This window comes from Paenibacillus sp. FSL H7-0326 (assembly GCF_001955535.1).
Lineage (GTDB): Bacteria > Bacillota > Bacilli > Paenibacillales > Paenibacillaceae > Paenibacillus > Paenibacillus shunpengii.
This window is the reverse complement of the sequence record NZ_MPVN01000005.1, coordinates 230,686-346,028: the sequence shown is the minus strand read 5'-3', so window position 1 is coordinate 346,028 and position 115,343 is coordinate 230,686. Positions and strand designations below refer to the sequence as shown.

Genomic DNA, 115,343 nt, shown 5'->3' with positions numbered 1-115,343 from the left:
TATAACGAGCTGACCCGGTACAGGACCGGGCCAGTTCACCTGTTATGTGATTATTCTAAGCTGTGTTTGGTTAGTTTCCGGAAATGGCTTTGTCATGCTCTTCCGCGAATACTTCAGGAGTCACGGCCTTGCCGAACAATGCCTGGATTTGATTCAGATGCGTCTCTGCAGCAGATGCCTGCATCTGCACATCGGCATACAAGGTGATGCTGGTTGCTTTGTTCATTTCATTGAACAGGTCGATATACAGCTGAGGAAGCTCAAGTGATGCTGTATCAACCTTGGTTGCAGGAATTACGCCTGCACCGGTTACGGATTGCTCACCCCATTGGGATACAAAGTATTCGACGAATTTCTTCGCTTCATCCTTGACCTCTGAATTCTCCGACACGAAGAGTCCAACCCCAGGGCCGCCAACCCAGCTGTCCACATTTCCTTTACCGCCTTCGGCTTCAGGGAACTTGAAGAATCCTACGCTGTCGCGGAACTCCTGCGGAATTTCTTCATTCGTTGTAAAATTAGGAAGCTCCCATGTGCTCATGATGTACATGGCTGCATTGCCGTTCAGGAACTCTGATTTGGCTTCTTCATTAGACAGGCCGTTAAAGCCTTTAATAAATGCATTGCTGTCTACAAGGGACTGTACTTCTGCCGCCGCTTTTGTCAGGCCTTCGTCTGTGAAGGAGCCTTCTCCATTAATGGCGCTGGCGAGTGCTTCTTGTCCGCCAAAGCGTTCAGCAAGGAACATATAAATCAGTGACCCCGTCCAGCGGTCCTTATTCCCCAGTGCAATCGGAGCTACTCCATTTTCGGTAAGGGTCGAAATGATTGTCTTTAGTTCTTCATAGGTTTGCGGAGTCTCGAGTCCATACTGCTCAAAGATCGCTTTGTTATAGAACACAGGTGTAATATTAAACTCCAGTGGAAGTCCGTACGTCTTGCCGTCAATGTTGAAGGCTTCGGTCGTTCCTTCTACGAACTTGCCGTTCAGCTCGCCGTCAAGCAGATCATCAATAGGGGTAAACAATCCGCCTTCGACGTAAGGTGTCATGAAGCCTGCTGCCCAAGTAATGCCGACATCGGGTAATTCATTGGAAGCAGAGAGGACCTTAAGCTTATTCTTGTATTGTTCGTTATCGAGAACCTCTGTCTTGATGGTGATATCCGGGTTCTCTGTCTGGTAGTCTTCTATGATTTGATTTACGATCTTGTTCTGTCCGGCAGACACGCCTTCCGGCCACAAGTGCATGAAATTAATCGTTGTTTTATCTCCGCCATCTGTTCCTTCTGCACTACCGCCGGATTCACTGTTTCCACAGCCTGCAAGTGCGATAGCACAGCAGAGAGTCACAGCCATGAATGACCACTTCTTTTTTGTCTTAAACACGTTTACATCCCCTTTGCTTTATGATCTAAGTCGGTTATTGAAACCGCTTTATTTGTCTCTATGTTGAATTGTAGCAAAGCTTTTGTAAGCGCATAACGTAACAGGTTTTGGGTTAAATACCACTTTTATTGGATCTTTTCCTCTGAACCCTCCAGCATGTGCTGTCTGTATCTCCCGGGGCTTACATTTTCGGCGGTTCGGAACACTTTCACAAAATATTTGGGGGTCTGGTATCCAACCATCTCCGATATTTCATTGATAGAGTGCCTGGTATTTAGCAGCAGCTCCTTGGCCCGCTGAAGCCTCTTGCGTGTCAGATAATCACTGAATGTAAGCCCGGTCTGTTCCTTGAATAAGGCGCTCAGGTAGCTTGTGTTCATGTGGAGCACCTCCGATAGATCGCGTAAGGAGACAGATTCATGCAAATGCTGCTCCAGATAATCAATCGCTTCCTGGACAGGGAGGCTGTACTGGCGCTCTTCCTGCGTGGTAGCCATCAGTTTCGGATCGACGAGCTTCTTCATCTTCTTAATCTGGTTCTGATCCTCATAACGCTGAAGAGCAAGCTCTGCAGCAGAAACCAGCTTCTTCTTGTCAATCGGCTTGAGCAAATATTCCACCACACCATATTTCAGCGCTCGCTGTGCATAGTCGAATTCAGCATGACCTGAGATGACAATGACAACGGGTGGAACGGGGGAGTCATGAATCTGCTCAATCAGATCAAGTCCGCTGATCTCGGGCATGCGAATATCCGTAATGACGAGATGCGCGTTATTGATCTTAAGCCGCTCGAGGGCTTCCACCGCACTGGCCGAGGTCTCAATCTCATGCTGCCCGGAAGACCAGGATTCCAGTGTTTTGCGAATCCCTTCTCTCGTTCTGGGCTCATCATCCACGATAAGTATCTTTTTCATGATAAAAAGTACCTCCTGGTTCATTGGGTATCGTCATTGTAACAACCGTGCCTATGCCTAAATCGCTGGCAATGTGAAGTCCGCTTCCTTCCCGGTTGTAGCTGAGCTTTAGTCTCCTGTAGATGTTGGCAATGCCGATGCCCGTTCCCTTAGAGGAAGCGGAATGCCCCCCCTCCATAGCCGTGTACAGGGAGCGAAGCTTCGCTTCGCTCATGCCGGGGCCGCTGTCCTTGATCATGACATCGATATAACCCGCACGGTCGGAGGGAGCAACGAGAACTTCAATGCTTCCCGCACCGACTTGCTGTTCCAGTCCGTGAAGAATGGCATTCTCCACGAGCGGCTGGATCAGCAGCTTGGGGATCGGCACAGATCTCATGGATTCGTCACAAGTGATCCTCCAGGAGAGTCTGTCTCCCATGCGGATATCCATAATCGTTAGATAACGTTCTACATGGCTGAGCTCATCATCAATCGTTACCCACTCGTCATCATCGCCCCGGCTGATGACATACCGGAACAGACCGGACATCGCAATGACGACCTCGCCAAGCTCTTCTTCTCCTTTTTCATCGAGAGCCCAGTACAGTGCCTCCAGCGTGTTAAACAGGAAGTGTGGATTAATCTGCGATTGCAGCGCTTTGAGCTCCGTGCGGCTCTGCAGGATCTCCTTCTGATATACGACCTCAACAAGCTCATTCATTCGGTCCGCCATCTGATTGTATGTGTTGCTTAGCTCTTGAATTTCAAGCGTAGCGGAAGTGACCTTACTAGGTTTGAGCGTGCCGAACTTAGAGGTCCTCATCACCTTAATCATATTCAGAATGGGCTGTGTAATCATCGTCGACAGGAAGAAGGAGAGGATGACGAACAGCAAAGCCCCGCCGATCACGGAAACTATCATAACGGTGAGTAGCAGGCTGATCCCCTCTGCCTGATAATCGGCAGGAGACAAGATGACGAGATTCCAGCCGGTCTTCTCGGATTGCCGCTCAACCGTGATATAAGGCTCACCATCCAGCTCTACAGAGGACTGCAGCTCCCGAAGATGGATATCAGGACTCACCCCTGGCATAGCTGCGAGGGAGATCGGCTTCCCTTCATGATCAAACAAATTCAGGAATTCAAGCTTCCCGGAGTCATTGTCTGTGAGCTGGAAGAAGCTCTTATCAATACGAACAACGACATATCCTGCCGCCTGGTAGGATTGATTAATAATTCGTATATTTCGAATGGCAACAACGCTGGCCGGATCTCTGGCATCAATGCCAAACCACACAAGCCGGCCTTCAGCCTCATCCGTCCTCGTAATCCATCCCGCAGGCACACGATCATCAAGCTCCGCATCATCAAGCGGAAGCATTCTGCGATAATCGGCAGTATATATTTCAATAGAACGAATCGATGTGGCATACGCCTCAAGCTTGCGAACCTCCTCCTGCAGCTGCTGCCGCTGTGAGAAGCTGATGTGCTGCCCTGCGGCCTCAAGTGCCAGATCACGCTGAACAGTGGCATCGGTTGCCACCTGGGATGTCCAGTTCTCAATCTGATTCAGAAGGACATCCAGCTTGCCGGATGCCTGAACAGCGGTCTGCTGAATATGGCTCTCTGCGTTGCTGCGGAGGAGTACAGATATTTGGTTGTATACGATAAGTGCGATGGAGCCGAGAACGAGCAGCATAACGATCAAAGAACCTATAAATATTTGGCTGCGAAGTGTATTAAAGTAACGGGAGCCCAGCATATAATCCACGTTTCCTTTCATTTTTTGAAAGTGCTTACATTTTTGAAGGCGACAAAATGGAATAAGATCAGACGGAAGTGAGCGGAGCATGTGTTACGGTCCATTCCTTCAGCTGTTTCTTGTGCCAATATGCTGCATGCTCTCAAATTTTAATTCTTTCCTGCGTTTACGACAATAGTTCAAATAATGGCTGCATGAAAAGGGGAATTACGAGAACGAAATGGACAAAGAGATGTAGAAGATCATTTCAGCATGAAGCTGAAAAAACCCCTGAATCCTCAGGGGCAGGCTGATATGTAAGATGCATGACTTGTTTCTACTTGGGTCTCAAATGCCATAGAAGCGTTTGGTATTGTTATAAAATAAATCAAATGCTGCCTGCAGCTTCATTCCTGTAACATCACACCAAGCGCGGATTACGTCCTTGACCATGCGGGGATGTGTTTTATGCGCAGCAAAAGGGCCTTCAAAAGGCCATGGGCCGTCAGTCTCTGCCATAATCTGTTCGTGAGGATAGATGCTGGCAAGATCCTGAATTTCTTTTTCATATACGATGTCTGGTGTAAAAGAGATGAAATATCCGTTCTTCGCCATGCGCATGACTGTGTGCTCTGCACCCTTGAACCAGTGGAAATGCGCTTTGGCATAGCGATGAGACTCCAAGAGCTCGACGGCAATGTCTGCATCCTCATAAACTGCATGCAGAATGATCGGCTTATCGTGCTTCTTGGCGAACCCGATGAACTTGTCCAGCATATCGATGTAAGGCTGCATCTCCAGAGACTTACCATCGGCTTCGGCTTCCAATCTCGTGTAGTAGGGCAGGCCGACTTCACCTACGGCGATCATGTGGTTCAGATGCTCTTCCATCCACTCAAATAATGCTGTTAGCTCCGACTCAGAAGGGACGGGCTGCTCAGGATGATATCCATACGCAGGATAGATCACTGAAGGAGAGGAGGCCGCTAATTTCTCCGTTCTCTGGCAGGAGACAAGATGGGTGGATACAGCAATTACAGCCTCCACTTGATGCTGTGCGAACGACAGACGCAAGGGCTGCTTCTCGTCTTCATACTGGTCCAGGTGAATATGCGAGTCAATGACAGGCGCTAAATCCTCTTCAGACTGCTGCATTACTTTATCACCTCCTAGCTTGATTTACTTCGTGTTCGGATAAGAGCCGGCAGTCACCGGCTGTTTACGTCTTTCCTCCCGCATCCATTCAGATATTTCACGCTTCAAGCGGAGGAATTGGGGGTCCTCTGTCAACGCTTCCTGTCTTGGACGGACGAATGGAACCTTCACCTCATGGAGTACGTTTGCCGGGCGATTTGAAAATACATAGATCCGATCTGAGAGCAGAAGCGCTTCTTCAATATTATGCGTAATGAATAGCACCGAACGCTTCGATTGCTCCCATATTCCGAGCAGCCACTCCTGCATCTCGCTTCTCGTCAGTGCATCCAGCGCACTGAACGGCTCATCGAGCAGCATAAGCTCCTGTGGACTTAAAAGCGCGCGTAAAAAGGCAGCCCGCTGCTGCATTCCACCTGACAGCTTGTGCGGATACATATCTTCAAAGCCGCTCAGACCAGCCTTAGTAATCCATTGCTGCGTGGTAATGTCGTCATCTGCTCCTTGTCTGCTGCGGAATTTAGCAGGGGCAACCTCGCTGCCGAGCTTGATGTTATCCGCGATGGTCCGCCATGGGAGCAGGGCTGGCTGCTGTGGCATATAGCTGATATTGCCACGAGTTCCTGTTACCACTTCTCCATCCAGGCGTATTGTTCCTGCATCGGGCTGTAGAAGTCCGCCAATGATTTGAAATAAAGAGCTCTTTCCACTGCCCGAGGGTCCGATAATCGAGACGAATTCACCCTGGCCGACCGTAAGTGATATGTGATCAAGGACATGAAGCTGCTGCTTTCTCTGACGAAATGATAAGCGGATGTCTGACACTTCTAATAAAGGATGCATTAGGATATCCTCCTTTCGTAATTGGATCAAGATTCATCGACTCAAACCGTCTTATGAACCCGATTTTCTATGATCATCTGTCTTATAGCGGACGAGTGCTCTCTCCAGCATAGCGATGATGGCGAAGAGGAGCAGGCTCAAGAGAACGATGATAGCCATGGCGACGAATACCCGATCTGTCCGATAGGCCGATTTTTGCAGCATCATATAATAGCCGATGCCCTTGTCTGTCCCGATCCATTCGGCGATGACTGCACCCATGACGCTGTAGGTGGCTGCGATCTTGAGACCTGAGAAGATGGACGGGAGCGCGTGAGGCACTTCCAGCTTGCGGAAGATTTGCCCCTTGCTGGCCCCGGCCATTCTCATGTAGCTCAGCATCGCGCGGTCCGTTTGCATCAGTCCGTCCATAGCAGATACTGCGATCGGAAAGAAGCAGACCAGTGTAATAACGATGATCTTGGGCAGCAGACCGAATCCGAACCAGATCATCAGAAGCGGTGCGAGTGCAATCGTAGGTATATTCTGGCTAAGAATGAGCAATGGATACAGGGCCGTTTTCATAAATGGAACCAGATGCAGCACCATGGCTGTCAGAAGACCAATGGCAGCACCAATGCCGAAGCCGAGCAGGGTGAGCTGTACAGTCGCCCAAGTATGTTCAGTAAGACTTGCAGCCTGTGCAGCTGCTTCACGGGTAATATCAACAGGACTTGGCAGAATCCACTTCTCAATGTGAAAAAGCGGCACGGCTATTTGCCATACCGCCAAAAAGAGAATGACCGCCGCGACAGGCGGCAGCACACTTCTTACAACACGCTTCATGATGGATACTTCTCCGTTAGTCCTTCCATGCTGATTCCGCTTGGGTAATGGGCAATCTTGATTTGTGAAATAATGCTCGGGCTGCCAGCCTCAACGAGTACCTCATGAACTCTCTGCACAATTTGGAGCAGCTCAGGAAGCTCGCCCTCCAGCGTCGTTTCAAGGGGATGGACCTGATATTTCACCCCGGATTGCTGTATCACTTCAATGGCACGGTCTACATAAGGGATCGAATCTTCTCCATTCGGTGTCTTCGGAATGACTTGAATACTTAGCAATGTTTGAGCCATATGGGTCACCAACGCTTTCTTCAGTAATTATTGTTGTGGCAGAAATTCATTCGTAAAAGCTTTCTCGACATCCAGTGGCTGGTCCAGCAGCTCGTGCTCAACCATCCAGTCGGAATAGTTCTGCCATACCTCTGCTTTTTGCTCGCCCCAGCGAGCGGCATCATCCTGATATTTCGGACTGAGCCATTTCTGACTCTCAAGCACAAGCTCTTTATCGAGGTCAGGCACGGCCTCGCTGAGTATCGCCGCGGCTTCCTCCGGATGATCAATTGTATATTCATAGCCTTTGGTCGTTGCGCGCATGAAGGCTTTGACCAGCTCCGGATCCTCGTCAATGGTTGCCTCATTCGTAATAAGTACAGGTGTATAGTAATCCAGCTTCTCGGAATAGTCTTTAACGTAGAACATATCGATCGGTTCCCCGCGAAGCTCGGCTTCAATACCCGTCCAGGCGTAGAAGATCCAGGCAAAATCGATGTCTCGCTTCGTTGCGGTGAAGAAATCTGCATCCCCCATGTTTATATTGTTCACTTTGCTTACATCCGCACCTTCGAGACCCATAATTGTATCAAGAACCGCTGAGTCAATTGGGTTGCCCCATCCTCCATAGGTTTTACCCTCGAAGTCCTTCGGAGATTCAATATTACGGTCAGCAGGAGCTGCAAAGCCGGAAGTATTATGCTGAATGACAGCAGCAATGGATACGATCGGCACGCCTTGTGTCCGTGCTTGGGTGACCCCTTCCTGATAGCTTACGCCAAAAGGCACCTCTCCGGAAGCGACCATCGTATCTGCACCGGCCTGGCCGGGCTGAATAATCTCGACATTCAGACCTTCTTCCTCGTAGAAGCCTTGACTTACTGCAGCATATAAGCCGGTATGATTCGTATTTGGCGTCCAGTCCAGGACGACCTTGATGTCGCGGAGGCTATCGCTCGCTGCCGGCTCCTCCGCGCCTGCACCAGATTCCTCATTCGATGTGCCGCTATTGCCGCAGGCAGTGATGATCATCATGAGTACCGCCAGCAACAACATTCCTAACTTTTTGTACACGTTTCTCTCTCCTTTTCAATTACCCCTATTCTTGACGAAATTTCCATAATAACTCCTATAATTTCAATTGAGGCTTCCTTGACAGCCATACTGATAAGGGAGATCGGATAGAGTGCAATGGCATTCTTGCGACCATAATAAAAAAAGCGTCCCGGATAAGGGACGCATGCAGACGTAAGGGCTAAGGGCTGTCAGTAAAATAGAACAGCACACTCGAATTCTCTCCATTCCTACGCTGGCATTACCCAGATCAGGTTTAAAGGGTACGTATCTAACACGCTTTCACGGATACTATCTCAGCCGGCTAACCCAGCACCCCTTGAGGTTGAATATGAAGTTTAGGACATTTCAGAAGCTAATTATAGCCCTCCTTGGCTGGAAAGTACAGCATAATCAAGAATAAAATCATTGTCATATGGAAATGTCTAAATTATAATACCTTTAATTGAAAACGTGAAAAAATGCCTGTGAAGAGCATCCAACTCGGAGGTATTCTCGCCAAGGGAAGGCGCTAGCCTTCCCCTAAGTTAATCGGCACCGCCCGTTATCGCGGAACCAAAGTGATTGAAGTGGAACCTAATGCTGACCGCATGAGGTCTGCTTCAATAAATTGGGTGGCACCGCGAGCATAGAGCGCTCCTCGTCCCAACGGATGAGGGCGCTCTATGTTTTTTTTAGCTTGACCAAATTAACTTAGGGGTGACGACAATGCTGGATATGAAATGGATAAGGGACCATGCTGTACAGGTTCAGGAAGCAGCGGATTGGAAGAAGATAGATGTATCTATAGACGAGCTGCTGACGTGTGATGATGTACGTCGAGAGCTGATTACGGAAGTGGAGAAGCTCCGGCAACAGCGAAATATGGATTCGGAGAGAATAGGACAGCTGATGAGAGAGGGGAATCGGGAGGAGGCAGCAGCGGCCCGTGAAGAAGTGCGGCAGTTGAATGGGCAGATTGAAAAAGCAGAAGCAAGGCTAGCCGAAGTGACGGAACGTTATAATGCGCTGCGGCTGCTCGTCCCGAATATGGTATCTCCTGACACGCCTAGAGGACAGAGCGATAAGGATAATGTCATTGTAAGACAGGTCGGAGAGGTCAGTGATCCTCTGTTCCCGATCAAGGACCATATGGAACTTGGAGAGCTCCATGAGCTCATTGATGCTCCACGTGGCGTCAAGGTTGGCGGCTCGCGCAGCTACTATTTAAAGGGAGACGGCGTTCTGCTGCATCGCGCCGTTCAGCAGCTTGCGCTGGATATCGTGATGAAGCACGGCTTCGTGCCGATGGAGGTGCCGATCATGGTCCGGGAGGAGGCGCTGGAGAACACAGGATTTTTTCCAACTGGTCGTGATCAGACTTATGAGCTTGCAGGAGAGGACAAATTCCTGATCGGTACTTCAGAGGTTCCGCTCATCTCATATTATGCCGGGGAAGTCATTGAAGTGGCAGCACCCGTTCGGCTAGCGGCCGTATCGACAAGCTTTCGGAGTGAAGTAGGCTCTGCAGGACGTGATGTGCGCGGGCTCTATCGGGTGCACCAGTTTGCCAAAGTAGAGATGGTCGTACTAACAGAGGCTGATCCGGAGGTGTCGGAGCAGGTGCTCCAGGAAATAACGGGCTACGCAGAAGAGCTGCTTCAGGCGCTGGAGCTTCCATACCAGGTCGTGGCAGTGTGCACAGGCGATATGTCGCAAAAGACATATAAACAGTACGATATTGAAACCTGGATGCCTAGCCGGGGCAGCTATGGGGAGACGCATTCGTCGTCGAACCTGCATGATTTTCAGGCACGCCGCTCTAATATCCGCTATCGGGATAACGAAGGTCATCTGAGGTATTGCCATACATTGAACAACACGGCCGTGGCCTCGCCAAGAATCCTGATTCCACTTCTCGAGAATCACCAGCAGGAGGATGGCAGCATTTATATACCGAAGGCGCTCCGTCCTTACATGGGAAATCGAGAGAGACTCCTTCCTGTTCAATAGATTTTACTTATATAATCCATGGGTTCAACTTTCAGGAGCAGGGTACACTAATAATAGAGTGTATTTTTGAAAGGAGACCTGAAGTGCGATGAATAAAACAGATCTTGAACAACATATTATACAAGCTATCGAGGACAACCCATATTGCTCACTTGCAACGGTGGAAGGCGGTAAGCCGAAGGCAAGATATATGGCTGTCTATAATGACGGTCTGAGCATTTATATGGCGACCAACCGTTGTACCCACAAGGTTGAGGAGCTTGAAGATAATCCGAATGTCAGCCTGCTGCTTGGATACGAATCAGGTGGAACGAAGGATCTGCTGGAGATTGAAGGTACAGCAGAAGTGAGCCGTAATGGTGAACTCCGTAAGCAGCTGTGGAATAACAATATGGAAAAATGGTTCACAGGACCTGATGATCCCAATTACGTCATCCTGGATATCACGCCTAAACGGATTGAGTATACGGGCAAGGGTCAGGAATTGCAGGTATGGGAAGCGTAATTTGGTGGGGTGTATGATCAGCGATCATTAAGCAGCAGAGGACCATATGAGTATTGATGGAAGAGCAAGGGAGGCGGTACGGAGCTTCTCTTGCTTTTCTTTTTGTTTGATGATGACTCAGGATGGATAGGGGTACAGGGACAAAATACATAAATAACCGACATCGTGATGTCAAATTACATTACTTACTCATTGTAGGATAAAGTCATTTTTGTGTGTTTTTCATAAAAATAAGTATAAATATTGTGCACTGATCAAAAACTTCTCTCTTTAACACATCTAATTATTGGTATAAAATATCATTTAGCAGTTTATTTCTTCCAGTCGTCAGGCTTGATGACAGCAACTGTGGCAAGGGTAAAGAAGGACCTAATACAGGAGGGGTACATTTGAAGAAGAGGAATACATTATTGGCAGGGATGACAACGGCAGCCCTGTTGTTTCAGCTCTTTGCCATTCCAGGACAACCGGTCTCCGCAGAGGAAGCCGCGAAGGTTAAGCTTCGTATTCTCGAAACGACAGATATTCATGCCAACTTGATAGACTATGATTACTATACGGATAAAGCCATTGAGACCTATGGTCTGGCAAGAACGGCAACGCTGATCAAGCAAGCACGCGGTGAAGCGAAGAACAGCATGCTGTTTGACAATGGGGATCTCATTCAAGGCACGCCGCTGGGTGATTATGTAGCCAAGGTTAAGCCGCTGAAGGGGGACGAGGTCCATCCGGTATATAAAGCAATGAATCTGCTTGATTATGATGCGGCAACTCCTGGGAATCATGAGTTCAACTATGGACTGGAGTTTTTTGATCAGGTGCTAAAAGGGGCAGACTTCCCTTATGTGAATGCTAACATCTACAAGGATGACGGCGATAAGGATGAGAGCAATGATGTGAATTATTATAAACCGTATGAGATTATTGAGAAGAAAGTAACGGATGAGTCAGGTAAGGAGCACACGCTCAAGGTCGGGGTCATCGGTCTTGTTACTCCTCAAATTATGCAATGGGACAGCGCATACCTAACAGGCAAAGTCATCACCAAGGACATTGTCAAAACAGCTGAGAAGTTCATACCCGAGATTGAGGCGGCAGGGGCTGATCTGATCGTAGCTCTGGCACATACGGGCTATGATGAGAATCCACCAGCAGATATGGCGGAGAACGCTGTGCTTCCGCTAAGTGAGGTCGAAGGTATCGACGCGATTCTGTTCGGACATGCCCATAAGATATTCCCTAGTGCTGCTTTTGAAGGAATGAAGGGCGTTGATCTGGAGAAAGGCACGATTAATGGTGTCGCAGCCGTTGAGCCGGGAGCTTGGGGAGATAATCTTGGAGTCATTGATCTGGAGCTTACGCAGGTGAATGGAGAATGGGAGGTCGTCAATTCGGCAGCCGTATCCCGTCCAATCTACGATTCAGCCAATGCTAAATCGCTTGCAGCATTAGATGAAGAAATAGCGGCAGCGGTACAAGCGGAACACGAAGCAACTGTGGAATACGTGCGAGGTCCGGTAGGGGAAACGACCGCGCCGATCACGAGTTATTTTGCACTGGTACAGGATGATCCATCCATTCAAATCGTAACCAATGCACAGAAATGGTATGTTGAGAACAAGCTAAAAGGCACAGAGTATGAGGGAATTCCAGTTCTGTCCGCAGGGGCTCCATTTAAGGCAGGCGGACGCATGGGCCCGGACTATTATACAGATATTCCGGCAGGTACAATCGCAATTAAGAATGTCGCTGACCTATATGTATACCCTAATACCGTTCATGCAGTTGAGCTGACTGGAGCGGAAGTGAAGGAATGGCTGGAATGGTCCGCAGGACAGTTCAATACCATTGATCCATCTAAGAGTGGAGAGCAGGAACTCGTGAATGTTGACTTCCCGACATACAATTATGATGTCATTGATGGTGTAACCTACGAGATTGATGTGACGGAGCCAGCGAAATATGACAGCAAAGGCAACGTCGTGAGTGCCTCTTCAAACCGGATCAAGAACCTGAAATACGAAGGCAAAGCAATCGATCCTGAGCAAAAATTTATTGTAGCGACAAATAACTATCGTGCAGGCTCCAGCAAGTTGGCAAATCCGGACGGCAAGCGTATTATTATGGCTGCTCCAGATGAGAGCCGTCAAGTCATTATTGACTATATTGCACAGAACAAGACGATTAACCCGTCTGCTGATGGAAACTGGTCATTCGCCAAGGTATCCGGTACGCCGGAAATTATCTTCAATACCTCTCCTGCAGCCAGCAGCATAGTTACTGCCGATGCGAAGTTAAGCGGGGCAATGACTTATCTTGGTGACAATAAGGATGGCTTCGGCAAGTATTCCCTAGATTTATCCGGCGGTACAGACACGGCCGCTCCAGAAGCTCAAGAGCCGGAAGCGGAAGAGACGCCGGCGAAACCAAAACCGACAACTCCAGCACCGAAGCCGGAGCCTAAGCCTGTGAAACCGGAAGCGGGCAAGGAACGGGTGTATGTCATCAAGAAAGGGGACAACCTGTACCGAATTGGTCTGAAATATGGCGTTGATTGGAATGCAATCGCCAAGGCAAATAAAATAAGCAATGTGCATCAGCTGCAAATAGGTCAAAAAATTATTATTCCTGCATCGTAAGATGCAGAAATGAAACTAAGGAAACGTACCCGCAGGAGCCAGGAGCTGGCCAGCGGGTACGTTTTTTTGTGTGTGGGAGGATTTCTATTGAGGAAGAGCAGTGCTTGAACGTAGATGTGTTGATCTCTGTTCAGATGCGTCGATCGGCACACTTAGACATTGAACTAGACAATGGTGGTTACGTAGATGCCAAGCGGCGTGCTTGCACTGCCTGCCGTCATGTATTTGAAGCTGTAGGAGCTCTCACCCGGCGGAACCGTAATATCCGCGATCGGGCTGAGCTGGGTGTTGTTACGCAGCAGCGGAATTCCATAGGTCTTGCCATCAATCAGGGCAGCTCCAGCAAAGGCCCCGCCTCGAGGATTGACACGTATACGTACGGACGCTTCACTGTCCGTCTCATTCAGAATGGGAATGGTCACCTGATAGACAGCACCAAATTGTCCGCGATTCGTCAGTGAGTTCGGCAATGTACTATTCTCGGCGGTAAACAGCAGGTCAGCGGGCGCTTCTCCCGTGAGCTTGGTTCCTGCACATGTGCGGTAGTTCGCACTTTGTCCTATCCGGTATACAGGGGTAACGGCATCTGTTTCAGAGAATGTCCAGCTGCCGCGAGGATGTGCTTGAGGCGCTGGGCGTGGAGGTACAGGCTCCGTCGTAATTTCACGCAGATCCTTGTCCAGCAGTTTGGATGCGACGGTACGAATCTCATAATCCTGACTTCCCTTTCCATCCGCATGCTCCACTGTGAACTCATAGATAAATCCCGCGAGTACATCCTCCTCTACAATAAATTCCTCGATGAGTGCAACCCCAGTTCCAAATTTGTGATGATCAACGGGCTTGATCCGGTCAAGTGTTCCGCCAAGGCAGGATTTAGCAATGCATTGCCCAACATCTATAATCCAGCTGACCGTAGACGGTCCGAGGATTAGATCTCTCTCAATATGACGTACTTCAATCCGTTCCTTGTCTTTATTCTCAATCGTAACACCCAGCTTAACGGGAGCACCCGTGCGATTGTAGTGCCATCCAAATATACGATGCTTCATGGAACGTTTTGATGTTTGGACAACATCATGCCACAGTGTTCCGAATTCGACCGGGAAGCTCTCGGCAGTCAGAGTTTCGGGGTTGTCACTCACCATTAAACGTCGTTCGTCTCCTCTTGAAGCCGAAGCGATATCGATGTTGATGTTCCCCGGTACAGTTAAAGTTTTTACAGGCAGATTGGTTTGTTTGCAGCTCATTATGTTCATCCTCCTACAATGTTTTTTTGTTGTTCCTTGAAACAATTTCATAGTACCTTTTGCAATGAGCTATGAATTTGTTTTCACTTATAAAGGAGATTTAACCGTTCTTTTTACAACCTATTACACAAAAAAAGTTTTAAAACATTTTTCTACATCGAGGATATGGCGAAAATTCAAGAAAGAACAGCCAAGCAGCTGTACACTCAAGCGGTAGGAGATTAGAACTCTATTTTTGGGACTTGGAAGAAAGAGGGGGATCGATTATAATGTGCATAAAAATAAGAACACATGTTCTTGTTTTTCTAAATCGAAAGGTGGTATGAATATGGTTCAGACCGTTCAGTATTATCAACAGGAGCTTAAACGTATCGCTTGGCGTCTTGGTTATCGGGCCCGCTCGGAGCGCCGCAGGGAGATACCTATCATGCTGGAGCATGTGCATTTGTATGCAAGCTCTCCTGAGCAGGAAGTCGACTCGAAGCTGTACGTTGAATATCTGCTGGGGCTGATTCCCTCCGAGACAGGCAAGCGAGTGGTCCGGTTGTTCTATATAGAAGGTCACAGTGAAGCAGAAATATCCAAACGAATGAATATAAGCCAGCAGGCGGTGAACAAATGGAAAAGAAAATCGATCCAGAGCATATCCCAGAGAATGAGTTCCTAAGGCTCGTGGCAGGAGTTAAGCAAGGAGATGAAGAGAGTATGGCCCGCATTATCGAGATGTTCGAAGAAGATATGCGGCTCTTAAGCCGGTATATTCCGATGCCCAAGGAGGATGCGCTGCAAAGTATGAAGCTCGAATTAATTGAGCTGATCAGAAACAGCACCCAGTATGAAGAGGAGCGTAACGAGAAGAAAGGCTCGGAAGAGAAGGAGTAGAGGAGGAAGTTTAGTCATTATGGTAGTTATTTGTTGCACGAATTACCCGCTGCCCGGGAGGACTGCGGGTACACTATTTTTTGTGCTACTATTAGTAAAATAGTGCAAATAATGTTGTTTGCTCATATGTCGCTATTTCAATATTAATAATAAGTTGTTAACCTTATGCAAACGTTTGAACCGAAGCCGATTCTTTGGGTAGGGCTTCATTTGTTTCGCAAATTTCAACACATCATTATGTGGTTCTCATCACATTGTGCATGGAGGATTGTCTAACCATTAATCGGTGTGGAATGATGTGGCGCTTGCAGAACAGCGACTTGTCATCTCCTTGAATCGCCTGGATGAGTGCCTGTGATGCCACATATCCAAGATGGTATATCCCGATGTCTACACTGCTCAGTGGAGGGCTGTACAGCTCCGAGACTGCATTATTGTTAAAGCTGACAATACATAAGTCCTCAGGAACCTTATAGCCTAATTCATTTAACCCGCGAAGAACACCGAAGCTCACCACATCATCAATGACGACAAGGGCGGTTGGGCGTTCGGGAAGCGTCATGAAAAATGACATGGCACGGTACCCGCTCTCCTGCAGGAAATCATCCTCGACAATCCATTCGGATTTGGTAGAGAGCCCCGCTTCATGCATGGCTTTCTTATAGCCCTTCATCCGGTCTTTGGATACAATGAGGTTCTTTGGACCGCTGACAAAGCCTATTCGTTCATGGCCGAAGGATATGAGATGACGGGTTGCATCATAGGCAGCCTGTACATTGTCCGTATCGACCGATAATACATCCTGATACTGTTCATTACGTCCCACAAGTACAAATGGGAAGTCCAGATTATGCAAATATTCTACAACGGGATCATTTTGCCTGGAGTGAAGCAGTACCGCACCGTCAATTCGTCCGCCATGGACCAGTCTTCCAACAGCTTCGACTTCCTCCTGCTCATTGGCTCCCGAGCTGATCACAATATCGTAGCCTGACTTGTTGGCCTGGGATACAATCCCACGAATAAGCTCCATAAAGAAGGTGTTAAGGAACAGCTCTTCTGCCGGTTTGGGTAAAATGACACCAATACTTTTGGTTGTTTTGGATACGAGGCTTTTTGCCATCATGTTCGGATGATAACCCAGCTCCGTCATGATCGTACGAACCTTACTGGCTGTCTTCTGGCTGATTCTCGGGTGCCCAGACAGGACACGGGATACCGTGGATGGTGATACCCCTGCCATCTTTGCCACGTCTTTGATCGTTACCGCCATTTATTTCACCTCCTCCATGGAAACGTTTGCGTTTTACCGATTATGTTAATCCATGAATTGCATGTTTGTAAATGAGATTTTTTTGCCCGCTGTGGAGATCATCATCAAAATTAAGTCGATTTAATACATACCACGTAATAAATCCTAGAAACTCACACCATATATTTACCCTTGATCAAGGCATAATAAAAATTTTTGGTATAAAATACCTAGGTTTTACAAGTATAAATAGTAATAAATCAAGTAAATAGAAGTATAGGAACGTATAATGAAGATAACAAGGTGAAAGTATGACTAAAATGAGTAAATTTGGCTGAAAACGATCTATGCAAACGTTTTAACAAATTTGAATTCTCGGTTATGATTAGCTTGCTGATAAAGCGCTTACTTAACCTGAAACTTATCAATAACCTCTGAAATTTGAGTCAAGTGCCTATTGAAAGAGGAAAATGCTTACGATTGGGACAAACGTTTGCACAATTTCTAGATTAACAAAAACGCAAACATTTGTATGAAATCCAAAAAATTCTGAACAGGGGCTTGATCGGGTTAAGCGCATGCAGAACAAAAAGGGGAAGGGATGATTTACACATGAAAAAAGGTAAAAAATTTAGCTTTATGACACTCTCGCTTGCCATGACGGTCTTTTTGGCTGCATGCGGCACCGGTAACAATGCACCGGCCGAAACTGAACCAGCACCTGGGGCAGAGACACCACCTGCTGAAGTAGAGGAGCTGCTTCCTGAAGAAGGCGCTGAGCTTACCGTATGGGATGGCGGCGATCAAAAAGCATTTATCGAAGAAGTGGCGAAAGCATTTGAAGAGAAGCATGGAGTCAAAGTCACCTTCACTGAGCTTGGAGCTGACAAGGCAATGAGCCAGATGGTAACGGACGGACCTGCTGGTGTAGGCGCTGACGTATTCGCAGGCGTACATGATCAGATTGGTCAAGGGGTTACTGCAGGGGTTATTATGCCAAATGACTGGTTTGAAGAAGAGACCAAAGCGAGAAACAGCGAAGTGGCTGTTAATGCTCTGACATATGACGGAATTTTATATGGTTATCCCAAATCGGTTGAAACAACGGCTGTATTCTACAACAAAGATCTGATTGATGCTGTTCCTGCTGACTGGGATGGTGTGAAGGAGTTTGCAAGCACTTTTAATGATACGAAGAGCAATAAATTCGCAATTATGTGGGATGTAGGTAATGGTTATAACGCGTTCCCGTTCTTTGGCGGATATGGTTCTTATGTATTTGGAAGTGATGGTACAGATCCTACAGATATCGGCTTGAACAATGAGCAAGGAATTGAAGCAGCGACTTTCCTGCAAAGTCTGAAAGAAATCCTGCCGCTTAATTCCTCCAACATTAATGGTGACATCCGTAAATCCTTGTTCACTGAAGGCAAGCTGGCGATGAACGTATCAGGTCCTTGGGATGTGGGTTCTCTGAAGGAAGGTGTAGCTAATCTCGGAGTTGGCGTATATCCTAACCTGCCTAATGGTGAGCCGATGAAGCCGTTCTCTGGCGTGAAGAGCTATTTTGTAAATGCAAATACGAAGTACCCGAATGCGGCTAAACTGTTCGCTGACTATATTACAAATGCTGAGAACCAAACGAAGAACTTTGAAATGACAGGTGCGCTTCCTGCAAATACAGAAGCTGCAGCAAGTGAAGCGGTGAAGAGCGATGAGATTGCATCCGCCTTCCTTACACAATTCGAGAATTCTATTCCGATGCCTTCCATTCCGGCTATGGCACAATTCTGGTCCCCAATGGAAGCAGCTCTGTCCGAGCTGTGGAATAACAACAAAGATCCTAAAGCAGCGATGGACAGCATGGTAGAACAAATGAAGAGCAACATTCAAACAGGTTCTTAATACGTAGATTAATATGTAGAAAAAGAAAAGAGGCCATCGCGTGAGACTTCAGTAACATGAGTTTCTCGCGGTGGCTCCATACCATCTATCGGAAGGAAGGGCTGGGACCATACATGAGTAGAGGACAATCACCGGCAATGATGTCAACCGGGAAGCCGCAGTCGGCTTCGGGGAGCCATGCCCGCACAGGCGCTATTTTATCAGCAGTATTCATGGGGCTTGGGCAATGGTATCACAGACAATGGGTAAAAGGCGCAATCTTTTTTCTAGTCGAAGTCATTAGTTTATATTTGATCATTACACAGCTGGGGGCCAATTTATGGGGGCTCGTAACACTTGGAGATTCACCTGCCAGAATGGAGAAGGTAGGACGTCTATATCAAAATGTGCCGGGCGATCATTCCATATTCATGATGATATATGGGCTTGTGGCATTGATATACTTCGTGCTTCTTATTGCTTTTTACATTGGAAATATTAAGGATGCTCATCGTATCGGACAGCTCCGTGATCAAGGGAAGCAGGCACCATCCTTCCGCGAAACGGTAAAGCAGCTGCTGGACAAAGGGTTCCCGTATCTGCTGCTGTCACTTCCGACCATCGGTGTGCTCTTTTTTACTATATTACCGATTTTGTTCATGGTCCTGATGGCCTTCACGAATTATTCCGCTCCTGACCATATCCCGCCGAAGAATCTTGTGGATTGGGTCGGTTTCGATACCTTTAAGAATCTCTTTACGCTGACGGCTTGGAGCAATACCTTCTTTGGCGTATTGATCTGGACTATTATCTGGGCGATTGTGGCTACGGTAACGACGTATTTTGGAGGTATCCTGGTCGCATTGCTCATTCAGCAGCACGGTATTCGCTTCAAGACGATGTGGCGGACGATTTTCATTATCCCGTATGCGATACCACAGTTCATCTCGCTGCTGATTATGAAGAACCTGTTCAATTCGCAATTTGGACCAATCAATCAGTATTTAGGCATGCTGGGACTTGGCGGGCTGCCGTGGCTGAATGACCCATTCATGGCCAAAGTCACCGTTATCCTCGTCAATATGTGGATTGGTATTCCGGTATCCATGATTCTTGTGCTTGGTGTGCTTACAGCGATTCCGAAGGATTTGTATGAAGCGGCCGAAGTAGACGGTGCTTCTGCATTCCAGAAATTCCGTAACATTACAATGCCCTTTGTATTATTCCAGACTGCACCGATTCTGATCATGCAGTTTGCGGGTAACATCAATAACTTTAACGTCATCTTCCTGTTGACCGGGGGTGCTCCGGCGAACGGTGACTACGCATTTGCGGGTAGTACAGACCTTCTCGTAACGTGGCTTTACAAGCTGACGCTGGATAATCAAAGGTACAACTTTGCATCTGCGATCGGCATTCTCATATTCTTAATCATCGCCTCGTTCTCGATCTATAACTATCGCAGAAGTCGTTCGTTTAAAGAGGAGGATATGATTCAATGAAGAGAAAAAAACGGATTAAGCTCACCTTCAGTTATATTTTGCTGATTCTGATCGCCATCGTATGTATATATCCTGCTCTATGGATTATTATGTCCTCCTTTAAAGTCGGGGATTCCTTATACAGTGAGACGATCATACCTGAACAGTTTACACTTCAGCACTATAAAGATCTGTTTTTGCCGCAGGCAGACAAGGACATTCCTTTTCTCCAGTGGTATTGGAACACGTTGAAGATTGCGGTCACCAGCATGGTGCTCGGTACGATTATCCAAGTGCTTACTGCCTATGCGATGTCTCGGTTCCGGTTCAAGGGACGTAAGACGGCCATGTCAGTTATCCTGATTCTTGGGATGTTCCCAGGTTTCATGAGTATGATTGCGGTATACGTAATGCTCCTGCAAATGAATTTGCTTGATTCAGCGTGGGCTCTTATTCTGGTGTACACATCGGGTGCAGCACTCGGTATGTTTGTAGCGAAGGGCTTCTTCGATACCATTCCGCGTGCACTTGAAGAATCGGCATTGCTCGATGGGGCAAGTCATATGAGAATTTTTATTTCTATTATACTGCCGTTATCGAAACCAATTATTACGTACATTTCTTTGATGACATTCAGCGGAGCATGGGTGGACTTTATATTTGCCAGACTGATCCTGCGCTCACGTGAAAATTGGACTTTGGCCGTCGGCTTGTATGAGCTGGTGAACAGCTACACAAGTACCGAATTTACGCTGTTTGCGGCGGGATCTGTTCTCGTAGCCCTGCCGATTACACTCCTATACATGTTCCTGCAGCGCTTCTTGGTGGATGGCTTGACTGCGGGAGCAACGAAAGGATGAGGCTCTATGGCGCCGCGCCATCTGCTTGGGTTAAACAAACGATTTGCTTATCCCGCCATTGTTCTCTTAATGGCTTGCATGCTGGCTGCGTGCAGCAGTGAAGGAGTAGAACAGACGCCGCAGCAAGGAGAAGACCCTGCTGCGGCAGGTACCGAAGCTGGGCAGAAGAGCACGGTTGAGAATGCTCTAGCCGAGGAATCTGAAGCAAGGGGCCATGGTAAAGCTGAGCTCGCTGCCCTTGAACAGCCGTCAACCGTTTATTATGAAATCTTTGTTCGTTCCTTCTATGATTCGGATGGGGATGGGATCGGGGATTTGAACGGAGTTACGGAGAAGCTGGACTACTTAAATGATGGTCAGCCCGGCGGAGATGATCTTGGTGTGGGAGGCATCTGGCTGATGCCAATCAATCCCTCTCCAAGCTATCATGGATATGATGTGACGGATTATTATGATGTCCATCCTGATTATGGAACGAAGGATGACTTGAAGCGCCTGGTGGATGAAGCGCATGAGCGGGGCATTAAGGTTATTATGGATCTGGTCGTCAATCATACGAGCACAGAGCACCCGTGGTTTAAGGAATCGAGTACTTCCTCGGATAGTGCATACCGTGACTGGTACAGCTGGGCGGAGGACACTGGCGAGAATACAACAGGCATGAGTGCCGCAGGCAGTGGACCGGCTTGGCACGAACTGGGCGGCAATCATTATTTGGGTACCTTCTGGAGTGGAATGCCTGATCTCAACTTCGATAATGAAGAAGTTCGAACTGAGATGCTGAGGATCGGTCAGTACTGGCTGGAATTCGGTTTTGACGGCTTCCGGCTCGATGCAGCAAAGCATATCTACGAAGATGTGCAGAGCGATCGAAGTGCTGAGACAACGGCGAAGAATGTCTCTTGGTGGCAGGAGTTTAGAACGGCGATGAATGAGGTCAAGGAAGATGCCTATATTGTTGGAGAGGTGTGGGAGAACTCCCCGGTCTCTGTAGCACCTTACTTGGACAATGCGTTTGATTCGGGATTCAACTTCGGTCTGGCAGATCAAATCATTCGTACGGTGTCGAGCGAAAGGAACGGCGGATTTGTAACTCAGCTGACCCGTAATTACGAGCTGTTTAATGAGAAGTCTGGCGGAGCATTTGTTGATGCCGTCTTTCTGGCCAATCACGATCAGAATCGCGTTATGAGTCAGCTTGGTGGATCGGCAGATCATGCACAAATGGCGGCATCCATTCTATTGACTCTTTCCGGTAATCCCTTCATCTATTATGGTGAGGAGATCGGCATGGAAGGCGCTAAGCCAGATGAGCAGATTCGCGAGCCGATGCTATGGTATCAGGCAGAGGCCGGTGAGGGACAGACGACCTGGCAGACACCGAAGCATAATCTGGGCGAGGCTGCTGTTAGTGTCGAGAGTCAGCTGCAGGACAGCTCATCCCTTCTGTCTCACTATCGTGAACTGATCGATTGGAGAAATGGAAGCAGAGCCCTTACAGATGGGACTATTGCCGATTATGATCTGGATGACGATCAATTGCTAGGGTATGTCAGGGCAGCAGAGGGTGAGCGGGTGCTTGTCCTTCATAACCTCTCTAATGAGGAGAAGGAAGTTGTTCTGGACGATTCAGAAGTGAAGTATACCGAGCTTATACATGCCACGAATGCTGAAGTGCAATGGACAGATCAGACATTGACGCTGCCACCCTATACTTCAGTGATTTTACAATAATTCAGCTATCTTATAATGAAGAAAGACCCTCTCTGTAGCGCCGAGTCCATTTCCTTGACCAGGGCCATGCAGGAGAGGGTCTTTCTTTCTCGTTATTGAGACAAAGGGCAGGCAGAAGCAGAGAAACGGGCAGCTATCTGATCAATAGCACTGCACATATAGAATTTGCCAAGTTGGAAATGCCTGAATAATCGGGAAGGGCTGCGTCTGCAGCAGTACGGTTACCCCTGGATTGGTGAAGAGAACAATACCAAGACGAACAGTTAAGTTAAAAGGATTCGGTCCGGTGATCAAGACGGCCCAGCGGTACGTACAATAAGGCAGCAACCAAGGGAAGCGGGCGCTGCGATATTCGGTCTGCTCTGCTTCCGTATCCTCTGAGTAAGCAGGTGCCTCTTCTGGTCTTGGCCCGCCTAAGCCAGGGAGAAGATTGCCTAGAATTCCTCCAGGAGAACCGATCCCGCTTGGTCCGCCAATTCCTCCAATGGAAGAAGAGCCTATTCCACCTGAAGGGATCTGCCAGGCGGAGCCCCCAGGTCCTGTCTGTTGACTGGACTGAGCAACTAAGCTTTGCGCCTGTGCCGGATTTGAAGTTAACTGCTGATACTGCTGAATGGCTTGAAATGGAGGACTCGGCAATGAGGTAAGTATATTAGAAGGAACGGCTTGAGTAGCATTCGGTGTGGCAGCTAAGCTTGCAACATTAATAGACCCGAGCAAACTTTGAAGTGAACTAGTTCCGCCTCCTGCCACTGAAGGGGGAAATATCGGTATGAATGACAATTGAATCAGCTCCCATACTGTAACTTGGTGCATACGCCCATGTTCTTATATATATGGATTAGGGAGCTTCTGGGTTCCTATGATCATGGCTGAGAAAGGACCAAAATTGTTGACCTGCTGGTGTTAGCTCGTTCATTTTAGATAATGTCACGTACATCATGACATCCTCCTTCGATAGACCGGGGATCGGGAGCTTTGCGACTCGACTATCTGCAGATCGTACAGCACTTGCCGGAAAAAAAGTAATCGCTTTGCCTGCAGCAACCATATTTACAGCTGCTTCGGGTGTCGCTGCATACACTCTCTCCCACAAATGAGCTCCCGTGATCTGTGTAAAACGCTCCATTCGCTCGGATATCCATCCGCAGCTCTCATAATTCACAAACATATACTTACTGAGTTCTCCAGGATGTAAATCTGGCTCTTGCGTAAAGGGGTGGTTTTCCGGGACGAGAAGAATCAGTTCATCTGTTTGAATCAAAACCTTATCAGAAGACTCCTCTAATGGGCTGCCCAGCTTGTCCAGCCTGGCCGCAATAAAGTTCTCCTCACTGCCTGGATCTGATACCTCATCAAACAAGCGGTTTGAAATCCGGATGCCCGGATATTGATCTGCAAATTCTGCGATAAGACTAGATAGATAATAGCTCGAGACAAGGGGATCTGATTTGATCTGAAGACTTCCTTGATTCAGCTCAGTGAACAGCTGTGCGGTCCGCCGTGCCGTCTGATCCAGATTGATCATTTGCTTAGCATAGGGCAGGATGGCTTTTCCCGCTTCGGTAAGCATGATTCTTCCCCGTGCTGAGATAAATAGAGCAGTCCCCATATCCTTCTCAAGGCTCTTCATATGAAAAGAAACCGTGGGCTGCTTCATATCAAGCTCCTTGGCGACATCCGTAACTTTGTTCCACTTATCTATTAACACAAGGATTTGAAATTTGATTAAATTCATTACCATGTTCCTCCTGGTTGAAGCTTTGACATTTGTAAACGAACTTTTAACATCAACATATAGTGATATTGTTAAAATAGACGCAACATTTGGGATATAAGCTCATAAATAGGTTCATTATAAGAGAGATTGCAGGTAAAAAGGCGTGCTTCTTTATATCTATTATAGATTTATTATATGTTTTAATAGATTTCATGTATACATATTTAATACACATTTAACAAAGGATAAATTTTAAGATGATGCACTACCACTAGAATGAATAATGTAAGTGGTGAACACAAATAAGACCACACACAAATTGGGGGAGGACAACCTAACATGTTCAAAAGAGTTAAGAAATTACCTTTAATGATGACTACACTAGCGATGACCGTCGTACTCGCTGCCTGCGGATCAGGTACAAGTACGAGCGGATCTGGAGATACAGACCCAGCAGGAAGTTCTAATGGAGGCGGAGAAGCAACACAGCTTAGCGGTTCCGTGCTTGCAGTAGGATCTACAGCGCTTCAGCCGCTTGTTGACCAAGCTGCACAAGACTTCATGATGGTAGAAGGCAATGAGAACATCACGGTTCAAGTTCAAGGCGGCGGTAGCGGTACGGGTCTTACACAAGTCGCTGATAAGCAAGCAGACATCGGTAACTCCGACGTATTTGCTGAAGAGAAGCTAGAAGCTGATCAAGCATCGCAACTTGTTGATCACCAAGTAGCTGTCGTTGGTATGGCAACTGTAGTAAACAAAGAAGTAGGCGTGACAGATCTGACTAAACAACAGCTGTCCGATATCTTCAACGGTAAAGTAACGAACTGGAGTGAAGTTGGTGGAGCGGATCAAGATATCGTCATCATCAACCGCCCAGCAAGCTCTGGTACACGTGCTACATTCGAAAAATATGCACTTGGCGGAGCTGCTCCTGACCTTGAAGGATCCATCCAAGAAGAATCCTCAGGTAACGTTAAGAAGCTCGTAACAGAAACTCCTGGTGCAATCGGCTACCTTGCATTGTCCTACTTGGATGACACGCTGACTGCAGTTAAATATGAAGGTATTGAAGCAACAGTTGAAAACATTGAATCTGGTGAATATCCAGTGTGGGCTTACCAGCATATGTACACAAACGGCGAGCCGAATGAAGTAACAAAAGCATTCCTTGACTACATGGTTTCTGACGAAGTTCAGAACACTTATGTTGTAGAGCTTGGTTACATCCCGGTTAGCGGTATGCAAGTTGAGCGTGACGTAGAAGGTAACATCACTAAAAAATAATGCTGAAAACGAATTAAGCGGTATGAAATTGTGATTTCTATCATGATTTCGTACATGACCTAATGAGAAGAGGCGGGCAAATTTGCCCGACCTCTTTCGTTCGGTTAACGAGATGATATACAAATTATACTAAAATGATTCAAAAGGATGGTTTAGATGAGCCTAACGAAGAGGGAGCCGGCGCTTGAGTCCGGTGAACAGTCTCGTCCCAAGCGGGAGAAGCATTTCTACGAGGATTGGATCGGTAAAATATATACTTCCATCTGTGTAGTTTTCCTTATCGTCGTCATTGTATCAATTGTTTATTTTGTAGCCTCCAAAGGGCTTGCTACCTTCTTTGTTGACGGCGTAAGCGTCAAAGAATTTTTTACATCAGCAACATGGAGTCCAACATCTGATCCGGCTTCTTACGGGGCTCTGCCATTCATTGTCGGCTCCTTCGCTGTTACAATTCTGGCAGCACTGATTGCAAGTCCCTTGGCGCTCTGTGCGGCACTATTTATGACCGAGATTGTACCTGGCAAGGGCAAGCGAATACTGCAGCCAGCCATTGAGCTCCTGTCCGGTATTCCTTCGGTTGTCTATGGTTTTGTTGGTCTGAGTGTCATCGTTCCGTTACTGCGTTCAATCTTTGGAGGTACAGGGGTTGGTATTCTTGCAGGATGCCTAGTCTTATCCGTCATGATTCTTCCTACCATTACAAGTATTATGGCAGATGCGATTACGTCTCTTCCTGGAGGACTCCGTGAATCCTCATACGCGCTCGGAGCTACTCGCTGGCAGACCATTGCCCGTGTTGTTATTCCGACAATGCTTCCTGCGCTCCTGACGGGTGTTGTGCTCGGTATGGCGCGTGCGTTTGGTGAAGCGCTGGCAGTACAGATGGTCATCGGTAACGCTCCATTTGTTCCAACCTCATTACTGGAGTCAGCATCAACACTAACGAGTGTAATTACGCTTAGCATGGGTAACACGGCAATGGGTTCAGTACACAACAATGCATTGTGGAGTATGGCACTTGTCCTGCTGATTATGACCTTCTTGTTCGTCCTGCTGGTGCGTTTGCTTGAAAGGAGAAACCGGGTATGATGAAACCAAAAACAGCCGACAAATTAGCTACTGGCATCATCATCGCTTTCGCTGTATTTATTATTGCGATCTTGGTGGGATTGATCGGTTATATTATATTCCGCGGCGTCAGTCATATCAGCTGGGACTTCCTTACCAGCCGGCCGCAAAATCTTCGCGGAGGAGGCGGTATTGGGCCGCAGCTCTTTAACTCCGTGTTCCTGCTTGTCTTGACCCTGATCATTACCATTCCGCTCGGCTGGGGAGCCGGTATTTATATGGCGGAATATGCGAAGCCAGGCAAAATTACAAACTTTATTCGATTGGTTGTTGAAGTACTGTCTTCGTTCCCTTCCATCGTTATCGGTTTGTTCGGTTTGTTATTACTTGTTAACACCTTTGGATTTGGCTTCTCGCTCTTGTCTGGTGCACTCGCGCTGGCGGTATTTAATCTGCCGCTGATGGTGCGTACAACAGAGCAGGCCTTCCGTTCTGTTCCAACGGCACAGAAGGAGGCAGGTCTTGCACTCGGCTTGTCCAAGTGGAAGATCATTACTTCCATTCTGCTTCCTGTTGCTCTGCCCAGCATGATTACCGGTACGATTCTTGCTGCCGGACGGATCTTCGGTGAAGCGGCAGCCCTGATGTATACAGCCGGTATGAGTAGTCCGCCGCTTGACTTTACGGACTGGAACCCGTTCAGCGAAAGATCACCGCTGAATCCGATGCGTCCGGCAGAAACACTTGCCGTGCATATATGGAAAGTAAATAGTGAGCAGCTTGCGCCTGATGCGGTTGAGATTGCGGCAGGAGCTTCAGCTGTGCTCGTTATCCTTGTTCTCATCTTTAACCTGCTTGCGCGCTGGCTTGGACGCGTTGTATATCGCAAGATGACAGCAGCTAAGCGTATGAACTAGTAGAATCGGCTTTTTGTATATAGGGAGGTACTTTGAATAATGCCACAACAACCTTTTAGCACAGAGGATCTGAGTGTTTTTTACGGCGAGAAAGAAGCGGTGAAGGGAATCAGCATGGAGTTCCCGAAGAATACCGTAACGGCCTTGATCGGTCCTTCTGGATGCGGTAAATCCACATTCCTGAGATCTTTGAACCGAATGAATGATGAGATCGCAGGGGCTCGCGTTACAGGTCATATCTGGATGGACGGCAAAGACTTGAATGCGCCAGGCACAGATGTTATCAAGCTTCGGCAGAACATCGGAATGGTGTGGCAGAAGCCAAACCCGTTCCATAAATCGATCTATAACAATATTGCATTTGGTCCGAAATACCGTGGTATGAAGAAGAAGAAGGATCTGGACGAAATTGTGGAGAAAAGCCTGCGTCGTGCCGCTCTGTGGGACGAGGTTAAAGATCGGCTGAACGATTCTGCCCTGGCACTGTCGGGTGGACAACAGCAGCGTCTATGCATCGCTCGCGCACTGTCGGTCGAGCCGCAAATATTGCTGCTGGATGAGCCGGCCTCGGCACTAGACCCGGTATCTACAGGTAAGATTGAAGAGCTGATTACAGAGCTCAAGAAAGATCTGCGTATCGTTATTGTTACTCATAACATGCAGCAGGCAGCACGAATTTCCGATTTTACAGCGTACTTCTTCCTGGGCAATCTCATGGAACGTGATGTAACCGAGAAAATATTCTCCAATCCGGAGAACCAATCGACTCAAGAATATATTATGGGACGTTTCGGCTGATCCAAAATCATCGAGTATTCATAATATTCAGAAGAGCACAGCTTATTTACGGCTTCATGAGCCGAGGCTGTGCTCTTTTTGCATAGTAGTCCGTTGAGTCAGGTTATTAGAGAGAGGGATTAAATGGATAAATATAGAAAAAGTATAAATAAGCTTCTTCAATCCAATGCTAACCTGAAAGGGACTATTTATGGAGCAATCATTCGCCAAATGGCGTCGAAAAGGCTTGCTGCTTGGAAGTATCGGGATCTCCAGGATTGGAGATTTTGTCTATCTCATTGCGATTAACGTGTTGATTCTGAATATGACGGGTTCTCCTGCAGCCGTTGCAGGATTATGGATCATTGCACCAGCAGCCTCACTACTGACGAAATTCTGGGCTGGAAGCTTGGTGGATCGATACAATCAGCGGCAGATTATGATCATTACTGATTTGATCCGGACTGTATTTGTAGCTGCCCTCCCGCTGCTGCCCGAGCTGTGGATGATTTATGCCTGCCTGATGATTAACAGTATGGCCTCTTCTATTTTTCAACCGGCTTCGATGACCTATATCGTTAGACTTGTACCAGCAGCAGAACGCAAGCAGTTTAATGCTTTTCAGGGTTTAACGACCTCGGGGGCTTTTCTGGTGGGTCCGGCCATTGCCGGGGTGCTGCTCATATATATGAAGCCTGATATTGCGATCTATATTAACGCAGCATCCTTCTTGATATCAGCCTTCTTGTTATCGCTGCTCCCCAAGCTACCTATAGAGGTGCAAGAGGGAGAAGCGGCAGGACAGAGGATAACATATCGCATGATAGCAGCTGATTGGAGCGGTGTAATGAAGTTCAGTAGATCTAACGCATATGTCATATTTGTCTACAGCCTGTTTCATTTTATTTTACTGCTAGGTATGGCGCTGGACTCACAGGAGGTTGTGTTTATTCGCAGTACCCTTAAGATGTCTGAGCTGGAATACGGATTGATTGTCAGTCTGACAGGAGCAGGAAGTGTCGCCGGAGCATTTCTGAATTCAATCTTAGCAAAATGGATTCCAGTCAAACATATGCTGGGAGGGGGAATGCTGCTTGTATCTGCAGGGTATCTGATCTTCTCCATCTCGAATTCATTCGTATGGGCTGCAGCTGGTTTCATCCTACTGGGCTTTTTCTCGTCTTTCTCCAATACGGGTCTGGCGACCTTTTATCAAAATAATGTTCCTGCAGCCATGATGGGCAGGGTAACAAGCATATTCGGCCTGATGGTTAGTCTGCTTCAGATAGCTGCTATTATAACGTTTGGTGTTATTGCCGAGCTCGTGTCGCTGCGTTACGTCTATTTTACAGTATCGATCGTGCTTGTCCTTCTATCGTTGTTGCTCTGGTTAATTAGTCTTCAGCATTCGAGAGGCGGCTATTTCGATGAAGACAAGTCACAGATTAGATTGTAGGACAGACTAACATGAGCGTATGCAATGGCATTAACAGGGGTAGAAGTATAAGCGAATTAGAAAGAATGCGCATAATATATGATCAGAACAAGAGTGAATATTATCTGAATTCAATACTGCTGCGTAAGGAAATATAACGCAACTCATTTCTATACCAGGCCTCTTCGTTACTTTTGTTGACATGCGGTCAGCTTATCGATTAATCTGTTTATAGTAAATTTATAATTTCAAATAAGTTCAAAATGAATAGAACAGCGGATGAAGATCAATGGGAGAGATCGCGTGGGGAAACCACGGGACACCGAAGGAGCAAGCTGATAAGCACCCGGCTTATACAGCAGAATCTCTCAGGTAGAAGAACCTTGATTCGACGCAACTCTGGAGAGAGCCGATGCGCCGCCAAAGGGGTAAGTGAGAGTGAGGGCGGATTTCGATGCGCCGGCCACTTCTGACGAAACTTTCAGGTACCAGGACAGAGAGAGGGGATTACACCCTTACTCTGTCCTTTTTTGCGTGGAAGAACGGATATTTCTGCACAATATAAGATAGAACTATACGAAATGGGGAGTTATGATGACAAGGTTCAAGGATGTATTCTCAATTATCGGACCGGCAATGACGGGACCGTCCAGCTCCCATACTGCAGGGGCTGTTAGACTTGGGCGTATCGCCCGGCAGTGGCTTGGAACGAGACCAGAGAAAGCGAAAATGATATTATACGGCTCTTTTGCCGACACTTATACCGGACATGGAACAGATCTGGCGCTGATCAGTGGACTGATGAATATGGCTACCGATGATGAGCGGATACCGAATGCAGAGGAATGGGCTGAAAAGCTGGGAATGGAATATGAGTTTGTAACGAGTGGTCTTCCGGCGGCACATCCGAATACCGTCAAATTTGAGCTGTCTGCAGGCGAACGGGCTTGTACGATGGTGGGAGCCTCTATTGGTGGAGGAAACGTTACCGTCTCTTTATTGGATGATTTTCGTGTGCAGCTGACAGGTGATTTTCCTGCGGTGGTATTGAGACACTCGGACAAAGCCGGAGTCATCGCTTCGGTAACATCTGCGATAAGTGAGTCCGGTGTTAACATTGGCTTCATGCAGGTCGATCGTAAGGGCCGGGATGGGGAAGCACTGACAGCGATGGAGACAGACACGATACCGGCCTCTGACGTGCTCATCAGGCTGAAGTCTCTGCCTCATATTTATGATATCAAGGTCATTGATTTGAAGAAGGGGGACGATACGGATGCGGTTTAAGCACTTAAAGGATCTGAATGCAATCTGTACGGCAGAAGGCAAGACACTAGCTGAGCTGATGATTGAAGAACAGGTGAAGGAGACCGGAACACCAGAGGCTGAGGTTGTGAGGCAGATGTCGGATTACTATCAGGTCATGAAGCAGGCTGTGCATAAAGGGATGAACGAGGATACAACCTCGCGCAGTGGATTGACGGGTGGAGACGGCCAGCGGGTCCGCCATTATTTGCAGAACAAACAGAGCTGCTCGGGTGACGCCTCTACACTTGCTATGGCCTATGCGCTTGGTGTGTCGGAAGTGAATGCTTCCATGGGAAGAATTGTGGCAACGCCTACGGCGGGTTCGGCAGGCATCATTCCCGGTGTATTCGTAAGTGCACAGGAGCGTTTTGGCTGGGAAGATGAGCATATGGTTAATGGCTTATTCTCTGCTGGGGCCATTGGTTATGTCATTGCCAACAATTCCTTCATATCGGGTGCCGAGGGAGGATGTCAGGCAGAAGTCGGATCAGCGATCGGGATGGCAGCAGGGGCAATGGTTGAGCTGCGAGGCGGAACACCGGAGCAGGTCGTGCACGCGGTCGGCTTAGCTCTGAAAAATACACTTGGATTGATCTGCGATCCGGTGGCAGGGCTGGTTGAGATTCCGTGTATTGTACGAAACGGATTGGGGGCAGTTACAGCGCTTGCAGCTGCAGATATGGCCCTCGCAGGGGTGCGAAGCGCGATTCCTTCTGACGAAGTCATCGACGTCATGCTTGAGGTGGGGAGCGCAATGCCGAGTCGGCATCGGGAGACCGCACAGGGCGGACTTGCACAGACGCCAACGGGCAAGAAGCTGACGAAACAGCTGGCAGACACGAAGAAGGAAAAAACCAAGCCTAAGAAAGCGGTAGATGAAGCTTAATGAGGTGGATTCAAGAGTTGAAGCATACTGGTGTAAATTCAGGAGCCTAAGAATATGGAACGGTTAAATCCACCGTGTGCCGAGGAATATACCGAGCTCCACTGTGGTGTATCTCTTGTGTAACACTGCAAAATATAAAAATGCCAAGACGATGTATAGGGGAATTGAATTCATTTGAAATCCCTATTTCGTCTTGGCTTTTTTACTTGTTCTTATTACGCTTGGTTAAATATTTCACTGAGCAGCTTAATCGAATGTAATCTTGCCTGATGATCATAGATCGGGCTGGTTACAATGAACTCATTAGCGCCGGTTTGCTTCAGCATTTGATTCAATTGATCACGGACACTGTCCTTATCTCCCATGACAGAATAGCGGAGCTGTCCTTTTACAATGGCTTTCTCTTGCATATTCCAGTCCAGTTCGTCAACGGGAGGCTGCATGAGACCGAAGCGCCCACGGATCATATTGAGGAATTGCTTCTGATGTGAAGTCGCAAGCTTATGGGCTTCCGCATCTGTCTCTGCCACAAAAGCGTTCAGAGCGACCATAGCATAAGGCTCCTCTAGCACTTCTGAAGGCTGGAAGTTGTTATAGTAGTAATCCAGCGCAGGCAGCAGATAGTCTGGAGCGAAATGGCTGGCAAAAGAAAACGGGAGACCTTTGCGAGCCGCGAGCTCAGCACTGAAGCCGCTTGACCCGAGCAGCCAGATCGGGATGTCGAGTCCACGTCCTGGATATGCATGCACCTGCATTGATGAGGTCGAGGTCGGCTTAAAATAATGCTGCAGCTCCTCAAGGCGCTGCGGGAAATCCTGACCGTCACTTCCTGGTCCGCGGCGAAGCGCGCGAGATGTCAGCTGGTCAGAACCTGGAGCGCGTCCAAGGCCAAGATCAATACGTCCCGGATACAGAGATTCAAGTGTACCAAATTGCTCTGCAATAACGAGAGGGGCATGGTTCGGCAGCATAATACCGCCAGAGCCGACACGAATACGCTTCGTCCCGCCTGCAATATGTCCGATGACTACAGAAGTTGCGGAGCTTGCAATCCCCGGCATGTTATGATGCTCGGCCAGCCAGAAACGGTTATATCCAAGCTCGTCTGCATGCTGAGCCAGCTCAAGGGAGTTCTTCAGCGCACTGCTGATGTTGGACCCTTCTGTTACTGTCGCCAGATCCAGAATGGAGAAGGGAATCTCCTCTAATTTCTTATGGGTTGTAGATTCAGTAGTCATTGATTTGTAGTAAGCCTCCTTGTAGTTAAGATGTATCGTTAATCTTTCGAGATAAGGCACAAAAAGAATAGCATTTCCATTATATCATAAATTATAGATATGTGGATTTTGTCTGGATTCATATTAGTTATGTGTAAGATGGGGCTCTGGCATGCATGTAAAAAAGCCAGCTCCATATAGCGGAGCCGGCTTGTTTATCACAAATAGAATTCAGTTCATCAAGAAGAATTAAACGATAGTGTATCCGCCGTCAATCGGTACCATAGCACCGTTCATGAATTTGGCCTCATCAGAAGCGAGGAATACAGCTAGATCAGCAACTTCTTGGGCTTGACCGAAGCGATCCAATGGAATCTTGTCGGTAGGACGAGTCTTGAGCATCTCTTCTGTCATTGGAGTAGAGATTGTACCCGGGCAAATCGCATTGATCTTAATATTGTGCTTGCCATACACTGCCGCGAGATGCTTCGTATAACCAATCACTCCATGCTTGGATGCAGTATAGGCTGCGCCTCCCATCTGGGCAACGAGTCCAGCAATAGAAGCAATATTCACGATGGTTCCTTGTTTACGTTCGATCATATGAGGCAGTACTAGATTGGAAATACGGAAGATGGCTTTGAGATTAATATCGAACATTAAGTCCCATTGTTCTTCAGTCGTTTCCAGACTGTTCGTATACTTGTCAAAGATCCCTGCGTTGTTAACAACGATGTCAATCTGACCGAAGGTATTCTTCGTATATTCAACCATATTCCAGAGATCTTCCAGCACAGTGACGTTCACTTTGACCGCTGCGGCTTGACCGCCGTTCTCTTTAATTTGCGCTGCGACTTGCTCTGCTCCTTCGAGGTTCATATCGGCTACGATGACTTTAGCGCCTTCTCTAGCAAATGCAAGCGCTTCCGCTTTACCCATACCGGAGGCTGATCCGGTAATGATTGCGACTTTATTTTGTAATCTCATTATAATTACCCCCTGTAAAGTGGATGAATGTAACTAACTCTTACAGGTTTAATTATAGACTTCTCTTATATAATATCTAATACATATTTAGACATAATTCTATAACCTTAAAGTTATAAACAAGATTTCGAGTAATTCTAGGTTTGATGGTAATACGTAGAGACGATGTTGCGAAAAAAATCAACCGTAAACTGCCGGAATTCCACGGCCGCTTTGGTAAGATAATGTTCCTTGTTCCAAGCAATACCGATGGTACGCTTACAGTTCGGGTTGCTGATCCGAAGCTGGACCGTATTCGGACCCCACTTGTTCAGTAGAGATAATTGAGGCGTAAAAGAGATGCCTGCACCGAGCTCTACCAATCGCAGGATCGCCCCTGCCTCCTCCAGTTCAATTGAAGTGTTCGCTGTAAATCCAGCCTGACTGCAGAAGTGATCACATAGATCCCGAAATTCATATCCAATAAAACGATTAATAAAGATCTCATCCTTGACTTCTTCGAGAGAAATGCTGTTGCGGTCTGCAAAGGGGTGGTTGCTCGGAACGGAGAGGAAAATTTCCTCTTCAAGCAGCGGCATCCATTCGATATGACCTCCAAATATAGGGCTGGAGGAAATGCATATGTCCATACTGCCTTGTTCAAGCGGGCCCCTCATATCTTTTGAATGAATTTGATATTGCTTGATTTCGACCTTGGTGTGGAGCTTCAAGAAATCAGTCAGCAGAAAGGGCAAAATATGCGGCAACGAAATGCCAACCGATATGATGCCATTATCGAGACCGGACATATCGCGAATTTGGCGCTGACCTTCTTCAATCTCTTGAAAGATACGATCGACTCGTACAAGAAACGAACTCCCGAAATTATTGAGTCTGATTTGTCTGCCTTCCCGATGGAAGAGTGGTGCTCCGAGTCCTTCTTCAAGGCGGGCAATGGTTTTGCTTAGTGCAGGCTGAGAAACATTGAGTTCCTGAGCTGCCTTCGTCATGTGTTCACAGCGGGCGGTAACTTGAAAGTAGCGAAGCTGCTGAAGTTCCATATCGTTGTAACCTGCTTTCTATAATTGATAACCTCAATGGAATGATTTTATTAATAAATATGTATTATACATTGTTATTATATTCTTATAAGATAGGGGAAGAAAGAGCGATGTCACAATTCCGTCAATTTTATGATGTGTATATAGGGACAATTTAATGAATCGAGAAGTCATGGCCAACGACCCTACAGGGGATTTCTTATTGTAATAGTTGCTTCTATAAGTTGTGACGCCTCTTTGAGTAAACGCTTTCAAAAAAATGAGTTGAAAAAAGAGAAAGGGGATGTTATGCATGTCATCTCAACCCAAACAGTTTAACCGATGGGCTGTTTTTGCAGCAGCTTGGATTATTATATTCTGTGTATCCTCTGTAGCCATCTACAGTGTATTTTCGGATCCGATGACCAAAGCTCATGGATGGGCCACATCAGATTACAACTTGGCTTATTCCTTGTACACCTTGATTTTTGCTTTGATTGCTATTTATGCAGGAGGAATAACGGATAAATATGGCGCTAGAGTGTTAATGTATGTAGGGGGTGTACTATTCGGACTTGGTTGGTTTCTTACTGGTTATGTCCAAAGTATTCCGATGTTCTATGTAACCTTTAGCTTGATTGCCGGTGGAGGAGCAGGACTGATGTACAACTCCGCCCTTGTTACAGCGGTCCGTTGGTTCCCCGATAAGGGTGGGAAAATTTCCGGGCTATTATTGTCCAGTGCGGCAATTGGTCCGTTTATTCTGTCACCGGTTTCTGCAACGTTGATTGAACGGATGGGGGTTGTATCATCCTATCAGATCCTGGGGATATTCTATACCATTGCGATTCTCCTTACGGGGTGGTTGTTAGTCTCTCCGCCTGCGGATTACAGACCTAAGGGCTGGAATCCGGATCAATCCACCTCCGGCAGCACTTCAACGGGCACGGTGATGAATTATAACTGGAAGGAAATGCTGAAATCACCGCTGTTCTATCTGCTCTTCTTAACGCTTGTCAGCGCAAGTACAGCGGGTACCATGATGGTCAGCTCGGCTTCCATTATAGCTCAGGACCAGATTGGATTAACAGCTGCAGCAGGTGCAATCATTGTCAGCATCAGTACGCTTGCCAACTTTGTTGGTAGACTCAGCTTTGGCGTCATTTACGATAAATTTGGTGACTACGCCGCATTGCTTGTAAGTCTGCTCATGACCATTGCGGCACTTCTATTGATGACGGTAGCTAAGGATTATACATTCTTTGCAATCTGTATCATATTGCTTGGTTTTTCCTTTGGGGGTTTACTTGTTGTGTTCCCTCCACTGACGAGCAAGTCGTTTGGACCTAAGAATCTGGGTATCAATTATGCGATCGTGTTTGTTGGTTATTCCGGCGGTTCATTTGTGGGCCCGCGGATTGCCTCCTACTATAAAGAAACGACAGGAGCATTTACAAGTGCATACGTATCGGCTGCAGTGCTCACCGCTATCGGAATTATGCTCGTCGGCGTCATTATGTATATGAATAAAAAAAGACTGGAGAAATCAGCGATTTAAAGACGTCTCCGAACTCCAGATCGGGGATAGCAAAGGAGCAGCTCTCGTGGTATTAACCATGAGTGCTGCTCCTCTTGTTAATTTAAATTTTAGATAAACAAATTAATTCCGGATTGATCGGCTTGTCCCAAATAGTACCCGACACCGCCGATCTTCACCCCATCGATCAGCTCTTCGTGCTTGATGCCCATTACATCCATCGACATCTGGCAAGCGACAAGCTCAACACCCTGAGAAACTGCGGTTTCCATCAGCTCTTCCAGCGAGGAGATGTTGCTTCGCTTCATCACACTGCGAATCATCTTGGAGCCTGCACCCAGCATGTTCATACGAGAGAGGCCAAGCTTCCGGCTTCCTCTTGGCATCATCATTCCGAACATGCGCCCCATGAAGTTCTTCTTCACATCCACCGGCTCGGTTTTCCGAAGAATATTCAGTCCCCAGAAGGTGAAGAACAGGGTAACCTTCTTGCCGCTTGCTGCAGCACCGTTTGCAATAATGAAGGAAGCGATCGCTTTATCCAGATCTCCGCTGAATACGACCATTGTAGTGCCTTCCGGTCTTGCGAAGGCTTGGGACTCATTTTGCAGTGAAGGCACAGCAGCTTGCTTAGCACCTTCTTTTTTTAGATGTGCGCTTATTTGTCCATTCGGCTGCTTATCTACGGACAGCACCTCATGACCCGACATACGGGCAAAGGATTGTACATCTTCATAAAAGCCGGGGTCGGTAGCGGTAATATGCAGGATCTGTCCTGCTGCAAGCCCATCCATCGCTTGCTTCGCTTCCACAAGAGGCCCAGGACAGGACAAGCCGCATGCATCCAGCTTCATATTTGCATGGATAGGCATACCTTCTGGTATGGAGCTTTCCTTCTCGACCACCGGAACGGAGGCAGGGGATGCGGTCACAGCGGAGCTGGAACGTGATTCTGTTCCTGATCCTTTTTCTTTAGCTGGAGATTCAGGTTTTTGTCCGATTTCAGTGGGTGCTTCCTTTCTGTCCGGCTTTTTTGGCTCAAATTTGTTCATCATATAGGTTTTATATCCTCCTGTCAGGTTGCGGACCCGATATCCGTGCTGCTGCAGAATACGGGCTGATGTGTATCCGCGCAGCCCCACCTGGCAATACACCCAGATTTCTTTATTTCGATCCAGCTCAGATAATCGATCTCTCAGCTCATCGACCGGAATATTAACCGAATCAGGGATGTGACCGTTCTGATGCTCGAGCTCTGATCTGACATCGACGAGCAGTGTCGTGTCCGGATTTCGGTTCTGCAAGTCTTCGCTCACATATACCGTCGTTTTCCCGGTTACCACATTCTCGGCAACATATCCAAGCATATTGACGGGATCCTTGGCAGATGAGAAGGGCGGGGCATAAGCAAGATCCAGCTCGGTTAAGTCGGTGACCGTCCCTCCAAAATGCAGCACAGCTGCAATATCATCTATCCGTTTATCTACTCCTGTACGCCCGACAGCTGAAGCCCCCAGAATCTTACCCTCGGAATCAAAGAGCAGCTTCATCGTAAGGGGAGTTGCGCCAGGGTAATATGCGGCATGTGCATTCGGATGAATGTAAACTGCATGATATGCTAGCCCAAGTAATTTCAACGTTTTCTCACTTAGCCCGGTTTGGGCTCCTGTCACATCAAACACTTTAATAATAGAGGTTCCTTGAGATACGCTGTATGTTGTGCTTAGACCTGCAATGCGGTCAGCCGCAATTCTTCCCTGCTTATTTGCCGGTCCGGCAAGAGGGATAGCTGTCTTTCCGTTACCCGCATGAATCTCGACAGCGTCTCCTACGGCATAGACCCCTTCCACGTTGGTCTCAAGTGCTTCGTTCACCTGGATATGACCGCGCGCTCCCAGCTTGATGCCGCTTCCTGTCAGGAAGCCTGTATCCGGTGCAACCCCTACAGCAAGAATAACGATATCGCTATGCAGCGTCTGTCCGCTCTCCAGTAACGCTTCAACTTGAACGCCATGCTCCTTAAACGACCGCACCTTATCATTAAGGATCAGCTGTACACCTTGCTCTTCCATTTCCTTCGCCAGCATCCCTGCCATTTCCGGGTCAAAGGAATTCATAATCTGCGGTCCAGATTGCACGAGTGTCACTTCAAGGCCAGCCAGCTTCAGGTTCTCAGCCATCTCCACACCGATATATCCTCCGCCGATAACAATCGCAGAGCGGGTGTCTGGCGAGATGACCTGCTGCTTAATCCGATCGGTGTCCGGAATGTTGCGTACGGAATAGATATGCGGAAGATCAATGCCTGGCAGCTCCGGACGAATGGGTCTGGCTCCGGGTGAGAGCACAAGTGCATCGTAGGTCTCCTCGTAGGTTCCATGCTCCAAGCTTCTAACCGTTACCTTTTTGGCGTCAGGATCAATGGAGATGACTTCACTTCGAGTGCGAATATCCAGATTAAAACGCTTCGTCATCGCTTCCGGTGTTTGAACAATCAGTTTGGAGCGGTCCTGAATCGTATTTCCGATGTAGTAGGGAAGTCCGCAATTGGCAAATGAGATGTACTCGTCCCGTTCGAACATGATGATATGTGCTGTTTCATCCAGCCGCCGCAGCCGTGCAGCAGCAGAAGCGCCGCCAGCAACGCCGCCGACAATAATTACCTTTTTACTCATTTCTCTTCCTCCTGAAAAAATACTTCGATAATCCCTTTAACTCGGGGATCTTTTACGGAATAAGTCACTTCGAGTCCATGCCGTTCAGCCTCGACAATGCCCAGGCTCCGCAGCTTCTGCAGATGCTGGGATACGGTCGATTGAGGAAGCTCCAGACATTCCTGCATGTAGCTGACGTTACAGCTGCCCTTCTGAAGCAGTCCCCTTACAATACATAGCCGAACCGGATGGGCCAGCGCCTTCAGACATTCGGCCATTTCGTTATATATTTTGATATTATTATCCACTGATAACAGCCTCCTCTTAAGAACTTCAAGGTGATGGGTAATAAACGAATCGTTATGAAAACTTAAAATTATGATTCATTTGTTATTATAAATCATTATATTGTAATATTACGATATAGTGATATATAAATCAACCGTAAGCTCCATTTGCATAAAAAAGCCAGATGCTGCTTCCCTGGGAAAGTAAATCACAAGGAAGGATAACATCCGGCTGTGTGTACTTATACAGATTTCAGAACCGCATAACCGAATGGAGGGAGCTCCATGTTCAGCTTACCGTTCGTAACCGGCCATTCATTACCGGACAGGAGATCGAGGTAAGAGGCTCCATCCACCTGAACAGCGAAGGATTCTGGATCCTCAGAAGTGCTGGTCAATATAACGATGGTTTCATTCTCGTCTTTCCGTGCGTAGGCCAGCTTCTTGCCGTCCTGCTCAGCTTCAAGGAAGTGAACACTGCCAGTACGAAGGGCAGGATGAGATTTGCGCAATTCAATCAGATGCTGATAGTAAGTGAACAGCTCACGGTCCTGTTTGGATTCATCCCATTCCATACATTTGCGGCAGCCCGGGTCGTGTTCTCCATCCATCCCGATCTCATCTCCATAGTAAATACAAGGAGTACCGATATAAGTGAACTGGAAGAGGGCGGCCAGCTTCATTTTGCGTTTGTCTCCCTTGCTCAAGGTGAGCAGGCGGGGGGTATCGTGGCTATCCAGAAGGTTGAAGGCTACCTCTGTCGCTTGAAGCGAGTAACGGGATAGCTGCCGCCCGATCGAATTGGCAAAATGATAAGCGTCAATCTCATCCTTGATGAAGAAGTCAACGACTGCATTGGTAAACGGATAGTTCATAGCCGCATCAAATTGATCCCCTTGCAGCCATGGGGAAGCATCATTCCACACTTCTCCAAGGATGTAGGCATCCGGATTTACCTTTTTGACGGTGTGACGGAATTCTCTCCAAAATTCATGATCTACCTCATTCGCCACATCAAGACGCCAGCCGTCGACTCCGATCTCCTTAATCCAGTACTCCGCCACATTCAGAAGATATTCCTTGACCTCAGGATTCTCGGTGTTCAGCTTCGGCATGAGCGGCTCAAAGGAGAATGTTTCATAGCTTGGAATGCCGTCAACGACTTCAATCGGGAAGCTGCGAATATAGAACCAATCCTTGTATTTGGACTGCTCGCCATTCTTCTGCAAATCAACGAAGGGCTTGAATGTACGGCCGGAATGGTTAAACACCGCATCAAGCAGTACTCGGATACCGCGCTTATGGCACTGCTTCACCAGCTTCTTCAATGTGTCGGCATCGCCAAAGTGCGGGTCAATCCGCATATAATCCTCGGTGTCATACTTGTGGTTGGTGGTCGCTTCAAAGATCGGAGTAAAATAAATGGCTGTAATTCCGAGCTCGCTCAAATAATCCAGGTGATCAATGACCCCTTGAAGATCGCCTCCAAAAAAGTTATCACGCTCAGGCTTGCCGCCCCAAGGCAGTACATTCTCCGGATCATTACTCTTGTCACCGTTGGCAAAACGCTCCGGGAAGATCTGATAAAATATAGCGTCCTTCACCCAAGCCGGCGGGGTAAATACATCCACTCCATTTATATACGGGAATTCAAACATACGGTCCGGATTGTCAGGCTCTTCCTCGAGAAAGTTATTCTCATCCATCCATATGCTCTCTTCCCCATCTTCCAGCAGGAAGGCGTAGCGCAGGCGACGGTAAGGCGGCTGTACTTCACAGCTGAAATAGTCGAACATGGAATCGGAGGTCATCTTGCTAAGGGGTATGTATTTTTTAGTTCGCTCCCAGTCGTATTTATCTCCGGTTATAATGGAGACCTTATGAACGTCATCTCTTTTGGTGCGAATCCGAATGATAATGGTATCCTTGTCATAAGCACAGGACCACTGCTGTTTAGGGTGATGATAAATGGCTTCTATTTGCATAGTATTAATCCTCCTTTGTATATTTCCACATAATAAGATGAATGGAATGAGGGCCATAGTGTTAAGGTGAGATACCGGTTCTGTCCTGATCATAAAAAACAAAAGGCACAACCAAAGAGAGATAATGTTCTCCGAGGTTGTACCTGTACTGGATTCATCACAGATATCATGGCCTTTTAATTGTGAGTTAAAATGCGTGAAGTTATACTGGGTTGTAGAACTTTGCAGCAGATTAGCTTCAATTTGTAATATACCATGCAGATCCTGGTTTCTGCAATGAAGCGCGTACATAATTTATAAATGAGGTGTTACTGGAATGACAACACTGCTCTATATTGAGGATGATATCGAAATTGGGAATTTGGTAAGGGCCGATCTTGAGGACCGGGGTTATGATGTGCTCTGGTTAAAGAGCGGAGAGAAGGCTGTCTCCATGGCACGTGAAGCGCATCTGGCCATTCTCGATGTCATGCTGCCCGGACTTGATGGCTTCACGGTTGGCCAGCGGCTTAAGAAGGAGCTTCCGGAGCTGCCAATCTTGATGCTCTCTGCACGTACGTCCATTGATGACAAGCTGCAGGGACTCGAATTTGCTGATGATTATTTGACCAAGCCCTTTCATCCGGATGAGCTGGCAGCCAGAGTAGAGGTGCTGCTTCGGCGGAATGGCCAGGCGCTGCCCCGTTTAGAGCATATCGTGCTCCATCATCTGAATGTCTATATGGACGAACAGCGAATCATCGATACGTCAGCGAATGAAGAAATCGTGCTCACCGGCAAGCAGTTTCATATTTTTAATTACTTGCTGAGACATCTGGGACAGATCAAAACAAAAGAGCAGATCTATGAATCCGTATGGGGTGAGCCTTATATGGAAGGAGACAAGACGCTTATGGTCCATATTCGTCATCTGCGAGAGAAGCTGGAGCAGGATCCCGCTGAACCCCAAATTATTGAGACGATCAGGGGTGTAGGCTACCGGGTGAAGGCATGAGATATAGGATGAGACAAGACCTAAGAGAAGGCGAGGAGAACAAACGGGGGCTTCGCCAACGCAATGGGAGAATTCATTTTAAAAATTCACTGATGTCGCGTTATCTGCTGATCGTCATTATTGCGATGGTGTTCCTGCCGATTGCCTTTATGTCAACAGGGCTTCTCTTCGGTGTTCTGTATCCTTTTGTCCATTCGGCTAAGGACGATAATCTGCCTTACGGCAGCTCCATTCAGATCGAAACGGACTGGCATGAAGAAGCGAAGAAGCTCAGCGGATTGCCGGAGGACAGCGTTAGGTCGAGGCTGGCAGAGCTTGGCGAGCATTATAAGGAATCGACGATTCTTTGGGTGGATGATACGGGTATGACCAGCTTCAAGAAGCCGGACACCCTGCAGGTTCAGTCCCGCTGGAAGCCTTCTGATGCTGTGGAATATATGAAGAATGCACAAGGCAACACGGAAGTCTATACTGTCGTAGCCTTTATCGGAGGCGGGCAGGAGGATCTGGGTGAAGGATTTATATCCCTCGCGCTGCCAAGGGATGTGCTGAGCCGCTCTTCTGACACGGGAGGCTGGGCCATCTATAACACGCTCGCTATGATCATCATTTTAGGGCTGTTTATGCTCATTTCCTGGTCATTCTTCCGGCGCATCAGCAAGCGACTGACAAGGCTTGAGGTCGCGGTATCGACGCCTGGCGCTGACGGTATTCCGCTGCCGGTAGAAGTCAGACAGCCCGACGAAATTGGACAGCTCGAGAAGTCATTCAATGGGATGGTGCATCAGCTGAGAGACAGCAGGGGGAGACAGCAGGAGGAGGAGCAGCTGCGTAAAAATTTGATCGCTGACCTGTCGCATGATCTAAGAACGCCGCTGACTGTCGTGCGCGGGCATCTGCATGCGCTTCATAAAGAGCCGCTCACAGCAATTGGACAGGAATCGCTCCACCGAATTGAGGGGAAGATTGACGACCTGGGGGGACTGATCGACAACCTGCTGTCCTATAACTTACTGTCGAGCGGAAAGTATACGATGAAGCTGCAGCAAGCGGATGTCGTCCGCATTGTAAGAGAGAGCACAGCAGCTTGGTATCCATTATGGGAATCCGCTGAATTTACCATCGATATTGAGCTCAGCGAGCAGCCATTGATATGGAATGTGGATATTCAAGGCTTCCGCCGCGTACTGGACAATCTGTTTCAGAATATAATGCGTCATGCCAAATCAGGCAGGTATGTGAGAGTTGCAACAGCACAGCATCTTGGGGAGACTTGCATTGTGATTGAGGATCATGGACCTGGCATAAGCGGAGATTCTGCATCAGCTGGTGCAGGAATCGGACTTCGAATCGTGGATCTGCTGCTTGAAGGAATGGAGCTCTCGCGGGAGGCAGAAAGCTCTGCACGGGGGACAAGCATCACGATTGGGCCCCGCTTCCGCGATCCCCGTGATAAGTACAATTTAAACAAAACTTAAACTTCGTGCCTACCTCACCTTAAACCGGGAGCGTTATGATAGTTCCCGAGGTGATAAACAAATGAATGAATGGATGATTGAAACAGCTGATGTGTGGAAGACATACCGCGGCAAGGCAGCGGTCAAAGAGCTCAGCTTGCAAATAAAGAAAGGTGAAATTTACGGCTTCCTGGGACCGAACGGCGCTGGAAAAACAACGATGATTCGGATGCTGCTCGGTCTTATTAAACCGACGAAGGGATATATCCGTATCTTCGGCAAGGATATCCGTAACCACCGGATGGAAATTCTCCGGAAGGTGGGTTCCCTGGTCGAGTATCCATCCTACTATGGCCATTTGAATGCTATTCAAAATTTGGAGACAAGCCGTCTCCTGCTGGATGTACCGAAATCGAGAATCGACGAAGTACTGCGTATTGTCGATCTGACGAAGGATGCCAAGCGGCCGGTGAAGGGGTACTCTCTCGGAATGAAGCAGAGGCTCGGTATTGCAAATGCGCTGCTTGGTAATCCTGAGCTGCTCATCCTGGATGAACCGACAAATGGTCTTGATCCTTCAGGAATTCAGGAGATTCGTGAGCTCATCAAACGAATGCCGCAGGAATACGGCATTACCGTACTTGTCTCCAGCCACTTGCTTAGCGAAGTGGAGCAGATGGCAAGCACCGTCGGTATTATTCGCGAAGGACAGCTCGTATTTCAGAATACGATTGAGCGGCTGCACCAGGAAGCTGGAAGCACGATTCGTCTCACCGTATCTGATGCTGAAGCTGCTCTGCAAATTGCCAGAGAGCTGGGACAATGGGGTCAAGTCGAAGGAGCGAGGCTTACGTTTAACCATATGGACGATCATCTCATTGCCGCGCTGGTCCGCCGATTGGTGGAGCAGGATCACAGCATATACCGGGTTGAGGAGCATAGGCAGTCGCTGGAGGACTTCTTCCTAGAAGTGGTTGGAGGGGTCGTTAAATGATGATGCGGCTGTTTCATAGTGATCTTCTCAAGATACGTAAAAAAGGCTTGTGGTTTCTCGTCTTTCTGGCTCCCATTGGTCTGGTTGCGATGAATGCCCTTAATTTCGGACTTCGTCTGGATTATTTACAGGGATTGTACGGTGAAGAGGGGATGTGGGATGGACTACTCTACAATTTTGAACCTTTTGTGCCGCTTGCCATTCTTCTTGGCGCTACCATCCTGAGCTCCATGCTGGCAGGGATAGAGTATCAGCAGGGCTCCTGGAAGCAGCTGCTTGCTCTTCCCGTATCCAGATGGAAGGTGTATTGTTCCAAGTTTTCAGTCATTTTTCTGCTGCTATTGTGCTCTTGTGCACTGCTGTATATCGGCATCGTTCTGCTTGGACTGTCCCTTGGATTCAATATGCATATTCCCTGGCTGGAGCTGCTGAAGCTATGCTTCCTTCCGCTTGCGGCGTCTTCGCCGATGATTGCATTACTGTTTATGCTGACGATGACGTATGAGAATCAGGCCTTGTCTGTGACCATCGGGATTACACTTGCCATCATGGGCTTGTTTAGTGCCCAGCTTCCCGAATTTGTGCCGCTCTCCTGGCCAATGTTCAGTATTATGCTGCCAGATGGAGAGATGCTGGCTTTGTTTGGACTAGGTCTTGGGGCAGTACTGCTTCTAGCCGGAATGTCGTTATTCGGTAAAAAGGAGGTGGCCTGACCATGAGTGCATACTTTCGTCTATTATCTGCGGAAAGACTTAAAATCATGAAATCGTGGGTTTGGCTGCTGGTGCTCGTCAGTCCAGCCATTGCTCTGCTGCTAGGATTTATTGCGGAGCCAGTCAGCTATTGGGATCTAATGGCTTCCCAGGCAACCTTTCATGCGATGCTGTTTCTACCTATTTTCACAGGGGTATTCGCTTCTTTTATCTGCAGATTTGAGCATGCGGCGGGTGGATGGAAGCAGGTATTGGTACTGCCGGTAAGCCGTTTCACCTTCTATGCAGCCAAGCTGACGGTGATTATGTTGTTAATCCTGATCATCCAGCTGCTTCTATTGCTCAGTTTGCTTGCGGCAGGAGCTTATCATGGAATGGGTAACGATATTCCTTGGGGAATGCTACTCCAGAGTATAGGAGCAGGGTGGATCGCTGCACTGCCTCTGGCAGCGCTGCAGCTGCTCGTCTCCTTGATGTGGAGCAGCTTTGGTGCGCCGCTCGGCATTAATTTTATGTTGACGATACCAAACCTGCTGATCGTGAACTCCAGCGACATTGCACCGTATTATCCGTGGGCGCAGCCCTTCCTGCTGATGATGCCGAGAGAAGAATTCAGTTTCGGGGCGTTTATGGTACCGTTGTCGACCATATTGCCTGTAGTACTCGGGAGTGCGCTTCTGTTTATACTCCTTGGCGCGATGTACTTTAGACAGAAGGAAATCTGACTCTACGGTGGTGTGCTCCTCCAAGCGCTGCTGGAATTCCTGGAAGAGATTTGGATCCGCTTCTGATATGAATACAGAAATGAATTGATGATAAGCTGAATACCCAAACAGGGCTGCTCCCGCTATGAAACAATGGAGAGGCAGCCCTGTATTCATATTTGATAAGTCTCTTCACCGCTTCAAATCGAGGGCATCAGCGCATTGCGATATCGTCGATCGTTAAGTTGTTGATGTTGTTTCTAAGAATGTGGCAAGAGTGCTTGAACTTGACCATTTCTTCCTGGCTTAGGTTTAATTCCAGCAGCTCCTTAATTCCGTCGCTGCCAATAATGGCTGGCACCCCGATGCACAAGTCACTCTCGCCGTACTCACCGTCAAGAATTGCGGACACCGCTATAATCTTATGATCATCTGTTAGAATGGAACGGGTAATAAAAGCGATGGCGCTGCCGATGCCAAATTGGGTAGAGCCTTTGCGGGTGAAGATCTCCCAGCCCGCATCTCGGGTCTTTCGTGCAATATCCTCAAGATCCAGTGTCTTGAATCTTTCTTTATGCTGCTCAAGAATGTGCAGGATCGGCTTTCCTCCAATCGTGACATGAGACCAGGCGACAAATTGAGATTCTCCATGCTCGCCGAGCGCATAGCCGTGAACACTGCGCGGATCAATGGAGAACACTTCCGACAGAATGGTCTTGAGCCGCGAAGAATCGATGGATGTGCCTGTGCCGATGACCTGATTCCGCGGCAGTCCTGACAGCTTCCATACCAGATACGTAATAATATCTACCGGATTCGCCGCTACGACAAATACACCGTTAAAGCCGCTTTCCATAATAGGCTGAACGATATCTTTCGTTATAATCTCTGCTTCACTCAGAATATCAAGCCGGGTCTGACCTGGTTTGACATTGGCTCCTGCGGTCAGGACAATGACATCCATGTCCTTGCAGTCCGCATATGTTCCGGCATGGACCTTGGTGCGCTGATACGTAAAATCCATGCTGTGGGACAAGTCGAGCGCTTGCCCGAGAGCCTTCTCATATGTTCGGCCAATGAGCATGATTTCTCCAGCGATCGCCTGATTAATCATGGAATAAGCTGCGCTTGATCCGACAAGCCCCGCTCCAACAATCGCCACTTTTCCTGTTCGGTTTCGCATAACCTGCTTGCCCCCTGTCTCCATATCGTTATCGGTCTATCATCTATAAATGTATTGTATGCATATGTCTATTCAACGTTACATAAGATAACATAATTTTCTCCTAAACAGCAATGGAAATTCGGATTACCCAGAGAATCAAGTGAACATTTATTACAAATAAGTGACGTGTGATGAAACTGCTGCTCGATATTTCTTAATAAATCTACAGAATCTGTCGAACCTGTCGTAATTTCACCCTGACAAAACTTCTTACGATACCACATTCTTAGAAGAAATATGCCAAAGGAATTGCAGGGCAGAGAGGCGAATTGCTTATCTCACAGACAACTATTTCGCTCTGTCCGCCCTGATCAAGCGGAAGAAATAGCGCTGTTTCTTAACGGGCAAGTGCATGGTATGAGGTTTGATAACTGTCGGCATACGTTAATGATTTATTAGACCCTAAAAAATTCGGGAGGGAATGATAATGAATATGCATTTGAATATGAATGAAGCAGGAGCTACGACGGAAACGGCTAAGGAACTGGGGATCGGCGCAAGCACACTCCGCAAATACGCGGCTGCGCTGGAGGAGCATGGACATCGTTTTGAACGGGCTGCGAATAAATCGAGACTGTTCGGAACGCTTGAAATAGAGCGGATTAAGGAAATGATGAATTTGATGAGAGAGCAGAACCTGCCGCTGAATGATGCAGCCGTGCTCGTTATGGAACTGAATCATGAGATGGCTGCGGCGGCCAAGGATGGCTCGGATCAACAACAGACAGGTGCACATGCACCCCTCATTGAGCAGGAGAAGGTGCTTCAGAAGGCAGGAGTAGAGCAGGAGCAAGTTAAGCAGCTCAATTCGGAATGGCAAATTCTGCAGGAACGCATGGCTGAGCTTCAGCGTGAACAAACGAAGCTGATGAAGCAGAATGAACAGCTGCAGGAGCAGGTAGAAGAACAGCGCTTATGGATTAAGGAGAAGCTGGATGAGGATCGCGACCGTCAGCTGATCACAAATTTGCGAAGCTATCAGGGGCGTAATCAGAAGCCAAAGCCCAAGCAGAGGGGACACTCACTGAGGATGCTGTTCGGATTGCTCCCAAAGAGTAGGAGGGAGGCGTGATGATGCGAAAATTCATTTACGCCACCCTGCATCAAAAAGTGACGAATCAGGATACAGGACCGCCTAAAGCATAGGAATTTGTTTTTATTTTTACAGTATTAGAGTTACAATAGAAAGGAGTGATTGATACTAGCGACAAGGAGAGCCATAAATGATTATTTTGAAGAGCAAAGATGAAATACAGTATATGAAGAAGGCTGGCGAGATTCTCGCTGCTTGCCATAGAGAGATTGCCGGGCTCATTCGCCCTGGCATTCAGACCCAAGAGATTGATGCATTTGCAGAGAGCTTCATGAAGAAGCATGGAGCGACTCCAGAGCAAAAGGGCTACAACGGTTATCCGTATGCTACCTGCGCTTCAGTAAATGACGTAATCTGCCATGGGTTCCCTGGAAAATACGCGCTGAAGGACGGGGATATCGTAACGGTGGATATGGTCGTTAATCTGGATGGCTGGCTGGCGGATTCCGCTTGGTCTTATGCGGTCGGCAATGTATCCGAGCAGGCACAGAAGCTGCTGGATGTGACCAAAGAATCCCTGTACAAGGGGATTGAAAAAGCGGTTATTGGCAACCGGATCGGGGATATTTCCAATGCGATCCAGGTGTATGCCGAGGGCGAAGGATTCTCGGTCGTTCGGGAATTCATTGGGCATGGGATCGGTCAGGATATGCATGAAGAGCCCCAAGTGCCTCATTACGGACCAGCCGGACGCGGACCGCGTCTGAAGGAAGGCATGGTCATTACGATTGAGCCGATGCTGAATGTCGGTACCTTCCGCAGCAAGCTGGACAGTGACGGATGGACAGCCCGTACACAGGACGGCGAATTGTCTGCACAGTACGAACATACCATTGCCATTACAGCAGACGGCCCGGTTATTCTAACCGAGCAATAACAGGAATGACCTGCAGCAGGGACGCTTGCTGTTCTAAGATCATTCAAGGCCATACGGCCGCAGTATAGAGAGCAGGATTCCTTCTATCCTCCATAGGAAGGGATGCTGCTCTTTATTATTTCGAGGGAGCATACTTCTAAAAAAAGCTCAGTACAAGCAGGAGAATTTCATCCCTTGTACTGAGCTTTTTTGTATATTTTGAGTCGGCTTTGAACGAAGCTAATTATATCACGATGTATACAGACATTCGTTACTGTTTGGCTGAAGATTCAAATGCCGACCCATAAGTTTCGTTGTAATGCTTCAGCATATATAGTCTCCAGTGGAGCAGCATACCGAAGGCTAGAATGAAGAAGACGGCTCCGGTCTGTACGACAGTAATATACTGATAAACGACTTCATGCAGCACTAGTCTGACGATCAGAAGACCGACCAGAATGAACATGAAGCTCTTGGAGCTGGTAACAAAGACCTCTCCGTCTCTAACTTCAAACTTGGTGCTCTTGATCAGCGGATACGAGAAAATAAACCAGCCGACCAAAAACGCGATGAGTGCCCACAGCCACGGAATATGCGTCTCCGGAACAACAAACATAAGAAATCCCGTGCTCATACCGAGCGGAGGGATAATGATTCTTTTCTTGTTGATTGGCCGATTAGCTGCCTTCATACGAATAAAGATAGCACTCACAGCAATAAAGATCATGCCGACCGTTGCGGCGATCTGAAGAAATGAGGAGTTAATAGCCACGAATAGGACCTCTCTCTAATTGGAAATCATTTTTCCTTAGTATATCATAAATTCTTAGAAATACTGTAAGTATATCCGGTGAAATATGAAGAGTTCATCGGATCGATAGTTCGTTGTTGTAGGAATTTGTAGAAGATTATCGAATGATCAAGAACTTATCTTCCAATTTGCGGAAACAGGTCATATACTAGGAGTGTGCTTCTATATTTTTATGAAATAAATCTCTGTGTATATAAATATTTTTTAAATAAAGGGGGGAGAGAAGTGAGACCAAGGGAATGGAAGCTCAAAGCAGGACTTGCGTTTTTGGTTGGTGTATTGCTGCTTCTCACTTTCCCCTGGATTCAATGGAGAGCGGCGCCGAGCCGGGTTATTGATGTTGTCATTATAGATAAAACGGTTCCGGACATTACATACCGTGAGCATAAAGGCCTGACCTGGCTGCTCAATCAGCAGAAGGTAGTGGATCAGAATGGAGCGGGGTACGCATATGATGAATCTTATTATGGATATCATCCTCACAAAGCCGGAGATGAACGGATGAGGCGTTTACCTGCTACGCTTCGCGGGACTGATCTGATCTATCTTGCAGACTCCTATGGCATCTATGAATCTGTACGTTCGAAGGAAGAAAGGGAGGAACATGTCGAGCGATTAGTGTATGGCGGAATGAATTTGACAGATGTCCAAAAAATTCAGGCTGCTGCTATGACAGGAACAACAATCATTGCTGAACACAGTGTACTGGCAGCCCCGACGGCAGAATCCGTTAGCAGGCAGCTGCAGAAGCTGCTGGGCGTGGAATGGAAGGGCTGGGCCGGGAAATTTTATGAGGATTTATCAACAGAAGTGCCCCTCCATATCATGGAGAAGTATACAGGACAGACCGGCAAGGAATGGTCTTACAGCGGCATAGGGATGGTACTCGTTCATCATGAAGGGGAGGTCATTGTGCTGGGCAGACAAGATCTAAGGGAGCCGGGCATGTCCATCTCTTTTTCCAAAGAAAACAGTGATAAATACAATGTCGAAAGATCAGCTCGCTATCATCAATGGTTCGAGGTTGTCACTCCCAAGCCAGGCACGGAGACTGTAGCCGATTACAAGCTCGAATTAACAAGCTCCGGTTCGGAGAAGCTGAGAAGGGCAGGGGTTCCTGCACAGTTCCCGGCCATTATTCAGTATGAGCAGAATTCGCATCAATCTTATTACTTTGCGGGTGATTTTGCAGAACGAACGGTCTCGCCATTGATGGTTCAATATAAAGGCTGGGATCAGTTTGTCGGTACCTTTATTTCGGATTCCAGTCCAAATGCTTTTTACTGGCAGATTTATATTCCCTTGATGAAGACCATTTTGTCTGATATTGAGAGTAAGCGGGTTTAATATATATGAAAATGACAAAGAAGAGTCTATACAGAAGAATCTGTGGACTCTTTCTTTTGTAAGTTTTGGATTGGATGTAAACTTGACAAACAAAACTGTTATCAATAGAATAACAGTTGCTAGGAAGTACGTTTATCTTAACTGAAGATGTATATGAATGATGAGTCCGAGATTAATAGACGATTTCAGGGCATAACTAATTGATAAAGTACGGGAGACAGGAAGCTTTGAGCGCTAATACAGGAGGTCAGGGTAATGAACAGTGAGTTCACGATTGCAGTGCATTGCCTGTTGTTTTTGGGTATCCGTGAAGGACGCATCGCAAATAGTGAGGACATTGCAGAGAGTGTATCTACGCATCCTGCCAGAGTACGGAAAGTGCTTAGTGTGCTGCGCAAGCATCAGTATGTAATGACGAAGGAAGGGGCTCACGGCGGTTATATGCTGAACAGTAAGCCGGAAGAAGTGAGACTTGGTGATTTGTATCGCTTGTTTGCGTTAGGATCCTTTGGGCCTCATTGGCGTTCGGGGGATGAGGACTCCAGCTGCATGGTATCTTCTAATATTAAGGAAGTCATGGGTACCATATATCATGATGGAGAGCATGTGGTGGAACAATACCTGGACAGCATTACCCTTGCAGAAGTGAAGCATCGTCTGGAGGATAAATGGAAGAATAGAGATTTAACCTAAGTCTATGGTTTATGAAAGATCCGGTCGGGTACCGGGTCTTTTTTTGTTTCCATTAATAGTACTCAGAAGGATTATTTTACCTTAAAATGGATTTTAATATACAATGGAAGCAGCCGCTATCTTGCAATTTTAATTAAGGGGTGACCTTATGAGATCAGGCATGGACTTATACGTACAGATGGAGGATTCCGAATTGTCGATCGCTGCATGCCAGGGTGATTTTGAAGCGTATGAGGAGCTGGTTCGGCGTTATGGCAAGGAGCTCTATGCGTGGTCTTATATATACAGCAGAAAAGGACAGGATAGGCGACGTTTACTCATAGAATCGATTTCGAAGAGCTGGTATCAGCGCAATAAACCTAAGGACAAGGCTCAGCTTGTAGAGCTCCTATTTCAAACGATGTACAGTACTGCGAGGATGCAATATAGAGCTGCTGCTTGGAATAAGATATCTCCCTCTCGATCGACGACGCAAGACGAGACTACATCCCAAATGATAAGGGATACCGACCGTTTGCTGTTACAAAAAATGAATAGTCTGTCGTTTGAAGAACGTACGATGTTACTAGCCTCATACATATTAGGCAAAACGCCTGCCGAATTCGGAGATTATACGGGAATAGGGGAGATGCGGGCTGCCGCCAGTTTACAGCAAGCCAAGCAGATGATGAATGAATCATCGTCATTTCTTAATACCTTTTTCGAGAAGGATCGAAAGATCGTATATGTACACGAGCATGAAAATTTGGAAGACGCACTTCAACAAGGTTTAACCGATGCTAGGGCTGGCAGATTCTCCAAGCGGCTAATGAGAACATGGGGTGCAGCAGGAGTTTTGGTGATCGGTATTACAATAATCATACTCGTAGTTGGCCTTAACCCTTGGGGAGAGAAGGGGATCCATGAGCCCCTTGACCGGGCGGGAACCCGAGTCGTGCCGGATGACCGCTATTGGCTGAGCACCGTAAGCTCGGATCGCGTTGCCGAAAGAAGGCTGCAGGAGGGGGAAGCTCAATATCTCGGCTATGTGGTTGAACAGAACGGACTTAAGCTGATTATTGATGGAATGATGACACAAGGCGAATCGACCATGATCTGGTATACCTTAACTGTGAAGAACGGGCAAGAGATGCCGGATAAGTTTAGCGGCTATATGTATGGGAGCGACAGCTTTAATTCGGGTGAAACGATATGGACTCGAACGGGAAATAAGATTGTACAAACGGAGAGTCCTTCCACCATACAAGGGATGATGGTATTCGATAGCCGGCATGATATCGTCCATCAGACAGTCCCGGAGGAATGGGTTGTCATCTTTAATGCGGCAGATGCGGAGCGTCCGGAGTCAGTAATCTCTCTAAGCCTTACGGTTCCATCCGTGCCATCACAGAAGCCTGAGCTGATTACAGTCAACCAGGTATTTCAACTGAATAATCGTTCTTTTATGATCAAGCAGGCCGAGCTTGCCGAGAACTATACCAAGATTGTGATTGAATCAGAATCAAGGCACGAGGAGGATGCAGCACTACTACACAGCTTGAGGCTGAGGCTTAGTAATAATGATCAGAGTTACTTGGGTTTGAATGGACAGTTGATGAACTACGAGACTGACGCAGAAGGGCGAACGACGCTGATATATCCTCCAGTGCATTATCTTGATTACAGTGGATTATCTCTGGTGAAGGATGTTGGACTTGTAACCATAACCGAAGAGTTTAAAGTAGATTTGGATGAGGGGAAATTAGTTGGTTATCCAGATCATTTCAATGGAGATTTTAAAATGAAGCGCTCAGGTGATGGTTCTGAGATTAAGCTGTACTTTAAGGATGCGGGATACATCAACGAAGAGGTGTTGTCCTCTTTAGAGGGTGTACCGAATGGACAGCTGGTATTTGACTTTTATGATGCGGAGGGCAATTATTATGCTTCCAGCGGAACAGGTTATGAGGGAGAATGGCGCACGTACTACATTCAGGATGCGGATTATCCTCAGCCGATTACGATTCCTGTAGTTTACGAAAAAGTAGACGAGGAGACATTAAATATTCCTCTCTTATGAATCAATTTCATAAAACATTAAAACGGTGAACTTGAAACTATATATACCCTTGATTTAAGCGGCTAAAGGTATTATGAAATTGATTCTATTAAACAATAATTGAAAAGAGATGGACCTATGAGAACCTATACTGATCTTAAGGATTCCGAATTGTCGATCGCTGCATGCCAAGGTGATTTTGAAGCATATGAGGAGCTAATTAAGCGCCATAGCAAAAAGATATATATCCTCGCTTGGACAACCGTAGTGGCATTAGCCTAACCTTGGTAAAAAAATAAGGGCAGACACCCCCAGGCTTTGATCCGATTTGGAAAAAGAGGTGATACGGTGCAAAGTTTTGATGAGATGAATGATCGGGATTTAGAGAAAATGGCGTTTAGTGGGGATTTCGATGCTTATAAGCACCTCTTGAAGCGTCATGCTGCAAGTTTGTTTATCGTGGCCTACGCTATCTCTCGAAGCAGGAGCACCGCGGATGCACTCGTATCGGCCACGGTGTCCATCACCTGGCATCAGGTCAAAGCAGGGAAGCAGCGAGAGGATCTCGTGACTGCCTTGTTTCATAATATGATGCTCCATGCCAAAAGGTTGAGGAGGGCAGGTGGAGCTGATGCTGCAATAGAACCATCCGCTGCAGTGGGGGAACCTGATGATCTTACACCTAGCTCAAATAAGCTGGGTGACTCGGCTGTAGCGGGTGAGCATATTCAAGTAATGCGCAGCAACCGAGCCGACTTGATGGAGACACTTATCAGCCAGATGAGCTTTGAACAGAGTGTCGTATTCCTGCTGAATTATATTGCAGAACAACCTATAGCAGAGATAGCAAAATACATATCAAGAACGGAGAAGACGACTTCTAGACGGCTTGATGAGATGCTGAATGCTGTGGCCAAAGAGATGGGGGAAGGTGAAACTACAGCGGTCTCGTCTTTTATCCGCAAACATTTTTCCAAGGAAAAAGAATACTTGAGCTCAGTGGAAATGAGTAACGATGCAGACGCAGCAGTACAGAAGGGACTGCTCCATGCTGGGCAAGGTGTCCTCCCGAGGCACAGGAACAAGAAGATATGGGCTTGGACCCTTGGTGTATCGCTTGGTGTAGTTGTCCTTGCTATCATTGTGCTTAATCCTTTCCGCGAAAAGGAGACCCACGCGTCTCTTAATCTTTCCGGCACAAGGGTCGTTCCGGACGAGAGCTTAATCTATAGTACTGCGAGCAGCGATGGGGATTACAGATCACGGGTTGCGGATGGTGATTACAAGAAGCTCGGATATGCAATGAAATTAGATGATGGATCCCGGCTGATCATTGACGGAGCGATCGATTATGGGAGAGAAACATTGTTAATGTATACGCTGGAAAAGAGAGAGCCCGAGGTCTCCACTTCGATCGTGGATGGATCCATTTTGGAGCGCTCGACTTTGCTGCTGTTAGGTTATTTGCAGAATCAGATGGTTCTCGAAGAGACAGAGAAGGCTGAGAAAGGTTTTGTTACGTTTGTTCGAACCAATCCCACGGTTTCTACGGAAGGAGCCTTGCTCCAGTTCGAAGTTGAGGTGCAGGGGGATGAGGCGCATACCGTCATGTTGGAAACAGACTATCCTCATGAGGTCGAGCAGCCGGCCAAAGAGATCGCGCTTGATGAGAGCTTTACGATTGAAGGCCAGACCTACCATATTACCGGGCTGACAATCAGCTCGGACTACACGAGGGTGAAGATGAAGCCTGATATTCACAATGAGAAAGGGATAGAGAGTCTGAAGAATGTTCGTCTGGACCGGGTAAGAGAGAATTCGAGGTCCGGAAGCAGAGTAGTGGAGATTGCAGGGGATGATCTGATCTTTCCATCCATCTATTATGAGGATTCATATGAAGAACTCCAGCTTACCTTAGATGAGGAGCTGTTCAGCTTGGAGACTCCTTTTGTTATTGATCTAAATAATCTTAATCTTGTCCAGTATCCTAAAGGGATGGAGCCTGAGTCCTTCGGGGTTACCTATGCCGACCCTGAAATAGATACGTTATTTCACACGATCCAATTTCCTGTTTGGGAAGGAATTCAATATGAGATTTCGGATTATTATACGGATGCGGCAGGTCAGGTGTATACAGCAATTAGTAATATATTTGATGGTGATAACGTCAACATGATGATTCCTGATCTAGATTATGAACAGCCGCTTACATTTTACTTCTCAATACTGGACCAGGATCAACGGAGTGCGGACAATAACCTAGCGAATTATGATCCGCTGGAAGGTCGTATTTCAGTTCCCCTCATTATAAATCCACAGGATTAGACGCTATGAAGCTACCGTGATTAGACGCTGGATCTTTCAACTAATTCAAAAGGGATGACGGTCTTGGAACTACGCGCAATATCCTTCACTTCCACATTCCTGCTGTTATAGAACGTGCGAAAGGCTTCTCTTCCGATCTCCTGCAGATGCTGGTCAATGGTCGTAAGACCAAGTGCTTCGGAGATCGGGAGATTGTCGAAGCCGATAATGGCAAGATCCTCGGGAATGCGAAGCCCGAGGGCTTGAGCTCTCAGGATGACACCGGCTGCCGCTTCATCGCCTGTAACGAGCAGGGCGGTGGGGCGTTCCTCCATCTTCATGAGAGTATCAATGACACGGATTCCGTCTTTAATCTCTGTACAATTGGTAAATATCCATTCCGGATGCAAGACTTCCCCATGCTCATGAAGCAAGGTCTTATAAGCAAGATACCTGGCCTGGCTGCTTGCACTGTCCGCTCGTCCCACGCAATAACCGATGGCCCTATGACTGTGCTGAATCAGGTACTGCATTCCTTTTTGAAAGGCTTCATAATGATCGGTATAGACAGCCGCAATTTGCTCATTCTCTGTATACTCACAAGTAACGATCGGGCCATACTTGGCGTAAGCGGCAATAGCTTCAAGCTCAAGTGCACGGGAGCAGAAGAGGAGACCGTCAATCTGTTTAGTGGATAGCAGCTGAAGTGCTTTATGCTCTTCTTGTGTCTCATACCGAGATTGGTATAGCAGCGTTCCATAGCCGGATTTAGCAGCTTCATCCATAACGCCTGACAATATCGCTTGAAAATAGGGATGACTGTTCGGGACGATGACCCCGACACGATCTGTATGACCTTTAATCAAATGCACCGCACTCGAATTCGGCCTGTATCCTTCCTTCTCCATAATGTGCTGTACTTTCTGGCGAGTTGCTTCATTGACGTATGGATGATTGTTCAGCACGCGGGACACGGTAGTTACAGATACGCCAGCGAGCTTGGCAATGGATTTAATATTGGCCATTTAAACGTTACACCTCCTGATCTAACGACATTATACCCGTGTACACTGTTAATCACGAAATGCTTGCGCAAAAAAGCCCCTTTGGAAGGGGCCAAGGGGCTTAGAAGAAGCGTTGTTGCATATAGCACACAACACATAGTCAATCTAGTGAATCCAGAAATTTCAGAGGATCCAAATCCAAACAACCTAGATGTTTTCTCCGTTCGTCTTAATAACATCCTGGTACCAGAAGTAGCTGTCTTTCTTGATACGGCGAAGATCCTTCCCGCCTTCCTCATCCTGGTTCACGTAGACGAAGCCGTATCTCTTCTGATAGCCGTTCAGCCAGCTGAGCAGATCCGTGAAGGACCAGCTGCAATAGCCAATCAGCTCCACCCCGTCAGCGATCGCCTGCTTGCACTGATGAAGATGGGACTTAAGGTAGGCGATCCGGTATTCATCATGAACCTGGTCTTCGGACTCCAGCTTGTCGAACTCGCCAAGACCGTTCTCCGTAATAAAGATGGGAAGATCATAGCGGCTCGTAATTCGGCGCATACCGATACGAAGACCGATGGGATCGATATTCCAGTCCCAGTTCGATTTTTCAACATGAGGATTGTTTGCTGTCTTGTATAGACCTGGAATTCCGGTTGATTCATTGCTGCCTTTCTGGCCGGTATTGTTCATTTTGCCTGAAGAGACACCGCCATGCAGCGGATTATGCTCGTACGTAATCGTCTGATAATAATTGACACCGACAAAATCAGGCATCCCCTGTTTTAACAGCTCCTGATCTCCTTCCTCAAACACAGGAGCGAGTCCCTGCTGTTTCAAGTGGCGGTAAGGAATGCTGGGATATTCACCCCGGCAATATACATCAAGCCACCAATAGCTTGTGAACTCCTCTGCATTCTCATATGCCAGCATGTCTTCTGGTGAACTCGAAGCCGGATAGGAAGGAGTATAGGCAAAGCTGGGTCCAATCTTGCCGTCAGGCACATGCTTGCGGAAGGAGGCGATGGCCTGGGCATTTGCAAGGAACATAATATGGTTGGCCTCATAGAAGCGTTTGCGGTCCTTCACCGCGGGTGGATGCATGCCAAGCATGTACGCATGATTGGTATTATGATTCTGTTCGTTAAGGGACACCCAGTATTTTACACGGTCTCCGAATCTTTTGTACAAGGTGATGCAGTACTGGTTGAAATCTTCAATAATTTCACGTGATTCCCAGCCGCCGTACCGGTCTTGAAGTGCCTGCGGCACATCCCAATGATACAGGGTCAGCACGGGCTCAATGCTGTGGGCGACCAGCTCATCAATCAGGCTGTCGTAGAATGCAAGTCCGGCTTCGTTGACTTCACCTGTGCCATGCGGATAAATTCTTGGCCAGCTGACCGAGAATCGGTACGATTTAAGACCCATCTCAGCCATGAGCTGTACGTCTTCCTTGTATCTGTGATAGTGGTCTACAGCGATATCCCCGCTCGTATCCTTGAAGGTGGTGCCTGGAATTTTGGTATATAGATCCCATACGGAAGGTCCTTTGCCGTCTTCATTCCAAGCGCCTTCAATCTGATAGGCAGCAGAAGCAGAGCCCCAGAGAAAGTCCGCGGGGAAGGGCGGTAATTTTTCATGTATCATATTTATGTCCTCCTTACGAGTTATGTCTATGATTACAGCTGACCATAGCTTTTACATAAGCATCTTAAGTTATGAAATGCATTTCAGAGCAATAGTCTATTCGTGAAATTTTTGTAAACCGCCTTGTTTTTGAAGGGATGGAAGTCATATGTGGTTAATAGATTAATATCAATTCCGGTAGTCTATCCAGTAATGATCTGAATATAAGGAGCGATCGATGATGAACCCACAAGCGAAGAAATCAGACGAGGTTTGTTTCTATACGGGGACTTATTCTGCGGCAGCAGACCCTGGCATTTATTTGGTGGCCGTGAACAAGGAAAGCGGAGAAATGCGAATCGTGAACCAGGCATCGGGAATCGAGCGCCCCTCCTTCCTTGCGCTGCATCCGAATGGAGAAGTATTGTATGCGGTGAGCGAGACAGGTGAAGGGGAACTGTTTACTTATAAAATAGATCCGTCGACGAGTGAGCTGCATCTTCTGGACCGCAAACCGACCGAAGGTGCTGACCCTTGCTATGTTTCGGTGGATCAGAGCGGCAGCTATGTGCTTGTAGCTAACTATTCAAGTGGAAGTGTCAATGTATATAAGCTGGATGAATCCTCCACTCCTGTGGAGATGTCTGCGAAGATTGAGCATGTAGGCAAGGGCTTCCGCGAAGATCGGCAGGAGGGACCGCATGCACATTCCATCGCACCGGATCCGGCAGGTGAGTATGCTATCGTGTGTGACCTTGGGCTGGATCAGATCATTGTGTACCGCATGCAGGAGGGTAAGCTGTCGACCCATTATGAGCTGAAGCTGCCCGCCGGTTCTGGTCCGAGACATTTGGTGATCCATCCTAATGAGAAATTTGCTTATGTCGTTAATGAGCTGAACAATACGGTTACGGCGCTAACCTTCAACAAGAATCGTGGAGAGTTCCAGATCACGCATCATATCTCAACACGGGGTGAAACAGAACAGTCAGAAAATACAGGTGCGGATATTCGCATATCCTCCTGCGGTCGTTTCCTCTATGTATCCAACCGTGGTGATGATTCAATCGCGCTGTTCCATATTAATGAGGAGAGTGGTGAGCTTACCGCAGTAGAGTGTGTGGGTACAGAGGGCAAGACGCCGAGAAACTTCAATCTGCTGGAGGGTGGATTGCTGATCGCAGCAAACCAGGACAGTGACAATCTGGTTTCCTTCAAAATAGACAGTGAAAACGGGCGGCTTACACCTACGGGGTACGAGCTCGAAATCCCTACTCCAGTATGCATTGAACCCTGTAAGAAGGGTTAACATTTTCACTATATAAATATGAAATGCCATGAATTATATCGCTATTGTGAGGCATGATCCAGATCTGGATCATGTCTTTTTTTGTTGTTACTCAGAATTAATCTGCATAGTACAGAGTCATAAACAATATATTGTATGGGGATTTATGCTATTTTTGGGGGTGGACAGCGCAAGATGCCTTTTATATTAAGGTTTAATACAACAATGAACGGGGCTATGACTTTTACAGGAAATACACTGGGGCTTAACAAGGTGACGAATCAGAATAATCAGGGAAATACAGGCTCAATTGGAGCATTCAGCACGTTAAATACTTCGGTCCGAGTCGGTAATTTCCCGCTGGGCACAACGCTGGATTACACCCAGAATGCTTCAACCGCTATTTTGGATCTGCCGAGCGGTTCGACGGTGCTGTATGCCGAATTGATCTGGGCAGCCAGCTATAATACGGGGGGGAATAACGTCATTGGGCAGATTGGCAATCCCGTATTATTCACTACGCCGGCAGGAACCTTCTCCGTTGCTCCTGATCCGGCGACAGCGCGGAATACCGCACCGACAGCGAATGATTATGTCAATTCGGCGAATGTAACGGCTCTTGTCCAGCAAGGGGGAGCCGGTACTTATATAACAGGGGCGGTGCCGGGGACGGTCACAGCATCTAATAACAATGATAACTTTGCCGGATGGACGCTTGCTGTCGTGTATGAGAATCCGTTCCTCCCGTCAAGGAACATGAGCGTGTTTGTCGGTGCAGAGGTCGTAAACCAGGCGCTCGGTGCCGCGACGGCTACGATTACCGGATTCGCTACCCCTGTTACCGGTGTCGTAAGCGGAAGGCTGATGGTCAGCGCAGGAGAGGGAGATCCTCAGCTGTTAGGTGATCAGCTGAGGTTTGGGCCTACAGCAGCAACGCTTGTAGCCATATCAGGTCCGAACAATCCGGTCAGTAACTTTTTTGGTTCACAGATTAACAACAATCTGGGGCTCTTGGATACAAGGGGAACGTTTGGCAGTCTGAATAGTACGCCAGGTAATGCGGTCATTGGTGCCAGACAAGGCTGGGATATAACCAATGTCGACGTATCCTCCAGGCTTGTCAATTCACAGACTTCTGCCGTCATACAGGCCACATCTCAGGGCGATGCTTATCTTGTAAATGGTCTTGGGCTTCAAGTCGATGTCAATGCACCTTTTTTTGTGTTCAGTAAGAGCTCCAATGTGAGCAGTGCACTGGTCGGAGATGTAGTTCAGTATACACTCACCGCAGGCAATACAGGTACGGCCTTTGCCAATTTAGTGCTGCTGCAGGATACATTTCCTGCTTCCGGCGTCTTCGTCCCTGGCTCCTTCTCGGTGAATGGGGTTACACAGCCGGGGGCAGATCCAACGGTCGGTGTCAATCTGGGCACTGTGGCTCCAGGACAGACGCTGACGATTATCTACTCGGTTCAAATTGTGTCTAGGCCGCCAGGATCAACGCAGTCGAACGTAGCAAATCTCACCTACAATTTTCAAAGTCTTCCGGGCGGGCCGACTTTCCAAGGGATGTCCCAATCGAACGGCAATAGCATTTCGATCGGCAACCGGCCGCCAACGACACAGAACTATTCTCTTGTCACCAATGAGAATATTCCCGCCGGGGGTCAGGTTACAGGTGTCGATCCGGACGGAGATGCACTGACCTTCTCACTGAATTCGGTGCCGACAAGCGGGACAGCAATCGTCAATCCCGATGGCACTTATCAATATACCCCTAACACAGGGTTCGTCGGGAACGATTCGTTTACCGTATTGGTCAGCGATGGCTTCGGCGGCACAGCGGTTTCAACGATTGCAGTAACGGTGCTTAATCAGCCGCCTATTGCTAATAACCTGGATGTGTCCACAACGAAGAATGTTCCTGCAACAGGTCAGGTTACAGCGACGGATCCAAATGGAGACCTGCTCACGTTCAGTCTGAATTCATCGCCGTCAAACGGCACGGTTGTCTTCAATTCAGACGGAACGTTCCAGTATAATCCGAACCCTGGCTTTGCGGGCAATGATTCGTTCACCTATCTCGTCAGCGATCCGAATGGAGGCACAGCCATTGGAATCGTCACGGTTCACGTTCTCAATCAGCCGCCCGTGGCACAGAACCTAGATCTGATAACGCCAGAGAATCTGTTTATTACAGGTCAGGTGATTGCGACCGATCCGGATGGGGATACACTGACGTTTACATTAAATGCTCCGCCAGTAAATGGAACGGTAGTGGTGAATGCAGACGGAACGTTCCAGTACAATCCGAATCCTGGATTCATCGGTACAGATACCTTCACGGTGCTGGTCACTGATCCGAGCGGGGGCACTGCCATCTCTACCGTGACGATAGAGGTAATCAATCTGCCGCCGGTAACAAGTAATCTGAGTATAGCGACAACATTAGGTGTGCCTGCAGAAGGTCAGGTTACAGCAACCGATCCGAACGGGGATCCGCTGACCTTCACACTGCAGTCTGCTCCATCCAATGGTACAGCCGTGGTCAACCCGGATGGTACGTTCACGTACACTCCGAATCCTGGCTTCCTTGGAGTAGATAACTTTAACGTGCTGGTAAGCGACCCGAATGGAGGGACGGCAGTTTCTGTTGTCACCGTTATGGTCACGAATCAGCCGCCAATCGTCCAGAATTTATCGTTGTCTACGTTAGGGAATACACCAGCTGGAGGTCAGGTCATTGCGACCGATCCGGATGGAAATCCACTGACATTCAGCCTGAATTCACTGCCAATGAACGGATCTGTAATTGTGAATCCGGATGGTACGTTCACGTATACGCCGAACCCTGGCTTTGCTGGAGTGGATTCCTTCACGGTTCTCGTATCTGATGGCTTTGGCGGCACAGCTATTGGCACGGTAACGGTTAATGTCCAGAACCTGCCGCCGGTAACCAGCGATGTTTCTCTATCTACACTGCAGAATCTGCCAGCAGGGGGTCAAGTTGTAGCGACCGATCCGAACGGGGATCCGCTGACCTTTTCCCAATTGTCTGCACCGGTGAATGGAAGCGTGGTAGTGAATCCGGACGGAACGTTTACTTATACGCCGAATACGGGTTATGTGGGTCCAGACAGCTTCACGGTGCTTGTATCGGATGGGCTCGGCGGCACGGCTATATCCACGGTGTTCATCACAGTGATCGATCAGCCGCCGATTGGGCAGACCCAGAATTTCAGCACGCTGCAAAATACACCGCTGCCGGGACAACTGCTTGCCACCGATCCGGATGGCGATCCGCTGACCTTTACGCTCCTGTCTCCTCCAGCGAATGGAACAGCGGTTGTCAATCCTGATGGTACTTTCACGTATACCCCCGCTGCTGGATTTGTGGGTACTGATTCGTTCACAGCTCTGATCAGCGATGGCAAAGGCGGCACTGCCGTCGGTACAGCCATTATCACGGTCATCGATCAGCCTCCGGTAGCACAGGATTTGACACTCACAACAAACGTCAATACACCGGTAGCAGGTCAAATTCCGGCGACCGATCCAGATGGCGATCCGCTGACCTATACCTTATCTGTTCCACCAGCAAACGGAACAGTAGTACTGAATCCAGACGGCAGCTTCACGTATACTCCCAATTTTAATTTTGTAGGGACAGATACATTCTCGGTGCTCGTCAGTGATGGCAAGGGAGGTACTGCGACTTCCACGGTTACGATCGGTGTACCTGTTGATGGGCCGGTAACCTCAGATGTCACCTTGAATACGACCACGGATGTCCCCGCCCTCGGTCAGGTCATTGCGACTGATCCACAAGGCCAGACGCTGACCTATGCCGTGCTGGTTCCGCCAGCGAATGGTACAGTGCTGCTGAATCCGGCGGATGGTACGTTTACCTATACACCAAATGCAGGCTTTACCGGGACAGATACCTTCACGGTCCGAGTTACGAATACAAGCGGCGTATTCTCAGATTCACAGGTTACGGTCAACGTCAGCAACGTTCCACCGATTGCAGGCAACCTGACGCTGGATACGTTCCAGAACATTCCGATTGCAGGCCAAATTCCAGCGAGCGATCCTGACGGCAATCCGCTGAACTACACCTTGTCTGTTCCGCCTGCACTGGGTAGCGTATTGCTAAATCCTGCGGATGGTACGTTTACCTATACACCAAATGCGGGCGTCGTTGGAGTAGATACGTTCTCTGTGCTTGTCGATGATGGACGGGGTGGAACAGCGACCTCCGTCGTTACAGTGAATATTATTGATCGTCCGCCGGTAACCCAGGATGTAAGTCTAAGTACACCGAACAGCACGCCAGTGGCTGGCGCTGTGACCGCCACCGATCCGGACGGGGATCCGCTCACCTTCAGTCTCAATGCTGCTCCGGTCTTTGGAACAGCTGTGGTCAACCCGGACGGTACATTCACCTATACACCAAATGCAGGCTATGTAGGACCAGACAGCTTCACCGTTCTGGTAGATGACGGAAAAGGCGGCACCGCCATCTCTACGGTGAGTATTACAGTGACCAATGCTCCGCCTGTAGCGACAGGGACGAGTGTGACGACGCCGCAGAATACACCAGTCAATGGTGCGGTCACTGCCGTCGATCCGGAAGGCAATCCGCTGACCTTCGCACTGCTCAGTTCACCGGTGAATGGAACGGCAGTTGTTAATGCTGACGGTACGTTCACTTATTTCCCGAATACCGGTTATGTAGGGCCGGACAGCTTCACGGTCCTTGTCAGTGATGGATTGGGAGGCACGGCCATTGCCTCGGTTGAAGTTACCGTCACAGACAATCCGCCGGTGACATCAGATCTAAGTCTGACGACGAATATTAACACGCCGGTAGCCGGGCAAGTAACAGCGACAGATCCGGATGGCGATCCACTGACCTTCAGCATCCTGTCACTTGCAGCAAATGGTATTGCCGAGGTGAATCTGGATGGAACGTTTATCTATACGCCGAACACAGGTTACAGCGGACCTGACAGCTTCACTGTGCTGGTGAGCGACGGGAAGGGCGGAACGGCAGTATCCACCGTCACGATCCAAGTCGTCAATCGTCCGCCTGTTGTATCCAATACAACATACGGTACGGTACAGCCTTCACCCGTATCTGGTGTTGTTACAGCAAGTGATCCGGACGGCGATCCGCTGAGCTATGTGATAGATACAGCTCCCGCGAGTGGAACGGTATTGCTTAACCCGGATGGTACCTTCACTTACACACCCATTCCGACCTTCTTCGGGACCGATTTCTTCACCGTAGCGGTCAGTGACGGACGGGGTGGAATCACCTTTGGGGTAATTACGATTGAGGTTTCTATTAATCCACCTGTTGTGCAGGATCTGAGCATAACTACGGGAGGAAATATACCTGTATCTTCGCAGGTAGCAGTAACAGATCCTAATGGATTGCCGATGACGGTCACACTGCTGTCTCCACCTCTAAACGGTTCAGTTATTGTCAATCCAGATGGAACATTCACCTATACACCGGATCCCGGATTTATCGGTACCGACAGCTTCACGGTTCTGGCGGTGAATTCAGCAGGCGGTTCGGGTGTGGGTACCGTGACGGTGACTGTGTCCAATGTGCCTCCTACCGCAGATGGTGCAAGCTTGACAACAATCCAGAATACGCCTGTGTCAGGAGCGGTGACAGCTAGTGATCCGGACGGTAATACACTGACGTTCACCTTAAATTCGACACCATCAAGCGGAACGGTGATCTTAAATGCGGACGGTACATTTACGTACACACCAAACACCGGATTTGTCGGGGCAGATTCCTTCACCGTTTTGGTCAGTGACGGACTTGGAGGTACGGCGATTGCCCTGGTGACGATTACCGTCACAGGTCGTCCGCCGATTACACAGGATCAATCCATTGAAACGGGACCAAATACAAGTGTAGACGGACAGATTATTGCGTCAGATCCGGATGGCGATCCGCTGACTTATGTCATTGGATCTCTCCCGACGAATGGCACCGTCGTACTGAATGCCGACGGCAGCTTCATCTATACCCCGAATACCGGCTTTGTCGGTACCGATTCATTTACGGTATGGGTACTGGATGGAACAGGAGGATCTGCCGTATCCACAGTCAGTATTACGATACCGAACCTGCCGCCCATTGTATCTGATTTTGCAACAAGCACACTTGTCGGCACACCTGTAACGTCACAGATTCCAGCCGTGGATCCGGAGGGTAATCCGCTCACTTATGCGCTAGGAACGGCGCCATTGAGCGGTACGGTCGTAGTCAATCCAGATGGGACGTTTACGTATACTCCGGATGTCGCCTTTATCGGAACCGATACCTTCACCGTGGTTGTAACTGACCCGTTTGGAGCTTCAACCACCGGAAGGGTGACGATTACCGTGTTCTCTGCTCCACCGGTGGCACCTGATATTTTCTTGACCACCCCGATTAATACGCCGGTAAGCGGAGTAGTGATTGCATCCGATCCGCAAGCAAGCACCTTGATCTACACTCAATATGTACCTCTGCCGAGTAACGGTACGGTGGTGGTCAATCCGGACGGTACGTTTACGTATACACCAAACCCGGGCTTTACAGGTGTCGATACCTTCCCGATTATTGTGTCTGACTTGTATGGGGAGAACGGAATTTCTCGAGTGACCATCGTGGTAGGTGAAGATGTACCCATTGCGACTCCGGTGAATGTAGGGACTGCCGCAGGGCAGCCGGTTACCGGGTTTATACCGGCAGAGGATCCCGCCGGGTTGCCGCTGATCTTCACACTCGGGAATCCGCCGACGAACGGGACGGCTGTTGTGAGCCCGGATGGTACGTTTACGTATACACCGAATCCTGGTTTTACCGGTACAGATACGTTTAGTGTGATCGTGACGAACAGTGCAGGAATATCGGCAGTTGCACCGGTTACGGTCATTGTAGGCGGCGACTCGCCAGTTGCATCTCCGGTGAATGTAAGAACGACAGAGGGTCAGCCGGTTAGTGGTACAGTCATCGCGAACGATCCGAATGGACTCGCGCTGACGTTCTCGCTGGGCATTCCTCCATCAAATGGCACGGTGGTCGTCAATCCAGACGGTACGTTTACGTACACGCCTGATCCGGGCTTTGTCGGAACCGATACCTTTACTGTCATCGTGACCAACAGTGCAGGACTGTTTACAGTGGCTTTTGCTATGGTAACGGTGCTTCAGGAAAGTCCTCCTTTTACAGCGGGACCGATTACGACTGATATCGGCATAGGAACAAATCAGGGGCAGCCGGTCACCGGACAGATTCTGGCCAGCAGTCCAGCAGGGCTTACATTAACATATACAGTCCTGCAATCGCCGGCTAACGGATCACTGGAGCTGAACCCGGATGGAAGCTTTATTTATACACCGAATCCAGGCTTTAGTGGTATAGATACGTTCTCGATTACAGTAACAGACAGCCAGGGCCGGGCAGCCGTTTCAACAGTGACCGTCGTTGTATACCCTTCAGCAAATACGGGAGGAGAGACGATCATTCAAGTTCAGCTGACGACACCTCAGGGCAGACCGGTAAGCGGAGCGGCTGATGGCGGACCAGGCGCCGTATATCAGGTGTATAGCCAGCCTGCGAATGGAAATCTAAGGCTACGTCCAGACGGCACGTTTACGTATACGCCAAATCCAGGCTTTATCGGCAGCGATACGTTTACCATCCGATATACCGATGCCAGAGGAGCAGTTTATCTATATGTAGTGACCGTGAATGTAGTGGCGTTATCCAACACGGTGCTAATTGATCTAAGAACAGAGGAGAATACTTCTGTATCCGGGGATCTGAACTCATTTGGACGATTGTCTACAGCACAGCTCGTGGATCCGCCGAATAACGGACGGGTCACGTTAAATGCCAATGGCACCTTCACTTATATACCGGACCTCGATTATATCGGACCTGATCAGATTACGTTCATCGTTACGCTTGCTTCGGGCGAGATCTATACGGTCATCGTCAATATCAGAGTCGTTCCGGGCGGAGAGGAATAAGATAGAATAGTATTAAAAAAGCACAAATGAAAGGCCCGGGGAATCAATTCCTTTTCCCGGGCTTCTTCTTGTTTATCCTTGATTTGTTTTTGGCAGACCCATTCTTTGATCTGCTGTATCTGGAAAGTCGAGATTGATTTGCCTTCGTACTCCTGCCGGATCTATGGGGACGCTTCTTGTCCAAGGGAGCGATATCAGGAGAAGGCCCTGGAACGGCCGGATGAGGATCATGAGCGGATGGAGTGGTGCTTCCTTCAAGTACATGATGCGAGTGTCGTGAGTGATCTGCGTCCAATATTGCGGAGAGATGTTCTGTCTGCACCCATTGATCGCCATAGCGGAGATTTCGGAATGAAGCTCTCTGTTCCTTAATGTACAGCGGCTCTTCCAATTCGCAGGATCCCCACATTTCAAGATCGGGTGATGATACAGGTTCCTTGATAACAAGGAAATGATACATAATTTGATAGGCCACATTTAATTGGCTCTGCCGAAGGAGCACGAGCTCCAGATCATCATACGCTCCGTATTCAGGGAAATAAAAAAACTCCATTCGGATCAGTCTTAAATCGATTGGAGCCGCTCCCGGGATCGGTTCAGCGAGGGACCATGTGGATGGCCAGGAGAAGAAATGCTCCTCATCACCAATCAGCTTGTGATTATCCTGTGTCCAGTAGCGGGGGGAATGCTCGTTGAATTGCTGTTTATACAGCGGGTTCACCATATTGGCAGTTACGTGGGCATAAGGAGCCACGATACATACAATGGCTTTATGCTTACATACCCGGTAAATCTCACGCAAGACGTTATTCAGATCATGTACATACTGAAGGCTGTGTGAAGCAATAAGAAATTCAGCACTGTTGTCATTAAACGGAAGAGGATCATTTATATTATGGACCAGATCCACCCCATCATAAGGAATCAAGTCAATACCGATGCATCCGGGAAATTTCTGCCGTCCACAGCCTAGATCGATTCTCAAGAAAATCCCCTCTTTTCTAACAGGCCTGCCGCAGGTTGCAGGTCTTTACTTATATCTTTGCTCTTCTTTAGTTGTATTCCGGGCACCGCGATCTCGTATAAGCATTCATCCCCTATGAGTAAAACTTGTGTCCTCCAATAGCCAATATCCTTTGCCTGCCCGAAAAAGTCTGATATTTAAATACGATTTATGATAAAGGACCTATTTATGGAATTACTTGTATAAAATATAATTCTACTCACAATATAAAGCGCTTACAATAATGGGTATCCCAGGCAGATCGTTTTCTTAAATTAAAGGAGGCTATGTCATGTTAACCAAAAAACGCAGCTGGCGAACGGCCGGGCTCGCTATGCTCAGTGCAGCCATGATTGGTGGGTGCTTTGGTGTATCGCCAGATGACGCCAGAGCAGCAAATCCTAGACAAATGGAGTACCTGGATCGAGGCGTCGTTGCTGTAAAAACAGGCACAGGTGTATTCGTCAGCTGGCGGCTTCTCGGAACCGAAGGCTCTAACGTTGGATTCAATGTGTATCGGGATGGGACGAAGGTGAATTCCTCCCCAATAACAAACAGTACGAATCTGCAGGATAATGCGGGATCAACAAGCTCGAAATATACGGTAAGAGCCGTCGTGAATGGTACGGAGCAGGCGGCTTCTCCGGCAGCAAGCGTGTGGGGAACAAACTATTTGAATGTGCCTCTGGTGAAGCCTGCTGGGGGGACAACCCCTGACGGTGTAGCTTATACGTATAGTGCCAATGACGCGAGCGCGGGCGATCTGGATGGAGACGGCAAATATGAGCTGATTGTAAAATGGGACCCGTCGAACGCCAAAGACAATTCGCAGAGCGGCTATACGGGTGAAGTATTTATTGATGCGTACAAGCTTGATGGAACAAGACTCTGGCGGATCAGTCTCGGCAAAAATATTCGGGCAGGCGCGCATTATACTCAGTTTATGGTCTACGATCTGGATGGCGACGGCAAGGCCGAAGTTGCAATGAAAACGGCTGACGGTACCAAAGACGCTGCAGGCACGGTCATCGGTGATGGAAGAAAGGATTATCGGAACAGCAGCGGCTATATATTATCGGGGCCGGAGTATCTGACCGTATTTAACGGCCAGACGGGCCGAGTGCTCACTACAGTGAATTACGAGCCGCCGCGCGGCACCGTAAGCAATTGGGGAGATAATTATGGCAATCGGGTTGATCGCTTCCTTGCAGGCATTGCCTATCTTGATGGAGAAAGACCGAGTCTGGTCATGGCGAGAGGATACTACACCCGGTCTGTTCTAGTAGCCTATGATTATAGAAATGGTCAGCTCACCAAGCGGTGGACCTTTGATTCCAATTCGTCCGGGAATTCGGGTTATGCCGGTCAAGGGAATCATAATTTAAGTGTTGGCGACGTGGATAACGATGGAAGAGATGAAATTATATATGGCGCAATGGCGGTTGATGATAATGGTCAGGGCTTGTATACGACAGGACTTGGCCACGGCGATGCGATGCACCTGAGCGATCTGGATCCGGATCGGGCTGGACTTGAGGTATTCCAGGTTCATGAGGTTCCTTCAAATGCGGGCATCGAATTCAGAGATGCCGATTCCGGGGCCTTAATCTGGGGAGTACCAACGACCAAGGACATAGGCAGAGGAATGGCCTCAGACATTGATCCTCGTTACAAAGGAGCGGAGGTTTGGGCCAACGGAGTACTGTATACAGCGAAGGGGCAGGTTATTGTTAACAAGGTACCGTCTACGAATTTTGGAATCTGGTGGGACGGAGATCTGAGCAGGGAGCTGCTGGATAATAACCGAATTGATAAATGGAATTATGAAACATCCACAACAACGAATCTGCTGACTGCTACAGGAGCAGCAAGCAATAATGGAACGAAGGCGACTCCAAACCTTCAGGCTGACCTGCTGGGAGACTGGCGGGAGGAAGCGGTGTGGCGGACAGATGACAGTACAGCTCTTCGGATCTACACAACGACTGCAGTTACGGATCAGCGGATCTACACCTTGATGCACGACCCGATCTACCGTCTTGGCATCGCATGGCAAAATGTGGCCTACAATCAGCCGCCGCATACCGGCTTCTACTTGGGAACGGGGATGAGCACGCCGCCTGCACCGAATATTCGACTGGTCGGAGGGCCATAATGCACAACTAAATAACAGGTAACGAGGGACCGCATATGGAATGCGGTTCTTTTTTTGATCTGAAATCAGAGTGGAGTTGGGATGTGATTTGGAAAAAAGAGAGTTTGTATCTTTTACTATCTATAATTGTTAAAAAATGTTTGACAGCCATAGTCTGCCTCATTAAAATGTAACATAACATACTAAACAGGTAGGAATAACCGATTATGTTGCCCTGCCTTAACTAGCGGATGAACAATGGCAGCATAGAACAGCAGACACGGATGATAAGCCGGTTTGACCGATCTATCCTTGCTGCTTGTTCCTCCGTTTTTACTATCAATAATAATGGCATAAATGGATGGCAGATTTAATAAGAAGGGGTGTCTTTATGAAGAGAGGTATTCGCAAAGGTCTTAAGATAGGTGTCGCTGTATTGCTCGCCGCTGCACTAGCGGCATGCGGAAGTGAAAACACGGACAATAATGCTAATGGAAGTGGAAGTGGAAGTGCAAGTGGTAGTGGTACAGTTGAGCTTCTTAACGTTTCTTACGATCCTACCCGCGAGTTATATGAGCAGTATAATACCGCTTTTGCAGCCTATTGGGAGAAGGAGAAAGGGCAAAAAGTAACGATCAACCAGTCCCATGGGGGCTCAGGCAAACAAAGCCGATCTGTCATTGACGGTTTGGAAGCAGATGTCGTTACACTCGCTTTGGGCTACGACATTGATGCCATTGAAGACGCGGGTCTGATTAATGAAGGCTGGCAGGACAAATATGAGCTTAACAGCTCGCCGTATACTTCAACCATTGTTTTTCTGGTTAGAAAAGGGAATCCGGAAGGAATTCAGGATTGGGATGATCTCATTAAGGATGGCGTAGAGGTTATAACTCCAAATCCGCAGACTTCAGGGGGAGCCCGTTGGAACTACCTTGCTGCATGGGGTTACGCACTCAAGCAGAATAACAATGACGAGGCCAAGGCAAAAGAATTTGTGACAGAGCTGTTTAAGCATACGCCTGTACTTGACACAGGGGCACGTGGTTCAACGACGACTTTCGTAGAACGGGGAATCGGGGACGTGTTGCTCGCTTGGGAGAATGAAGCCTTGCTCTCCATTAAGGAGCTGGGTCCAGACAAGTTCGACATCGTGTACCCGTCAGTCAGTATTTTGGCTGAACCACCGGTAGCTATTGTAGACAAGAATGTAGATAAAAAAGGAACACGTGAAGTGGCGGAAGCTTACTTAGAATATTTATATAGTGAAGAAGGACAGAAGATCGCTGCCGAGAACTATTACCGTGCGACACTTGATACGGTAGCAGAGCAATACAAAGAAAATTTCCCTGAGCTTGAGCTGTTTACTCTGCAGGATGTCTTTGGTACATGGAGAGAGACACAAGAGAAGCATTTCAGTGAGGGTGGAGTATTCTCTCAGATCTATGCACCAGGCAGTTGATTAAGCTCTAAGAATAGCAAGGATCAAAAAGACGAGAGCCACCGACCGGGAACAACCCGGAGGCATGAAGGGATGAGTAAGCATGAGCAGGGCAGGAACCTCCCGGATCAGAGTACTTCCGGGCTTTGGAATAAATATGGGATTTACGGTGCTGTATTTAAGCTTGGTTGTCTTGATTCCACTGGCAGCACTGCTGTTTAATTCGACAGGGCTTACTTGGGCAAAATTTGCGGATATGGCTACGGATCCAAGAATTCTCGCCTCGTTCCGAGTCAGCTTTACGACTGCAGGCTTGGCTGCATTTGCCAACCTGTTTCTAGGGCTGCTGCTAGCCTGGGTTCTGGTCCGATACGAGTTCCCCGGCAAGAAAATATTTGATGCTATCATTGATCTGCCCTTTGCACTTCCCACGGCAGTTGCTGGTGTTGCGCTCACAGCGCTCTATGCACCGAACGGGTGGATTGGTTCCATTGTTGAACCGCTGGGTATTCGGATTGCATTCTCCCAGCTTGGAATTACGCTTGCCTTGATGTTTATCGGTATTCCGTTTGTGGTACGTACAGTTCAGCCTGTTCTGGCCGAGCTGGAGAAGGATGTAGAGGAAGCAGCGGCTACGCTTGGGGCTGGACGCTGGCTGACTTTCCGGAAGGTCATTCTGCCAGATCTTATACCTCCACTGCTCACCGGTTTTGCTCTAGCCTTTGCAAGAGGGATCGGTGAGTACGGCTCAGTTGTATTCATTTCAGGCAATATGCCGATGAAGACGGAGATTGCTCCGCTCCTCATCATGACACAGCTTGAGCAGTTCGATTATGCAGGAGCAACAGCCGTTGCGCTGCTGCTGCTTATCGTCTCCTTTGTTCTGTTATTTCTAATTAATACACTACAGCGCTGGAGCCGAAAGACATCCCGCAAATAGGAGGAATACATCATGGCAGGAGTTGTACCTATAGGAGCAAGTACACGGACGAATAATAAACCATCCCGGGCGACGACAGAAGCGCCTTGGGTGAAGTGGGTGCTCATAGGAGCAGCCACTCTAGTGATGGGCTGGCTGTTTATTTTGCCCCTTGTGATTGTTATTACCGAAGCCCTGAAGCAGGGCGTAGGAGTATTTATCGCAGCACTTTCAAATGAAGATGCATTAGCTGCACTAAGGCTTACGCTGCTGGTCGCTGTAATTACAGTACCCCTGAATACCGTGTTCGGGATTGCAGCGGCTTGGGTTATTACGAAATTTCAATTTCGCGGAAAGGGTCTGCTCATTACATTAATCGATCTGCCCTTCTCCATTTCACCTGTTGTGGCCGGCCTGATGCTTGTTCTCGTATTTGGATCTCACGGCTGGCTGGGACCTTTATTAGAATCATGGGATATGAAGATTATCTTTGCCGTTCCGGGTATCGTATTGGCTACTTTGTTCATTACGTTCCCGTTTGTAGCACGCGAGCTGATCCCGCTGATGGAGGATCAGGGAACACAGGAGGAAGAAGCCGCTGTGATGCTGGGGGCTAAGGGCTGGAGAGTATTCTTCCAAGTGACGTTACCGAACATCAAGTGGGGGCTTCTGTACGGTGTCATCTTGTGTAATGCCAGAGCGATGGGGGAATTCGGAGCGGTGTCTGTCGTATCGGGTCACATTCGCGGACTGACAAATACGCTGCCGCTCCATGTGGAAATTCTGTATAACGAGTATCAGTTCGCCGCTTCATTTGCGGTTGCATCCCTGCTGCTCGTGCTTGCCCTAATTACGCTTATACTCAAGAGCTGGTTTACAAGGAAGGGTACGCATTAGAGCTTTCTGAAGTCAGGGTGTGTTCCTGCAGATTCGAGCTATAGGTTTGAATAAGTAAGCAGGGTACGCTAATAGGCCCGATTTAATTAGGAGGCGTTAATAATGACTAAACCGCTAAAAGTCGATGAAGTGTGGATGGATCGTATCGCCAGTTTGTTGAATGAAATGGAATTTGGTTCCTTGTCCATCATTGTCCATGAAGGACAGATTGTGCAGATGGAGCGGACCGAGCGCAAACGTTATGAGAACACATCTTCCAATACCTCTAAATCGGGCAAATCTCGCAGTGCAGCTGCAGGATCAGCTGACTCCGTAGCGAGTGGTCCGCGTGCACTGCGCAAATCTGGGTCTTCATAAACATTATTCTTGTATGCTGAAATGAAAATAAGCAGCTCCCCTGGATTCTACAGAAGCCAGGGGAGCTGCTTATTTAGGTTGTGCTAACGATAGAGCCGTGAATCTTGCTTGTCCATGGCTGCGAATTGCCCGGCATAAGGCCGTTCTTTGCGGGAAGGCGGTTTGCTCCATTTGAATCCAAGCAGGAACAGAATCAGCTGTCCTCCCAGAACATAAGGAGCAGCAGCAAGCCCGATCAGATGAAATAGTGCTGCCAGAATAATGACTAAGGACAGCAGATTGGTTATTAATCCGGCGGCCGTGCGCGGCCTCATCAAGATGAGAATATAAACGTATGCGATTGATATCATGCCGGATACAAGTCTTGCGCTCAGCAACACCCATTCCCATGCAGAGCTTCCCTCGGTAATATCTCTTGCTCCTGTCATGAATTGGTACAACAGAACAGCGATACCTACCGCTGCAAGGGGGGCGAACAGAGGCTGGATAATCTGCCATAGTGCTTGTCCCCATCTTGGGGAGTGCACGGAAGAGAACAATCGGTCTCGTTCGGCAGCCAGCCGGGTCATTTCCCGCTCCAAAGAACGTGAGAGTAATTGGAGTCCTGCTTCGTCTCCTTCTGCAAGGCAGGCCTGAATCTGCTCTCTCAGATGCGGCGTGAGGCAGGGTGCGGATTTGCTCTCCTGAAGCGCGAGGATGAGTGCTCCGTGCAGAGGCTCCCCTGGAAGACCGTCTTTCTTCAGCCCCAGGGTCAAATGTCCTGCAAGCTTGGAGTAGGTGTAGAGCGTGTCCTGAAGATCATCCATTCGTCGGTACTTGCCCTGTCGCAAGCTGGATGCATGATATATGTAGAGCCACAGCAGCAGCACGATCATGAAGGCGGCAATAGCAATCACCTGTGCGGACAGCGAGATGCCGTCAATTTGTACAATAGAGCTCAGGCTTCTCCCTCCTTTACACTAAAAGCGGCGATACCTTCTCTCACTATTGCACACGAACCAGGGGTTTTCAAGTCGAAAAGGGAACGTGGGAAAAATTAAACACGAGAAGCATGCAGGAAAGGAACATGTGTTTTCTTTATTGCTATAAATATCGTAAACTAGCTTCGTGGATCAGATCGAGTTATGGAGCAGCCTGAAATAATTAAGTCGTAATATGGTAAGTCTAGAGAGGCAGTATATTGGAATCAAATTTATCGTTTTAATAAGGTATGAAATGGAGTTACTTTTACTAAAAAAATCATATGGGGTGGACTATAGACATGGAAGTTACATACCAAATTCCTTCGCCACAAGACTATCTGGATCTTCGAAAAGCTGCGGGCCTGTCTTTGATGAGTCTTGACGGTGCTCAGAAAGGACTGCCGAATACGCTATTCGCGGTCAGTTTAATGGAAGAAGGCAAGCTCATCGGCATGGGCAGGGTTGTCGGCGACGGTGGATTACAGTTTTTCGTGACAGATATTGCCGTTAATCCTGATTACCAGGGCAAAGGATATGGGAAGACCATTATGGGAGAGGTTCGAAAATACTTGGATGAGCATGTCCCTGAGAAGGGCCTCGTGTCGCTTCTGGCTGATATCCCGGCTGATCGATTATATGAGCAGTATGGATTTACACATTCTGCACCGGAATCTGCAGGCATGCATTGGAAACAAAAATAGAGAATAATGTAAATAAGAGGAAATAAGACTTTTGGCCGCATTGACAAACAACTTCCACTATGAAAAGATAATAGATATACATTTTAGATGCGAATGATTGCAGATGGCCCCTGGTATTCTGAGATGTTTCAGAAGCAATAGGAGGCCATTTTTTTAGCTCATTGCTCATCATTACAGAGTAGTAAATAGGCTGCATTAAGACATTACTGTGTCCTCACTCTGTAATAGAAGAGTGAACACTTATTTACATTCATAGCACCAATCTTTTTCACGTCACTTAGGTCGTTATAAAGTGAGGAGATGTATGTTCATATGGGACAATACAGCTATTTGAGTCATTTGGAATGTCCAAAGTGCGGACTGATATATCATACAACCGGCGTTCAACAACTGTGCACTTGCGGATCTCCGTTAAACGCCCGATACGATCTGGATAGTCTTAAGAAGGTATGGAACCCTGAATCTTTACTAGGCAGGGAGATGAACCTGTGGAGATACCATGAGCTGCTTCCCGTGAGGGAGCCGGAGCATGTGATTACATTGGGTGAGGGGATGACACCGCTGCTTCGTATGCCGAGTCTCGGAATGGATATGGCGATTCCTCAGCTGTATATGAAGGATGAAGGCTTGACTCCGAGCGGGTCATTCAAGTCACGCGGTGCTGCCGTCGGTATATCCAAAGCCAAAGAACTTGGCGTATCCAAATTTGCGATGCCGACAAATGGGAATGCTGGTGCGGCCTGGTCCTTATATGCAGCTCGTGCCGGAATTCAGGCAACCATTGTAATGCCTGTTGACGCACCGCTGATTACGCGTAATGAATGTATTGCCGCAGGTGCGGATTTGTACCTCGTGAACGGACTAATCAGTGATGCAGGCAAGATTGTTGCAGATAAGGTCCGATCAGAGGGGATCTACGATGCATCCACGCTTAAGGAGCCTTATCGGATTGAGGGCAAGAAGACGATGGGACTGGAGATTGCAGAACAGCTGGGCTGGCAGATGCCGGACGTTATTCTGTATCCGACAGGCGGCGGTGTCGGCTTGATCGGAATCTTTAAGGGTCTGCAAGAGCTTCAAGAATTGGGCTTTATAACCGGTCGTCTGCCGAAGCTGGTTGCTGTACAGGCTGCTGGCTGTGCTCCAATTGTGAAAGCTTGGGAGCAGAATGCGTCTGAATCGGAATTCTGGTCCGATTCGGAGACGATTGCCTTTGGCATTAATGTACCCAAAGCGATTGGAGATTTTCTTGTACTGGATGCCATATATGAGACGGATGGAGCTGCCATCGCTGTAACGGAAGAGGAAATTTTGTCTGAACAGCGAAAGGCAGCCCGGATGGAAGGATCGTTCATTTGTCCGGAAGGTGCTGCAGCTTTTGCTGCCGCACGTATACTTCGGGCTAACGGATGGATTCAGGACAACGAGAAGGTGATTGTCCTCAATACGGGTACGGGCATTAAGTATCCGGAAACGATATCCGGCGATGTTCCGCTGCTGAACCCGGGAGATACGATTCCTAAGGCGCTGACATAATAGAACATATACAAATTATTAGTAGGAAGCCATCTCGCTCCAGTTGGGCAAGATGGCTTTTCTTGTGAATATCAAATAGTGTATGGTGAAGAGGGATCGTTTCTAATATTGCTTGGCGTATCTTTTGTGGATGAGAGAAGCATAACTAAGCCATGGAGCAGGAGATGTAAACAATTGACGTTTTAATAGAGAGCGTACCTGATTAATATAAAGTAAGCTTACACTAGCATAGAACAGAAATGAGGACTGAATAATATGAACATAGCTTTATATGGAGCAACGGGAACGATTGGACAAGCGATCTTGGATGAAGCATTGGGAAGAAAAATGACGGTAACTGCGATTGTGCGTAATCGGTTTAAATTTAACGAGAAGCGTGAGGGACTCACCATCGTCGAGGGCGACATTCTTAAGCCTGAATCGGTTGCTGAAGCCGTGAAGGGACATGATGTGGTTATTAGCGCATACGGTCCTGAGTTCGGTAAGGAAGAGGAATTGGTCGAGGCCGCACGTTCCCTCGTCGAGGGCATTCGAAACAGTGGAGTTCAGCGTCTCCTTGTCGTTGGCGGAGCAGGCAGTCTGCTGACCGATAGCGGAGTGCCGCTCATGGAGACTCCGGAATTCCCAGAAGAGGTTAGACCGCTGGCGCTCGCACATCGGGATGCATTTCATATTTACGAGGAGTCCGATCTGGACTGGACTTATTTGAGTCCGGCAGCAACGATTGAACCTGGTCGCCGTACAGGCAATTTCCGAATTGGCACAGATCGTCTTATTCTGGATGAAGCAGGGCAGAGCCGAATATCTGTCGAAGATTATGCAGCGGCTATGGTGGATGAAGCGGATGATCCGTATTTCAGCGGGTCCCGATTTACCGTGGCCTATTAGAAGAAAGTTCATCTTAGCGAGCGAGGTATAGATTCCTCGCTCTTTTTGATAGGAGGGGCTGGACAAGATGTATGTTGTAACCGCGAAGCAGATGCGTGAGCTTGATTACATCGTAATCGAGAAGATCGGCGTTCCTTCGGCAAGCCTGATGGAGAATGCAGGCAAGGCACTCGCCGAAGAAGTGGTGAAGCTGTGCCGTGAAGCGCAGAATGGGCGGATAGATCGGAGAACACCGAGGGACCCATTGGAGGAAGATGAGGATAACCATCGCAGGGCATTTGAAGAGTGGCGTGGTGTGAGAGGTACGATTCGTACCGAAGAGACATTACACATCAATGACCGAAGCCAGGAACATTGGTATATACTCACTGGAAAAGGAAATAACGGCGGCGATGGACTTGTGTGTGCCCGGCATTTGCAAGAGGCGGGTATGAAAGTAACGATTGTTTATGCTGTTCCACCTTCAACGCTGGAGCAGGATGCTGCACTTCAAAGGGACGCGGCAGCGGCATACAGCATTCCGGCAGTCGTATATAGCGAGAAGGAGCAGCTGTCATTTCAAGGCGTTACCGGCATCGTAGATGCGCTATTGGGCACTGGAAGCGACGGCCCGCCGCGCAAGGCGTATGCAGCCTTGATCCGTGAGGCTAATGAGAGCGGACTCCCTATTGTCTCAGCAGATATTCCAAGCGGATTAAATGCAGATACAGGAGAGCTCTATGAGCCTCATATCCGGTCGGAGGTGACGGTGTGCTTCGGCTTGTTGAAACGAGGACTGACTCAGTATCCTGGTGCAGAGGCAGCAGGCCGCATCGTTGTAAGATCCATTGGAATCCCTCCTAAGCTCGCAGCGGATCAGGGCGGAACTGTACAAGTCCTTACAGAAGAGGTGCTGGAAGGGTCGCTTGGAATGGATCTGGCGCTCCGAAGATCAGGCGAGGGGCATAAGGGAACCTATGGACATGTGCTGCTTACTGCCGGGACTCTTGCCATGAGCGGGGCCGGGCTTCTGAGTGCACATGCTTCGCTCCGGTCAGGCTGCGGTCTTGCCACTTGGGCACTGCCTTATGAGCTGATGCCGCATGTCATCGGCAAGGTGCCTGAGCTGATGCTCGCCGATGCGGTGAGAGGAAAAGACGGGCTGTGGACGGAGGAGTCAGCCGAGCGAGTTATACAGCTTGCGGAGGGCAAGGATGTGCTGGCCATTGGGCCGGGGCTTGGGCGCTTTGAGGGAGATACAAGGTGGCTTCGCCGCATTGTTGAAGCATGTGATGTACCTATTGTACTTGATGCCGATGCACTCAATATGGCTGCAGCAGGAGGGGAGGATTTCTTCCTAGGGATGTCCCGGACTGCACCGCTCATTCTGACGCCGCATCCAGGGGAGATGGCTCGATTGATGGGGATATCTACGAAGGACGTCCAGCAAGATCGGATCACCCATGCGGCAGTATATGCAGAGCGTACAGGCGTTATCCTTGTGCTCAAGGGCTCGCGCACGGTCATTGCTGCTCCTTCAGGCAGCACCTATATTAACCTGACCGGACACCCCGGCATGGGAACCGGGGGAGCAGGGGACGTGCTGACCGGCATCATAGCGGGTCTATTGGCCCAAGGTTGGAGCGCTGAGCAGGCAGCAGCATATGGTGTATATCTGCACGGACTCTCCGGAGAACGTGCTGCTTACAAGCGGCATCATCCGGGAGGCATTACCGCCGGCGATATTATTGACGCATTGTGATATCGAATATCAACAAGGAATCAATGGTATAGCGCCACGCTCACAGATCTACAAGTAAATATAAGGACACGCAGAAGCGTGTCCTTTTTACGTTTAGAATTGAAGTGTATCTTACCGCCGCGCGTTTTATCATCATGGGAATTTAGAAGGAATAATACGTCAGCCCATACTCCATCAAAAAAGAACGAACGAGCAGTCTGGAGCTTATGACAGGTTGCAGTTCTTCGTCCGCTTCCTGTATCATTTGCAGATCTGCGAGTGCTTCCTCGGCTATTCGTGCCCGTTCCATTCCCCATTCCTGCTCATGATCTGCAACACAGAGCTTGGCCTGCTCCACGGTCAGCTCCTTCAGGACGGCAAACACAGAGATCCATGGGATCAGATCCCCCGGAGCACTCTCCTGTGGCAGCTCAAATTCGGCAAAACCGTGTGCCGACCCGCAGGTTATTTTAAATAATCCGCAGTAATGATGTTTCTCCTCTGTCAAATAAGGAAGACGGCGTGGATCATAGCGTATGATTTCCATCGAGCTGATCGCATCCGTCGGGTAAGCAGGTACTGAATTGTTTCCCATATAGGCGAGTGCCACAAGCATTCATCCTCCATTAATCACCTCGTTATTATGTTGATCATCATATAGCAGAAGCCACAGACGAGTAAAATGAGTCTTGTTCTAAAAAAGCCGGTTTTTCAGCAAATCGGACGAAATGGATGAAAGTAAGCGGTTAATTCATGGCTAATCTCGACCTATTGAACCTTTATCTATCGTTGTCAGCTTCTTGCGCAAAAAGCAAGTAAAATGGAGTTAGAGAGAGTAACGAAGAGAATAATGGAGGTATCAATCCTCTCTGTAGGACCAATGAATTGAAATTCGTCATATATGAGGACCGGACTTTCTTTACAGCGCATCGGGTCAGGATTATGATTCATGGCATAAAAGCTTTGCGCCATACAATTTCATACCGCTTAATCCTTAAAAGGAGCGGGGGAACCATTGAGGCCTGTTATAAGGCTTCTTGGGGTGAATCCTAAAGAGCATAAAATTTGTGCTTCGTACAGGTAGGGCGACTCTCACGCCCGAATCCGACAGCTAACCTCGTCAGCGTATCCAGAGAGACTTTCTTAGATCCGAGCTCTTAATAGGCAGCGGCTTGTTCCCGCCTGCCTGAATAAGAAGCTGTGCGGGAGAGATTTCTCTTGCCCAGCTTCTTTTTTATGGCCGGATGGAAGGGAGAAACAGGAGGGGAATGAACAGATGTCCGTTGAAGACGACGACGTCATCATCGTATCAGCTGGGAGCAAGCCGGGCAGATCGTTTATAAAGACTCTGAGCATGAGAGATTTACCGTTTGCCATTTTGGTCGGCTCTGCGCAAGAGCGTAAAGAAATGGAAAGGCTCTATACGGAGCCGGTCATTCAAGTGGATTTCTCCGAACAAGCACCTGAGCCGCCTGATTTTCACGTAGGTCAAGTATTTCTGTTCGAGGAAAGTCTGCCGGTGTGCTGCAAGTATATTCAAATCTGCCGTTTATGGACTTGTAAGCCAATCTATGTCATTTCAGAGAGAAGCAAGCCGCGGCTCATCTACAGGGGGCTTGGTGCGACACATGTCATCTACAGCCGCGGCAGCGACTGCTCTTTCTTACTATAAACCGGAATCGGGAGGTGCTAAGCAAATGCTGGATTTTATCATGATTGTATTGATCAGCTTGTTGACGCTTATTTCAATCGGAGTTATCAAAGGCTCAGACAAAATCACTTCGGAAGGGAGCGAACAAAAATGATGTGGGTGCTGCTCGCTATTGCAGCTGCTGTATTCATTTATTTGGTCTACGCACTGCTTAACCCAGAGAAATTTTGAAACCGAATTAAGAAATTAATTCGACTAACAATGAGTTAATGATAACTACCAGGAGGCTGATAAGTCGATATGTTAACCGTTATTTCCGTCTGTGTGACCCTAGCGGTCGTGCTCCTGCTGGCTCGTCCTGCAGGTCTATATATTGCAAGTGCATTTCGTTATGAACCAACCCGGATCGATCCGTGGTTCAGATGGATAGAGAGACCCCTCTATGCTGTCAGCGGCATCAAGGAGACGAATCAAACCTGGAAGCAGTACGCAGCTTCCTTTGTCATCAGTAATACGGTCATGATCGTACTCGTCTATCTGATCTTTCGGATACAGGCTCATCTGCCGCTGAACCCGAGCGGTGTTGCGGGTATGGAGCCTACGCTTGCTTTTAATACGGCGATCAGCTTCATGACCAATACGAATCTGCAGCATTACAGCGGAGAATCCGGTCTCAGCTATTTATCACAGATGATCGCCATTGTGTTCATGATGTTCACTGCACCGGCTTCGGCTTTTGCGGTCGCGATCGCATTTATTAGAGGACTTACGGGTAAGCCGCTCGGTAACTTCTTCGTGGATGTCGTTCGAAGTATAACAAGGGTATTGCTTCCGGTTGCTTTTGTATCAGCTATTCTGTTCGTTGCGGCGGGCGTTCCACAGACGTTAAAAGCAACAGCAGCAGTAACGACGCTGGAGGGTGCAGTCCAGGAAATTGTGAGAGGTCCGGTAGGCTCTTTCCTGTCCATTAAACAGGTGGGGAATAACGGCGGTGGATTTTTCGGAGTAAACTCGGCTCATCCGTTTGAAAATCCTAATGGATTTACGAACCTGCTGCAGATGGTGCTGATGCTTCTGTTCCCGGTGTCCCTGCCCTTCGCTTATGGCAAAATGGTGGGGAACAAGAAGCAGGGACGTGTCCTGTTCGTCTCCATGGCAATTATGTTTCTCGTGCTGATGGGGGTATCACTCGGTGCTGAAGCGAACGGTAATCCTGCGATTGAGGCTGTGGGGGTTCAGCAGGAAGGCGGCAGCATGGAGGGGAAAGAAGCCCGCTTCGGTGTGGCCTTGTCTTCTCTCTATTCGGTCGTAACGACCGCCTCCGAGACAGGAGCAGTCAACACGATGCATGATACACTGACACCGCTTGGCGGACTGGTCACTTTGGCTAATATGATGCTGAACACGGTGTTCGGCGGTATGGGAGCCGGCTTCCTGAACGTGCTCATGTACGCACTCATTGCTGTCTTTTTATCCGGTCTTATGGTGGGACGCACCCCTGAATTTCTCGGCAAGAAGCTGGAGGGCAAAGAGATCAAGCTGATTGCGATCAGCCTGCTGATTCAGCCGCTGCTCATTCTGGCTCCTACAGCGCTGGCGCTGTTCACCAATGCGGACACGATATCGAATCCCGGATACCATGGTCTGTCACAGGTGCTGTATGAGTACACTTCATCAGCCGCCAATAATGGCTCCGGATTTGAAGGCTTGGGAGATGCTACACCGTTCTGGAACATTTCTACCGGAATTGTCATGTACTTGGGCAGATATCTCTCCATTGTGCTCCTGCTGGCGGTTGCAGGATCACTGGCTGTAAAGAAGAGCATCCCGGTGACCTCAGGTACATTTAGAACGGACACCTATTTGTTTGCCGCGGTCTTTGTTGGTACGGTACTGATTGTAGGGGCACTAACTTATCTCCCAGCGATGGTGCTTGGGCCGATTGCAGAGCATTTGACGCTGAGCAGATAGTGCAGGAATGATTTTCTTATAAAAGTTAAAGCTCTTATTTGAATGGAGGAACGTTCGTCAATGGGACAAAAGAAATCAATGCTGAACAAGAAGCTCGTGCAGAGAGCGATGCTTGAAGCTGTCTATAAATTGAATCCGAAGGTGATGCTGCAAAATCCGATCATGTTCGTCGTCGAAGTGGGTATGGTGATCTCGTTACTGTTGACCCTGTTGCCGGATCTGCTCGGTACGGAAGGCTCACGGGGATTTAATCTAACCGTCACGGTGATCCTGCTGATCACGGTCTGGTTCGCTAATTTTGCCGAGGCGCTTGCTGAAGGGCGGGGGAAAGCACAGGCCGACAGCCTGAAGCAGACTAAGCAGGACATTAAGGCAAACAAGGTGGCTGGCGATCATATCAAGGTGGTATCCTCTTCAGAGCTCCGTAAAGGCGATGTCGTGTTTGTGAGAGAAGGCGAGCTGATACCGGGTGATGGCGAAGTGATTGAAGGGCTGGCTTCCGTCGATGAATCAGCAATTACGGGAGAATCGGCACCCGTCATTAAGGAGGCTGGCGGGGATTTCAGCTCGGTGACGGGCGGAACAAGAGTTGTCAGTGACCAGATTAAGGTCCGGATTACGAGTGATCCGGGAGAGTCGTTCCTTGACCGGATGATCTCCCTGGTGGAAGGTGCCAAGCGACAGAAGACACCGAATGAGATTGCGCTAAACACCGTGCTGATGAGTCTTACGATTATCTTCCTGCTCGTTGTTGTTACACTTCCGATTTATGCGGATTATCTGGGAATCCAGCTGGAAATTCCAATCCTTATCGCTCTGCTGGTCTGTCTGATTCCGACAACCATCGGCGGTCTGCTGTCTGCTATCGGGATTGCAGGCATGGATCGGGTTACTCAGTTTAATGTGCTGGCGATGTCTGGTAAGGCCGTGGAAGCTTCAGGGGATGTGAGCACCATTATATTGGATAAGACGGGTACGATCACTTATGGTAACCGAATGGCAAGTGAGTTTGTACCGGTTGGAGATGAGACGCAGCAATCCCTTGTGTACTGGTCGGCCGTCAGCTCAGTGAAAGATGAGACACCGGAAGGGCGATCGGTGCTGGAGCTCATGAAGAAGATGTCGATCACGATGGATGAACATGCGGCTAAAGGGGAGTTTGTACCTTTTAGAGCCGAGACAAGAATGAGCGGGCTGGATCTTCCTGATGGAAGACGGGTACGAAAGGGCGCAGTGGATTCCATTAAAAAATGGGTGAAGGAGCAAGGGGGGAGCATCCCCTCTAACCTGGATACGAACAGTGATGCCATTGCAACGGCCGGGGGGACCCCGCTCGCAGTTGCAGTTGACAGTAAAATTTACGGACTGATCTATCTGAAGGATACGGTCAAGCCAGGGATGAAAGAGCGCTTTGATCAGATGCGTGAGATGGGGATCAAGACCATCATGTGTACAGGGGACAATCCGCTGACCGCAGCAACCATCGCCAGAGAGGCCGGAGTGGATGATTACATTGCGGAAAGTACCCCAGAGGATAAGATCGCGGTGATTCGACGAGAGCAGGCGGAAGGCAAGCTCGTAGCGATGACGGGAGACGGGACGAATGACGCACCGGCATTGGCCCAAGCGGATGTAGGGATTGCGATGAACAGTGGTACGGTTGCTGCCAAGGAGGCGGCCAATATGGTCGATCTTGATTCTGATCCCTCCAAGATTATTGAGGTGGTCGCGATCGGGAAGCAGCTGCTGATGACACGCGGAGCGCTGACGACGTTCAGTATCGCCAATGATATCGCCAAGTATTTTGCCATTATTCCGGCGATGTTCATGCTGGCTATTCCTCAGCTTGAAGCACTTAACATCATGAAGCTGGGCTCACCATCATCTGCCATCCTGTCTGCGCTTATCTTTAATGCGATTATTATTCCGCTGCTGATTCCGCTGGCGATGAGGGGGATTCGGTATAAACCAATGAGCACGGCAGGCCTGCTTCGCCAGAATTTGCTGATCTATGGTGTCGGCGGTGTCATTGCTCCGTTTATCGGTATCAAAATAATTGACTTGATTGTACACATTTGGGTATAGGAGGAAGATACAGATATGCAAGTATGGATGATATCACTGAGAGTGAGCCTTGCGCTGATGCTGCTGCTTGGACTGGGCTACAATCTGCTGGTCACCGGCATCGCACAATCTACCATGCCGCATCAGGCGAATGGCAGTCTGATCTACAATGAGCAGGAAGAGCCGATCGGTTCAGAGCTGATTGGGCAGCAGTTTACAGAGCCGGGGTATTTTCATGGAAGAGTATCCAGCATCGAGTATAATGCAGCAGGCTCGGGCTCGGCCAACTATGCTCCTTCAAATCCCGATTTGATTGCTCGTATGGAAGCCTCCCTACAAGAGTGGCAGAAGGAGAACCCCGAAGTGCCCATAAGCCAGCTGCCCGCAGATCTTATCACGAATTCAGGCTCGGGGCTTGATCCGCATATTAGTCCTGAGGCGGCAAGAGTACAAATTCCACGTATCCAGGCTGAAACCGGCATCTCTGAGGAAGAGCTTATGCAAATGGTCGACAAGCATACCAAGGACAGACAATTCGGCTTCCTGGGAGAGCCTGTCGTGAGTGTCCTAGAGCTTAATCTTGAGCTTCAATCGAAGCTTTCTAATCAGTAAAGGCAGCAGGAGGGGAGCTGAATCGATACCTATCGGAGAAAAACACCGGAAGAAATATTGGCAGCTATTCAGAAGCAGGGCCGAGGCAGGCTGCATATCCTGATTGGTGCGGCCAGTGGTACAGGCAAGACGTACCATATGCTGCTGGAGGGACGATCGTTAAGTGAGCAGGGAGTCCATGTTGTGATCGGGTCCATGACGGCTTCCGACCGGGTTGAGACATCCCAGCTCATGAACGGTCTGGACCGGGTTCCTGGCATCATCTGGAGCCGAGGCGGGACAGAGACAGAGGATCTGGACGTGGAAGCCATCCTCTGCTGTCGTCCAGAATGGGTCTTGGTCGATGAGCTTGCCCACCGTAATCGTCCAGATGCAGCTGCAAGAACACGGCTTGAGGAAGTAGAGCGGCTCCTTGAGCATGGGATCAGTGTGGTCACGACCGTGAATGTCTATGAGCTGGAAGGGGTTCAGCATACAGCCAGTCAGCTGACAGGAATCAAAGCGGCGGAGGTTCTGCCTGGTCATGTACTGGAGATGGCGGATGAAGTAAGACTGGTAGATGTAACGCCAGAGAAGCTGCTCAGCAGGGTGGAGCAGCACAAACTCCGGGTTGATCAGCACTCCTCCGTCGTGAAGGAGGGGAATCTCTCGGTCCTGCGTGAGCTTGCCCTGCGGCTGGTGGCAGAAGGCGTTGGCGAATCCTTGATCAAGCTGCGAGAAGAACAGGGATATACAGGGCCTTCCCGCACGGGAGAACGGATCCTTGTATCGGTCCAGTATCACTTTAACGGCTCCATCTATATCCGTAGAGGACAGCAAATTGCAAGAAGGCTGAATGGGGATCTGCGAATTGTTACGTTTGTAGACCCTGACCGGAAACGGACCAAAGAGGAGGAGGCATTTCGCAAAGCGATGATTCAGCTTGCTGATAAAGTTGGGGCCAAATTCGAAGAGCTGCCGCTTCGCTCAAGACGAATGCTGCCGGATCAGCTCGTTGACTACGCCTTAAGAAATGGAGTGACACGCATCGTCATGGGTCATTCTAAGCAGAGCTTCCTTCAGGAGCTGCGGCAGGGGTCCGTTGTTAAGGAGGTGCTTCGCAAGATCCGTCATGTGGATTTGTTTCTGGTCGCGGACCGGGCTGATCATGATGGGGAGCGGATTCTGCCTACGAAATCCTTGAATACTGCCGGGAGCTCCTCCCTGGTAGAGATAAAGGAACGGCATAATAACAGCATCAGAGGACACTTCAAAGTATACATTGGGGCTGCTCCGGGTGTAGGCAAGACGTACACCATGCTGCGGGAAGGTAATGAGCTTCGGCACAGCGGTCTCGATGTCCGGATCGGTCTGCTTGAAACACATGGACGCCAGGAGACAGAGGCACAGACAGGTCAGCTTCCGTTCATCGAACGGAAGAGAATTGCTTATCGGGGGACCGAGCTGACGGAGATGGATACAGAAGCGATACTACGGGAAGCACCGGATGTGGTACTTGTGGATGAGCTTGCTCATACCAATGTCCCGGGCAGCCGGTTGAGAAAGAGGTATGAGGATGTCCTTGAAATTCTTGAGGCTGGCATTTCTGTCATCTCAACCATGAATGTTCAGCATCTAGAGAGTTTGAATGATACGGTAGAGCATATCACTGGGGTTAAAGTAAGAGAGACAGTGCCGGATTCCATCCTACACCTCGCCGACGAGGTACAGATTGTCGATGTCGCGCCAAGGGCACTGAGAAAGCGGATGCGTGAGGGTAAGATTTATGCTCTGGAAAAGGTCGATCAGGCTTTGCAGCATTTTTTCAAAGAGGCCAATCTGATTGCGCTGAGAGAGCTTGCACTTCGAGAGCTGGCAGATGATGTGGATGAACGACTGGAAGCCTGGGAGCGAAACCATTCACTCCGCGGTCCATGGCGCAGGGAAGAGGTAATTCATGTCTGTGTAGATGCACACGAAGAGGCAGCTCGTCTCATCAGGCGAGGGTTTCGAATTGCGCACAGGCTCAAAGCGGTCTGGTACGTGAATCATGTACAAGTTACGGATCGGGATACCTCCTTGCATAAGGAGTATGAGCATAGGCTGGAACAGTTGAAATTGATGACAGAGCGGCTTGGAGGAGTCTTCCGTATCGTTCAGGCAGATGATCAAAGTGAGGTGCCGGAGCTGCTGATTCAATTGGCAAACCAGGATAAGGCCACACAGATCATTGCAGGCCAGTCCAGGCATCGCTATCGATTAATGGGATCAAGCAGGAGAAGAGGCGTTGCCCATCATCTGGTACGTAATGCACGGCATATTGATCTACTGATCGTGGCAAAGGACATGTAATACACAGAATACAGCTTGTTCCCCAGGTTGACAGCGGAAAGGGGAATCATGTTACAATATACCAAGAAAATAAGTAGGAATTAACAATAGATACGAAATTCAAATATTTATCAGAGGTGAATAACGTGGCCAAAATCGCTGTCATTAACGGAAGCCCTTCCCTGACTTCCCGGATCAATGCTGTTATCGAGTTTGCAGAAAATAGTCTTAGAGAAGCAGGCTTTGAAGTCGAACGCATTAACGTTGCTGAGCTCCCGCCAGGAGACCTGATTCATACGAAATTTGAGAGTGAGCCGATCGTGAAGGCGAACGGTATTGTTGCTGAAGCAGATGCCGTGATTATTGCGAGCCCGGTATACAAGGCTTCATATACAGGCGTACTCAAGACATTCCTGGATCTGATTCCGGAACGGGGTCTTGCCGGCAAGACCATCCTTCCGCTCTTTATTGGAGGGAGCCTGGCGCATCTGCTGACGATGGATTATGCACTGAAGCCTGTACTTTCCGTGCTCGGTGCTCGTCATATTTTGGCTGGTGTTTATACGGTGGATGCACAGGTTGCACGTAATGATCAAGGGGGCCTGGATATTGCTCCAGACCTGGTAGAGCGTCTGCAAGCCGGAATCCAGGAATTTACCGAGGAAATTCAGCTTCGAGAGACCCAGAAGAGTCTGAAATAAGCATATGAATAGAGAAGTCCAGTTGATGAACGTCGTCAGCTGGACTTTTTTATAAGTGAATTCTGTAAGCGAGAGGGTCAAGAAATAAGACATGGTTATATATGGTATTATAGGAGTGTATCCTATTTAACGGAGGTGAGCCATAGCTTGAATATCCAAGGTATTAATCATCTTTGTTTTTCAGTTTCCAATCTGAGTCATTCTATCCGGTTCTATGAAACCGTATTTGGGGCCAAAATTTTGCTTGAAGGACGTACGCTTGCCTACTTTGACCTGAACGGAATATGGATTGCATTGAACCAGGAGAATGTCCCGCGCAATTACACGATACCGACCTATACACATATCGCATTTACCGTAGATGAACAGGATTTGAATGAGCTGCGGCAACGGCTCGCAGAGGTGAATGCCAAGATATTGCCAGGCAGAGAGCGGGATGCAAGAGATCAACAGTCCATATATTTTCTCGACCCGGATGGGCATATGTTTGAGTTCCATACAGGGACATTGCAGGACCGAATGAATTACTATAGGGAGGATAAGCCGCATATCAAGTTTTTTTGAAGCAGGACTTCGCGTGGAAAGAGACTTCTGAATGATCAGGAGCCTCTTTTTTTCGTTGTATTAGTCCGGTTTCTTGATTGTGAAGGGTGCGTAAATTATGATGTAGAGGAAGCGAGCAAACGAATATAAAGGAGGCTTTATCGCAATGATTAACTTTCCTGTCCCCGACGTGGCTCAATTTTTCCAAACCAGTGTTATTCGCTATTTTACGGTTACCAAGGATGAATCCAGGCTATTGTTTAACAGTAACTTGAACGGTCAGCCGAACCTGTGGGCCATGGACCTGCCTGGCGGCTTTCCTTATCCGCTTACATACGAGAATCAGTCAGGAAGCTTTATTAAGACAGACCCGAACGGCGAGTTTATATTAGCTGATTTTGACAAAGACGGTGATGAGAATCTGCATCTGTATCTGCTGAAGCCGAGCGGCGGCAAGCCGGTTAAGATTGTGCCCGGTGAAGCAGACGATAAGTTCTATTTCGTGAAGCTGTCGAAGGATGGGAAAAGAATATACTATGACACCTCCAAGGATAATCCGGTGTATCTGAATTCCAGATGCCTTGACCTTGAATCCGGGCAGGACGAGCTGCTTCATGAAGGAGCAGATCGGCCGACTTATCTTGCGGCGATCAGCCCGGATGAGAAGCGAAGAGCCTATCTCAAGATGTTCTCGAATACACATCAGTCCTTGCTCATTCAATCGAATGGAGAGACTGAGGTAAAGTACGTATTCCCTGAAGATGAGGTGCAAGTCATTAGAAGTGTTACTTTTATCGATGACGATACGCTGCTGTTTGTGACCAACCAAGGGAAGGAATTCTCTTATGCAGCTGAATACAACATCTCAAGGGGTGAAGTGAGAACGGTCCAAGCCTTTGATCAGGAAGAGGTTGGAGCCATCGAGTGGCACAAAGAGTCTCAGACTTTGTATCTGGTTACGAGTGTGGGAATTGAGAACCGAATGTATGCTGTCCCATATGGTGAGGAAGGGTATACGTCAGTTCCTCTGCCTGTTGATTTCGTGGAGCAGATATCGGTGGCTGAATCGGGAAATGTATACATTCTTGGCCGCGGGGCAGTAAAGCCCTTCAACATTTACCGCCATGTGAATGGGGAGTGGGAGCAGCTCACGAATAACGTCGTCGTGGGGCTGACGGAAGAGGATTTGTGTTACCCGGATGTCGTTAGTTATACCTCCTTCGACGGAATGGAGATTGAGGCCTTGCTGTTTAAGGCGAAGCCTGAAACGGCTAACGGTTATACGGTCTTCTGGCCGCACGGGGGACCGCAGGCTTCAGAAGGCAAGTTTTTTAGACCGATGTTCCAGTTCCTCCTGGCCCGGGGGTATAACATCTTCGCGCCTAACTTCCGCGGAAGTGCAGGATATGGGGCGACCTTCATCAAGCTGGTGGAAGGGGACTGGGGTGAAGGTCCTCGATTGGACTGCGTAGCAGGTATCGAATGGCTGTTTGAACAGGGTATAAGCTCACCAGATCGTCTATTTATCGTGGGAGGCAGCTATGGCGGCTATATGACGCTGCTGCTTGCCGGACGTCATCCCGAGCTGTTCCGCGCAGCAGTTGACATCTTCGGACCGTCCAATCTATTCACCTTCATCGAATCGGTTCCGGATTCCTGGAAGCCGATGATGGAGCAGTGGCTGGGAGATCCGGTGAAAGACCGTGAACGACTGATCAAGGATTCACCGATTACTTACCTGAAGCAAATGGTGAAGCCGATGCTCGTCATCCAGGGAGCGAATGATCCGCGCGTAGTACAGGCTGAATCAGATCAGATTGTTGCGGCGCTGCAGGAGCAGGGGACAGAGGTCGAATATATTGTTCTGGAAGATGAGGGCCATGGCTTCTCTCGTAAGGCGAACGAAATTCTTGTATATACAGCGATGGCCGACTTCCTCGACAAGCATCAAGCGAGTGTAGAGGTTCACGCCTGACATTCCAATTGAACTAACTGCACCCAAAAAAGCGATCTTCCCGCCGAGACGGAAGATCGCTTTTTGATATCGTTAATAGTTTATCCGTTAAATGATTTATCGCTTGAAAGAACACAGATGATCTTACAGATCGTCAAATCCGTTATCATCACCGACTTTACCGTAGTTACGGGATTTGGCTTCGAAGAAGTCCGTCTTCGTTGCATTCAACGCCTCATCAGAGAACGGTTTAATCCAAGGCATACTGTTGACGTCAACGCCCTCGTACGCTTTGTCCATACCCATCAGGCGAAGACGCTTGTTCGCTGTGAACTTGATGTAGTCCTCAAGCTCAGGAAGATTGATGCCGCGTACTTTTTGCAGTGTGTAGTGTGCCCAGTTCGTTTCGAGCTCTACTGCACGGTTGATCGTACGATAGACATAGTCCATGTTCTCTTTTGTATTCAGCTCTGGATAGTCAGCCAGCAGCTGCTTGTAAACTTCAGCGAAGAAATAGCAATGCTGGTTCTCATCCCGCTGAATGTAAGAGATCATCTGTGCCGTTCCCATCATCTTCTGATCCCGTGCCAGATTGTAGAAGAAAGCAAACGTGCTATAGAAGAAAATACCTTCGAGAATCATATCGGCAACAAGCGCCTCAAAGAACGTCTGCGGCGTAGCTTCGTCACGGAAGTTCTGATAAATATCCGCTATGAATCGATTCCGCTCCAGCAGGACGGGGTCATGCTTCCAGTACTCGAAGATTTCCTTCTGCTCATCCCAGGATACGAGGGAAGAGAGCACATAAGAATAAGACTGATTATGCACGACTTCCTGCTGGGCAATAATAGCAGAGATCGCCTCAAGCGAGGAATCGGTCAAGTATTCTCTAACGTCCCCGACGAACATGGTCTGCATGGAATCGAGCACCGCCAGCAGGCCGATGTTGATCTTGAACGTGCGCTGTTCTTCGGCATCCAGATGCGGGAACTGCTGAGCATCCTTGGACATTGGAATTTCGTCTGCGATCCAGTAATTCAGCAGCAGCACTTTGTAGAGTTTATACATATGAGGCATGCGAATGTCGTTCCAGTTCAGAATCCCGGAGTTCTCGCCGTTGATGATACGGGTGGATTTATTCGGTGCCTCAGTGTTGAAGATCTTTTGCTCATTCATTCGGGTGTTGCCTCCTTAAGATTCACATGATTCACATTCGTTCTCAATCGTAAGCGCACGGCTGCGTACGTAGTAAGTGGACTTGATGCCCGCCTTCCAAGCATGCAGGTGAAGATCAAGGAAATCTTTTGCACGGATATCAGGGCGCACGTACAAGTTAAAGCTCTGTGCCTGGTCAATGTGACGCTGACGCGCAGCAGCCATATCAATGGAAGCGTGCTGATCGATATTAAATGCAGTCTTGTAATACCAAATCGTCTTCTCGGACAGATCCGGTGCTGGATTCGCAATCTTGTAAGTTGTCTTCTCTTCATAAGACAGTAGCTCATACAGCGGGTCAATACTTGCTGTGGAACCGGCAATGATCGAAGTCGATGCGTTTGGTGCGATCGCCATCATCCATCCGTTGCGTACACCATGTTCACTTACTTCTGCTGCAAGCTCATTCCACTGTGCTGTGCTGACAAATTTGCCTTCACGGCTTCCGTCCGTGTAGCCGCGGGATGCGAAGTAGTTACCGTTCTCCCAATCAGATCCCGCAAATTTAGGGAATCTTCCTTTTTCTTTTGCCAGCTCCATACTGGATTTAATGGCAATATAGCTGATCTTCTCATACAGGTTGTCATTGTAGGTTACTGCTTCTTCGGATTCCCAGCGAATACCTTCAAGCGCAAGCAGGTGATGAAGACCGAAGGTACCAAGACCGACAGCACGGTACTGGCTGTTCGTATATTGTGCTTGAAGAACTTCAATATTATTAATGTCAATGACATTATCGAGCATACGCATTTGAATCGGAACCAGACGATCCAGAACACCATGTGGTACAGCGCGTGCAAGATGGATCGAGTTCAGGTTGCAGACAACGAAATCGCCCGGCTTCTTGGTAATGATGATGCGGGTCTCGCCGTCCTTGGTCACAAGCTCTTCCTGCTCAATCGTTGTAGCAGACTGATTCTGCATAATTTCTGTACACAGGTTGGAAGAGTAGATCATTCCTTTGTGACGATTCGGGTTCGCACGGTTTACCGTATCACGGTAGAACATGTACGGTGTGCCTGTTTCCAGTTGTGATTTCATGACACGCTTCATGATATCAATCGCTTGCACCGTGATGCGGGACAGGTCCGGATGATTGGTCGCTTCCTCGTATCTTTCACGGAAAGTGCCTTTGCCGAATTCTTCATCATAGAAGTCTTCAAGACCCAGAGCACGGCCATTCTCATCCTTCCAGCCCATCACTCTCTTCACTTCATGCGGATCGAACAGATTCCATTCGCCGCGGCTCTCTACACGCTCAAGGAACAAGTCCGGCAGGCAGATGCCGTGGAAAATGTCATGGGCACGCATGCGCTCGTCACCATTGTTCAGCTTAAGATCCAGGAATGCCAGGATGTCTTTATGGAAAACATCAAGGTAAACGGCAATCGCACCTTTACGTGTACCGAGCTGATCTACACTGACAGCCGTATTGTTCAGCTGGCGAATCCAAGGGATAACGCCGGAGCTTGTGTTCTTATGTCCACGGATATCGGAGCCTCTGGAACGTACTTTTCCGAGATATACGCCGATGCCGCCGCCCATTTTGCTGAGACGTGCTACATCCGTATTGGAATCGAAGATTCCTTCCAGCGAGTCGTCAACCGTATCAATGAAGCAGCTGGACAGCTGGCCGGCTACCTTCTTACCTGCATTGGACATCGTTGGGGTAGCTGCTGTCATATAGAGATTACTCATCGCCCAGTAAGCTTCCTTAACGAGCTCAAGACGTCTGTCTTCTGGCTCTTTGTGCATGAGGTACATCGCGATAACCATGTAGCGCTCCTGCGGAAGCTCCATAACTCTGCCGTCAAAGTCGTTCGCAAGATAACGCTCTGCCAGCGTCAAGAGACCGATGTAATCAAACAGTAGGTCATTTTTGGCTTCAATGGTGGCGCCTAGTTCTTCAATTTGTTCTTTTGTATAGCACTCGAGCAGCTCTTCGCGATAGATGCCTTTTTTCACAAGTGTTGTGATCAGTGGATAGAATGCACCGTACGGCTCTTCCGGATATGCTTTATAACGGCGGTTGTTAGCCGCTTTTTTATATAGAGAAGTGAGCAGTGAACGAGCTGCTGCATATTTCCAGTTCGGCTCCTCTTTGGTTACCAGCTCAAGAGCTGACATGGAGAAGGCATTGCTGATTTCTTCACTGGATACTTCGTCACGGCGCAGTTTTGAGGTTACACCACGTACGAGTTTTTCTTTATCAAGCATAGGCAGATCAGCAAGAATACGGTCTGCGTATACGGAAATACGGATCTCGTCAAAGGCAAGCTGACGATTGTTTGGTTTATTAACCACTTGTGGCATGAAGAGCCCTCGCTTTCTTATGATAGTGATAAATGGAGTAAAGCATTAAAAAAGTAAGATCATCCTGCTGTGAATTTCGCTGCATCTACATCGTGAATTTTCGGGCTAGAGAATCGTACTTGAAGTCATCGTACATAGAAAAAGCATTTTCCGGCTTTCTCGCGGCCAGATAAATGCCATTTGCGTCCCCGCTTGCTGGTATGGTTATACTGTCCGCAGGGGAAACGCGAGTTAAGGTGTAAATATAGGATTATTGGATAGCCCATATGTACCTGCTCAGTTCGTTGTCCCGTAACATGAAGCTCTTAAATCTCTAGAATTGCCTATTGTGGAGTAGCATAAATTTCTACTAAAAAAAGCTTGACAGTTATAGAGATTCGTACAATGGTCGATTCCGGTTCAACACTACATTTGGTTGATGTATTACAAGATTACCCCAATATGTTGTGCTTGTAAACACCACCTTGATGTTGAAACGCATTTGCGATTATAGCAAATATCCCAACATACCGCAAAGGAAAAGGGTTGGAAGAAGTAGTAGAATCTCTTAAATATTTTTTTTCTGTGAACAAGGATCATGCTACAATGGGTATATCGTCAACAAAAGTCAGAATGTTGAATCATGCGAAGAGCCCACAAAGGGTAAATTATCAATAATTGGAATTATGACTAACTTGGAGGGGATATAATTGGCTATAGCTGAGGTGACTATTATTCCGATTGGGACAGGAAGCACAAGTCTGAGTCCTTATGTGGCCGAGCTGCAGCGTACGCTGGCTAAGCAGCCTGGAATCCAATACGAGCTTACATCCATGAGCACCATTATCGAAGGTGAACTGGACGATATATTTGCAGCCATTCGGGCATTGCACGAGACCCCATTCGGTGCAGGCGCACAGCGGGTCTCTACCTCGGTTAAGATTGATGACCGCCGTGACAAGCTGTCCTCCAGTGCCCAGAAGCTGGCTTCAGTCAGAGAGAAGCTGTAGATTTTGATGTCTTCTCATCATTCATTTCCGCGCCCTGCCCGACTCGATTACATCTACATGTAGTATATATAATGACCAGACTGTCTAAATGTTCCGTCTTGCCTTGAAGTTCTCGAATAGATGCAGAGAGGATGAAGGGGAAATGCCGCAGGATAAGCCCAATATTATCTTTTTCATGACAGATCAGCAGCGCTGGGATTGCATAGGTAAATTTAACGAGCATATACACACGCCTAATTTAGATCGTTTGGCTGCCGAGGGCATCACATACAGTCAGGCCGTTTGCCAGTCTCCGATGTGCGTACCCAGCCGGACCTCCATGATGTTCGGATATTATCCTTCTCAGACAGGGGTCAGAACCAATTACGGCGGCATTTATGATGAGGACAGGCTGCCCTCTGATCCGCTTCCCGAATTGATGCGCAAGGCAGGATATCAGACAGCTGGATTCGGGAAAACGCACTGGAATCACAGCGAGCGGACGGAGATTCCTTCTGCCCGCGGGTTTGAGGTGAGGGCCGTAGGACTTGCGCGGGACAGCGGACATTACGAGGAGAATGCAATCATGATGGGCGACACCCATCCCGATTATCTTGAAGCTTACACCAGTGAAACGGCTCACTTTGGCAGTGGTGAGGAGAATGTTCACGGTTATATAGGCATGACCAGCCGGGTACCAATGGAGCAGCATCGTGACGGATGGGTCGCCGAGCAAAGTCTCAAGTTCCTGGATGAAGGTGTAGATCCGGATCGTCCGCTTTTTTTCTATCTGTCGTTTCTTAAACCCCATGCCGGCTTAAATGTTCCTAAGGCATTCGAGGATTTGTACTCTATTGCCGATATCCCGGATATTCCGCAGCCCCCATGGCTCGACGAAGAGAATACTCACCTTGCAGCATCAGATGAACTTAACAGCCGAAGCAGGGAGTCCTATCTGGACAAGAAAAAGGTATTCCTTGCGATGAGCGAAGAGGAGCGCAGACGTACAACACTCCGGTATTTTGCCAATTGTTCCTGGCTCGATCATTACTTTGGCTTGGCGCTTGAGAAGCTTGAACGGCTGGGAAGGCTGGAGGATGCGCTGATCGTCTTTGTTTCGGATCACGGAGAAATGCTCGCTGAACGGCAATTCCGGTTCTCTAAATATAATTTGTATGATGCAAGTGTCCGGGTGCCATTGATCTTATCGGGCTCGTGGATTGCTGAAGCGCGGCGGGGTACCATCGATGACCGTCCGGCAGAGCTTGTCGATCTCGTTCCTACGCTAAGCGTTGCTGCTGGATTGCCGCGCAATCCCATGCTGCCGGGATTTGATCTGCTGGGAGACTTGAGGCGGCAAGGGACATTCTGTGAATTCCACGGAAAAGGAGTCAGCGCACCGCATTCCGCACCGGCCTATATGTGGCGGACGAAGGAGTGGAAGCTGATCTTGTATATTGAGGGATCGGTGCGGGATGCTGCCTCAAGAGTACAGCACACCAAGGGAGAGCTGTATGACCTTGCGGCTGATCCTGGTGAGTGGGTTAACCTGTATGAAGCGGAGGAGCATGCGGGAATTCGGGAAACGCTAAAGACAGCGCTGCTGATGCATCTTGCTGTTGCATGGTCTAAGGGACCCGTGCTGTACGATAAGGGCGGCTTGTCACCGCTTGCGTAAGCGCTGTGGATGTCCTTGTATTATGCCAACCTATTATTGCAGATAGATTCACATAAAGAAGCGAACGCTGTAATAGCGCTCGCTTCTTTGGTCGTTTAGAGCTATATAGGTGCTTGTATGTCAATATCTTGATGTAAAATTTTGTGCAGTGGGTGCAGATCGAACTTTAGAAGTGAGCAGCAACGATGGTAGAGGAGTGTTTAATATCATGTATGTTAGCTGATATCCGTCCTTGGTCACAGATAATGACCAGGTTCTCTGAATCAGGGCTGATTTCGATTTCACCGAAGTAGGATGTGCCGTTATGCATCACTAAGCATACGCTGTATCCTTTATCTTCTGCATATTTCAGTGTGTCAAGCATGAGAATCCCTCCATTCCAAAAATATTACATACTCTATGTATCGACTAGATGGTCGCAAATGATAATAATGGAACAAAAAAACAGTTAAGTAATTTGATTATACTTAATTTTAAGATAAAAAAACATCCTCTTTTTTCCACGAAGAGCTGCTTATTTCAGTTATATACAAAAATGCGGGATAAGCTCTGGCCAGATCGAATGAACTATAAAAAAATCAGCCGAAAACCTTCCCGCTATTCTTCTTATCGTGAAACGACTGCCCATATCAATTGATGAGGGATCGCATAAGCTACTCTAGGTAATGTGAATTTTCTGCATCAAGTAATAACCTCTGTTACGTTCGGCAGGTATAGATCTTTCATCGCTATATATAGTCCGATGCCTGCAGCAATGAATGCAAGGATAGCAGCGATCAGGGCTAAGTATTCGATCTTATTTTCTGCAGCTTCTTCCGCAGTGTTGCCATTACTGTTTCTATTCTTGCTTGATATGCTGCTTTTTTTCATCCGCGTCACCCTCTTTGCTCAAGATGCCTCCGTTCTTTCTTCTAGTTTATGAATGCTCATAGGAAGGCGTTCTAAAAAAGGGTGCTTTCCCAAGTGATATTTACCCGAAAGGAGAGAAGCCCGTGAATAAACAGCAAACCGGTATAAGAAGGAAAGTGTCAAAGGCTCCGATCAGGAAAAGGACAAAGAAGTCAGCAAAGCGTGAAGCTGCCTCTAATGCTTTTTCTCTATTGTCATCGAAGCTCCTGGAGAACTTATCCCCGGAGCAGTTCTTGGCTCTATGCAGTACCTTAATTGAGATGAAGGATGGGGTTGTCGACATATTTAAAGAGGTGAAGCCTGAGAAGAAGCAGAAAATGCACGGTCTGATCGTGCAGTTCCTTGATCAATCCGACCAGCTCAATCTGCCGAAGAAATATAAGGCTGCATTGGGTGAGCTTGGGCAGAGATTGAAGCAGATGAATCTGGATCAAACGGCCCCAGCGGGAGTGAATCAAACTGTGCAAGCCTTACCGAATCCTCAGGGATCATCGCAGGGATTACCGAACAAGCCGCAGGTTCAGCAGGCACCACATCAATACCCGCACCATCCGCCAGGTCCGAATGGCCCTCATCCTCAGGGAAGACCTCAACAACAACCGCTTCTGCATCATCCCAATGGACCACATCTCCAAGGAGTCCCTCACCACCTACCTCATCCGTCCTATCCCCATGGACCACACCCGCAAGCTTCATCTCCCCACTTATTCCACCCTGGTCGTCCCCATCCTGATCACCGATCACCATCACATTCTGATTAAACGACAGCACGAAATTAAATAAAAGGGCAAAAAGCCCGGTCGAAACAGAGCCGAGCAACATATGGTATGAGTGTAGTAAACAGAAAGGAGGAGTTACAATGAGCGAAGTAGGATACGGATACGGCGGCCAAGTAGGCGGATTCGGCGGTTACGATGGAGGTAAATCCCTCGGTGCAATCTTGGTATTGTTTATTCTCTTGGTTATTATCGTTAAAGCTTTCTGCTGGTAATGATTTGACCATGATATAAACTTAAGGTCTGCCTGCTTATTTGGGCAGGCCTGAAGTTTTGGCAGAGAGTACACGATGTAATCGTACTGCCTTGAATAAGTATACATAGTCGTCTCCATAAGCAGAGAGCCGTGCTCGTGACCATGTGAATTCAATCAGTATATGCTGTATGCCATAGAATGTTGGACAGCCCCCGTGCGATGTATGCTCGGGGGCTTAATGTTTGTGCTCCCAAGGTCGCCCTCGTCTAAATGATCAAAAGCGGCTTGGTTAAGCAATATAAATTTAACCTATATTCTAATGCTGCACTTCGTAGTAGCGTAGAAACTACTGCTGCATTGTATTCCTCTACTTACATTTCACACAACAAAAGCCCTGCCTCTCTTTTGTCCTTACGGCTCCGATGACCGCGCCAGTTTGAATGAAAATCATAAAATCTCGTGTTTGGGTTATAACGCGATTACTCCATGGGGTTAAATGAAGAGTTATCTTAATCCGGATCATATGCATTATTCTTATGTCAGCCGCGAATAAATGCATGACCTTCAAAGAGGAATGTAATGGGGTTAAATATTCATAATACTACCTAGTATATCATAGATGACAGCAATTTACAAATAAAGAACTTCTTCAGGGAAAACAGGAAAAAGCTTATTCTCGAAATTGGGACTTCTGGGCTATAATAGAACTTGAGAATAAGCTTCTAGGGAAAGCGAGGTTGTATTCATCTTGCCACGGTATCAAGCGCTGCGCAAAAGATTGGCTGTTAACTACATCGCTAGCTGGGCTGCAACTGCTGTACTGGCGCTTCTGTCTATACGATCTTTAACGCTTCATCTGCATGCGGCAGAGTCCCGCTATTTGGCATGGATCTTGACTGCCGCATTACTTCTTTCACTGTTGATTGGAATATACCTTATCTTCAGGCAGGTTAGACCGTATAGAGATATACAGCTTCAAGTGGAGACCGGCACAGGTCTTCAGCAAGCGTATGATTTTCTCCACACCTTGCCGACTTATGCCTTCTGTCGGATACTGTACCCTCATTATATTTGCTTGTCTTTACCTGTCGTGCTGCTGAGCACGATCCTGAGGCGATTAGATCTTCTCCATCTATCATTTATACATACTTTATATATTGTAATAAGCCTTTTTTTCGCTGCTCACCTGCATGCCATCATTGACTTTATGATGACAACGAGAGCGATTAGACCTTACATAACAGCTGTTAAAAATAAAGCGAAGGCAATCGGAGCCCTGCTGACTTATACAGGGAAACAGTTCGTTTCTCTTGGTTCCACAACAGGGATGAGGACGACCTTTATTATCATCATGTATCCTTTGCTGCTCATATTCTTTATAACTGAAGTTCAACAATTTTATTTTTCTGAAATTGTCATGAGGGAGTATGCCGGCGGACTTGGCGTATGGCTTCTGCTGCTTGGCATCGGTTTCTCTATGTTTGCAGCAGCTTGTCTTATAAAACGAGATACGCTGGAGGCTGTAGAACAGGACTCGCAAACAAAAGATGGACAGATCGAACCAAGCACCTGTCATTCGGCATTCTACTCTATGACAGAAGGGTTTAATCGATTAAGTCTAGAGCTGAAAGAGAGAGACGAGCTGGTGAAGCAGCTGCAGGACAGCTATTTTTGTACACTATCGGCAGCGCTGGACGCCAGAGATCCATATACTGCGGGTCATTCTATGCGGGTGGCAGAATACTCGGTCATGATTGGCCGCAAGCTGGGGCTTGCAGAGGAAGAGCTTGATACCCTCTACAAAACTGCGCTTATTCACGACATCGGAAAGGTAGGCATCCCCGATATGGTGCTCCTGAAGGAAGGTAAGCTCAGTGAAGAGGAGTATCTGACAATTCAGCGTCACCCGGTGCTTGGCGAATCTATATTGCAGCATGTACAGCCGGCGCAGTCGATTAAGCCGTTCCTGTCCGGGGTGCGTTCCCATCATGAGCGTTATGACGGTAAGGGATATCCGGATCAGCTGGCTGGAGAGCGGATTCCGCTATTTGGCAGAATTATCGCAGTGGCGGACGCCTTCGACGCCATGACCTCAGACCGGCCTTACCGCAAAGGGATGAAGGATGAGGAGGCCATCTCTATACTGGAGCAGGGCCGAGGGACACAGTGGGACCCGATCATTGCAGGGATATTTGTAAACCAGTACCGGTGCAGACCATCCTGCTGTTAAGAACTTCATCTCCTACTTTGTCGATTCAACGACCCCGATTTGGGTTAAGAATATAACACGCTGGTGACATACTTTCTAGTCTCTAGGAACTTGGGATCACCATACAGACAAGGAGATGAGAAGAATGGATAACAACGTATTTAAAGGTAAATGGAATCAAGTGAAGGGCGAAGCCAAGAAGCAATGGGGTAAGCTGACAGATGATGATCTGGATGTCATCGATGGTGAGAAGGACAAGCTGGTCGGCAAGCTTCAGGAGCGATATGGTCACTCCCGCGACGAAGCCGAGAAGGAATATGATAACTGGAGCAGAACGTACCGTTAATTTAGTTTGAACTCATGCTCGGGTCCAGCCTCAGCTAAAGCTAAGGGCATGTAACTATGAGATATTCAGTTCATTCTATATAGAAGCTTTAATGCATCAATTTCATAACGATGAATCCAAATTTAGAGAGCACAGATCCCATAGAGGATTTGTGCTCTCTTTGCATGGTATGATAGGGAAAAGTGAGTTTTTCAGGAGGTCTAGCTAGTGGGACGAAAAGGATTAGTCATTGGGGCTACTGGATTGGTTGGCAAGCAGCTCGTATCACAGCTGCTCGCACATGATGAATATGAACAGGTTACCGCGCTCGTGAGACAGGAGCTTCCGATATCCCACCCTAAACTGTCTCAAGTGATTGTGAACTGGGACGAGCTTGAAAGGCATGAGGAGGCCTTCATTGGAGCAGACGAATTGTTCTGCTGTATGGGCACGACCATCAAGAAGGCAGGATCGCAGGCGGCGTTCCGCAAAGTTGATCTGGAGTACCCCGTTACTGCAGCCAGACTCGCGTTGTCTCATGGGGCGAAGCAGATGATCGCTGTGACCTCCATGGGGGCCGACAGTACCTCACGCATCTTCTACCTCCGAACGAAGGGAGAGTTTGAGGACGATATCGCGAGACTTGGCTATCGCGGTGTTCATTTTCTTAGACCATCCTTGCTGCTTGGCGACAGAGAAGAGAAGCGCATAGGGGAGAAGATGAGTGAATGGATGTTGACACTAGCCGATCCGCTTCTTCGTAAAGGAAAAGGCCGGGAGTACCGGGCGATGCCGGTTACTCATGTTGCGAAGGCGATGATTATAGCAGCACTAAGGGATCAGAGCGGAGTCTATCGCCATTCGAACAAAGACATTTGGAAGCTGGCCGAACAACATCAATAGACAAGCCTGCTTCCTTTGACTACAATGACTATAGCAAAGCTTGGATAAACAAAATAAGAGGAGGAGATACATATGAGTAAGAACATGATTTCCACAGAGAATGCACCTGGAGCCATTGGACCTTATAGCCAGGCCGTCGAAGCGGGAGGTTTTATCTTTACTTCCGGACAGCTCGGCATTAATCCGCAGACAGGGGAATTTGGTGATACCGTTGAGGAGCAGGCTCGTCTCTCCCTTGAGAATGTGAAGGCCATTCTTGAAGCAGCAGGCTCAAGTTTGGATCAAGTGGTGAAGACGACGGTATTCCTGAAGGACATGAATGATTTTGCTCGTGTCAATGAGGTGTACAGCTCGTTCTTCAACCAGCCTTATCCTGCACGCAGTGCAGTTGAGGTCGCACGCCTGCCGAAGGATGCACTGGTCGAAATCGAGACGATTACGCTTAAGAAATAATAAGAGCTACGACACGAGAGCTTGATTCATACAAGAGCTACGACGTGAGAGCTGACAGAACTATCGTAGAAGAAAAAAAGAGAAGGACCGCCTCCCCTGTTTTGACAGGGCAGACGGTCCTTCTCTTTTTATATGCAGCACTACTGTCTTCGTTTGGAGAAGAACAGCCAGATCGAGTAGATCAGCAGCAAGGCTGCAATTCCAGCAGCCGTATAGGCTACTGAGCTGATATCCCATTGCTTAACACTAATCGCAATATATGCCCATACGAAGACAAGCGGCAGTATCGCATCATGATAGGAGAAGCTGACCGCCAGGGCTACAATGCCTCCAATCAACAGGAGAAGGATCGCCCAGGTCTCATCCCCAAGGCCGAATCCATCCCATCCCAGCTTGCTAAGCCAAACCGTCACATTGATAATCGATGCCACACTGACCCAACCGAGATAGATCCGGAAGGGGAGCTGAACGAACCATTTTTCACCTGTGGTTAGATTTTGAAGTGCCATGACACGCACATACATTTGGCTCAAAGAGAACAGCAGAATAAAGATGACGAGTACGGACCAGCCGAACCAGAGATTTTGCCAGAGGACAATCCAGCCTGCATTCGCCAGACAGCTGATGAAGAACCAGAATTTAAGGACTGCCGCCGTATTGCGCTGCTTCTGGGACGGCAGGAACTGCAGAATGATAAAACCGGCTAGTAAGGCATAAATGACAGACCAGATGGCAAAGGCATATCCGGCGGGTGTAATCAGTACAGGATATAGAGCAGACACCTCCGAAGTGGTTCTACCGCCAATCGGCAGCAGGTTGGCCAGCACGTTCATGACGATCACAAGTACAAATCCGATGACGTTAAGCCATTTATAAGGGTTCCCGTTAGTGGTGCGCAGCATAAAAGTCCTCCTCGCAATTATAAAATTTGACTCTATGGTTAATTAAGTACTCCTGTATATCCTTACCCAATAAATTCACGTTCAAAATAAGTGTATGCAAAAGAGCAGACAAGTAATGATATGCATCAAAAGTTTTATTTTTCCGTAATGTTCATTCATTTCCATTCATATGGGTTAAAGATAGTTAGAGATACAATATTGCTACTTGAAAGGGGGCTTGGCCAGCGTGATTAGCAAAAGGTCTTCACAGTGGCTGCAGCAGCTTATCTTTGTCGGTCCTTCACTTATCTTTTTCCTTCTCATTATTGTGGCTCCTTTTCTGCTGGGGATGTACTATTCCTTCACAAACTGGAATGGGGCAGCCAGCGAGCCGGAGTGGGCTGGACTAACAAATTTCGTAAAGATTTTTACGGATGACCCCGCCTTTCTCAAATCCTTCACGTTTACAGCGTGGTTTACACTTGCCGGTGTGCTGCTGACGAACGTGCTTGGTTTCTTTCTTGCTTATTTTCTAACTAGACCGCTCAAGACGAAAAATGTCCTGCGCACGATCTTCTTTATGCCGAATGTCATCGGCGGTCTGCTGCTCGGTTTTATCTGGCAGTTCATTTTTGTCCGTGGCTTCGCATCCGTAGGGGAAGCGACAGGGCTTGGCTTCTTTAATCTTCCTTGGCTTGGAGATGAGCCGACAGCCTTCTGGGCGATTGTGATCGTCTTTGTGTGGCAGACGGCCGGATATCTGATGGTAATCTACATATCTTCACTGAATAACATTCCCCATGAAGTCATTGAAGCGGCTCAAATCGACGGCGCGAGCAAGGGACAGATTCTGAAGAGCATCATCGTACCGCTCATTATGCCAGGGGTTACCGTATGTTTGTTCCTCGCCATCTCCTGGTCCTTCAAAATGTTTGATCTCAACCTGTCACTTACGAAGGGTGGACCTTTCCGTTCGACCGAATCGGTGGCGCTGAATATATACAACGAGGCGTTTGTGAACGGCAGGTACGGACTGGGTACGGCTAAAGCTCTGATCTTCTTCATTATCGTAGCCATTATTACGTTCATTCAGGTTCGAGTGACGAAGAGCAAGGAGGTTGAAGCCTAAGATGGAATCTACAAAAAGCTATCGAGTTGGCACGTTCATAACGGAGATTATGATGATTCTGCTGGCTCTTATCTTTCTTGTTCCTTTCTATTTTCTGTTCGTGAATTCGGTCAAAACGTTTGGCGATCTGCTGACCAATGCAGCCGCCTGGCCGCAGGCGTTCGAGTGGAGCAACTATCAACGAGCATGGGAGATTACTCATTTTCCCAAGGTGCTTACGAACTCCTTAATTGTAACCGTTATCAGTAATCTGCTGCTTGTGCTGATCAGCTCGATGACCGCCTACCGGATGGTTCGGCACAACACCAAATTTAATCGTTTACTGTTTGCGCTGTTCGTTGCGGCGATGGTTATTCCGTTCCAATCCATTATGATTCCGCTTGTTAAAGTGACGAGTACGGTAGGTCTGATGAACAGCCATTGGGGACTTATTATCTGTTACCTCGGCTTCGGGGTTCCAATGTCGGTGTTTCTCTTCCACGGATTTGTGAAGTCCGTGCCTGTCGAGATCGAGGAAGCAGCAAGAGTGGATGGCAGCAATGCCTACGGCGTATTTTTCCGAATTGTATATCCGCTCATGCGACCGATGTATGTCACGATTATCATCTTGAACACACTGTGGATCTGGAATGATTACTTGCTGCCATCCATTGTGCTGCAGGATGCTGAGCTGCATACAATTCCGATCGCAACCTATGCCTTCTTCGGTCAATACACCAAGCAGTGGGATCTGGCGCTGCCAGCATTGGTACTAGGGATCACACCGGTCATCCTGTTCTTCCTGCTGATGCAGAAGCACATCATTCAGGGGATTACAGCAGGCTCGGTCAAAGGTTAAGCATCGATTCCGTGAATCAATCACGTTAATTCATATGAGGAGGAATTCGTCTTGAAGAGAAAAGGGTTGTTCTTGTTTACGCTGGTATGGGTATGTGCTGTCGTTCTATCCGGCTGTGGCGGAGAGTCAGGCAGCGGCACTGAGGATGGAAAGACGACGATTAAGATTTTTCAATACAAGGTGGAAATTGCGGAGGCCTTCGATCGGCTTATTGCGGAGTATGAGGCGGAGCATCCGCATATCAATATCGAAATTGAGACGGTCGGCGGCGGCAGTGACTATAGTGCAGCGCTGAAGACCAAGTTCGCAGGTACAGAGCATCCGGATATCTTCAACGTTGCCGGTTACCGTGAGCTGGACACATGGATTGATTCTCTTGAAGATCTGTCGAATGAGCCGTGGGTAGATGATATCATCGAAGTCGCCAAAGAGCCGATGACGAAGGATGGCAAGCTGTACGGTCAGCCGCTTGGGCTTGAAGGATATGGATTTATTTATAACAAGGACTTGTTCGAGCAGGCTGGGATCACCGAGCTTCCGAAGACACTGACAGAGCTTGAAGCCGTGGCACAGCAGCTGCAGGATGCCGGCATCGTGCCATTCTCGAATGGTTATCAGGAGTGGTGGGTGCTCGGGAATCACAATGCCAACGTTCCCTTTGCGCATCAGCCGGATCCGGTTGCCTTTATTGATGGTCTGAATGCGGGAACAGAGACGATTCCGGGCAATGCTATTTTTGAAGACTGGGTTAATCTGCTCGATCTGACCCTTGCCTATGGGAATAAGAACCCGCTGACGACAGACTATAATACGCAGGTCACTCTCTTTGCTACGGGTGAGGCTGCAATGATGCAGCAGGGGAACTGGACACAAGTGCAGATCGATGGAATCAACCCGGATCTGAACCTCGGCATTCTGCCAATGCCAATCGGCGAAGATGCTGAGGTGTATGATAAGCTTTTTGTCGGCGTACCGAACAACTATGTGATTAACAAGAACTCTGAGGTGAAGGAAGAGGCGAAGGACTTCTTGGAATGGCTCGTAACCTCGGAGACAGGTAAGCGGTACATGACTGAGGAATTCAAGTTTATTCCGGCCTTTAAGAGCGTGACGGCTGACGGTGAGGTGCTCGGAGATCTGGCGGCAGAAATTATAAATTACAGTGATCAGGATAAGTTGCTGAGCTGGAACTTCAACCGTTTTCCGGAAGGTGTGCCGCAGGAGTATGGTGCTGTGATGCAGGCCTACATTGCAAATCCGGACCCGGCGAAGCTGCTGGAGGATATGCAGAAGAGCTGGGATAGCCTTAAGGAGTAGATGAAGTAAGCGTATGGATACCATAGATATAGAGAAAACGTAAGAGATGGCTTAGAGACGGCTCCGTAATCGAAGGGCTGTCTCTTTTTCTGTGAGATGGAGTCAAGTAAACCAAGGGATTACCCTTGAATTCGACTTAACAATTTTAAAAAGAGCGATTTTCGTATATGATGGAGAGTAACAATCTAAAGGGGCTAACGGGTGACTTACGATGAATCAACCACTTTATGGAATATGGCTCGGAGATGTGTTTTTTTGTTTTTCAGGAGAAACATCAGAACCAAAAGTCGACGCTTGGAGTCATTTAATAAGAAAAATGAAGCTGAAGGACGGGACCTACCGTCCATTTCAACATGCCGCTCTGCGTCTTGCAGAGCTGAGATGGCAGATGAAATCGGTCCAGCAGGAAGCGAGTGCAGGTCCGAGGAAGAAGCGGCCCGCATTTGGCCGGACGCTGGAAGGCTTGGCGCTCACTCCAAGAGATGCATTTGAGCTGCTGATTCGCTGGAATAAGGAAGAGGCAGAGCAGGCGGGCTTTGCCCCGGGCGGTGAAATGGAATACTGGGCTAAGGCGGCTAGATTTGCAATGGAGCTGCTGATTCGAGGGCAAATTACTCCAGGCACAGCCCCTGTGACCTCAGCCGGTGGAAGGCGCAGAGGCAATCAGTCTGCTGTAACAGCCGTATGGCTTCCCAAAATAACGGAGCCTATGGATACAGAACGCTTCCTGAAGCTGGCTGAATCCATCCCTGCCATCTGTCTGACCGCATCCAGTGCTTACGCGGAATCGGAAGCTAGTACGGTGAAGGAGGCAGGAGCAGCTGTCCTGTACTCTTTCCTCAGACAAACGATTCATGCAGCAGTGTCTGCCGAGATTGCCTCTGTAGAGAGCAGTCTGTCTCGTTACCGGGCTAATTACAGACGAGGGTATTCTCCACTCACGGAGCTGTGGTGGAACAGTCTGCTGACAGGCTCGCGGGAGCTGAGTGTGCAGGCCGCTGTTCAAGAGATTGAGGAATTGAGTGACAGCGTGATTCAAGCGGCAGAGAGTGCTCCACCAGGGATTGAAGGGGAAGCTGCTGGCCCTGAAGAGGGAAGATTGAAGCTGAGCCTGCGGCTTGAGCCGTCAGAGCTGGAGCGGTCCTCTGCATGGAAAGTGAGCTTCTGGGCAGAGAGTGAGAACGAAGCTGATTTTCGGGTGCCGATCCAGGCGATATGGGCTTATCCTTCGCCAGATGTGGATCGAGGAATGGTAAAATACAGCCGGGTCCAGGAGCAGATGCTCCTCGCCTTAGGCAAAGCAAGTGAAGCTGCACCCAGCCTGCAGTCGGCTATGGGGGCAGCTCCTCATGAGATTGAGATGGATGCACAGCAATTTTATGAATTTATGTCTTCTTCTGTTCCCAAGCTGCAGCAGATGGGAATTACCATATTGATGCCCTCCCGCTGGAGCCGGGAAGGGAAGCGGAAGACAGGGCTTCGGCTGCGGATGCTGCAGAATGGCGAGGCACCGGGTGCACAGAAGGCGCCGGCCCTTGGAATGGAGCAGCTCGTTAAGTTTGAGGCCGAAGCTGTCCTGAACGGGATGCCGGTAACGAAGGAGGAGCTTGCACAGCTTGCGGCATCTTCGATTCCGCTCGTGGAGTTCCGGGGGGAATGGATCGAGATTGATCCGAAAGAAATTCGCCAGGTGCTGCGTTTTATGAAGAAAAATGAGGAAGGCTCCATGGCCCTGTCTGAATGGATTCATCTGGCTGTCGATGAGGATGAGGAAGCGAGCTGGAAAGGGATGTCCATTTTTGGCGCTGAGTCATTTGGCATGCTGTCCTTCCTTCTGGATGGCCAGGTGCTGAGTCGAACCCAGATCAGGGATACACCGCCTTCCCTTCATGGTAATCTGCGGCCCTATCAGCAGCGTGGCTATCAGTGGCTAGCTGCCATGCGTGATCTTGGCTTCGGGGTATGCCTTGCGGATGATATGGGTCTAGGGAAGACCATACAGGTAATTACCTGTCTGCTGGATTCCAAGCTTGCGGCACGGGAAGCGAGGGAAGCAGAGCGGGAGCTGGAAGATCGTCAGGGCGGGCTAGATATCCTGGAAGATGATGAATTCGATACGGAGCATCCGGCACTCATCATCTGTCCCACCTCCCTGCTTGGGAACTGGCAGCGGGAAATTAAGCGTTTTGCACCGGACTTTAAATTATATATTCATCATGGTACACAGCGGCTGCACGGAGAAGCCTTTCGGAAGCAGGCTGGGGAGCACGATATTATTCTCACGACGTATCATCTGGCGGGCAGGGACGGGGCAGATCTGGCCTCGATCGAGTGGTCCTCTGTTGTGCTGGATGAAGCCCAGTATATTAAGAATTATCGAACCAAGCAGGCGCAAAGTGTCATGAAGCTGTCCGCGCCGCACCGTATTGCCATGACTGGGACGCCTGTAGAGAACAGGCTTAGTGAGCTGTGGTCCATCTTTCAATTTCTGAATCCCGGCTATCTGGGTACGGCAGCGTCCTTTAGACAGCGTTATACAATAGGTGCTCAGGAGGACACGAGCTCTCTGCGTGAGCTTCATCGCCTGGTATCGCCATTTATGCTGAGAAGGCTCAAGAGTGATCCCGATATTCGCAAGGATCTGCCGGAGAAGCTGGAGCTTAAATCCTACTGTTCACTTACAGTCGAGCAGGCAGCTATATATAAAGGCGTTGTTGATCAGCTGCTGACCGGCATCGAGGGGCAAACGGGGTTTACACGCAAAGGTGTTGTATTATCCTCCTTGACCAAGCTGAAGCAAATATGCGATCATCCTGTACTCGTTGAGCACAGCCGCAAGGATGCGGGGCGCATAGAGGCGTCAGGCAAGCTTGAGCGCTTGATGGAGCTGACAGATGCAATTCGTGATAATGGCGAGGCAGCCCTTATTTTTACCCAGTATGTGTCGATGGGGGAGATTCTCGTTCAGCAATTGTCTCAGCGGTATGATGAGAAGCCTTACTTCCTTCACGGAGGGGTTTCGAAGGCGGAACGAGACGAAATGGTAGAGCAATTCCAGAACGGCAAGGGTCCTTCCATCTTCGTTCTCTCCTTGCGGGCAGGCGGGGTAGGCCTCAACCTGACTCATGCGAGTCATGTCATCCATTATGATCGCTGGTGGAATCCTGCGGTAGAGAATCAGGCGACGGATCGTGTATTCCGAATTGGACAGAAACGAAATGTCCAGGTGCATAAACTGATATGCCAGGGGACGCTGGAAGAGCGAATTGACGAGCTGATCGAGAGCAAGAAACAGCTTTCGGAGCAAGTGGTCGGTTCGGGTGAGAACTGGATTACAGAAATGTCCGATGATGAATTGAAGGGCCTCGTAAGTCTTCAGGGTGAGATGTGGGTATAGAGCAGCAATTAAACAGGAGGTGAGGCTGTAGTGACATATCAAGTAAACCATTTTAAACTGGAGCCTCACGGCTGGAAGGCAAGCATTGAGGACACAGCGGAGAATGACTCACAAGCCCCAGAGCGCGAGGTGGAGGTCGAAGCCACTTATAGACAGCTTAACGAAGAGCAAAGAGCCGAATTGCTCGAAGAGCTGCAAGAAGACGCCTATACCTTGTACCTCCTTCTTGCAGGAGGCGCAGCAGAGCTCAAGAATTCGGTGCTGATCTCCTGGGTAAAATATGCAGTTGTGAGCTGCTCCTGTAATCGCATCGCATGCCCTCATATCGAAGTCGCCTTGCAGGCGGCTGCAGAATGGGCCGCTGCTGATACGCTGAGACTGCTTGATATGCTGGGTTTGGCGCGTGAGGAGCTGCTTACAGAGGTGTTTCGTAGGTGGTCCCTTGAATCGGTATCCACCAGCACTTCTCAGGCAGCGTCGTTACTGGAACGCAAAACCCAGCGCGCAGGCGGCAATTCTTCTGCCATTCTGGACTACATCGGCGATGCCGCTGGCAATCATTCGCTGCACATGCCGGGTCCAGAATTCGATGCTATTGAAGTGAAGTTATCTCCACCTGGAGAGCTGACTCCGCCGTCGTCCGGTATTGCTCAGCTTGTGCCGTCCGTTCCTGCGGAGGCAGCTTTAGAGCATATCCGCAAGCAGGTTTCGCAGAGAGCGTCCAAGTGGGCAGAGGAACTGAATCTCAAGACAGCCAAGAAATGAACGGAAGTCGGTAACCCGCCTACTTAGAACTGAATGAAGACCACCGAGCAGGCGCGGATCCTAGGCTCGGTGGTTTTTTGTATCTGCCACCTTATATTGACCTATACCAAGATGAGGGTTTGAAGCTCTACCTCGATAGGTCTATAATGAATGAGAGAGATTTGAACAGCTATAAATTTGGGATAGGGGAAATAACAAAATGACGACTTCAACAACCAAGAAACGACGCTGGACGATGGTTCTGTTTACGATCATGCTGTTGTCTGCCTTTGCACTAGCAGGCTGTGGGAACGGGGAAGATCCACAGGAAGATCAGACGCAGACGACGCCGGATGGAGCGGAGAATCCTTCACAGGAGGAAACGCCAGATGCGTCGGAAGACGACAACACAGGTGAAGATGCGCCTGCAGATAACGATGCGAACGAGAACGGTGAAGCTCCTAACGGAGGCCAAGATAATAAGGACGATGACGCCGAGGAGCCTTCGGAAGGTGCGGGAGAGGATGACAGCACAGGAAGTGCAGAGGAAGACAGCATTATGGCGCTTCGGGCTGCAAGCTCCCTGCAAAGTACGGTGGAAGTCATTGGAGATAAGAATGTGGTTACGAACCCGGATGCGATTACGGTCATCGTCAACAAAGAACGCAGTCTGCCTGATGGATACGAGCCGACAGATCTTGTAGAGCCGGACGTTCCCTTCTCATTCGATGAGCCTCACGAGAAACGGCATTTGCGTAAAGAGGCCGCAGATGCACTGGAGGAGCTGTTTGCCGCAGCAGAAGCGGATAATATTGAGCTTCGTGCGGTATCGGGATATCGCTCTTATGACCGTCAGGTTGCCGTATTCAACAGCAGTGTAGAGCGTAATGGCGAAGAATACGCGCTCCGTGTAAGCGCACAGCCAGGGAAGAGTGAGCATCAGACCGGACTGTCTATTGATGTATCCAGCCCAAGCGTAGGCAATGTATTGGAAGAAATCCTTGGCGACACCGAGGAAGGTAAGTGGCTTGCTGAGCACGCGCCTGAATTTGGATTCATTATTCGTTATCTGGAAGGTCGGGAAGAAACGACAGGCTATGTTTACGAGCCTTGGCACATCCGTTATGTAGGCAAAGAGCTGGCACCGGATATTGCTGCAAGTGGACTTACGCTTGAGGAGTACTTTGACGAAGCGAATATTAAGCTGTAAATGACATAAGTACTAAGTTAGCGGCGCAGCATTCTGCGCCGCTATTAATTTTTATTTTTAAATGATTTTTGGATGAAAACTTTAAAGGCGGCTTACGATATTAGCATGATCGTTATCGAGAGAGGAGGTTATTGGTATTCGCTATCTATACGAATTTATAGAACATCAGGATGGATTGCCAATGAAGCTATTTGTTAACAGCGTGAAGCATATTGACTTTCATTGGCATAAAGAAGTCGAAATTATCTATGTATTACAGGGATCGGTCGATATATATTTGGATCAGAAAGAATATACCCTTAATGCAGATGATGTGATCGTGGTCAACAGTATGTCGGTACATAAAATCGCACGGACAACACAGGACAATGTGCTACTTACACTGCAGTTTGGCCCGGAATGGCTAAGCAATGCATTTATCGCCTGCAATTCAGCTGCTCATACGGATCAAGAGTCGCAGATGTACCAGATTAAACAGAATCTCGCACAGATGGTGTGGGAGATCAACAAGAAGGCGTCTGGTTATCAGAGCTACACCATGGGGATCTTACAGACACTCTGCGGGTGCC

General features: G+C 48.4%; 94 protein-coding genes and 3 riboswitches (1 of these 97 running past the window's edge). Of the genes, 63 read left to right on the top strand and 31 right to left on the bottom strand.

Translation table 11 applies throughout. The features are described 5' to 3' along the window. Positions 1-70 precede the first annotated feature (70 nt). From BK126_RS23010 to BK126_RS22975, 8 genes are all read right to left on the bottom strand, one after another. On the bottom strand, positions 71-1,357 hold the full coding sequence (locus BK126_RS23010) for an ABC transporter substrate-binding protein (protein ID WP_076314955.1): 1,287 nt from the start codon (positions 1,355-1,357) through the stop codon (positions 71-73). A gap of 155 nt (positions 1,358-1,512) precedes the next feature. Beyond that, entirely contained in the window at positions 1,513-2,304 is a 792-nt protein-coding gene (locus BK126_RS23005) for a response regulator transcription factor (RefSeq protein ID WP_076314867.1), read from the bottom strand. Next, on the bottom strand, positions 2,279-4,069 hold the full coding sequence (locus tag BK126_RS23000) for a sensor histidine kinase (RefSeq protein WP_256209807.1): 1,791 nt from the start codon (positions 4,067-4,069) through the stop codon (positions 2,279-2,281). The genes BK126_RS23005 and BK126_RS23000 overlap by 26 nt, the downstream gene beginning before the upstream one ends. A 306-nt stretch (positions 4,070-4,375) precedes the next feature. Beyond that, a complete protein-coding gene (locus BK126_RS22995; protein WP_076314865.1) occupies positions 4,376-5,182 on the bottom strand; it encodes a TatD family hydrolase in 807 nt (268 codons plus the stop codon). A gap of 24 nt (positions 5,183-5,206) precedes the next feature. Beyond that, entirely contained in the window at positions 5,207-6,025 is an 819-nt protein-coding gene (locus BK126_RS22990) for an ABC transporter ATP-binding protein (protein WP_076314864.1), read from the bottom strand. A 51-nt stretch (positions 6,026-6,076) separates the two neighbouring features. Next, positions 6,077-6,850, bottom strand: a complete 774-nt coding sequence (locus tag BK126_RS22985; RefSeq protein WP_076314863.1) for an ABC transporter permease — start codon at positions 6,848-6,850, stop codon at positions 6,077-6,079. Then, positions 6,847-7,140 carry a thiamine-binding protein gene (locus tag BK126_RS22980; protein WP_076314862.1) on the bottom strand — a complete coding sequence of 98 codons (294 nt, stop codon included), beginning with the start codon at positions 7,138-7,140 and terminating at the stop codon, positions 6,847-6,849. The genes BK126_RS22985 and BK126_RS22980 overlap by 4 nt, the downstream gene beginning before the upstream one ends. Before the next feature lie 27 nt (positions 7,141-7,167). Then, positions 7,168-8,175 (bottom strand): ABC transporter substrate-binding protein, encoded by a 1,008-nt coding sequence (locus BK126_RS22975; RefSeq protein WP_076314954.1) that lies wholly within the window; start codon positions 8,173-8,175, stop codon positions 7,168-7,170. A 228-nt stretch (positions 8,176-8,403) separates the two neighbouring features. After that, positions 8,404-8,523: riboswitch (TPP riboswitch) on the bottom strand. A gap of 378 nt (positions 8,524-8,901) precedes the next feature. On the opposite strand from BK126_RS22975, the gene serS reads away from it, so the two are divergent. The 3 genes from serS (at position 8,902) to BK126_RS22960 (ending at position 13,329) form a co-directional block, all read left to right on the top strand. Beyond that, on the top strand, positions 8,902-10,185 hold the full coding sequence (serS, locus tag BK126_RS22970) for a serine--tRNA ligase (RefSeq protein ID WP_076314861.1): 1,284 nt from the start codon (positions 8,902-8,904) through the stop codon (positions 10,183-10,185). A gap of 88 nt (positions 10,186-10,273) precedes the next feature. Beyond that, positions 10,274-10,690 (top strand): pyridoxamine 5'-phosphate oxidase family protein, encoded by a 417-nt coding sequence (locus BK126_RS22965; RefSeq protein WP_076314860.1) that lies wholly within the window; start codon positions 10,274-10,276, stop codon positions 10,688-10,690. Between the two features lie 389 nt (positions 10,691-11,079). After that, complete coding sequence (locus BK126_RS22960; protein WP_445321911.1) at positions 11,080-13,329, top strand: bifunctional 2',3'-cyclic-nucleotide 2'-phosphodiesterase/3'-nucleotidase; 2,250 nt, start codon at positions 11,080-11,082, stop codon at positions 13,327-13,329. 164 nt (positions 13,330-13,493) lie between these two features. On the opposite strand, the gene BK126_RS22955 is transcribed toward BK126_RS22960, so the two are convergent. Further along, complete coding sequence (locus BK126_RS22955; protein WP_305954051.1) at positions 13,494-14,579, bottom strand: hypothetical protein; 1,086 nt, start codon at positions 14,577-14,579, stop codon at positions 13,494-13,496. A 328-nt stretch (positions 14,580-14,907) separates the two neighbouring features. Between BK126_RS22955 and BK126_RS22950 the strand changes: the two genes are divergently transcribed. Together BK126_RS22950 and BK126_RS22945 are read left to right on the top strand one after the other, a co-directional pair. Next, a complete protein-coding gene (locus BK126_RS22950) occupies positions 14,908-15,246 on the top strand; it encodes an RNA polymerase sigma factor (RefSeq protein ID WP_083656116.1) in 339 nt (112 codons plus the stop codon). After that, the gene (locus tag BK126_RS22945; RefSeq protein ID WP_076314857.1) at positions 15,198-15,461 is read left to right on the top strand and encodes a hypothetical protein; all 264 of its coding nucleotides are present in this window, start codon (positions 15,198-15,200) and stop codon (positions 15,459-15,461) included. Before BK126_RS22950 ends, BK126_RS22945 begins: the two co-directional genes overlap by 49 nt. Before the next feature lie 235 nt (positions 15,462-15,696). Here BK126_RS22945 and BK126_RS22940 read toward each other — a convergent pair whose 3' ends face one another. Continuing rightward, positions 15,697-16,734, bottom strand: coding sequence for a LacI family DNA-binding transcriptional regulator (locus BK126_RS22940; protein ID WP_076314856.1), 1,038 nt, complete (start codon positions 16,732-16,734; stop codon positions 15,697-15,699). A 591-nt stretch (positions 16,735-17,325) separates the two neighbouring features. Here BK126_RS22940 and BK126_RS22935 point away from each other — a divergent pair. From BK126_RS22935 to BK126_RS22920, 4 genes are all read left to right on the top strand, one after another. Further along, entirely contained in the window at positions 17,326-18,618 is a 1,293-nt protein-coding gene (locus BK126_RS22935) for a sugar ABC transporter substrate-binding protein (RefSeq protein ID WP_083656114.1), read from the top strand. Positions 18,619-18,758: 140 nt separating this feature from the next. Next, positions 18,759-20,099, top strand: coding sequence for a carbohydrate ABC transporter permease (locus BK126_RS22930; protein ID WP_047911639.1), 1,341 nt, complete (start codon positions 18,759-18,761; stop codon positions 20,097-20,099). After that, on the top strand, positions 20,096-20,938 hold the full coding sequence (locus BK126_RS22925) for a sugar ABC transporter permease (protein WP_076314855.1): 843 nt from the start codon (positions 20,096-20,098) through the stop codon (positions 20,936-20,938). The genes BK126_RS22930 and BK126_RS22925 overlap by 4 nt, the downstream gene beginning before the upstream one ends. A gap of 6 nt (positions 20,939-20,944) precedes the next feature. Next, complete coding sequence (locus BK126_RS22920) at positions 20,945-22,672, top strand: alpha-amylase family glycosyl hydrolase (RefSeq protein WP_076314854.1); 1,728 nt, start codon at positions 20,945-20,947, stop codon at positions 22,670-22,672. A 141-nt stretch (positions 22,673-22,813) separates the two neighbouring features. Here the strand turns inward: BK126_RS22920 and BK126_RS22915 are convergent, their stop codons facing one another. Continuing rightward, positions 22,814-23,455, bottom strand: coding sequence for a hypothetical protein (locus BK126_RS22915; RefSeq protein ID WP_179085589.1), 642 nt, complete (start codon positions 23,453-23,455; stop codon positions 22,814-22,816). A gap of 58 nt (positions 23,456-23,513) precedes the next feature. Then, the gene (locus BK126_RS22910; protein ID WP_076314852.1) at positions 23,514-24,410 is read right to left on the bottom strand and encodes a LysR family transcriptional regulator; all 897 of its coding nucleotides are present in this window, start codon (positions 24,408-24,410) and stop codon (positions 23,514-23,516) included. A 321-nt stretch (positions 24,411-24,731) separates the two neighbouring features. Here BK126_RS22910 and BK126_RS22905 point away from each other — a divergent pair, with 321 nt between their 5' ends. From BK126_RS22905 to sdaAA, 7 genes are all read left to right on the top strand, one after another. Beyond that, entirely contained in the window at positions 24,732-25,679 is a 948-nt protein-coding gene (locus BK126_RS22905) for a phosphate ABC transporter substrate-binding protein (RefSeq protein ID WP_076314851.1), read from the top strand. A gap of 156 nt (positions 25,680-25,835) precedes the next feature. Further along, on the top strand, positions 25,836-26,768 hold the full coding sequence (gene pstC / locus BK126_RS22900) for a phosphate ABC transporter permease subunit PstC (protein ID WP_047911393.1): 933 nt from the start codon (positions 25,836-25,838) through the stop codon (positions 26,766-26,768). Next, positions 26,768-27,664 carry a phosphate ABC transporter permease PstA gene (gene pstA, locus BK126_RS22895; protein ID WP_047911641.1) on the top strand — a complete coding sequence of 299 codons (897 nt, stop codon included), beginning with the start codon at positions 26,768-26,770 and terminating at the stop codon, positions 27,662-27,664. The genes pstC and pstA overlap by 1 nt, the downstream gene beginning before the upstream one ends. 39 nt (positions 27,665-27,703) lie before the next feature. Further along, positions 27,704-28,462 (top strand): phosphate ABC transporter ATP-binding protein PstB, encoded by a 759-nt coding sequence (gene pstB / locus BK126_RS22890; protein WP_047911394.1) that lies wholly within the window; start codon positions 27,704-27,706, stop codon positions 28,460-28,462. Between the two features lie 190 nt (positions 28,463-28,652). Beyond that, the gene (locus tag BK126_RS22885; RefSeq protein ID WP_076314850.1) at positions 28,653-29,897 is read left to right on the top strand and encodes an MFS transporter; all 1,245 of its coding nucleotides are present in this window, start codon (positions 28,653-28,655) and stop codon (positions 29,895-29,897) included. Between the two features lie 259 nt (positions 29,898-30,156). Then, a riboswitch (glycine riboswitch) is annotated at positions 30,157-30,269 on the top strand. Positions 30,270-30,467: 198 nt separating this feature from the next. Next, entirely contained in the window at positions 30,468-31,163 is a 696-nt protein-coding gene (gene sdaAB / locus BK126_RS22880; protein WP_256209805.1) for an L-serine ammonia-lyase, iron-sulfur-dependent subunit beta, read from the top strand. After that, on the top strand, positions 31,153-32,070 hold the full coding sequence (sdaAA, locus tag BK126_RS22875; protein ID WP_076314848.1) for an L-serine ammonia-lyase, iron-sulfur-dependent, subunit alpha: 918 nt from the start codon (positions 31,153-31,155) through the stop codon (positions 32,068-32,070). The genes sdaAB and sdaAA overlap by 11 nt, the downstream gene beginning before the upstream one ends. Positions 32,071-32,285: 215 nt before the next feature. Here the strand turns inward: sdaAA and BK126_RS22870 are convergent, their stop codons facing one another. The 3 genes from BK126_RS22870 to BK126_RS22860 form a co-directional block, all read right to left on the bottom strand. Continuing rightward, complete coding sequence (locus BK126_RS22870; RefSeq protein WP_076314847.1) at positions 32,286-33,308, bottom strand: LLM class flavin-dependent oxidoreductase; 1,023 nt, start codon at positions 33,306-33,308, stop codon at positions 32,286-32,288. Between the two features lie 228 nt (positions 33,309-33,536). Continuing rightward, positions 33,537-34,274 (bottom strand): SDR family NAD(P)-dependent oxidoreductase, encoded by a 738-nt coding sequence (locus tag BK126_RS22865; RefSeq protein WP_076314846.1) that lies wholly within the window; start codon positions 34,272-34,274, stop codon positions 33,537-33,539. A 137-nt stretch (positions 34,275-34,411) separates the two neighbouring features. Continuing rightward, entirely contained in the window at positions 34,412-35,314 is a 903-nt protein-coding gene (locus tag BK126_RS22860) for a LysR family transcriptional regulator (RefSeq protein ID WP_076314845.1), read from the bottom strand. Between the two features lie 292 nt (positions 35,315-35,606). Here BK126_RS22860 and BK126_RS22855 point away from each other — a divergent pair, with 292 nt between their 5' ends. After that, positions 35,607-36,851, top strand: coding sequence for an L-lactate MFS transporter (locus tag BK126_RS22855; protein WP_076314844.1), 1,245 nt, complete (start codon positions 35,607-35,609; stop codon positions 36,849-36,851). 89 nt (positions 36,852-36,940) lie between these two features. Here the strand turns inward: BK126_RS22855 and BK126_RS22850 are convergent, their stop codons facing one another. The 3 genes from BK126_RS22850 to BK126_RS22840 form a co-directional block, all read right to left on the bottom strand. Further along, positions 36,941-39,505 (bottom strand): FAD-dependent oxidoreductase, encoded by a 2,565-nt coding sequence (locus BK126_RS22850; RefSeq protein WP_076314843.1) that lies wholly within the window; start codon positions 39,503-39,505, stop codon positions 36,941-36,943. Next, positions 39,502-39,792 (bottom strand): ArsR/SmtB family transcription factor, encoded by a 291-nt coding sequence (locus BK126_RS22845; RefSeq protein WP_076314842.1) that lies wholly within the window; start codon positions 39,790-39,792, stop codon positions 39,502-39,504. Before BK126_RS22845 ends, BK126_RS22850 begins: the two co-directional genes overlap by 4 nt. A 221-nt stretch (positions 39,793-40,013) precedes the next feature. Beyond that, positions 40,014-41,756: an alpha-glycosidase gene (locus BK126_RS22840; protein ID WP_076314841.1), complete on the bottom strand. Its 1,743-nt coding sequence runs from the start codon at positions 41,754-41,756 to the stop codon at positions 40,014-40,016. A 316-nt stretch (positions 41,757-42,072) separates the two neighbouring features. Here BK126_RS22840 and BK126_RS22835 point away from each other — a divergent pair, with 316 nt between their 5' ends. The 5 genes from BK126_RS22835 to BK126_RS22815 all read left to right on the top strand — a co-directional run bounded on the left by BK126_RS22835 (position 42,073) and on the right by BK126_RS22815 (position 46,639). Continuing rightward, entirely contained in the window at positions 42,073-42,750 is a 678-nt protein-coding gene (locus BK126_RS22835) for a response regulator transcription factor (protein WP_076314840.1), read from the top strand. A gap of 8 nt (positions 42,751-42,758) precedes the next feature. After that, the gene (locus tag BK126_RS22830; RefSeq protein ID WP_256703007.1) at positions 42,759-44,228 is read left to right on the top strand and encodes a HAMP domain-containing sensor histidine kinase; all 1,470 of its coding nucleotides are present in this window, start codon (positions 42,759-42,761) and stop codon (positions 44,226-44,228) included. Positions 44,229-44,289: 61 nt separating this feature from the next. Next, entirely contained in the window at positions 44,290-45,201 is a 912-nt protein-coding gene (locus BK126_RS22825; RefSeq protein ID WP_076314839.1) for an ABC transporter ATP-binding protein, read from the top strand. Further along, on the top strand, positions 45,198-45,914 hold the full coding sequence (locus BK126_RS22820; protein WP_076314838.1) for an ABC transporter permease: 717 nt from the start codon (positions 45,198-45,200) through the stop codon (positions 45,912-45,914). The genes BK126_RS22825 and BK126_RS22820 overlap by 4 nt, the downstream gene beginning before the upstream one ends. A gap of 2 nt (positions 45,915-45,916) precedes the next feature. Then, positions 45,917-46,639, top strand: a complete 723-nt coding sequence (locus BK126_RS22815; RefSeq protein WP_076314837.1) for an ABC transporter permease — start codon at positions 45,917-45,919, stop codon at positions 46,637-46,639. Positions 46,640-46,832: 193 nt separating this feature from the next. Here BK126_RS22815 and BK126_RS22810 read toward each other — a convergent pair whose 3' ends face one another. After that, a complete protein-coding gene (locus BK126_RS22810; RefSeq protein ID WP_076314836.1) occupies positions 46,833-47,801 on the bottom strand; it encodes an L-lactate dehydrogenase in 969 nt (322 codons plus the stop codon). 469 nt (positions 47,802-48,270) lie between these two features. Between BK126_RS22810 and BK126_RS22805 the strand changes: the two genes are divergently transcribed. Both BK126_RS22805 and map read left to right on the top strand, forming a co-directional pair. After that, positions 48,271-48,915, top strand: coding sequence for a hypothetical protein (locus BK126_RS22805; RefSeq protein ID WP_076314835.1), 645 nt, complete (start codon positions 48,271-48,273; stop codon positions 48,913-48,915). A 151-nt stretch (positions 48,916-49,066) separates the two neighbouring features. Continuing rightward, positions 49,067-49,813 (top strand): type I methionyl aminopeptidase, encoded by a 747-nt coding sequence (gene map, locus BK126_RS22800; protein ID WP_076314834.1) that lies wholly within the window; start codon positions 49,067-49,069, stop codon positions 49,811-49,813. A gap of 250 nt (positions 49,814-50,063) precedes the next feature. On the opposite strand, the gene BK126_RS22795 is transcribed toward map, so the two are convergent. Next, entirely contained in the window at positions 50,064-50,564 is a 501-nt protein-coding gene (locus tag BK126_RS22795) for a CcdC family protein (protein ID WP_256209803.1), read from the bottom strand. 264 nt (positions 50,565-50,828) lie between these two features. Here BK126_RS22795 and BK126_RS22790 point away from each other — a divergent pair, with 264 nt between their 5' ends. The 5 genes from BK126_RS22790 (at position 50,829) to BK126_RS22775 (ending at position 57,006) form a co-directional block, all read left to right on the top strand. Then, positions 50,829-51,950 (top strand): hypothetical protein, encoded by a 1,122-nt coding sequence (locus BK126_RS22790; RefSeq protein ID WP_076314833.1) that lies wholly within the window; start codon positions 50,829-50,831, stop codon positions 51,948-51,950. 255 nt (positions 51,951-52,205) lie between these two features. Next, a complete protein-coding gene (locus BK126_RS22785) occupies positions 52,206-52,643 on the top strand; it encodes an RrF2 family transcriptional regulator (RefSeq protein ID WP_076314832.1) in 438 nt (145 codons plus the stop codon). 148 nt (positions 52,644-52,791) lie between these two features. Continuing rightward, the gene (locus tag BK126_RS22780; protein WP_076314831.1) at positions 52,792-54,702 is read left to right on the top strand and encodes a sigma-70 family RNA polymerase sigma factor; all 1,911 of its coding nucleotides are present in this window, start codon (positions 52,792-52,794) and stop codon (positions 54,700-54,702) included. 117 nt (positions 54,703-54,819) lie between these two features. After that, positions 54,820-54,963, top strand: coding sequence for a hypothetical protein (locus tag BK126_RS29525; protein WP_179085588.1), 144 nt, complete (start codon positions 54,820-54,822; stop codon positions 54,961-54,963). A 66-nt stretch (positions 54,964-55,029) separates the two neighbouring features. Further along, positions 55,030-57,006 (top strand): RNA polymerase sigma factor, encoded by a 1,977-nt coding sequence (locus tag BK126_RS22775; protein ID WP_076314830.1) that lies wholly within the window; start codon positions 55,030-55,032, stop codon positions 57,004-57,006. A gap of 20 nt (positions 57,007-57,026) precedes the next feature. On the opposite strand, the gene BK126_RS22770 is transcribed toward BK126_RS22775, so the two are convergent. Continuing rightward, the gene (locus tag BK126_RS22770; RefSeq protein ID WP_076314829.1) at positions 57,027-58,010 is read right to left on the bottom strand and encodes a LacI family DNA-binding transcriptional regulator; all 984 of its coding nucleotides are present in this window, start codon (positions 58,008-58,010) and stop codon (positions 57,027-57,029) included. 186 nt (positions 58,011-58,196) lie between these two features. After that, positions 58,197-59,636 (bottom strand): glycoside hydrolase family 1 protein, encoded by a 1,440-nt coding sequence (locus BK126_RS22765; RefSeq protein ID WP_076314828.1) that lies wholly within the window; start codon positions 59,634-59,636, stop codon positions 58,197-58,199. Positions 59,637-59,853: 217 nt separating this feature from the next. Here BK126_RS22765 and BK126_RS22760 point away from each other — a divergent pair, with 217 nt between their 5' ends. Beyond that, entirely contained in the window at positions 59,854-60,924 is a 1,071-nt protein-coding gene (locus BK126_RS22760) for a lactonase family protein (RefSeq protein WP_256703006.1), read from the top strand. A gap of 174 nt (positions 60,925-61,098) precedes the next feature. Then, positions 61,099-68,949, top strand: a complete 7,851-nt coding sequence (locus BK126_RS29195) for an Ig-like domain-containing protein (protein WP_076314826.1) — start codon at positions 61,099-61,101, stop codon at positions 68,947-68,949. A 43-nt stretch (positions 68,950-68,992) separates the two neighbouring features. Here BK126_RS29195 and BK126_RS22750 read toward each other — a convergent pair whose 3' ends face one another. After that, entirely contained in the window at positions 68,993-69,934 is a 942-nt protein-coding gene (locus BK126_RS22750) for a class I SAM-dependent methyltransferase (protein WP_076314825.1), read from the bottom strand. A gap of 367 nt (positions 69,935-70,301) precedes the next feature. Here BK126_RS22750 and BK126_RS22745 point away from each other — a divergent pair, with 367 nt between their 5' ends. The 5 genes from BK126_RS22745 to BK126_RS22725 all read left to right on the top strand — a co-directional run bounded on the left by BK126_RS22745 (position 70,302) and on the right by BK126_RS22725 (position 75,700). After that, entirely contained in the window at positions 70,302-72,107 is a 1,806-nt protein-coding gene (locus BK126_RS22745; protein WP_218639263.1) for a rhamnogalacturonan lyase, read from the top strand. 370 nt (positions 72,108-72,477) lie between these two features. Continuing rightward, a complete protein-coding gene (locus BK126_RS22740; RefSeq protein ID WP_076314823.1) occupies positions 72,478-73,548 on the top strand; it encodes a sulfate ABC transporter substrate-binding protein in 1,071 nt (356 codons plus the stop codon). Between the two features lie 82 nt (positions 73,549-73,630). Continuing rightward, positions 73,631-74,467 carry a sulfate ABC transporter permease subunit CysT gene (cysT, locus tag BK126_RS22735; protein ID WP_076314822.1) on the top strand — a complete coding sequence of 279 codons (837 nt, stop codon included), beginning with the start codon at positions 73,631-73,633 and terminating at the stop codon, positions 74,465-74,467. Positions 74,468-74,479: 12 nt separating this feature from the next. Beyond that, on the top strand, positions 74,480-75,343 hold the full coding sequence (gene cysW, locus BK126_RS22730; RefSeq protein WP_076314821.1) for a sulfate ABC transporter permease subunit CysW: 864 nt from the start codon (positions 74,480-74,482) through the stop codon (positions 75,341-75,343). Positions 75,344-75,445: 102 nt separating this feature from the next. After that, entirely contained in the window at positions 75,446-75,700 is a 255-nt protein-coding gene (locus BK126_RS22725) for a YezD family protein (protein ID WP_076314820.1), read from the top strand. A gap of 83 nt (positions 75,701-75,783) precedes the next feature. Here the strand turns inward: BK126_RS22725 and BK126_RS22720 are convergent, their stop codons facing one another. Continuing rightward, positions 75,784-76,596 carry a hypothetical protein gene (locus BK126_RS22720; protein WP_143757783.1) on the bottom strand — a complete coding sequence of 271 codons (813 nt, stop codon included), beginning with the start codon at positions 76,594-76,596 and terminating at the stop codon, positions 75,784-75,786. A 365-nt stretch (positions 76,597-76,961) separates the two neighbouring features. Here BK126_RS22720 and BK126_RS22715 point away from each other — a divergent pair, with 365 nt between their 5' ends. The 4 genes from BK126_RS22715 (at position 76,962) to BK126_RS22700 (ending at position 81,528) form a co-directional block, all read left to right on the top strand. Next, positions 76,962-77,363: a GNAT family N-acetyltransferase gene (locus BK126_RS22715; RefSeq protein WP_083656104.1), complete on the top strand. Its 402-nt coding sequence runs from the start codon at positions 76,962-76,964 to the stop codon at positions 77,361-77,363. A gap of 312 nt (positions 77,364-77,675) precedes the next feature. Beyond that, entirely contained in the window at positions 77,676-78,899 is a 1,224-nt protein-coding gene (locus tag BK126_RS22710; RefSeq protein ID WP_076314817.1) for a threonine synthase, read from the top strand. 255 nt (positions 78,900-79,154) lie between these two features. Then, on the top strand, positions 79,155-79,787 hold the full coding sequence (locus BK126_RS22705) for an NAD(P)-dependent oxidoreductase (protein WP_076314816.1): 633 nt from the start codon (positions 79,155-79,157) through the stop codon (positions 79,785-79,787). Between the two features lie 67 nt (positions 79,788-79,854). After that, entirely contained in the window at positions 79,855-81,528 is a 1,674-nt protein-coding gene (locus tag BK126_RS22700; protein WP_076314815.1) for a bifunctional ADP-dependent NAD(P)H-hydrate dehydratase/NAD(P)H-hydrate epimerase, read from the top strand. A 142-nt stretch (positions 81,529-81,670) separates the two neighbouring features. Here BK126_RS22700 and BK126_RS22695 read toward each other — a convergent pair whose 3' ends face one another. After that, positions 81,671-82,117, bottom strand: coding sequence for a hypothetical protein (locus BK126_RS22695; protein ID WP_143757782.1), 447 nt, complete (start codon positions 82,115-82,117; stop codon positions 81,671-81,673). Between the two features lie 364 nt (positions 82,118-82,481). Continuing rightward, positions 82,482-82,649, top strand: a riboswitch (cyclic di-AMP (ydaO/yuaA leader). 134 nt (positions 82,650-82,783) lie between these two features. Here BK126_RS22695 and BK126_RS22690 point away from each other — a divergent pair. The 9 genes from BK126_RS22690 to BK126_RS22650 all read left to right on the top strand — a co-directional run bounded on the left by BK126_RS22690 (position 82,784) and on the right by BK126_RS22650 (position 93,334). Continuing rightward, positions 82,784-83,179 (top strand): hypothetical protein, encoded by a 396-nt coding sequence (locus tag BK126_RS22690; protein WP_076314813.1) that lies wholly within the window; start codon positions 82,784-82,786, stop codon positions 83,177-83,179. A gap of 129 nt (positions 83,180-83,308) precedes the next feature. Next, positions 83,309-83,389, top strand: a complete 81-nt coding sequence (kdpF, locus tag BK126_RS30300; protein WP_076314812.1) for a K(+)-transporting ATPase subunit F — start codon at positions 83,309-83,311, stop codon at positions 83,387-83,389. A 69-nt stretch (positions 83,390-83,458) separates the two neighbouring features. Next, a complete protein-coding gene (gene kdpA / locus BK126_RS22680) occupies positions 83,459-85,129 on the top strand; it encodes a potassium-transporting ATPase subunit KdpA (RefSeq protein ID WP_076314811.1) in 1,671 nt (556 codons plus the stop codon). A gap of 60 nt (positions 85,130-85,189) precedes the next feature. Further along, positions 85,190-87,214, top strand: coding sequence for a potassium-transporting ATPase subunit KdpB (gene kdpB / locus BK126_RS22675; protein WP_076314810.1), 2,025 nt, complete (start codon positions 85,190-85,192; stop codon positions 87,212-87,214). 15 nt (positions 87,215-87,229) lie between these two features. Next, positions 87,230-87,805, top strand: coding sequence for a potassium-transporting ATPase subunit KdpC (gene kdpC, locus BK126_RS22670; protein WP_076314809.1), 576 nt, complete (start codon positions 87,230-87,232; stop codon positions 87,803-87,805). Between the two features lie 57 nt (positions 87,806-87,862). Beyond that, on the top strand, positions 87,863-90,136 hold the full coding sequence (locus BK126_RS22665) for a histidine kinase (protein ID WP_483310678.1): 2,274 nt from the start codon (positions 87,863-87,865) through the stop codon (positions 90,134-90,136). Positions 90,137-90,261: 125 nt separating this feature from the next. Beyond that, positions 90,262-90,816, top strand: a complete 555-nt coding sequence (ssuE, locus tag BK126_RS22660; RefSeq protein WP_076314807.1) for an NADPH-dependent FMN reductase — start codon at positions 90,262-90,264, stop codon at positions 90,814-90,816. 147 nt (positions 90,817-90,963) lie between these two features. Further along, positions 90,964-91,380 carry a metallothiol transferase FosB gene (gene fosB / locus BK126_RS22655; RefSeq protein ID WP_076314806.1) on the top strand — a complete coding sequence of 139 codons (417 nt, stop codon included), beginning with the start codon at positions 90,964-90,966 and terminating at the stop codon, positions 91,378-91,380. Between the two features lie 145 nt (positions 91,381-91,525). Beyond that, positions 91,526-93,334: a S9 family peptidase gene (locus tag BK126_RS22650; protein WP_076314805.1), complete on the top strand. Its 1,809-nt coding sequence runs from the start codon at positions 91,526-91,528 to the stop codon at positions 93,332-93,334. Positions 93,335-93,457: 123 nt separating this feature from the next. On the opposite strand, the gene BK126_RS22645 is transcribed toward BK126_RS22650, so the two are convergent. Then, the gene (locus BK126_RS22645; RefSeq protein ID WP_076314804.1) at positions 93,458-94,489 is read right to left on the bottom strand and encodes a ribonucleotide-diphosphate reductase subunit beta; all 1,032 of its coding nucleotides are present in this window, start codon (positions 94,487-94,489) and stop codon (positions 93,458-93,460) included. Positions 94,490-94,504: 15 nt separating this feature from the next. Further along, the gene (locus BK126_RS22640) at positions 94,505-96,841 is read right to left on the bottom strand and encodes a ribonucleoside-diphosphate reductase subunit alpha (RefSeq protein WP_076314803.1); all 2,337 of its coding nucleotides are present in this window, start codon (positions 96,839-96,841) and stop codon (positions 94,505-94,507) included. Between the two features lie 689 nt (positions 96,842-97,530). Here BK126_RS22640 and BK126_RS22635 point away from each other — a divergent pair. Next, a complete protein-coding gene (locus BK126_RS22635; protein WP_076314802.1) occupies positions 97,531-97,830 on the top strand; it encodes an MTH1187 family thiamine-binding protein in 300 nt (99 codons plus the stop codon). Positions 97,831-97,972: 142 nt separating this feature from the next. Continuing rightward, on the top strand, positions 97,973-99,487 hold the full coding sequence (locus BK126_RS22630) for a sulfatase family protein (RefSeq protein WP_076314801.1): 1,515 nt from the start codon (positions 97,973-97,975) through the stop codon (positions 99,485-99,487). A 166-nt stretch (positions 99,488-99,653) separates the two neighbouring features. On the opposite strand, the gene BK126_RS22625 is transcribed toward BK126_RS22630, so the two are convergent. From BK126_RS22625 to BK126_RS22615, 3 genes are all read right to left on the bottom strand, one after another. Further along, the gene (locus tag BK126_RS22625) at positions 99,654-99,851 is read right to left on the bottom strand and encodes a hypothetical protein (RefSeq protein WP_047911460.1); all 198 of its coding nucleotides are present in this window, start codon (positions 99,849-99,851) and stop codon (positions 99,654-99,656) included. Between the two features lie 317 nt (positions 99,852-100,168). After that, positions 100,169-100,357, bottom strand: a complete 189-nt coding sequence (locus tag BK126_RS22620; protein WP_076314800.1) for a hypothetical protein — start codon at positions 100,355-100,357, stop codon at positions 100,169-100,171. A 399-nt stretch (positions 100,358-100,756) separates the two neighbouring features. Further along, positions 100,757-101,143: a hypothetical protein gene (locus BK126_RS22615; RefSeq protein WP_076314799.1), complete on the bottom strand. Its 387-nt coding sequence runs from the start codon at positions 101,141-101,143 to the stop codon at positions 100,757-100,759. 112 nt (positions 101,144-101,255) lie between these two features. Between BK126_RS22615 and BK126_RS29655 the strand changes: the two genes are divergently transcribed. From BK126_RS29655 to BK126_RS22595, 5 genes are all read left to right on the top strand, one after another. Next, a complete protein-coding gene (locus BK126_RS29655) occupies positions 101,256-101,387 on the top strand; it encodes a YjcZ family sporulation protein (RefSeq protein WP_218145894.1) in 132 nt (43 codons plus the stop codon). A gap of 729 nt (positions 101,388-102,116) precedes the next feature. After that, positions 102,117-103,598 carry an HD-GYP domain-containing protein gene (locus BK126_RS22610; protein WP_076314798.1) on the top strand — a complete coding sequence of 494 codons (1,482 nt, stop codon included), beginning with the start codon at positions 102,117-102,119 and terminating at the stop codon, positions 103,596-103,598. A 124-nt stretch (positions 103,599-103,722) separates the two neighbouring features. After that, positions 103,723-103,923 (top strand): CsbD family protein, encoded by a 201-nt coding sequence (locus BK126_RS22605; protein WP_047911464.1) that lies wholly within the window; start codon positions 103,723-103,725, stop codon positions 103,921-103,923. Between the two features lie 207 nt (positions 103,924-104,130). Next, positions 104,131-104,805: an oxidoreductase gene (locus tag BK126_RS22600; protein WP_076314797.1), complete on the top strand. Its 675-nt coding sequence runs from the start codon at positions 104,131-104,133 to the stop codon at positions 104,803-104,805. 72 nt (positions 104,806-104,877) lie between these two features. Then, positions 104,878-105,258, top strand: a complete 381-nt coding sequence (locus BK126_RS22595) for a RidA family protein (RefSeq protein ID WP_076314796.1) — start codon at positions 104,878-104,880, stop codon at positions 105,256-105,258. A gap of 140 nt (positions 105,259-105,398) precedes the next feature. Here BK126_RS22595 and BK126_RS22590 read toward each other — a convergent pair whose 3' ends face one another. Beyond that, positions 105,399-106,160, bottom strand: a complete 762-nt coding sequence (locus tag BK126_RS22590; protein WP_076314795.1) for a tryptophan-rich sensory protein — start codon at positions 106,158-106,160, stop codon at positions 105,399-105,401. A gap of 226 nt (positions 106,161-106,386) precedes the next feature. Between BK126_RS22590 and BK126_RS22585 the strand changes: the two genes are divergently transcribed. The 7 genes from BK126_RS22585 to BK126_RS22555 form a co-directional block, all read left to right on the top strand. Then, complete coding sequence (locus tag BK126_RS22585) at positions 106,387-107,268, top strand: carbohydrate ABC transporter permease (RefSeq protein ID WP_090725717.1); 882 nt, start codon at positions 106,387-106,389, stop codon at positions 107,266-107,268. Between the two features lies 1 nt (position 107,269). Continuing rightward, the gene (locus tag BK126_RS22580; protein ID WP_076314794.1) at positions 107,270-108,106 is read left to right on the top strand and encodes a carbohydrate ABC transporter permease; all 837 of its coding nucleotides are present in this window, start codon (positions 107,270-107,272) and stop codon (positions 108,104-108,106) included. Between the two features lie 51 nt (positions 108,107-108,157). Further along, a complete protein-coding gene (locus BK126_RS22575; RefSeq protein WP_076314793.1) occupies positions 108,158-109,423 on the top strand; it encodes an ABC transporter substrate-binding protein in 1,266 nt (421 codons plus the stop codon). A gap of 211 nt (positions 109,424-109,634) precedes the next feature. Next, complete coding sequence (locus BK126_RS22570; RefSeq protein WP_076314792.1) at positions 109,635-112,820, top strand: DEAD/DEAH box helicase; 3,186 nt, start codon at positions 109,635-109,637, stop codon at positions 112,818-112,820. Between the two features lie 30 nt (positions 112,821-112,850). Then, complete coding sequence (locus BK126_RS22565; RefSeq protein ID WP_076314791.1) at positions 112,851-113,585, top strand: hypothetical protein; 735 nt, start codon at positions 112,851-112,853, stop codon at positions 113,583-113,585. 199 nt (positions 113,586-113,784) lie between these two features. Then, positions 113,785-114,774, top strand: a complete 990-nt coding sequence (locus BK126_RS22560; protein WP_076314790.1) for a M15 family metallopeptidase — start codon at positions 113,785-113,787, stop codon at positions 114,772-114,774. A gap of 181 nt (positions 114,775-114,955) precedes the next feature. Continuing rightward, on the top strand, positions 114,956-115,343 hold the start of the coding sequence (locus BK126_RS22555; RefSeq protein WP_083656102.1) for a GH39 family glycosyl hydrolase. The gene runs 2,060 nt beyond the window's last position; only the first 388 of its 2,448 coding nucleotides appear in the window; the start codon lies at positions 114,956-114,958; its stop codon lies beyond the right edge, outside the window.

Excerpts from the sequence above, each read along its gene's own strand:
- BK126_RS23010 (WP_076314955.1), bottom strand. The coding sequence starts at position 1,357 with ATGGCTGTGACTCTCTGCTGTGCTATCGCACTTGCAGGCTGTGGAAAC.
- BK126_RS23005 (WP_076314867.1), bottom strand. The coding sequence starts at position 2,304 with ATGAAAAAGATACTTATCGTGGATGATGAGCCCAGAACGAGAGAAGGG.
- BK126_RS23000 (WP_256209807.1), bottom strand. The coding sequence starts at position 4,069 with ATGAAAGGAAACGTGGATTATATGCTGGGCTCCCGTTACTTTAATACA.
- BK126_RS22995 (WP_076314865.1), bottom strand. The coding sequence starts at position 5,182 with ATGCAGCAGTCTGAAGAGGATTTAGCGCCTGTCATTGACTCGCATATT.
- BK126_RS22990 (WP_076314864.1), bottom strand. The coding sequence starts at position 6,025 with ATGCATCCTTTATTAGAAGTGTCAGACATCCGCTTATCATTTCGTCAG.
- BK126_RS22985 (WP_076314863.1), bottom strand. The coding sequence starts at position 6,850 with ATGAAGCGTGTTGTAAGAAGTGTGCTGCCGCCTGTCGCGGCGGTCATT.
- BK126_RS22980 (WP_076314862.1), bottom strand. The coding sequence starts at position 7,140 with ATGGCTCAAACATTGCTAAGTATTCAAGTCATTCCGAAGACACCGAAT.
- BK126_RS22975 (WP_076314954.1), bottom strand. The coding sequence starts at position 8,175 with ATGTTGTTGCTGGCGGTACTCATGATGATCATCACTGCCTGCGGCAAT.
- serS (WP_076314861.1), top strand. The coding sequence starts at position 8,902 with ATGCTGGATATGAAATGGATAAGGGACCATGCTGTACAGGTTCAGGAA.
- BK126_RS22965 (WP_076314860.1), top strand. The coding sequence starts at position 10,274 with ATGAATAAAACAGATCTTGAACAACATATTATACAAGCTATCGAGGAC.
- BK126_RS22955 (WP_305954051.1), bottom strand. The coding sequence starts at position 14,579 with ATGAGCTGCAAACAAACCAATCTGCCTGTAAAAACTTTAACTGTACCG.
- BK126_RS22950 (WP_083656116.1), top strand. The coding sequence starts at position 14,908 with ATGGTTCAGACCGTTCAGTATTATCAACAGGAGCTTAAACGTATCGCT.
- BK126_RS22945 (WP_076314857.1), top strand. The coding sequence starts at position 15,198 with ATGGAAAAGAAAATCGATCCAGAGCATATCCCAGAGAATGAGTTCCTA.
- BK126_RS22940 (WP_076314856.1), bottom strand. The coding sequence starts at position 16,734 with ATGGCGGTAACGATCAAAGACGTGGCAAAGATGGCAGGGGTATCACCA.
- BK126_RS22935 (WP_083656114.1), top strand. The coding sequence starts at position 17,326 with ATGAAAAAAGGTAAAAAATTTAGCTTTATGACACTCTCGCTTGCCATG.
- BK126_RS22930 (WP_047911639.1), top strand. The coding sequence starts at position 18,759 with ATGTCAACCGGGAAGCCGCAGTCGGCTTCGGGGAGCCATGCCCGCACA.
- BK126_RS22925 (WP_076314855.1), top strand. The coding sequence starts at position 20,096 with ATGAAGAGAAAAAAACGGATTAAGCTCACCTTCAGTTATATTTTGCTG.
- BK126_RS22920 (WP_076314854.1), top strand. The coding sequence starts at position 20,945 with ATGGCGCCGCGCCATCTGCTTGGGTTAAACAAACGATTTGCTTATCCC.
- BK126_RS22910 (WP_076314852.1), bottom strand. The coding sequence starts at position 24,410 with ATGAATTTAATCAAATTTCAAATCCTTGTGTTAATAGATAAGTGGAAC.
- BK126_RS22905 (WP_076314851.1), top strand. The coding sequence starts at position 24,732 with ATGTTCAAAAGAGTTAAGAAATTACCTTTAATGATGACTACACTAGCG.
- pstC (WP_047911393.1), top strand. The coding sequence starts at position 25,836 with ATGAGCCTAACGAAGAGGGAGCCGGCGCTTGAGTCCGGTGAACAGTCT.
- pstA (WP_047911641.1), top strand. The coding sequence starts at position 26,768 with ATGAAACCAAAAACAGCCGACAAATTAGCTACTGGCATCATCATCGCT.
- pstB (WP_047911394.1), top strand. The coding sequence starts at position 27,704 with ATGCCACAACAACCTTTTAGCACAGAGGATCTGAGTGTTTTTTACGGC.
- BK126_RS22885 (WP_076314850.1), top strand. The coding sequence starts at position 28,653 with ATGGAGCAATCATTCGCCAAATGGCGTCGAAAAGGCTTGCTGCTTGGA.
- sdaAB (WP_256209805.1), top strand. The coding sequence starts at position 30,468 with ATGATGACAAGGTTCAAGGATGTATTCTCAATTATCGGACCGGCAATG.
- sdaAA (WP_076314848.1), top strand. The coding sequence starts at position 31,153 with ATGCGGTTTAAGCACTTAAAGGATCTGAATGCAATCTGTACGGCAGAA.
- BK126_RS22870 (WP_076314847.1), bottom strand. The coding sequence starts at position 33,308 with ATGACTACTGAATCTACAACCCATAAGAAATTAGAGGAGATTCCCTTC.
- BK126_RS22865 (WP_076314846.1), bottom strand. The coding sequence starts at position 34,274 with ATGAGATTACAAAATAAAGTCGCAATCATTACCGGATCAGCCTCCGGT.
- BK126_RS22860 (WP_076314845.1), bottom strand. The coding sequence starts at position 35,314 with ATGGAACTTCAGCAGCTTCGCTACTTTCAAGTTACCGCCCGCTGTGAA.
- BK126_RS22855 (WP_076314844.1), top strand. The coding sequence starts at position 35,607 with ATGTCATCTCAACCCAAACAGTTTAACCGATGGGCTGTTTTTGCAGCA.
- BK126_RS22850 (WP_076314843.1), bottom strand. The coding sequence starts at position 39,505 with ATGAGTAAAAAGGTAATTATTGTCGGCGGCGTTGCTGGCGGCGCTTCT.
- BK126_RS22840 (WP_076314841.1), bottom strand. The coding sequence starts at position 41,756 with ATGCAAATAGAAGCCATTTATCATCACCCTAAACAGCAGTGGTCCTGT.
- BK126_RS22835 (WP_076314840.1), top strand. The coding sequence starts at position 42,073 with ATGACAACACTGCTCTATATTGAGGATGATATCGAAATTGGGAATTTG.
- BK126_RS22830 (WP_256703007.1), top strand. The coding sequence starts at position 42,759 with ATGAGACAAGACCTAAGAGAAGGCGAGGAGAACAAACGGGGGCTTCGC.
- BK126_RS22825 (WP_076314839.1), top strand. The coding sequence starts at position 44,290 with ATGAATGAATGGATGATTGAAACAGCTGATGTGTGGAAGACATACCGC.
- BK126_RS22820 (WP_076314838.1), top strand. The coding sequence starts at position 45,198 with ATGATGATGCGGCTGTTTCATAGTGATCTTCTCAAGATACGTAAAAAA.
- BK126_RS22815 (WP_076314837.1), top strand. The coding sequence starts at position 45,917 with ATGAGTGCATACTTTCGTCTATTATCTGCGGAAAGACTTAAAATCATG.
- BK126_RS22810 (WP_076314836.1), bottom strand. The coding sequence starts at position 47,801 with ATGCGAAACCGAACAGGAAAAGTGGCGATTGTTGGAGCGGGGCTTGTC.
- BK126_RS22805 (WP_076314835.1), top strand. The coding sequence starts at position 48,271 with ATGAATATGCATTTGAATATGAATGAAGCAGGAGCTACGACGGAAACG.
- map (WP_076314834.1), top strand. The coding sequence starts at position 49,067 with ATGATTATTTTGAAGAGCAAAGATGAAATACAGTATATGAAGAAGGCT.
- BK126_RS22785 (WP_076314832.1), top strand. The coding sequence starts at position 52,206 with ATGAACAGTGAGTTCACGATTGCAGTGCATTGCCTGTTGTTTTTGGGT.
- BK126_RS22780 (WP_076314831.1), top strand. The coding sequence starts at position 52,792 with ATGAGATCAGGCATGGACTTATACGTACAGATGGAGGATTCCGAATTG.
- BK126_RS29525 (WP_179085588.1), top strand. The coding sequence starts at position 54,820 with ATGAGAACCTATACTGATCTTAAGGATTCCGAATTGTCGATCGCTGCA.
- BK126_RS22770 (WP_076314829.1), bottom strand. The coding sequence starts at position 58,010 with ATGGCCAATATTAAATCCATTGCCAAGCTCGCTGGCGTATCTGTAACT.
- BK126_RS22765 (WP_076314828.1), bottom strand. The coding sequence starts at position 59,636 with ATGATACATGAAAAATTACCGCCCTTCCCCGCGGACTTTCTCTGGGGC.
- BK126_RS22760 (WP_256703006.1), top strand. The coding sequence starts at position 59,854 with ATGATGAACCCACAAGCGAAGAAATCAGACGAGGTTTGTTTCTATACG.
- BK126_RS29195 (WP_076314826.1), top strand. The coding sequence starts at position 61,099 with ATGCCTTTTATATTAAGGTTTAATACAACAATGAACGGGGCTATGACT.
- BK126_RS22745 (WP_218639263.1), top strand. The coding sequence starts at position 70,302 with ATGATTGGTGGGTGCTTTGGTGTATCGCCAGATGACGCCAGAGCAGCA.
- BK126_RS22740 (WP_076314823.1), top strand. The coding sequence starts at position 72,478 with ATGAAGAGAGGTATTCGCAAAGGTCTTAAGATAGGTGTCGCTGTATTG.
- cysT (WP_076314822.1), top strand. The coding sequence starts at position 73,631 with ATGAGCAGGGCAGGAACCTCCCGGATCAGAGTACTTCCGGGCTTTGGA.
- cysW (WP_076314821.1), top strand. The coding sequence starts at position 74,480 with ATGGCAGGAGTTGTACCTATAGGAGCAAGTACACGGACGAATAATAAA.
- BK126_RS22725 (WP_076314820.1), top strand. The coding sequence starts at position 75,446 with ATGACTAAACCGCTAAAAGTCGATGAAGTGTGGATGGATCGTATCGCC.
- BK126_RS22715 (WP_083656104.1), top strand. The coding sequence starts at position 76,962 with ATGGAAGTTACATACCAAATTCCTTCGCCACAAGACTATCTGGATCTT.
- BK126_RS22710 (WP_076314817.1), top strand. The coding sequence starts at position 77,676 with ATGGGACAATACAGCTATTTGAGTCATTTGGAATGTCCAAAGTGCGGA.
- BK126_RS22705 (WP_076314816.1), top strand. The coding sequence starts at position 79,155 with ATGAACATAGCTTTATATGGAGCAACGGGAACGATTGGACAAGCGATC.
- BK126_RS22700 (WP_076314815.1), top strand. The coding sequence starts at position 79,855 with ATGTATGTTGTAACCGCGAAGCAGATGCGTGAGCTTGATTACATCGTA.
- BK126_RS22690 (WP_076314813.1), top strand. The coding sequence starts at position 82,784 with ATGTCCGTTGAAGACGACGACGTCATCATCGTATCAGCTGGGAGCAAG.
- kdpF (WP_076314812.1), top strand. The coding sequence starts at position 83,309 with ATGATGTGGGTGCTGCTCGCTATTGCAGCTGCTGTATTCATTTATTTG.
- kdpA (WP_076314811.1), top strand. The coding sequence starts at position 83,459 with ATGTTAACCGTTATTTCCGTCTGTGTGACCCTAGCGGTCGTGCTCCTG.
- kdpB (WP_076314810.1), top strand. The coding sequence starts at position 85,190 with ATGGGACAAAAGAAATCAATGCTGAACAAGAAGCTCGTGCAGAGAGCG.
- kdpC (WP_076314809.1), top strand. The coding sequence starts at position 87,230 with ATGCAAGTATGGATGATATCACTGAGAGTGAGCCTTGCGCTGATGCTG.
- BK126_RS22650 (WP_076314805.1), top strand. The coding sequence starts at position 91,526 with ATGATTAACTTTCCTGTCCCCGACGTGGCTCAATTTTTCCAAACCAGT.
- BK126_RS22645 (WP_076314804.1), bottom strand. The coding sequence starts at position 94,489 with ATGAATGAGCAAAAGATCTTCAACACTGAGGCACCGAATAAATCCACC.
- BK126_RS22640 (WP_076314803.1), bottom strand. The coding sequence starts at position 96,841 with ATGCCACAAGTGGTTAATAAACCAAACAATCGTCAGCTTGCCTTTGAC.
- BK126_RS22630 (WP_076314801.1), top strand. The coding sequence starts at position 97,973 with ATGCCGCAGGATAAGCCCAATATTATCTTTTTCATGACAGATCAGCAG.
- BK126_RS22625 (WP_047911460.1), bottom strand. The coding sequence starts at position 99,851 with ATGCTTGACACACTGAAATATGCAGAAGATAAAGGATACAGCGTATGC.
- BK126_RS22620 (WP_076314800.1), bottom strand. The coding sequence starts at position 100,357 with ATGAAAAAAAGCAGCATATCAAGCAAGAATAGAAACAGTAATGGCAAC.
- BK126_RS22615 (WP_076314799.1), bottom strand. The coding sequence starts at position 101,143 with ATGGTGATCGGTGATCAGGATGGGGACGACCAGGGTGGAATAAGTGGG.
- BK126_RS29655 (WP_218145894.1), top strand. The coding sequence starts at position 101,256 with ATGAGCGAAGTAGGATACGGATACGGCGGCCAAGTAGGCGGATTCGGC.
- BK126_RS22605 (WP_047911464.1), top strand. The coding sequence starts at position 103,723 with ATGGATAACAACGTATTTAAAGGTAAATGGAATCAAGTGAAGGGCGAA.
- BK126_RS22595 (WP_076314796.1), top strand. The coding sequence starts at position 104,878 with ATGAGTAAGAACATGATTTCCACAGAGAATGCACCTGGAGCCATTGGA.
- BK126_RS22590 (WP_076314795.1), bottom strand. The coding sequence starts at position 106,160 with ATGCTGCGCACCACTAACGGGAACCCTTATAAATGGCTTAACGTCATC.
- BK126_RS22580 (WP_076314794.1), top strand. The coding sequence starts at position 107,270 with ATGGAATCTACAAAAAGCTATCGAGTTGGCACGTTCATAACGGAGATT.
- BK126_RS22570 (WP_076314792.1), top strand. The coding sequence starts at position 109,635 with ATGAATCAACCACTTTATGGAATATGGCTCGGAGATGTGTTTTTTTGT.
- BK126_RS22560 (WP_076314790.1), top strand. The coding sequence starts at position 113,785 with ATGACGACTTCAACAACCAAGAAACGACGCTGGACGATGGTTCTGTTT.